This is a genomic window from Alishewanella aestuarii B11, assembly GCF_000280055.1.
GTDB lineage: Bacteria > Pseudomonadota > Gammaproteobacteria > Enterobacterales > Alteromonadaceae > Alishewanella > Alishewanella aestuarii.
The window spans coordinates 57,672-173,014 of sequence record NZ_ALAB01000001.1 but is presented as its reverse complement, the minus strand read 5'-3'; the positions used below and the strand labels follow the sequence as shown (position 1 = coordinate 173,014).

Annotated in this window: 102 protein-coding genes (2 of these 102 cut by a window edge); 31 read left to right on the top strand and 71 right to left on the bottom strand. The window is 49.6% G+C overall.

What is annotated here, in order from left to right:
- Positions 1–1,174, top strand: partial view of a S9 family peptidase gene (locus AEST_RS00750; RefSeq protein ID WP_008606339.1) — the 3' portion only. The gene continues 857 nt to the left of window position 1, outside the view; 1,174 of the gene's 2,031 nt are visible here — the last part of the coding sequence; its start codon lies beyond the left edge, outside the window; it ends in the stop codon at positions 1,172–1,174.
- 131 nt (positions 1,175–1,305) lie between these two features.
- Entirely contained in the window at positions 1,306–1,698 is a 393-nt protein-coding gene (locus AEST_RS00745) for a DUF4920 domain-containing protein (RefSeq protein ID WP_008606338.1), read from the top strand.
- 54 nt (positions 1,699–1,752) lie between these two features.
- Here the strand turns inward: AEST_RS00745 and AEST_RS00740 are convergent, their stop codons facing one another.
- From AEST_RS00740 to ccoG, 3 genes are read right to left on the bottom strand one after another with little or no spacing between them, the layout of a single operon-like run.
- On the bottom strand, positions 1,753–2,388 hold the full coding sequence (locus tag AEST_RS00740) for a thiol:disulfide interchange protein DsbA/DsbL (RefSeq protein ID WP_008606337.1): 636 nt from the start codon (positions 2,386–2,388) through the stop codon (positions 1,753–1,755).
- 58 nt (positions 2,389–2,446) lie between these two features.
- Complete coding sequence (locus AEST_RS00735) at positions 2,447–3,442, bottom strand: serine/threonine protein kinase (protein ID WP_039924773.1); 996 nt, start codon at positions 3,440–3,442, stop codon at positions 2,447–2,449.
- 4 nt (positions 3,443–3,446) lie between these two features.
- Positions 3,447–4,880, bottom strand: coding sequence for a cytochrome c oxidase accessory protein CcoG (gene ccoG / locus AEST_RS00730; RefSeq protein WP_008606335.1), 1,434 nt, complete (start codon positions 4,878–4,880; stop codon positions 3,447–3,449).
- Positions 4,881–5,047: 167 nt separating this feature from the next.
- On the opposite strand from ccoG, the gene AEST_RS00725 reads away from it, so the two are divergent.
- Together AEST_RS00725 and AEST_RS00720 are read left to right on the top strand one after the other, a co-directional pair.
- The gene (locus AEST_RS00725; protein WP_008606334.1) at positions 5,048–5,410 is read left to right on the top strand and encodes a hypothetical protein; all 363 of its coding nucleotides are present in this window, start codon (positions 5,048–5,050) and stop codon (positions 5,408–5,410) included.
- 13 nt (positions 5,411–5,423) lie between these two features.
- On the top strand, positions 5,424–5,846 hold the full coding sequence (locus AEST_RS00720; RefSeq protein WP_008606333.1) for a DUF3010 family protein: 423 nt from the start codon (positions 5,424–5,426) through the stop codon (positions 5,844–5,846).
- A gap of 75 nt (positions 5,847–5,921) precedes the next feature.
- Here the strand turns inward: AEST_RS00720 and AEST_RS00715 are convergent, their stop codons facing one another.
- From AEST_RS00715 to AEST_RS00705, 3 genes are all read right to left on the bottom strand, one after another.
- Complete coding sequence (locus AEST_RS00715) at positions 5,922–6,239, bottom strand: hypothetical protein (protein WP_008950435.1); 318 nt, start codon at positions 6,237–6,239, stop codon at positions 5,922–5,924.
- A complete protein-coding gene (locus tag AEST_RS00710; protein ID WP_008606331.1) occupies positions 6,226–6,924 on the bottom strand; it encodes a nucleotide-binding protein in 699 nt (232 codons plus the stop codon). Before AEST_RS00710 ends, AEST_RS00715 begins: the two co-directional genes overlap by 14 nt.
- A gap of 210 nt (positions 6,925–7,134) precedes the next feature.
- Positions 7,135–9,078, bottom strand: coding sequence for a DNA topoisomerase III (locus tag AEST_RS00705; RefSeq protein WP_008606329.1), 1,944 nt, complete (start codon positions 9,076–9,078; stop codon positions 7,135–7,137).
- A gap of 324 nt (positions 9,079–9,402) precedes the next feature.
- Here AEST_RS00705 and AEST_RS00700 point away from each other — a divergent pair, with 324 nt between their 5' ends.
- The gene (locus AEST_RS00700) at positions 9,403–11,157 is read left to right on the top strand and encodes a coiled-coil domain-containing protein (RefSeq protein WP_008606327.1); all 1,755 of its coding nucleotides are present in this window, start codon (positions 9,403–9,405) and stop codon (positions 11,155–11,157) included.
- 13 nt (positions 11,158–11,170) lie between these two features.
- On the opposite strand, the gene AEST_RS00695 is transcribed toward AEST_RS00700, so the two are convergent.
- From AEST_RS00695 to AEST_RS00675, 6 genes are all read right to left on the bottom strand, one after another.
- A complete protein-coding gene (locus AEST_RS00695) occupies positions 11,171–12,064 on the bottom strand; it encodes a type 2 periplasmic-binding domain-containing protein (RefSeq protein WP_008606326.1) in 894 nt (297 codons plus the stop codon).
- A 214-nt stretch (positions 12,065–12,278) separates the two neighbouring features.
- Positions 12,279–12,584 (bottom strand): type II toxin-antitoxin system RelE/ParE family toxin, encoded by a 306-nt coding sequence (locus AEST_RS00690; protein ID WP_008606325.1) that lies wholly within the window; start codon positions 12,582–12,584, stop codon positions 12,279–12,281.
- A gap of 1 nt (position 12,585) precedes the next feature.
- Complete coding sequence (locus tag AEST_RS00685) at positions 12,586–12,825, bottom strand: type II toxin-antitoxin system ParD family antitoxin (RefSeq protein WP_008606322.1); 240 nt, start codon at positions 12,823–12,825, stop codon at positions 12,586–12,588.
- Positions 12,826–12,990: 165 nt separating this feature from the next.
- On the bottom strand, positions 12,991–13,269 hold the full coding sequence (locus tag AEST_RS00680; protein WP_008606321.1) for a superinfection immunity protein: 279 nt from the start codon (positions 13,267–13,269) through the stop codon (positions 12,991–12,993).
- Positions 13,270–13,272: 3 nt separating this feature from the next.
- The gene (locus AEST_RS17225) at positions 13,273–13,428 is read right to left on the bottom strand and encodes a hypothetical protein (protein WP_008606320.1); all 156 of its coding nucleotides are present in this window, start codon (positions 13,426–13,428) and stop codon (positions 13,273–13,275) included.
- 43 nt (positions 13,429–13,471) lie between these two features.
- Positions 13,472–14,929, bottom strand: a complete 1,458-nt coding sequence (locus AEST_RS00675; protein WP_008950430.1) for an amidohydrolase family protein — start codon at positions 14,927–14,929, stop codon at positions 13,472–13,474.
- Between the two features lie 242 nt (positions 14,930–15,171).
- Between AEST_RS00675 and AEST_RS00670 the strand changes: the two genes are divergently transcribed.
- Both AEST_RS00670 and AEST_RS00665 read left to right on the top strand, forming a co-directional pair.
- Entirely contained in the window at positions 15,172–15,696 is a 525-nt protein-coding gene (locus tag AEST_RS00670) for an RNA polymerase sigma factor (RefSeq protein WP_008606318.1), read from the top strand.
- Complete coding sequence (locus AEST_RS00665; RefSeq protein ID WP_008606317.1) at positions 15,686–16,279, top strand: hypothetical protein; 594 nt, start codon at positions 15,686–15,688, stop codon at positions 16,277–16,279. The genes AEST_RS00670 and AEST_RS00665 overlap by 11 nt, the downstream gene beginning before the upstream one ends.
- Positions 16,280–16,305: 26 nt before the next feature.
- Here AEST_RS00665 and AEST_RS00660 read toward each other — a convergent pair whose 3' ends face one another.
- From AEST_RS00660 to AEST_RS00645, 4 genes are all read right to left on the bottom strand, one after another.
- Positions 16,306–17,400, bottom strand: coding sequence for an SLC13 family permease (locus AEST_RS00660; protein ID WP_238534520.1), 1,095 nt, complete (start codon positions 17,398–17,400; stop codon positions 16,306–16,308).
- 53 nt (positions 17,401–17,453) lie between these two features.
- Positions 17,454–17,957 carry a GNAT family N-acetyltransferase gene (locus AEST_RS00655; RefSeq protein ID WP_008606313.1) on the bottom strand — a complete coding sequence of 168 codons (504 nt, stop codon included), beginning with the start codon at positions 17,955–17,957 and terminating at the stop codon, positions 17,454–17,456.
- Positions 17,958–17,970: 13 nt separating this feature from the next.
- Positions 17,971–18,720, bottom strand: a complete 750-nt coding sequence (locus AEST_RS00650) for a kinase (RefSeq protein ID WP_008606312.1) — start codon at positions 18,718–18,720, stop codon at positions 17,971–17,973.
- Positions 18,721–18,849: 129 nt separating this feature from the next.
- Positions 18,850–19,638: a peptidylprolyl isomerase gene (locus AEST_RS00645; RefSeq protein WP_008606310.1), complete on the bottom strand. Its 789-nt coding sequence runs from the start codon at positions 19,636–19,638 to the stop codon at positions 18,850–18,852.
- A gap of 186 nt (positions 19,639–19,824) precedes the next feature.
- Here AEST_RS00645 and AEST_RS00640 point away from each other — a divergent pair, with 186 nt between their 5' ends.
- A complete protein-coding gene (locus AEST_RS00640; protein WP_008606309.1) occupies positions 19,825–21,132 on the top strand; it encodes a short-chain fatty acid transporter in 1,308 nt (435 codons plus the stop codon).
- Between the two features lie 59 nt (positions 21,133–21,191).
- Here AEST_RS00640 and AEST_RS16895 read toward each other — a convergent pair whose 3' ends face one another.
- Positions 21,192–21,365 carry a DUF3012 domain-containing protein gene (locus tag AEST_RS16895; protein ID WP_008606306.1) on the bottom strand — a complete coding sequence of 58 codons (174 nt, stop codon included), beginning with the start codon at positions 21,363–21,365 and terminating at the stop codon, positions 21,192–21,194.
- Positions 21,366–21,609: 244 nt separating this feature from the next.
- On the opposite strand from AEST_RS16895, the gene AEST_RS00635 reads away from it, so the two are divergent.
- Positions 21,610–23,262 carry a coiled-coil domain-containing protein gene (locus AEST_RS00635; protein WP_008606305.1) on the top strand — a complete coding sequence of 551 codons (1,653 nt, stop codon included), beginning with the start codon at positions 21,610–21,612 and terminating at the stop codon, positions 23,260–23,262.
- 37 nt (positions 23,263–23,299) lie between these two features.
- Here AEST_RS00635 and AEST_RS00630 read toward each other — a convergent pair whose 3' ends face one another.
- The 3 genes from AEST_RS00630 to AEST_RS00620 are packed head-to-tail and all read right to left on the bottom strand — an operon-like array spanning position 23,300 to position 26,833.
- A complete protein-coding gene (locus tag AEST_RS00630) occupies positions 23,300–23,746 on the bottom strand; it encodes a methylated-DNA--[protein]-cysteine S-methyltransferase (RefSeq protein ID WP_008606304.1) in 447 nt (148 codons plus the stop codon).
- 10 nt (positions 23,747–23,756) lie between these two features.
- Complete coding sequence (locus tag AEST_RS00625) at positions 23,757–25,244, bottom strand: DNA-3-methyladenine glycosylase 2 family protein (RefSeq protein WP_008606302.1); 1,488 nt, start codon at positions 25,242–25,244, stop codon at positions 23,757–23,759.
- 29 nt (positions 25,245–25,273) lie between these two features.
- Complete coding sequence (locus AEST_RS00620) at positions 25,274–26,833, bottom strand: FGGY-family carbohydrate kinase (RefSeq protein ID WP_008606301.1); 1,560 nt, start codon at positions 26,831–26,833, stop codon at positions 25,274–25,276.
- Between the two features lie 211 nt (positions 26,834–27,044).
- Between AEST_RS00620 and AEST_RS00615 the strand changes: the two genes are divergently transcribed.
- The 3 genes from AEST_RS00615 (at position 27,045) to AEST_RS00605 (ending at position 30,908) form a co-directional block, all read left to right on the top strand.
- On the top strand, positions 27,045–29,192 hold the full coding sequence (locus tag AEST_RS00615; protein WP_008606300.1) for a TonB-dependent siderophore receptor: 2,148 nt from the start codon (positions 27,045–27,047) through the stop codon (positions 29,190–29,192).
- Positions 29,193–29,299: 107 nt separating this feature from the next.
- Positions 29,300–30,451, top strand: coding sequence for a PepSY-associated TM helix domain-containing protein (locus AEST_RS00610; RefSeq protein WP_008606298.1), 1,152 nt, complete (start codon positions 29,300–29,302; stop codon positions 30,449–30,451).
- Positions 30,438–30,908: a hypothetical protein gene (locus AEST_RS00605; RefSeq protein WP_008606297.1), complete on the top strand. Its 471-nt coding sequence runs from the start codon at positions 30,438–30,440 to the stop codon at positions 30,906–30,908. Before AEST_RS00610 ends, AEST_RS00605 begins: the two co-directional genes overlap by 14 nt.
- 93 nt (positions 30,909–31,001) lie before the next feature.
- On the opposite strand, the gene AEST_RS00600 is transcribed toward AEST_RS00605, so the two are convergent.
- The 3 genes from AEST_RS00600 to AEST_RS00590 are packed head-to-tail and all read right to left on the bottom strand — an operon-like array spanning position 31,002 to position 33,606.
- Entirely contained in the window at positions 31,002–31,745 is a 744-nt protein-coding gene (locus AEST_RS00600) for an ABC transporter permease (protein WP_008606296.1), read from the bottom strand.
- Positions 31,742–32,659, bottom strand: coding sequence for an ABC transporter ATP-binding protein (locus AEST_RS00595; protein WP_238534519.1), 918 nt, complete (start codon positions 32,657–32,659; stop codon positions 31,742–31,744). The genes AEST_RS00600 and AEST_RS00595 overlap by 4 nt, the downstream gene beginning before the upstream one ends.
- 2 nt (positions 32,660–32,661) lie before the next feature.
- A complete protein-coding gene (locus AEST_RS00590) occupies positions 32,662–33,606 on the bottom strand; it encodes an alpha/beta fold hydrolase (RefSeq protein WP_008606294.1) in 945 nt (314 codons plus the stop codon).
- Positions 33,607–33,883: 277 nt separating this feature from the next.
- On the opposite strand from AEST_RS00590, the gene AEST_RS00585 reads away from it, so the two are divergent.
- From AEST_RS00585 to hxpB, 3 genes are all read left to right on the top strand, one after another.
- The gene (locus tag AEST_RS00585) at positions 33,884–34,960 is read left to right on the top strand and encodes a sensor histidine kinase (protein WP_008606293.1); all 1,077 of its coding nucleotides are present in this window, start codon (positions 33,884–33,886) and stop codon (positions 34,958–34,960) included.
- Positions 34,957–35,553 carry a response regulator transcription factor gene (locus tag AEST_RS00580; protein WP_008606292.1) on the top strand — a complete coding sequence of 199 codons (597 nt, stop codon included), beginning with the start codon at positions 34,957–34,959 and terminating at the stop codon, positions 35,551–35,553. The genes AEST_RS00585 and AEST_RS00580 overlap by 4 nt, the downstream gene beginning before the upstream one ends.
- Positions 35,554–35,644: 91 nt before the next feature.
- A complete protein-coding gene (gene hxpB / locus AEST_RS00575) occupies positions 35,645–36,292 on the top strand; it encodes a hexitol phosphatase HxpB (protein WP_008606291.1) in 648 nt (215 codons plus the stop codon).
- Here the strand turns inward: hxpB and AEST_RS00570 are convergent.
- A complete protein-coding gene (locus AEST_RS00570) occupies positions 36,261–36,764 on the bottom strand; it encodes a LysR substrate-binding domain-containing protein (protein ID WP_008606290.1) in 504 nt (167 codons plus the stop codon). The two genes, hxpB and AEST_RS00570, sit on opposite strands and share 32 nt — an antisense overlap.
- 13 nt (positions 36,765–36,777) lie before the next feature.
- Here AEST_RS00570 and AEST_RS00565 point away from each other — a divergent pair, with 13 nt between their 5' ends.
- Positions 36,778–37,812 (top strand): NADH:flavin oxidoreductase/NADH oxidase, encoded by a 1,035-nt coding sequence (locus tag AEST_RS00565; RefSeq protein ID WP_008606289.1) that lies wholly within the window; start codon positions 36,778–36,780, stop codon positions 37,810–37,812.
- Positions 37,813–38,066: 254 nt separating this feature from the next.
- Here the strand turns inward: AEST_RS00565 and AEST_RS00560 are convergent, their stop codons facing one another.
- The 4 genes from AEST_RS00560 to AEST_RS00545 are packed head-to-tail and all read right to left on the bottom strand — an operon-like array spanning position 38,067 to position 45,115.
- Positions 38,067–39,332, bottom strand: coding sequence for a Wadjet anti-phage system protein JetD domain-containing protein (locus AEST_RS00560; RefSeq protein ID WP_008606287.1), 1,266 nt, complete (start codon positions 39,330–39,332; stop codon positions 38,067–38,069).
- On the bottom strand, positions 39,325–42,786 hold the full coding sequence (locus AEST_RS00555; RefSeq protein WP_008606285.1) for an ATP-binding protein: 3,462 nt from the start codon (positions 42,784–42,786) through the stop codon (positions 39,325–39,327). The genes AEST_RS00560 and AEST_RS00555 overlap by 8 nt, the downstream gene beginning before the upstream one ends.
- A complete protein-coding gene (locus AEST_RS00550; RefSeq protein WP_008606284.1) occupies positions 42,783–43,649 on the bottom strand; it encodes a DUF4194 domain-containing protein in 867 nt (288 codons plus the stop codon). The genes AEST_RS00555 and AEST_RS00550 overlap by 4 nt, the downstream gene beginning before the upstream one ends.
- Before the next feature lie 20 nt (positions 43,650–43,669).
- Complete coding sequence (locus AEST_RS00545; RefSeq protein ID WP_274517110.1) at positions 43,670–45,115, bottom strand: DUF3375 domain-containing protein; 1,446 nt, start codon at positions 45,113–45,115, stop codon at positions 43,670–43,672.
- 287 nt (positions 45,116–45,402) lie between these two features.
- Between AEST_RS00545 and AEST_RS00540 the strand changes: the two genes are divergently transcribed.
- Positions 45,403–46,296 carry a helix-turn-helix transcriptional regulator gene (locus AEST_RS00540; protein WP_008606281.1) on the top strand — a complete coding sequence of 298 codons (894 nt, stop codon included), beginning with the start codon at positions 45,403–45,405 and terminating at the stop codon, positions 46,294–46,296.
- Positions 46,297–46,475: 179 nt separating this feature from the next.
- Here AEST_RS00540 and AEST_RS00535 read toward each other — a convergent pair whose 3' ends face one another.
- From AEST_RS00535 to AEST_RS00500, 8 genes are all read right to left on the bottom strand, one after another.
- A complete protein-coding gene (locus AEST_RS00535; RefSeq protein ID WP_008606280.1) occupies positions 46,476–47,225 on the bottom strand; it encodes a M48 family metallopeptidase in 750 nt (249 codons plus the stop codon).
- A 14-nt stretch (positions 47,226–47,239) separates the two neighbouring features.
- The gene (locus tag AEST_RS00530) at positions 47,240–50,524 is read right to left on the bottom strand and encodes a type I restriction endonuclease subunit R (protein ID WP_008606279.1); all 3,285 of its coding nucleotides are present in this window, start codon (positions 50,522–50,524) and stop codon (positions 47,240–47,242) included.
- On the bottom strand, positions 50,517–52,445 hold the full coding sequence (locus AEST_RS00525; protein ID WP_008606278.1) for an ATP-binding protein: 1,929 nt from the start codon (positions 52,443–52,445) through the stop codon (positions 50,517–50,519). The genes AEST_RS00530 and AEST_RS00525 overlap by 8 nt, the downstream gene beginning before the upstream one ends.
- 193 nt (positions 52,446–52,638) lie before the next feature.
- Positions 52,639–52,905: a hypothetical protein gene (locus AEST_RS00520; protein WP_156803853.1), complete on the bottom strand. Its 267-nt coding sequence runs from the start codon at positions 52,903–52,905 to the stop codon at positions 52,639–52,641.
- Positions 52,906–52,916: 11 nt separating this feature from the next.
- A complete protein-coding gene (locus AEST_RS00515; RefSeq protein WP_008606274.1) occupies positions 52,917–54,146 on the bottom strand; it encodes a restriction endonuclease subunit S in 1,230 nt (409 codons plus the stop codon).
- Positions 54,136–55,680 (bottom strand): type I restriction-modification system subunit M, encoded by a 1,545-nt coding sequence (locus AEST_RS00510; RefSeq protein WP_008606273.1) that lies wholly within the window; start codon positions 55,678–55,680, stop codon positions 54,136–54,138. The genes AEST_RS00515 and AEST_RS00510 overlap by 11 nt, the downstream gene beginning before the upstream one ends.
- Positions 55,680–56,522 (bottom strand): DNA damage-inducible protein D, encoded by an 843-nt coding sequence (dinD, locus tag AEST_RS00505; protein WP_008606271.1) that lies wholly within the window; start codon positions 56,520–56,522, stop codon positions 55,680–55,682. The genes AEST_RS00510 and dinD overlap by 1 nt, the downstream gene beginning before the upstream one ends.
- On the bottom strand, positions 56,519–57,112 hold the full coding sequence (locus AEST_RS00500) for a restriction endonuclease subunit S (protein ID WP_008606269.1): 594 nt from the start codon (positions 57,110–57,112) through the stop codon (positions 56,519–56,521). Before AEST_RS00500 ends, dinD begins: the two co-directional genes overlap by 4 nt.
- A 347-nt stretch (positions 57,113–57,459) precedes the next feature.
- Between AEST_RS00500 and AEST_RS00495 the strand changes: the two genes are divergently transcribed.
- Positions 57,460–58,899 (top strand): IS1182 family transposase, encoded by a 1,440-nt coding sequence (locus AEST_RS00495; protein ID WP_008606268.1) that lies wholly within the window; start codon positions 57,460–57,462, stop codon positions 58,897–58,899.
- A gap of 203 nt (positions 58,900–59,102) precedes the next feature.
- On the opposite strand, the gene glmS is transcribed toward AEST_RS00495, so the two are convergent.
- The 6 genes from glmS to AEST_RS00465 all read right to left on the bottom strand — a co-directional run bounded on the left by glmS (position 59,103) and on the right by AEST_RS00465 (position 69,863).
- A complete protein-coding gene (glmS, locus tag AEST_RS00490) occupies positions 59,103–60,932 on the bottom strand; it encodes a glutamine--fructose-6-phosphate transaminase (isomerizing) (protein ID WP_008606266.1) in 1,830 nt (609 codons plus the stop codon).
- A 54-nt stretch (positions 60,933–60,986) separates the two neighbouring features.
- A complete protein-coding gene (locus AEST_RS00485; protein WP_008606265.1) occupies positions 60,987–61,754 on the bottom strand; it encodes a DeoR/GlpR family DNA-binding transcription regulator in 768 nt (255 codons plus the stop codon).
- 51 nt (positions 61,755–61,805) lie between these two features.
- On the bottom strand, positions 61,806–63,152 hold the full coding sequence (locus AEST_RS16780) for a GAF domain-containing sensor histidine kinase (RefSeq protein ID WP_169313967.1): 1,347 nt from the start codon (positions 63,150–63,152) through the stop codon (positions 61,806–61,808).
- A gap of 132 nt (positions 63,153–63,284) precedes the next feature.
- Entirely contained in the window at positions 63,285–65,600 is a 2,316-nt protein-coding gene (locus AEST_RS00475; protein ID WP_008606262.1) for a ligand-binding sensor domain-containing protein, read from the bottom strand.
- Positions 65,601–65,796: 196 nt separating this feature from the next.
- A complete protein-coding gene (locus AEST_RS00470) occupies positions 65,797–69,168 on the bottom strand; it encodes a sensor histidine kinase (RefSeq protein WP_008606260.1) in 3,372 nt (1,123 codons plus the stop codon).
- A gap of 80 nt (positions 69,169–69,248) precedes the next feature.
- Positions 69,249–69,863 carry a YceB family lipoprotein gene (locus AEST_RS00465; protein ID WP_008606259.1) on the bottom strand — a complete coding sequence of 205 codons (615 nt, stop codon included), beginning with the start codon at positions 69,861–69,863 and terminating at the stop codon, positions 69,249–69,251.
- A gap of 172 nt (positions 69,864–70,035) precedes the next feature.
- Here AEST_RS00465 and AEST_RS17320 point away from each other — a divergent pair, with 172 nt between their 5' ends.
- The 11 genes from AEST_RS17320 (at position 70,036) to AEST_RS00415 (ending at position 82,098) form a co-directional block, all read left to right on the top strand.
- Entirely contained in the window at positions 70,036–71,715 is a 1,680-nt protein-coding gene (locus AEST_RS17320) for an MASE3 domain-containing protein (protein WP_238534518.1), read from the top strand.
- Positions 71,654–72,898 (top strand): putative bifunctional diguanylate cyclase/phosphodiesterase, encoded by a 1,245-nt coding sequence (locus AEST_RS17315; RefSeq protein WP_238534517.1) that lies wholly within the window; start codon positions 71,654–71,656, stop codon positions 72,896–72,898. Before AEST_RS17320 ends, AEST_RS17315 begins: the two co-directional genes overlap by 62 nt.
- Positions 72,895–75,144 (top strand): ATPase, T2SS/T4P/T4SS family, encoded by a 2,250-nt coding sequence (locus AEST_RS00455; RefSeq protein WP_008606256.1) that lies wholly within the window; start codon positions 72,895–72,897, stop codon positions 75,142–75,144. Before AEST_RS17315 ends, AEST_RS00455 begins: the two co-directional genes overlap by 4 nt.
- Complete coding sequence (locus AEST_RS00450) at positions 75,144–76,235, top strand: ATP-binding protein (protein ID WP_008606255.1); 1,092 nt, start codon at positions 75,144–75,146, stop codon at positions 76,233–76,235. Before AEST_RS00455 ends, AEST_RS00450 begins: the two co-directional genes overlap by 1 nt.
- 84 nt (positions 76,236–76,319) lie before the next feature.
- Positions 76,320–77,195: an ABC transporter ATP-binding protein gene (locus tag AEST_RS00445; protein WP_039924737.1), complete on the top strand. Its 876-nt coding sequence runs from the start codon at positions 76,320–76,322 to the stop codon at positions 77,193–77,195.
- Positions 77,192–78,457, top strand: coding sequence for a hypothetical protein (locus AEST_RS00440; RefSeq protein ID WP_008606253.1), 1,266 nt, complete (start codon positions 77,192–77,194; stop codon positions 78,455–78,457). Before AEST_RS00445 ends, AEST_RS00440 begins: the two co-directional genes overlap by 4 nt.
- The gene (locus AEST_RS00435) at positions 78,454–79,728 is read left to right on the top strand and encodes a hypothetical protein (protein WP_008606249.1); all 1,275 of its coding nucleotides are present in this window, start codon (positions 78,454–78,456) and stop codon (positions 79,726–79,728) included. The genes AEST_RS00440 and AEST_RS00435 overlap by 4 nt, the downstream gene beginning before the upstream one ends.
- Entirely contained in the window at positions 79,721–80,107 is a 387-nt protein-coding gene (locus tag AEST_RS00430; protein ID WP_008606246.1) for a GntR family transcriptional regulator, read from the top strand. Before AEST_RS00435 ends, AEST_RS00430 begins: the two co-directional genes overlap by 8 nt.
- Entirely contained in the window at positions 80,097–80,546 is a 450-nt protein-coding gene (locus AEST_RS00425) for a hypothetical protein (RefSeq protein ID WP_238534516.1), read from the top strand. The genes AEST_RS00430 and AEST_RS00425 overlap by 11 nt, the downstream gene beginning before the upstream one ends.
- A gap of 115 nt (positions 80,547–80,661) precedes the next feature.
- Entirely contained in the window at positions 80,662–81,798 is a 1,137-nt protein-coding gene (locus AEST_RS00420; protein WP_008606241.1) for a dicarboxylate/amino acid:cation symporter, read from the top strand.
- 57 nt (positions 81,799–81,855) lie between these two features.
- Positions 81,856–82,098 carry a DUF1289 domain-containing protein gene (locus tag AEST_RS00415; protein ID WP_008606239.1) on the top strand — a complete coding sequence of 81 codons (243 nt, stop codon included), beginning with the start codon at positions 81,856–81,858 and terminating at the stop codon, positions 82,096–82,098.
- A gap of 55 nt (positions 82,099–82,153) precedes the next feature.
- On the opposite strand, the gene AEST_RS16775 is transcribed toward AEST_RS00415, so the two are convergent.
- The 29 genes from AEST_RS16775 to mioC form a co-directional block, all read right to left on the bottom strand.
- On the bottom strand, positions 82,154–82,663 hold the full coding sequence (locus AEST_RS16775) for a hypothetical protein (protein WP_008606238.1): 510 nt from the start codon (positions 82,661–82,663) through the stop codon (positions 82,154–82,156).
- Entirely contained in the window at positions 82,656–85,076 is a 2,421-nt protein-coding gene (locus AEST_RS00405; protein ID WP_008606237.1) for an ABC transporter permease, read from the bottom strand. The genes AEST_RS16775 and AEST_RS00405 overlap by 8 nt, the downstream gene beginning before the upstream one ends.
- Complete coding sequence (locus tag AEST_RS00400; protein WP_008606235.1) at positions 85,073–85,786, bottom strand: ABC transporter ATP-binding protein; 714 nt, start codon at positions 85,784–85,786, stop codon at positions 85,073–85,075. Before AEST_RS00400 ends, AEST_RS00405 begins: the two co-directional genes overlap by 4 nt.
- A gap of 10 nt (positions 85,787–85,796) precedes the next feature.
- Positions 85,797–87,026: an efflux RND transporter periplasmic adaptor subunit gene (locus tag AEST_RS00395; RefSeq protein ID WP_008606233.1), complete on the bottom strand. Its 1,230-nt coding sequence runs from the start codon at positions 87,024–87,026 to the stop codon at positions 85,797–85,799.
- A gap of 14 nt (positions 87,027–87,040) precedes the next feature.
- The gene (locus AEST_RS00390) at positions 87,041–89,155 is read right to left on the bottom strand and encodes a peptidase domain-containing ABC transporter (RefSeq protein ID WP_008606232.1); all 2,115 of its coding nucleotides are present in this window, start codon (positions 89,153–89,155) and stop codon (positions 87,041–87,043) included.
- Positions 89,152–89,862 carry a hypothetical protein gene (locus tag AEST_RS00385; protein WP_008606231.1) on the bottom strand — a complete coding sequence of 237 codons (711 nt, stop codon included), beginning with the start codon at positions 89,860–89,862 and terminating at the stop codon, positions 89,152–89,154. Before AEST_RS00385 ends, AEST_RS00390 begins: the two co-directional genes overlap by 4 nt.
- 88 nt (positions 89,863–89,950) lie before the next feature.
- Positions 89,951–90,130, bottom strand: coding sequence for a hypothetical protein (locus AEST_RS00380; RefSeq protein ID WP_008606230.1), 180 nt, complete (start codon positions 90,128–90,130; stop codon positions 89,951–89,953).
- 111 nt (positions 90,131–90,241) lie between these two features.
- Positions 90,242–90,871, bottom strand: a complete 630-nt coding sequence (locus tag AEST_RS17465; RefSeq protein WP_008606229.1) for a helix-turn-helix transcriptional regulator — start codon at positions 90,869–90,871, stop codon at positions 90,242–90,244.
- Between the two features lie 15 nt (positions 90,872–90,886).
- Positions 90,887–91,021: a hypothetical protein gene (locus AEST_RS17460; protein ID WP_255365676.1), complete on the bottom strand. Its 135-nt coding sequence runs from the start codon at positions 91,019–91,021 to the stop codon at positions 90,887–90,889.
- A gap of 89 nt (positions 91,022–91,110) precedes the next feature.
- Positions 91,111–93,279 carry a winged helix-turn-helix domain-containing protein gene (locus AEST_RS00370; RefSeq protein WP_008606228.1) on the bottom strand — a complete coding sequence of 723 codons (2,169 nt, stop codon included), beginning with the start codon at positions 93,277–93,279 and terminating at the stop codon, positions 91,111–91,113.
- 62 nt (positions 93,280–93,341) lie between these two features.
- A complete protein-coding gene (locus tag AEST_RS00365) occupies positions 93,342–95,648 on the bottom strand; it encodes a S9 family peptidase (RefSeq protein WP_202948003.1) in 2,307 nt (768 codons plus the stop codon).
- An 82-nt stretch (positions 95,649–95,730) separates the two neighbouring features.
- Entirely contained in the window at positions 95,731–96,756 is a 1,026-nt protein-coding gene (locus tag AEST_RS00360; protein ID WP_008606226.1) for a radical SAM protein, read from the bottom strand.
- An 84-nt stretch (positions 96,757–96,840) separates the two neighbouring features.
- Positions 96,841–97,029: a hypothetical protein gene (locus tag AEST_RS00355; RefSeq protein WP_008606225.1), complete on the bottom strand. Its 189-nt coding sequence runs from the start codon at positions 97,027–97,029 to the stop codon at positions 96,841–96,843.
- Between the two features lie 211 nt (positions 97,030–97,240).
- The gene (gene glmU, locus AEST_RS00350) at positions 97,241–98,605 is read right to left on the bottom strand and encodes a bifunctional UDP-N-acetylglucosamine diphosphorylase/glucosamine-1-phosphate N-acetyltransferase GlmU (RefSeq protein WP_008606224.1); all 1,365 of its coding nucleotides are present in this window, start codon (positions 98,603–98,605) and stop codon (positions 97,241–97,243) included.
- Positions 98,606–98,721: 116 nt separating this feature from the next.
- On the bottom strand, positions 98,722–100,665 hold the full coding sequence (locus AEST_RS00345) for an alpha/beta hydrolase family protein (protein WP_008606223.1): 1,944 nt from the start codon (positions 100,663–100,665) through the stop codon (positions 98,722–98,724).
- Between the two features lie 149 nt (positions 100,666–100,814).
- The gene (locus tag AEST_RS00340) at positions 100,815–101,231 is read right to left on the bottom strand and encodes a F0F1 ATP synthase subunit epsilon (protein ID WP_008606222.1); all 417 of its coding nucleotides are present in this window, start codon (positions 101,229–101,231) and stop codon (positions 100,815–100,817) included.
- A 22-nt stretch (positions 101,232–101,253) separates the two neighbouring features.
- The gene (gene atpD, locus AEST_RS00335; RefSeq protein ID WP_008606220.1) at positions 101,254–102,639 is read right to left on the bottom strand and encodes a F0F1 ATP synthase subunit beta; all 1,386 of its coding nucleotides are present in this window, start codon (positions 102,637–102,639) and stop codon (positions 101,254–101,256) included.
- Positions 102,640–102,671: 32 nt separating this feature from the next.
- Entirely contained in the window at positions 102,672–103,535 is an 864-nt protein-coding gene (gene atpG / locus AEST_RS00330) for a F0F1 ATP synthase subunit gamma (RefSeq protein WP_008606219.1), read from the bottom strand.
- A gap of 53 nt (positions 103,536–103,588) precedes the next feature.
- Entirely contained in the window at positions 103,589–105,130 is a 1,542-nt protein-coding gene (gene atpA / locus AEST_RS00325; protein WP_008606218.1) for a F0F1 ATP synthase subunit alpha, read from the bottom strand.
- 14 nt (positions 105,131–105,144) lie between these two features.
- Positions 105,145–105,678: a F0F1 ATP synthase subunit delta gene (atpH, locus tag AEST_RS00320; RefSeq protein ID WP_008606217.1), complete on the bottom strand. Its 534-nt coding sequence runs from the start codon at positions 105,676–105,678 to the stop codon at positions 105,145–105,147.
- Between the two features lie 12 nt (positions 105,679–105,690).
- Positions 105,691–106,161 carry a F0F1 ATP synthase subunit B gene (gene atpF / locus AEST_RS00315; protein WP_008606216.1) on the bottom strand — a complete coding sequence of 157 codons (471 nt, stop codon included), beginning with the start codon at positions 106,159–106,161 and terminating at the stop codon, positions 105,691–105,693.
- A 39-nt stretch (positions 106,162–106,200) separates the two neighbouring features.
- A complete protein-coding gene (gene atpE, locus AEST_RS00310) occupies positions 106,201–106,443 on the bottom strand; it encodes a F0F1 ATP synthase subunit C (protein ID WP_008606215.1) in 243 nt (80 codons plus the stop codon).
- A gap of 43 nt (positions 106,444–106,486) precedes the next feature.
- Positions 106,487–107,329 carry a F0F1 ATP synthase subunit A gene (atpB, locus tag AEST_RS00305; RefSeq protein ID WP_008606213.1) on the bottom strand — a complete coding sequence of 281 codons (843 nt, stop codon included), beginning with the start codon at positions 107,327–107,329 and terminating at the stop codon, positions 106,487–106,489.
- Between the two features lie 14 nt (positions 107,330–107,343).
- Complete coding sequence (locus tag AEST_RS00300; protein WP_008950598.1) at positions 107,344–107,718, bottom strand: ATP synthase subunit I; 375 nt, start codon at positions 107,716–107,718, stop codon at positions 107,344–107,346.
- A 132-nt stretch (positions 107,719–107,850) separates the two neighbouring features.
- On the bottom strand, positions 107,851–108,726 hold the full coding sequence (locus AEST_RS00295) for a ParB/RepB/Spo0J family partition protein (RefSeq protein ID WP_008606210.1): 876 nt from the start codon (positions 108,724–108,726) through the stop codon (positions 107,851–107,853).
- Between the two features lie 25 nt (positions 108,727–108,751).
- Positions 108,752–109,549 carry a ParA family protein gene (locus tag AEST_RS00290; RefSeq protein WP_008950599.1) on the bottom strand — a complete coding sequence of 266 codons (798 nt, stop codon included), beginning with the start codon at positions 109,547–109,549 and terminating at the stop codon, positions 108,752–108,754.
- Between the two features lie 31 nt (positions 109,550–109,580).
- Entirely contained in the window at positions 109,581–110,207 is a 627-nt protein-coding gene (rsmG, locus tag AEST_RS00285) for a 16S rRNA (guanine(527)-N(7))-methyltransferase RsmG (RefSeq protein WP_008606208.1), read from the bottom strand.
- A 16-nt stretch (positions 110,208–110,223) separates the two neighbouring features.
- Complete coding sequence (gene mnmG / locus AEST_RS00280; RefSeq protein WP_008606207.1) at positions 110,224–112,113, bottom strand: tRNA uridine-5-carboxymethylaminomethyl(34) synthesis enzyme MnmG; 1,890 nt, start codon at positions 112,111–112,113, stop codon at positions 110,224–110,226.
- A gap of 452 nt (positions 112,114–112,565) precedes the next feature.
- Complete coding sequence (gene mioC / locus AEST_RS00275) at positions 112,566–113,027, bottom strand: FMN-binding protein MioC (protein WP_008606206.1); 462 nt, start codon at positions 113,025–113,027, stop codon at positions 112,566–112,568.
- 162 nt (positions 113,028–113,189) lie between these two features.
- On the opposite strand from mioC, the gene AEST_RS00270 reads away from it, so the two are divergent.
- Both AEST_RS00270 and trxC read left to right on the top strand, forming a co-directional pair.
- Complete coding sequence (locus tag AEST_RS00270) at positions 113,190–114,971, top strand: DEAD/DEAH box helicase (protein WP_008606205.1); 1,782 nt, start codon at positions 113,190–113,192, stop codon at positions 114,969–114,971.
- Between the two features lie 132 nt (positions 114,972–115,103).
- Positions 115,104–115,343: the 5' portion of a thioredoxin TrxC gene (gene trxC / locus AEST_RS00265; protein ID WP_008606204.1), read on the top strand. Its footprint extends 183 nt past the window's final position; the window shows 240 of its 423 coding nt (coding positions 1–240); its start codon is at positions 115,104–115,106; its stop codon lies off the right edge, out of view.

The following is a 115,343-nucleotide window of genomic DNA, read 5'->3' as shown; positions in this document are numbered from 1 at the left end:
CTTAGCCTTTAGCCGGCAGAAAATTCAGGGTTTTTATGGCGATACCGCCCGGCTGATGATCTATGATCTGGCAGCGAAAACCACGCGCGAACTGACCGGCAACTGGGATCGTTCAGTTAGCAACTTTGTCTGGAGCAACGATAGCCGTAGCTTCTTCGCCAGCATTGATGACGCCGGCACCAGCCGCCTGTATCAAATTGATGCCCGCAGCGGTAAAGAAAGAGCCATTACCAAAGACACCAGCTTTAACAGCCCGGCCCTGGCTGGCAATAACGTGCTGGTAGCCACCAACGAAAGCTTTATGTTCCCGGCACGGCTGGTCAAAGTGGATATCCGTAACGGTCGCACTACCCGTCTGGACAGCTTTAATGATGAGTTGCTGGCAAAAACCGAGCTGGGTAGTTACGAGTCGGTTACCTATAAGGGTGCTGATGGTAATGACATCCAGATGTGGGTACATTACCCGGCCGGTTTTGATAAATCGAAAAAGTATCCGTTATTCCTGCTGATCCATGGCGGCCCACACAATGCCATTACCGACAGCTTTAGCTACCGCTGGAATGCGCAAACCTTCGCGTCCTGGGGTTATGTCACCGCCTGGCCTAACTTCCATGGTTCCAGTGGCTTTGGCCAGGACTTTACCGATGCGATTAACCCGGACTGGCGCACCAAGCCACTGGCTGATATTCAGGCCGCCACAGCCTGGTTCCAGAATCAGCCCTGGATTGACAGCGAGCGTATGGTGGCCGGTGGTGCCAGCTATGGCGGCTACTTAACGTCAATTCTGCTGGGTACCGAGCATCCGTTTAAAGCCCTGCTGATCCATGCTGCGGTATACAATATGTACTCGCAGATGTCGGCTGACTTTGCAGTGCACGCCACCCGCTTTGGTCACTACTGGGATAACCCGGAGATCTATAAGAGCATTTCGCCACACTATTATGCCGGCAACTTTAATACCCCGACTCTGGTGATCCATGGCCAGCTAGACTACCGGGTCCCGGTTGGGCAGGGCTTTGAGCTGTTCCGTACCTTACAAAGCCGTGGTGTCGAGTCGCGTATGATCTACTTCCCGGACGAAAACCACTGGATCCTGAAGCCAAATAACTCGATTTATTGGTATAACCAGGTGAAAGACTGGATGACCCGCTTTGCCGAGCCGGGTGCCCGCTAAGGGTTAAACTAAATATCTAAACGCAGCGCAATGCTGCGTTTTTTTATCTGTAAAGGCCGGCAGATGCTGGCAAAGACCGCATATTACAGGTAAATTGCATAAGAATGCTTCTTATTTAACTTGAGGGTACTATGAGATTAATCACTACCGCATTGAGCTTGCTACTGGCCTCCGCTGTTATTGCAGCAGAGCCGGTAACGTTTGGTGACACCGTCAATAAGCAACAAATCACTGCCGTTGCCAGTATTTTGGCTAAACCGGCGGCTTATCTGGAGCAACAGGTTACCGTAGTAGGCGAAGTCACCGGGGTTTGCACTAAGCAACAGTGCTGGATGACGCTGGCCACCGCCGAAAATGAGCCACGCTTTCGGATCAAGGTGCGGGACGGTGATATGGTGTTTCCGTTAAGCGCCAAGGGCAAAACCGCCTACGCCACTGGCACGGTTAAAGTCTGGCCACAGGGTGAAGGCAAGCCAGATGCGTATCAGTTGGTACCAACCGCCGTTGAAATTGCCGGCGAGTAAAACGACAAAGGCCAGCATGATGCTGGCCTTTTGATTTGAACTGGCTACAGGGTATTAGTCTTTACTCAGCAGGTACTCGACTAACTGCTGCATTTCCTGCTGCATATTACGTTGATTCAGACTCTCATTCAGGATCTTATATTTACCATTTACCACCAGCATGGGCACACCGGTCAGCACGCGGCGCTCACTCAGTTCCTGCTGCTCTTTCATCATCTGATTGACCGCACCACGCACGCCAAAGCTGCGCATGGCTTTATCATAGGTTTCGCCATCAATATCGTTAATCAGGACCAGATTACGGATATCGTCTTCGCTGCGGAACGGCACCCGGCTGCGGTGAATTTGGTTAAAAATGGCAGTGGATACCTGATCACCTTTACCCAGGTTTTTTGCTACCACATAAGCGCGCGCCAGCGCATTTTGAATTTCCGGTGACGCAGCGCGAATAAAATCAACATGGAATTTTTTAAACTCTACCCCGTCCGGTAGAGACTGCGCCAGGCGCTGGGCAATAGGCTCAAAAGCGTAACAACCACCACAGAAGAATGAGAAATATTCTTTCACTTCCGGCTTGGCGGTTTTCTGCTCAGCAATCACTTCATAGTGCTTACCGACCTGGAAATTACTGGCAACGGCAGACAGGGGTAACAGCACAGCTGCCGCAGCAGCTACTAACCACTTTTTCATTCTAAAACCTCTGATTAATCGGGACTATTTGGTGCTTAGCTGCAAGCTTAACAAATTCTCAGTAGTCTGGCACCAGACTTAACGGTGGTTGTTGCAACAATGCCAACTGCTCTTTTAGTGCCAGGCATTGTTGTTCCCAGTATTTGTCTGTGGCAAACCACGGAAAGTTCATTACAAAGGCCTGATCCTGCCAGCGCTGCGCCAGCCAGGCCATGTAGTGAATCATACGCATCGCGCGCAGCGGTTCGATCAGTTTCAGCTCGGTCCGGTCGAAATCACAGTATTGCTCATATTCTTCCAGCATCAGCTCCAGCGTATCACGCTGCTGTTGCCGGTCACCGTTTAACATCATCCACAGGTCCTGCATCGCCGGCCCGCTGCGACAGTCATCCAGATCCACAAAGAACGGGCTTTCCCCGTTGTAAAACAAATTACCGGCATGACAATCACCGTGTAAGCGGATCACGGTTTTCGGTTGGTATTGCCGGCTGGCTTCAGCAATCACCTGCTGCAGCGCCGAATCAAAGGCCGGGCGTAAATAGGATGGGATCAAAGGCAGCGCCGCCAGTACCTGCTGACTATGCCGCAAATGGCTGTCGATGCTCAGCTGGGGGCGGGCCTGAAACACCTGTTGCCGGCCAACCTGATGCAGCCGGCCTAAAAAGCGCGCCAGTAATGCCAGCTGGTCGTCATTGTCGATCTCCAGGGTTCGGCCACCACGGCTTGGGAAAACCGCAAAATAAAAGCCCTGAAACGGCAACACACTCTCACCATCAAAGCACAATGGCGCCACCACCGGCACCTCATTAGCCTGCAATTCAAAAGCAAACTGATGCTCTTCCTGAATCTGCGCCAGACTCCAGCGCTGCGGGCGATAAAACTTCACCACATAGCGCGCGGCGCTGACCGCATTATCGCGATAAGCACTAAACTGATAGACACGGTTTTCATAGCTGTTCAGTGCCAGCAGGCCTGAACTAACGTCCAGGCCATAGTGGTGTAGCGCATCAAGAATCAGCTCCGGCTGCAGGGTAGAGAAATCAAATTGCTGCACTGGCTTAGCGACCACTGAAGAATTTATTACCCTGCTCGGCCCGCACCTCAGGCGCATCTTTGTGATGCACGCTAAAGGTCAGGTCCAGCACCGGGCGTTTCGCCTCATAAGGGTCCAGCGCCAGACTGACTACCACATTGCGACTCTCGCTACCGGCCAGTTCCACCTCGGTTGGCCCCAGCCATTGCAGGTTATCAATACCGGTTACCGTTAATACCAGAGTCTTCGGCTGTTGTGACTTATTGATAATACCCAGGGTATAGGTGTTTTCCACCAGCCCTTCCGGCGTTTCCCGGTACAAGGCGCCGCGATCACGGATAATATCCAGCTCCAGCGGGGAGCGGATTGCCAGATTCACCATAAAGGCACCGCATACCACCACCAACACCAGAAAATAACCAACCAGTTTTGGCCGTAACACCTTGGCCGGCCGGCCTTGCAGCGTATGTTCGGTGGTATAGCTGATCAGGCCTTTCGGATAGCCCATTTTCTCCATAGTATCGTCACAGGCATCGATACAGGCACCACAGTTAATGCACTCATATTGCAAGCCATTGCGAATATCGATGCCGGTTGGGCAAACATGTACACACAGGTTACAGTCGATACAGTCGCCCAGGCCTTTTTCCTTATAGTTCGCATCTTTTTTACTACGCGGGCCACGGTTCTCGCCACGGGCGGCATCATAGGTGACGGTGTAGGTATCTTTATCAAACATCGCCGATTGAAAGCGGGCATAGGGGCAAATGTGTGTACACATAATTTCCCGCATCCAGCCGGCGTTACCATAGGTACAAAGCGTAAAAAACAGCACCGATAAGGTAGCCCAGAAGCCGGCCTGCCAGGTAAAGAACTCAACAAACAGCGGACCGATAGGGGTAAAGTAGCCAACGAAAATTAACGCAGTGAACAAGGCAAATGCCAACCAGCAGAAGTGGGTTAATGCCTTGCGCCAGAACTTATTAAAGCTCATCGGTTCCTGATCCAGCTTCATGCGCTGGTTACGGGTACCCTGGATCTTTTCTTCAAACCACATAAAGATAAAGGTCCAGACCGTTTGCGGGCACATATAACCGCACCACACCCGGCCATAGAAGGTTGTCACAAAGAACAGGGCATAGGCGGCAATCATAAACAGCCAAGCCAGCAGGGTAAAATCCTGTGGCCAGAGCGTCAGGCCGAAGATATTGAATTTTTGCTCAAAGATATCCAGCAAAATTGCCTGGTGGCCATCGAACTGGATCCAGGGCAACACGAAAAACAACGCCATAAACACAAAACCAATATTGCGACGCAGGCTTTGGTGTAACCCCTTTACTGCCCGGACATAGATCCGATCCCGGGAAGCATACTTATTTGGATTGCCCTCGGGCGGGCGGTGAATTTTTACTCCGGTTGGAATATTTTTTACTTCAATTTTTTGCTCGTCCACCATCATTCCCCAGCTATGACTACCAGCCTGCTTAGTATATCAGTAACCCGTACCGAATTATTGATATAAAATAAAAGTACATCAGAAAAGACTGAAGCAGCGGCTGTTGCCGCTAATGCAGTTTAGCCAGGATTCAGGTAAGATCGCGTCTAAGTTGTTGCCGGAGTCAGTACATGAAAACCTTTTTCTGGTTCGTCGTCATTTTTTTGCTGTTGTTAACCTTTTCCGGCGAGCCGCCGCTAAAGCCTTATCGTGACAAAGTGGTTGATTATGCGGTGAGCCTGATCCCGACTGAATGGCAGTCTGACTCACAGGCGCTGGCCTCGATCCAACGTGAACTTAAGGATTACAGTAAGTCACAGGGGCTGCGGCAACAGGAGTATTTAGCCGCAGCGGCCGAGAATAAAGACTCAGTGTTACGTTTCAGACAAAATTACTGTATTAACAGAGATTTTAACCCGATACTTTTTGGTGAACCCCTGCAGCGCAGCTGTGCCATTATTGAAAAGTACTATGACCGCCTGAGCGGCAACTAAACAGGATACTAAGATGCGCGTATGTGGCGTTGAGATTAAAGGCAGTGAAGCAATTTTATGCTTAATGGAATACCAGGACGGTTTATTTAACCTGCCGGATTGCCGGCAAACCCGGATCGCACTGAGTCAGGATCAACAAACTGAGCAGGTGCGCAAATTTCAGTTTGCACTACGCAAGTTAGTCGAGGATTACAAGATCCAGCATCTGGTGATTAAAGAGCGGCCACAAAAAGGTAAGTTTGCCGGTGGTGCTGTCGGTTTTAAAATTGAGGCAACGTTACAGCTGCTGGACAATTGTAATGTTAGCCTGTTATCGGCTACTGAACTAAAAGAAAAAATTAAACGCTTTCCATTACCGGTCGATTTCAAAGCGACCGGATTAAAGGCGTTTCAGGAAACTGCTTTTCTGACCGCTTACGCCTTTCTGGCGCGTTAACGTAAACAGGCTTTCTGCTCGTGCCACCGCGGGATGCTGCGGCACGAGCTCATACTTCAGTTACTAAACCACAGCCTAACTGCCACCCGGCGGTAATTTGGCTTTCGCCGTTTTTACCTTGGCTAAATCAAACTGCACTGACTTGGTCGCACGCAAAATCAGTTTGCGGATCAGTTTAGATTTGGGTTCACCGGTTAATTCACTTAACTCACTCAGGGCGCTGATCGCTTCTTCACTCAGGGTAAAGGTCGCATGGCGCATCGGGAGCCGCGGCGGCTCGTCTTCTTCCGGTAATAATTGCCGTAAGCTGACGATTTGCGGCAGCCCCAAGGCGTAGTTATGTGCATCATCAATAAACTCATCAACGGTAAAGCTGGGTTTATTTGACTGCAAAGACTTTTTCTTCAGGTCGCTTAGCGCCATCTTCTTGAATCGCCTTCATCGACAGGAGTTCTTCAATAATTGCCCGGATTTCGCCGGCGGCCTTGCCGTCGTTATCCACATCCATTACCGACAAGCCTTTTTCTTCACTGTCGTCATAGATATTACGGCTATAAGTGATGTTTTCCAGCACCCGCAAATTAAAACTTTTACATACTTCTTTCGCATCCAGGATGCGGTTGGCCTGATTTGGCAGGGCCGGACATTGCGTCAGCACACAGCCGACGATCATCTCCGGGTTTACCACGTTACAGGCACTGACTAAATCTTCCAAATGCTCCAGCGTTTTTAAATCACGCCGCTTGGGCCGTAACGGGAATAGTACATGGCTGGCAACCACCATCGCAGAACGCAAGGCTACGCTATCCTGACCGCCGCAGTCTACCACTACCACGTCATAATGCATTTCCAGGCTTTTCAGCTCGTAACGGATCTTACCGTACATCTGTACGCAGTTGATCCAGGGTAATTCCGGATTCATATGGCGCTCTTGCACCCAATCCGATGTGGTTCGCTGCGGATCGCAGTCAACCAGCATGACATTGGCATTCTTTTCCCGCGAAAAGTAGACGGCTATATTCTGCGCCAGACAGCTTTTGCCACTGCCACCTTTTTCACCACCAACTAACAATATCATTTTGTGCACCTTCTCTGTGAAGAAACAGCGTTGGCTGTCCGCTCTGACGATGTACCCGCCAGGGCGTGCCACCTTTACTCGCAAAATTGGTGGCACGTCATAAGTGTAGGCGAATTTCCTGCTATCTCCAGCCGGTAGCCAAAAAAGCGGCTACCGCGGTTTGTTGAGCCTAGTGCAAAATATCGCCAACGCCTATCTCGCCAATATGCATCAGGCGGTACGCTTGGCACGGCGGGGCCTGGCGGCACGTCGCCTTGTTACCGCATAACCCTTTTGGGCTAGCCCCTGAAAGGACTGCGGCTGTGCGGCGACGTCCTGTAGCAAGCCGGTAAGTTCCTGCTGTAGCGGCTGCATAAAATCACGGTATGCCAGTCGTTTTTCAGCTATGGCTTCTAACTGCGCTTCCCATTGCGCGGTCATATCGGGTAATACCAGCCGCGGCGGCAAGCAACCAATAAACTGCCGACCCACCGCAGTAGCACGGATCTCTTTACCCTGCTTTTGTAAAAACCGGCGCTTGAATAACAGCTCGATAATGCCAGCGCGGGTCGCTTCAGTACCCAGACCATCTGTATCCCGCAGGATTTTTTTTAATTCCGGGTCTTGCACATAACGGGCAATACCGGTCATGGCCGCCAGCAAGGTGGCATCAGTAAAGGCTTTGGGCGCGCTGGTTTGTTTCTCGTCCAGCTTGCCGGTAACACATTGCAGGACGTCACCGGGCTTTACGTCGGGTAATGGTCTGGCCGCATAATCTGAGTTGGACTGACTATCCTTGCCGGCGCTGATGCCGCCGGATAACAGCTGCTTCCAGCCCTCGGCAATGACCGACTTTTGCCTGGCAACAAAGAGCCCGCCTGCGACTTCACTATCGATTTGATGTTCGACATACTGAAAAGAGGCGTAAAACTGCATTAAGTACTGTCTGGCAATCAGTTCGTATAGCTGCTGCTCCTCGCGGCTTAAGCGGCTGGCATCGATACTGGTCGAGGTTGGGATAATGGCATGGTGCGCCCCGACCTGGGCGTCATTCCAGGCTTTGCTATGTAAACTCAGATCAGCAGTCGTCACCGCACTGGCCAGATTTACTGCCGTTTTCGCGATGGCCTGACTCACGCTATGACAGTCTGCAAAATGTCCTGTTGGCAAATAGCGGCAATCTGAACGAGGGTAGGTGATCAGCTTATGCCGCTCGTACAGTTGCTGACAGAGATCCAGCGTACGTTGAGCACTGAGGTTGAAACGCTTGGCTGCATCGATCTGCAGTGCCGATAAGCTGTATGGCAGCGGTGGTGCTTGCTTTTTCGGCTCGCGGCTCACTGCTTTCACAACAGCGGCCTGGCCGCTGACTTTCTGTACTACGGTTTCGGCCAGTTTTTTCAGCATTACCCGGCCCTCTTCGTCCTGATAAGGTGCGCAGGCAGCACTGGGCTGCCATTTGGCCTGAAATTGCTGCTGTTGTGCCGTTTGCAGCGTAACCCACACCTCATAAAAGGGCTTACTGACAAAGTTTTCGATCTCAAGGTCTCGCTGCACCACTAAACCCAGTACCGGAGTTTGCACCCGACCAATCGATAACACTCCCTTATAACCGGCATCCTGACCCAAAAGTGTACATAAACGCGTCATATTAATGCCGTACAGCCAATCGGCTCTGGCGCGGGCCAGTGCCGAGGTCGCCAGTGGGATAAAGTCACTATTTGGCCGTAAATCCTGTAGCACCTTTTTAATGGCTGCCGGGTTCATATCATTAATCAGGCAGCGCCGGGTAGCGGCCAGTTTCGCCTGGCTGACACCGGCATAGTGGATCACTTCATCGACCAAGATCTGTCCCACCCGATCCGGATCCCCCATATTCACCAGTTGTGTTGCCTGCTTGATCAGCTGCTTTACTACCTGAAATTGCTTACTGGTCTGGCGTTTTACCTGTTGCTGCCATTGCTGGGGAATAATGGGCAAATGCGCTTTGCGCCAGCTTTTATATTCCGGCGCGTACTGCTCTGGTTCGGCTAATTCCAATAAGTGACCAATGCACCAGGTCACCACATCACCGGTAGCAACTTTGATAAAGCCGTCACCCGACTGGTGCGGCTTGGGCAAAACAGCGGCCACGGCACGGCCGACACTGGGCTTTTCCGCGATATATAGGATCATCAGGCACAACAACTGTATAAATAATCAGTTAATTTAGCGGTAAAATTTAGCTTTGGCAAAGTGTATCGCGCAAACCAAGGTTTTACCCCCTAATACCTTCGGGCTATTCCGCTGCTTTTTTACACGCTTTCAGCGCGCAAAATAATGCAGGTTAAAAAAATAATTTATTAAAGATCAATATGATGAATTAAATCCCCAGCTAACACCTTGCGCTGTGCAAATTTTGTGCATTTAGCCTTTGCGCAAGGCTCTGCCATTCCTTAAGCTTTCATTCCGGGCAGCGCATAGCGAACACGCCCATCGGTTGGTAAAAGGTAAAGAATCATGTCGCAATATACTGATGTTAAGAAGATCTGTGATGATTTAGAGAGCTCTGGCAAGGCGGTGTCTCTGGATTACTTGCTGTCTAAAGTATCAGATGCTCAGGCTACCGTGGTGTCGCACTATAAAAAGTGGCGCACCGAGCAGGTGCAACAGCGACAGCAGGACGCTGCGAATTCACCGTCTGTGTTCAGCGAAGACTTTATGGCAGCCTTTCAGCGGGAAGCCCTGAAGCAAACGCAATGGCAAACCGACCAGTTAAATAAACAGTTAACCGAAGCACTGCAGGCCGAAGTTAAAGCGGTGGAGCAGGTGCAACTGTTGCAACAAAATTTACGCCAGGCAGAGCAGCGTAAATCTGAACTGGAACAAGCACTGGCTAACCAGCAACAGCAGCTGGCATTGCAAGCTGATAATTTTGCCAATGTCAGCTTTGAGCGTGACCAGTTACAGCTGGAGCAGCAACAACTGCAACAGCAGTTAACCACCCAACAGCAGGCGCTGGAGCAGGCGCAACGGCAATTAGCCAATGCCGAAGCAGAAGCCGAACTTAATCAGCAGCAACTGCAACAATATCAACAGCAGTTGCAGAAGCAACAACAGCAACTGGAAGACACCACGCAAGAGTTACAGCAGCTGGAGCAAAACTATCAGTCAGCACTAACCCGGCTGCAGCAGTTGCAACAGCTGCAGGATGAAACCGCCGCTTATCAACAACAGCTGACGGCTAATGCTGCCCAACTCGCTGCGCTGCAACAGCAACTGCAACTGGCAGAGCAGGAAGCCGACGCAAAGCAACAGCAATTAACGCAGTTACAGGCGCAATGGCAGCAAGAACTGGCGGCGCAACAACAGCGCTTTGATAGCCTGAACGATGAGCATGAGCAACTGCGCAAGCGCAGCACCGAGCAGCAACGCCAGTACTTCGAAGCGAAGAAGCAGATCCATCAACAGTTGGCCGAGTACGCCGATCAGTGTGCTGAACTGACTGCCGAACGCGATGCAGTACTGGAGCAATTGGCTGGTCGCGGCCAGAATGGCGCAGCAGAGTTAACCCAGCAACTGCAGCAATTACGGCAACAAAATCAGCAGTTGCAGCAAGAATTGCAGCAACGTACCACCGCAGATACATCTGCGGATGCCGAAGTGGCACTGCTGCGCGAACAACTGGCCAGCCTGCAACAACAGCATCAGGCTGCTGTGGCAGAACAGACTGCACAGCAGGCCACGCAAACAGAGGCGTTACAGCAGGCGCAGGCACAGCTTGCCGAGCTGCAACAGCAACAGGCTGCGGCAGCTACCGTTGATACAACCCCGTTAGATAGTCTGATCGCCGAACGCGATGAAGCCATCGCAGCTGCGGCCCGTCAAGCCGATCAGGTGGCGGAGCTAACTCAGGAGCTGGCTCAGTTAAAAGCGATGCTAAACGCACCGGCAACCGAGAACTCTGACAACGTGGAACAATTAAGAGCCACTATCGCGCTGTTAAAACATCAGAGTGCCCTGACGGCGAATCATCAGGCAGAGCAACGTGAAATCATTAAACAGCTGCGGGAAGAGCTGCAGCAGCAACGCGACCAGGCCTCGCAGATCCAGGCTGAGCGTTATCAGTGGTCGAAGCAAAAGCTGCAATTAGAAGAACAGGTTAATTTTGTGAAATCGAATTCCGCGGCCACTATCGAACGGCTAACCCGTTACCGCGAACAAGCGCAGGAGCGGATTGAGCAGTTGGAACGCAAATTACAGGAATGTTGTTAAGTTGGCAGTAGTTTTACTGCCCTTTGCAAGCCGCAGCCGGCGCAGCTAATAACTGCTCCGGCGTGGAGGCAAAGCGCAGCAGCGCTTGACGGCTAGCCTCACTCAGCTGCGGGTTTTCTAGTTTAAGCAGTTGCCGTTGCTCACAGCGCAACTGGTCAATAATGGCGCCATAATGGCGGCGAAAATGCCGCTGCACCACGCCATCGGCATGAGCCTGCTCCAGGCCTTTTTGTAAACGCTCGGCCAGCTGCGGAAAACTCTGCGACACAAAGATCATCGACAGCTGCGGATAATGTAATAATAAGCGCCGCTCAGCTACCAGACCCGTTGCATGTTCACTTTGCAAATCGCGCGCTAATTCATCCGCACTACGGGCAAAACAATCGAAGCGCTGTTGACGCACCATTTCAAATAACAACGAATATAAGGGGTTGGTGACAACCGTCAGGTTGTTATGCCGCAACACCGCCACGTCCGGCCAGTGGGTGCCTTGTCCGATTGTCAGATCGGCCTTTTGCCAGTCCTGTAACGTCTTAACCGGATCAAACTTATACTGCTGTCCGTTATTGATAATGCAGATCCGATAACCCAATAACCCCTGGCTTAATGGAAAATACACCGGTAGCAGATCGCGTTCGCGTTCCGGCGAAGGCGCAAACACTACCAGATGCAACAGCTTGCCGTCTTTTAACAGTTGCTCGGCTCGACCCTGCACCATCTCACCGCTGAAGGTCAGGGTAGCGGGCCCGTAGTCTGCTTCGGTGACCTTTAGCGCATACTCAATCAATTCGCGGTGCGGTGAAGTTTCCAGATAATCGGCAGCAATAATTGGTGTAGCCGCACCTACCGCCGGGAGCTGCAAAGCCAGCCAACCGCCCAGTAATAATCCGGAGCAAGCTAAACGCATAGGGTTCCTTCCTCTTAACACTGAGTCCGTTACTGACAGTAACACTCAGTATGCTTAAACCACAACTCCGACTTTATCAGAGCATATTCCAAGCGAATGATATAGGTAATATTACTCTTGGTTAAAGTTGGACAAACTGTATTTCAGTTGCTGCATATGCAGCAACTGCTAAGGAGCCAGGTACCGCTGCTGATTTTAAATGAGGGCGATAGTATTAGGCTGTAACAGTATCGGGTGCGAGTGTCCAATCTTCCAGACGGTGCCGCACCCGGATAATATAAATGTCGGTATCTGCTGTTACCTGATAAATAATAAGATGTGAGCCAACCGGGTGTAGATGTACCGGTGGGCTAATTTCTGTTCTAATTGGCGCCGCCAACGGATTCGCGGCTAAAAAATCGAATGTTGCGGCTAATTGGTTGTGATAACGCCTGGCTTGCTGCTCACCAAACTGTGTTGCACCACTAATGAAGATATTAATAATATCCTCTTCAGCCAGCTTACTTAGCTGATAGGCCATATTAAGCGCCCATTCGGGCCATAGCTTCTGCGGCTAACTGCACCATAGTCCGCTCTCCAGTACCGCTGGCAAGCCCTTCGGTAACCCGCTGTTGTAACTGGGCAATTTTTGCTGCTTGTTCCTGATCGCGCCGAATTAAATCTCTAACATAATCACTGGCGTTACTATAACGGCCATCCTTTGCTTGCAATTCAACCCATTGCTTCATGCTGTCAGGTAAAGACACATTCATCGTTGCCATTTATCTACTCCCGTGACTATCGAGGCTTATTAGCACAAAAGAGAGTATGGCAAACTTTGCCAATAAATCAAAATATAACTGGCCCCGGTGTTAATTTAAATTAACTAAAGCATTGCGCCTGCAACAGGCTTGTATGCAGGCGCAACTCATTTTCTATAACCTACTTCACGAAACCGGCTTTAACCGCGCTTTTGCCGCTAGCTTTTCGCCTAATTTGCCAGTTACCGCCCACACAATTAGCGCACCCCAGGCGATCACAGAAAAGCCTGCTGGTACATTTAGCAGCGCAATTTTTCCAAGATGGCGGCGGTTAAACAGCAGCGCTAGCAGACTGGGTAGAAACCATACCGCGAAGAAAAATAGACCAAATAACACCAGAAATACCCAATCGGCCTCTTGCCAGGTGTTACTGAACGTTGCGATCCACTGATTTAACATATCCATGACTTAGCCCTCTTGTTGAATTTTTTGTAACGTTGCGTCGATCACGATGGCAATCAGCCACATGGCGACAAAAAAGATGCCGAATGACACCAGCTCATTGCTATTACTTTGATACCAGGCTGGACTAATTTGCGTTAAACACTGTTGTAGTATTTCCATGATTTTTCCTTAGCTAGTAACATTAATTGTTTAGAGAAGGTGGTTAAAATTCAAACTGGCTTAGCGAGCTCAGTTGCGCCTTTAGCGCCTCGACCTGCATTAGGTTTCCCTGCTGCACCACAGTATGTAGGGTGTTAAGGGCATGCAGATCCGTAATTGGGTTAGCGGCTAACACAATAAAATCGGCGACATAACCTGCTTTTAGTTGCCCGTGATCGGTTAGCCCCAGATGATGCGCCCCACCACTGGTTGCCAGCTGTAATACCTGCCAGTTGCTTAAGCCGGCAGCTTTCGTCAATTCCAGTTCCCGCAAATAAAATGGGCCACTGGCAGTGCTGTCAGTACCTATCGCCAGCGGCACACCGGCGTCGTACAGACGTTTAAACAGTGCTTGTACTTTCGGTAATTGCTGCTGCGCCGCAGCAAAGTCTGCTGTGCTCCAGTCATAGCTGGGGGCAGCCATTAGCGCGCGCCAACGCTGGCGCATTTGAGGATGAAATACCCACATGGCGTCTTCTGGATAAATAGCATCAAGTTCTCGGGCAAAATAAAACAGCTCATTGACCACCATAGTTAAGTCGATACGCGTTTGCTGTTTTACTAAGGTAGTAATCAAACGCCGCATGGGCTCACTGTCGTAGTCCACATGCTGGAACCAACTATAAATAAAACGTTGGTTATAGTGGTTTTTACGCTCGGCTTGATAAGCTGCTTTGGCGGCGCCAGTTAACAGCTCAGCACTGGTGGGGAGGGCATGAGTTAAAATATCAATCCCTAAATCAGCAGCATATTGCCAGCTAACACTGTCCAAGTGTGCGATGGTTTTAAGCCGGGCCTCACGTGCTAAGCGCACGCCTAAAGCAACTTCATCTGCGGTCAAACCGGTATATAATTTAATGTAATCCACCCCCAAGGCTTGCTGTTTAGCAATTTCAGCCCGCCAACTGGCTTCATCCGTTGGGTAAATGGCTCCTCCGAAGATGGGCGTAGGTTCAAACACGTATCCGGCATAATGCAATTTCGGACCAAGCCATTGCCCTGCCTGCTGTTGCTGCACGTAATCAGCATTGGCCTGCGGATCCCCGGCGGGACTAAAGGCAGTAGTGACACCTGTCGCTAAGGTACTAATGGCGTGATAGCGGGTTACTTCACTATGACCTGCCATCGTTAGCACGGGTGCGCCGTCGCGCATTTCAACGCGGTGGGGCCCTGCCGTTAGATGTAAATGCACATCAATTAATCCCGGCAGTACATACTGTTGCTGTAAATCAATTTGTTTACTGGCGGCAGGCAAACTGGCAGCTTTTGCTTGGCCCATTTTCACAATACGGCCGTCTTGTACTAATAACCAGCCGTTAGTTAATTGCTGCTCAGTAGCTGGATTTATTAAGGTGGCATTATGATATAGCACGCTTTCGGACGCAGACACTGAGGGTAGTGCTGTAACAACTAAAGGCATGACCAAGGTCAGTATCCAAGGTTTGAATGTTACGGTGTTCATCTTTAATAGCTCCAACATGAATTGGGGATAATTACGGTGTTTGCTGTAGAAGTCGTAACCATGTTGTGAACCGTTACATCTTTTTTTTAATTTTTTTATCTAACACTTTTGCCATTGCGGCAGACTATACCTAAGCGTTCAGAGAACTATCTGTAAATAACTTGGCTTTAAATAACTAAGCAGGGCGCTGAGCAATAATAAGAACGCTATAAAAATACAACAGAGAACATCGCGAGGTTTGTTTGAGATTTTTTAAGCACAGTGCCAATACGCCAGAGCAGTTTTTACTGCAGCTCTGGCAACAAAATCAGGGTGCTATTAGCCGTACCCTGTTGGCTTCAGAGGCCGATCCGGCAGCGCGCCAGGATTTAAAGCAAGATATTTTTCTGGCGCTGCATCAATCAGCAGCCCGTATCCAAGCGGCAGAAATGCCACGGGCCTATTTATTTCGCATTGTGCATAACGTTACGGTGGATCATATTGCCCGCGCCAGCCGCCAACAATGGCGTAGCTTAGAAGAGGAAGATCAACAGCATTTTGTGCAAGATTGTCCCTCTACGGATGTTGATGAACAGCAACAAAGTCAGCAACTCATGCACGCCGTACGACGCTTATCGCCGGCTAATCGGCAAGTTATTTTGCTGGCAATGGAAGATTTAGATGCCCCAGAGATTGCAGAAATCCTGCAGATCAATCAGGGCACAGTGAGAGTGCGCTTAAACCGTGCTAAAACAGAACTATTGGAGTTAATGCAAAATGGCAGATAACGTTGATTTTGCTGCGCTAGCAAAAAGCTGGCAACAACAAGCGACACCGCAGGAGCAAGCGCCCAGCGCTGAAGATTTAGCCAAAGCCAATCAGCGACAAAAGCGGCAACGATTGCTTATGTATGGCGAATGGTGTTGCGCTTTGGTAATGATGATAGCGGCTTATCTATTCCTAAGGGATATGCAAGGTTGGCTGGGTTATCTTACCGCAAGTTTTTTGCTTATCGGAGCGATAGCAACCCTCTGCGTAAGCTGGAAAGTACATAAACCTATACTGGCTTATGATAATTGGAGCAGCAATGGCCTACTGCAATTTCGGCTGCGCAGTTGTAAGTTAAGCCTGCAATATTATCGATATAACCAGCTTTCCTTTGCAGCCCTTATCATATTTAGTATCTTGTTGTGGCTAGGCAATTGGTGGCAACCGGGCGCTATTGCCCCAAAGGTACTGCAGTTGTATGGCCTGGTGATTTCACCGCTGTCAGTGCTGGGCATTTACTGGCTACAACGAAAAATACAGCAAAAGACCTTGGAGCTGGCGCGCTTAAGCACCCTTGCAACGGACTTTCAGCACGTTGAATAGCATACGTACAGACAACGCTACTCAGGCTATAACAGCAGCCAACCCAATAATACGCTGCCGGCAAACACCGGTAGCGACCAATAGTGGAACTCACGCCATAAACCGGGTTGTTTGCTAAGCCGCAATGCAATCAGGTTGGCCAGCGAACCTATAGCCAGCCCGAAGCCTCCGACACTGACGCCCCAGCTTAAGGCGCGCCAGTCGTCGGTAAAATGCTGCAAAAAAATCGCTGCCGGCACATTGGAAATCAACTGCGACATCAAAGCAGCTCCGGTATAACTGCCTCCAGGCAAAGCCAGCAACTGGGTCGCCAGCTGTTGCATCAGCGGCAGCTGTGCTAACAACCCGAGATCAATAAACATCAGGCTAAACACCACTAATAATAACCAGTCAATACCGCTGACTACGCTGCGCTTGAACAGTAAAAACGCTAATAGCACCAGCAAGGCGGCCTGAGGCGCCAACTGATGTTCCATCGCCAGAATAAATAACGGATAGCCAAGCAGTGACCAGCCAAATAAGCGCCGGTTGTCCAGGCTGGCCTGATGCGGCACTGTTACCGTTAAGTGGCGGGCGCTGAATGCCGGATAGCTGAGTAGCAGGATCAGCGCCAGCAAACTCAGGGCCAGCGGCGCCATCAGTAGTGTAAACTGCCAGAAGCTGTAGCCGGATGCCTGCCACAGCAGCAGATTCTGCGGATTGCCAATCGGGGTTAAGGCCGAGCCGGCATTCACCGCCAGCGCCAGAAAAATAATCAACCGCCCGGTCGCAATCCCAGTTAACCGTCCCAGACTTAAGGTAATGGGGACCAGAATAAAGAGCGCGACATCATTAGTGACAATGGCCGCCAGCAGCGCAGCAAACAGCAGCAGTACGGCCGCCAGCAAACGCTCAACATGACACAGTGCCACCAGCCAGCCGGCAAAACGGGCCAGATAACCGCTTTCCTCGAGCGCTCTACTCAATAACATTAAACCGGCCAGCGCCGAAACCGTTTGCCAGTCGATTAACACCAGCACGCCGCCAGCAGTGGTTGGTTTTAACCACAACAACAACGGCAGCAGGCCAAGCAGTGCCAGCAATAAGTAATCTTCAGTCAGGCGGGACAAAACCCGGCGCATTAATGGCATTTTCGGGGCGGTGCTTTAAGACAAAAGAGCACTAGTATAGGGCTTTAGCTAGTCGGTAACAGCAGTTGGTACAATAATACTTCTTCCTGCTGCCAGTTAATCACACCCTGATTGCGAAAACCTAACTTCGCCAGCAACCGCTTTGAGGCATCATTTTCCATGCTGACCACCGCATACAGTTGCGCCAGGTCTAACGCTACCGCCCACTGAACGGCGGCCTTAGCTGCCTCTAGTGCATAGCCCTGGCCGGTATAGTCCGGCAACAAGGCATAGCCGAGATCAGGAGCATCCAGCGTCTCACGCTGAATTAAGCCACAAATCCCGATCAACTGGCCGCCTTGTTGCAACTCGATAGCGCGTAAACCAAAACCATACTGCTGGTAGCTGGCTAAGGGGCCGGCCGTCAAATAGGCGGCCGCCTCGGCTTCTGAGCGTACCCCGCGATCGCCGATGTTGCGGATAAAACTATTGTCGTTTAACAGCTGCAGCATAAAGGGGGCATCGGCCAGGGTCAGCGGCCGCATAATTAAACGGTGGGTATAAATCACGGTGCGTCCTCGGTTAGCCGCTTAACTGCGGCTGCTGCGCCTGATTAAGCACAATAGTATAGTTTGCCCGCGCCGGCAATTGCTGATAACTCAGCTGCGTCAGACGCTGAAATGGCAACATAAAACGTGCTAACTGCTCAGTCGTCATTCCGGTACCGCGTTGTTGCCAGAGCTGTTGCTCCTGTTTAGCGCGCCAGCGGCAAACACTGTCCCAATCCGGCGCTTTAAGCCAAATCAGCGGCTGCAACAAATCAAAGTAGGGTTGATAGCTTGCCGCCAATTGCTGGTTGACATAACGGCGCCAGGCACCGCTGCTATCTTCGGTGGCCTCCAGTTGATTCACTGGCGATACCAACCCGGATTCTGCTTCTGCCGCCAACCCCAAACACCAGCCTTCGACAATCAATAGATCCAGCTGTGCAGCAGGCCGGTCTGGCAAAGAATCATCCAGGGCTTTATCAAACCGCGGTAAGGCGACGGCTGCACCGGCCAGTACCTGTCTGGCATCACTGAGCGCCCGTCCGATATCGTGCGTACCCGGTACGCCACGCTGCGCCAGTAACGGATGCACAGTACCAGCTAGCTGCTGTCGCGCCTGGCGTGTCAGATAGTAGTCATCCAATGAGACCGCAGCACAGCCTATACCCTGCGCCAGCAACTCAGTAACCAGCAAGCTGGCCAGGGTGCTTTTGCCAGTGCCCTGGGCACCTGTGATGCCAATAACGGCTGGCGTGCTGTGCGCCCGCAGTTGCCGGCTGAGCATGCTTAATATTGCTTGATAGTTTGAAAGTGCAGCTCGATCTATCGGGGTGAGTTCGAGCTGTCTGAGAGTGGATCGCGCCAACATATCGCAGCACCTACGGCAGTCGGGGGACTGACTGCCGCAATAGTTTTACCGGCGGTTTTGACGGCGGACCAGAGCCAGCGGTAACAGCAGTAATACTAACCAGTGCATACTGCCAGAGCTTTTCTTCTCTTCTTCCTCTTCGGGTGGTAATACTGAAGCTTCATTCGGGGCAGGTGATAAACCGGCAGCCGTATTCGGGCGGGCATCGACAATCACGACACTTTCAATCATCACCAGATTATCGGTTGTCACCGTTTTACCGGCCGCGGCATCCGCTGCCGTGTAATCGCGCAGCGGGATGCTGGTCGCGGCACCGCCCATATTAAAGCGTTTTAACTTGGCAATTTCATCCAGAATTTCCAATCCTTGCTCTGAGATCTGACCAAACACAGTGAAACCACCGTTTTGTGCATCTAACTGAGCATTACCGGCATGGTTGTCTTTCAAATTAAAAAACCACTGACTGGTGGCACTGTCTGGCTGGCCGTCCAGTTTGGCCATGGCAATAGTGCCACGACGGTTGGACCACTTTTTCTCGTTCTTCACCGCGGCAAAGGTAGGAATAGCCTTTAATGGCAATTCACCGGGATAGTACAGACCACCACCCTGCACCACAAAGTCAGGCACCATACGATGGATCACCGAATTGTTATAGCGTTCCTGTTCGACATATTTTAAAAAATTCGCTACCGTTTCCGGCGTGGTTTCATCGAACAAGTTGACCTCAAAGGTGCCTAACGAGGTTTTAAATTGTACTATGGTCGCTTGTGTGTAAAAGGGCAGCAGACTACTCACTAAAAGTGCCGCACCGGCAAACATCTTGGTAAATTGCATTGTTGTATCCGTTTCTGAGCCAGAGCACCAAGCATACTGCAAATCGCCCTCTTGAAGCCAGCCAAAAAACCGCCAATATCATGGCCAGCAGCTCCTAACAGCAGGATAGAGTCAATTGCGAATTGGCATGAGCTAACTAAATGCTTTAAGGTAAAGCACATCTATCCAGCGATAAGCGAGCCCCCTATGCTAAATACTGCGGCTAAACCCTTTGTAAAACTGGTCGAACGCTATCTGCCCGACCCCTATATTTTTGTGTTGCTGTTAACCCTGGTGGTGTTTGCTGCCGCCATGTTGTTTGAACAACAAAGCCCGCTGGCGGTTGTGACGCAGTGGGGCGATGGATTTTGGGGCCTGCTCAGCTTCTCGATGCAGATGTTGCTGGTGCTGGTAGCAGGTTATATGCTGGCCAGTACGCCACTGGTCACCGGCTTACTGAATCATCTGGCCGCGCTGGCGAAAAGTCCGGGCCAGGCCATTATACTGGTGACACTGATTTCACTACTGGCCAGCTGGTTGAACTGGGGCTTTGGTTTGGTGGTGGGCGCCTTATTTGCCAAAGCTCTGGCACGACAGATTCAGGTCGATTACCGCTTGCTGGTAGCCAGTGCCTATTCTGGCTTTATTGTCTGGCATGGCGGCCTAGCCGGCTCAGTGCCGCTGACCATTGCCACACCGGGGCACTTTAGCGAAAACCTGATTGGTCTGATTCCAACGACTGACACCATCTTTGCCAGTTTTAATCTGCTGCTGCTTGCGATCCTGTTTATCGCGGTGCCGTTGGTTAACCGCTTAATGCTACCCAAAGCCGCTGACAGCATCTATGTCGACCCGGCTAAATTGCAGGATCAACCGGCACCGGCCGGCAGTAATGAGCGGCCGGCCGATAAACTGGAAAACAGTATGCTGCTGGCATTGTTAGTGGGATTTGCCGGTATCGCCTATCTGGTGCAGTATTTTGTCAAAGGCGGCAGTTTAAACCTGAATATCGTCAACTATTTGTTTATCTTTCTGGCGATAGTGCTACACGGCACGCCGCGGCGGTTACTGCACAGCCTGCAACAGGCGATCCAGGGCGGTGCCGGTATTGTGATCCAATTCCCGTTTTATGCCGGCATTATGGCAGTAATGATTCAATCCGGGCTGGCGCAGAGTATGTCGGAGTGGTTTGTCAGTTTCGCCAGTGCGCAAAGTTTACCGTTCTGGAGTTTTATCAGTGCCGGTATCGTCAATATCTTTGTGCCGTCCGGTGGCGGCCAATGGGCGGTGCAGGCACCGGTAATGCTGCCTGCGGCATTAGAGCTGGGCGCCGATGTCAATCGGGTCGCGATGGCCGTGGCCTGGGGTGATGCCTGGACCAATATGATTCAGCCATTTTGGGCGCTGCCTGTATTGGCAATTGCCGGGTTAAAAGCGAAGGACATTATGGGCTTTTGTCTGCTGCAGCTACTAATCAGTGGTGTCATTATCAGTCTGGTGCTGACCTTCGCCTGATTAAAGCTTCGCGCCTGAACTACAGAGCCAACAGTCAACGGCTGCTGGCTCTGCGCGCTTTAATCTTCAGTTTTAAATAGACAGTGCTTGGCGAAATCTTTCGCTTCGTTGGCGGTCCAGTCGCCTTTCGGCTTGGCTTCCATGGCTTTACACCACTTTTTTGATCCAACTTCCGGGGCGCAACCCGCTAACAACAGACCAGTTAACGCCACTAATGCCAATACCTTTTTCATGTTTTCCTCCTAATATGGGCCACTGCCACTGTTCTATCATAACGAACTTTCATTCATAACCGAAGCCCGGCCAGAGCGACTGACAAAACCCTGATTTTAAAGCGTAACAAGTAAGATAAAACGCGGCATTCAGCTTTTTTACCCCGAATAGAAAAGTGCTGAAACTAGCACAAAATGTCTATTTCCGTTTAAGTTAAAAATAAGTATGCTGAGCATCCATTTTTGTGAAAAACCAGAGGAAGACATGGCAAATTACAATGAAGTAAAAGCAGCCTGTGAACAATTACAACAAAGCGGTCAGCCGATCACTCTGGAACGCCTTATTAAACAGATCGGTGGCAGCCGCACCAGCATTATGGTGCACTTTGATCAGTGGTGTAGTAAAAATAATTATCAACCCCCTGCCGATCATGAGGACAAAGCCGCGAAAGGTGGCCTGGGCCTGAGCGCACTCTCTTCGCTGTCAGAAAAAGTACCGGGTTCTTTATCAAAATTATTACAACTTGGGAAACGCCAGCAGGTTGAGAAAGATCAGCCAGAACAGCATAGCGGCGCAGATAGCAACACAGAAGACCCACAATTGCAGCAAGCGCTGCATGAGCTGGCGACAGAGGAGCAAACTCCAACCGTTGCTGAGGTAACGGCTGCGGTAACCGAAACACCCGAAGAGACAGCTCATGAGCCAGAAACTGTTAGTCTGAACAATACAGCAACAGAGCCTGCAGCGATGCTGGCGGCAGAATCAGCGCCAACTGTTATAGCTGCGCCAATGCCGGTAACAGAGCTTAATGCCGAGCAACTGGCCGAGCACGAACAACAGTATGCGGAATTGCAACAGCAGCTCAATCAGCTAAGACAGCAAATTCAGGAACAAAATGCTGACAACAGTGACCTGCATCAACAATTTACTGATGCACAAAAGTTAGCAACCCAACGCCAGAAAGCACTGAATGAGTTACAGCAAAACCTGAATCAGCACCAGGCCGATATCAGTCAATTAAAACAACAGTTGCATCAGCTGGAACAACAGAAAACCACGGCTCATGAGGCCGCCAGAGCGGCAACTGAGCAACTGGAGATCCTGACCCAGAAGTTTGACAGCCTGCAGCTTGCCTATAATGAGCTGCACTCCTCATCCAGCTCAAAACAATCTGAGCATGTAACGCAACTGGAGCAACGGCTGGAGCAGATGCAACAGGAGTTGTCGCAGCAGAAACAACAGGTTGCCTTGCTGGAGCAGCAATTACAAAAGGCCGAGCAGGCCTATGACAATCAGCAGAAAAAGCTGCAACAGGAACAGGAAGACGCGGCAAAACAACTGGCAGCCTTTAACCAGGCGCAGGCACAACTGGCCGAGCAGGAGCAGCAACTGGTTAAACTGCAGCAGGCTCAGGAACATTATCTTGAACAGCTGAAAGAAGCGAAAGAAGTGATAGAGGAGCAGGCCGAGCAAATCGCCAACCAAACCCGGCAACTGGAGTCACTGACTGCGCAATTGCCAGAAATGCGCTCTGAACATGAATTCGCCGCGCAAGAGCAGGAATTACAGCGGCTGCGTGCCCAGTTACAGGTGTTTGAAAGCAAACTGGCACATTTACGTGATGCTAACGTGATGCTGAAAGAGCAAAGCGAAGTGACGGCCGCCAATATGACCAGACAGCGCGAGACCATCAAACTGCAACGCGAAGAGACCAACCAACTGCGCGAAGCCCAGCAGCAAGCCTTACTGGAAAAAACTCAGCTGCAGCAACATGTGTTGAAACTGGAAGAGCAGCTAACCTTTGTCAAAGATAACAGCAGTTCGACCATTGAGCGTTTAACCTTCTCCAACAAACAGGCGCAGTTAAAAATTGCCGCCCTGGAGCAGCAACTCAAAAATGCCGGGGTAGAAGCCTAGTCCTGATCCAACTGGCGGCAGCGGTAGCTGCCGCCCATCATTGCTCGTGCGCCAGCAACCAGGCTTTTTTATCCAGCCCGCCGGCATAGCCGGTCAAAGTACCGTTAGCACCAATCACCCTGTGACAGGGTACAATAATCGCAAGCGGATTTTTACTGTTGGCCAGCCCGACGGCTCGCACGCCTTTAGGATTCGCAATGGCGATGGCGATATCACGGTAGCTGGCGGTGCGACCATATGGCACCCCGGTTAGGGCGCGCCAGACCTTTTGCTGAAAGGCGGTACCGGTTGCGGCCAGCGGTAAATCAAATTCGGTCAGCTCTTTGCCAAAATAGGCCGCCAGTTGCGTTTTGGCCGCCAGCACCAGCGGGTGCTCACTGCAAGGCTGTGTCGCCGCAGTACAAAAGCTGACAGCCGTCAGACCTTGCTCGTTAGCCGCAATTTCAATCAGTCCCAATGGACTGTGCAGATAGTTGTAATACATCTTCACTCTCCTATTCAGCCAGCGGCTGTTTTGCCAGCGACTGCCACAACTGCAGGGTTAAATAGCTACGCCAGGGCCGGCCACTCTCTGCAGTTAACGCCAGCTCAGTTTGCTGCAGAGCGTTCTTAATACCGGCATCACCAGCCAGCCAGATATCCGGATCGCCCAAACCGCGCATCCGGGCGTACTGGCAGGTCCAGGGACCAATACCTTTTAGCTGTTGCCAGCGGTCGATATTATCCGGCTCGGTATCATGCAGCATATGTTCACTAAAGCGACGCAAGGTATCCCGCCGCGCCTGTGGCATTTTCAAAAAACCTAATTCACTAGCCGCGATTGCTTGCGCAGTAGGAAAGAAACGCGGCGCCTCCACCATAGCAGCCGCCACGCCACAGGGTTCACCCAGCTGTTTTACCAGCGTATTTAATAGCTGCCGGGCGGCCTGCACGCTAACTTGCTGCCCTAGAATTGCCCGCACTCCGGCTTCAAATGGGCTCCATAAGCCGGGCAAGCGCAACCCTTGGCAATAACCGGGTAAACAGGCTAACTGCGGGGCCAGATGCTGCTCGACCTGATTAATGTCCACATCCAGATCGAACAAGCGCCGGATCTGTTGCAATACGGCCGGCAATACCGGCCAGTGATCCAGCTCCAGCTGCAGCCGAAAACGGTGTAAATCGGGCTGATGATACAGCGTAAAATGGCCCTGAGCCTGCCGCAAAGTAAAGGTTCTGCCGTAATAATCATTGCCGGCCCATTCCATCCCCGATAGCAACCGGGCTTGCAGAAATTGCCGTAACTGCTGCCAGGCAAAAGGCGGGCGATAGGCTAAAAACAAGCTAATACCGCTTGTAGCTGGCAGCTCGCGCTTGCGAATTTCACCGGGGCTGAGTTTCAGGATCTGTTTACACTGCGCATTAAAACTGCGGATACTCTGAAAACCACTAGCCAGCGCCACGTCAGTCACCGGCAGAGCGGTACTTTGCAGCAATTGTTTCGCCAGCAGCAGTTGCTGCAATAACGCATAGCGCTTGGGTGACAGTCCCAACTGGCGGTTAAACAGTTGCCGTAAGTAACGCTCGGAGACACCCAGTCGTGCAGCCAGTGCCGGCATCGCACCCTGCTGCAAAGCGCCTTCGTCAATCAAGCGCAGTGCCCGCGTCAGGGTGCTGTTTGTGCCACGCCAGGCCGCGGATCCCGGTGCGCTGTCTGGCCGGCAACGCAAGCAGGGACGAAAACCGGCAGCAAGCGCCGCCACGGCAGAGGGGTAATACCGGACATGCTGCTCTTTGGGTGCCGGCGCCGGACAAATATTGCGGCAAAAAATCCCGGTACTGGTTACCGCAACAAAGAAGCGGCCATCAAAGCGTGCATCACGCGCTAAGCGGGCCTGCTGGAAAATTTGCAGCTCTGTCTCAGAAAAAACCATAACCGGCTCCGGTAACGAATTGGCCTCAGTATAACCAGAAGCGGCCAAATAACTGGCAGTTTTCGGCACTGATTAGCTAGCGCGCAATAGCAAGCAACTTACTGCGGATAACCGGTGATCTCGCGGATTTTCTGATACAGCGGCTTTAACTGGCGGTACATTTTTAAATACACCTCGCGATACAGGCGTTGGTATTGCGCAGCCACGGCCGGCTCTGGTAAAAAACGCTGCGGGCTTTGACACATCGCCTGCTGCGCCTGCCTGAAATCCGCATAACGCTGTAACCCCACCATGGCAGTGATGGCAGCGCCCAGCGCTGAGGTTTCACTGGTATGCGGCCTTTCCACCGGTAAATTAAACACATTGGCAGTCAGTTGCAGAATCTGCTCACTTTGCGCGCCGCCTCCCGATACCCGCAGCCGCTGCATCTTTACGCCATTGCGACGCTCTAAACGCTCGCGGCCTTCGAGCAAGGCATAGGCCAAACCTTCAATCAGTGCCCGGTAGACATGCGCCCGCTGATGCACATCACCAAAGCCAATTAAGGCGCCCTTGGCTTCAGGCCCGGGCTCGCGGATGCCGGGTGACCAGTACGGTTGCAATATTAGCCCCATACTGCCGGGCGGCACGGCTTTGAGTAGTTCATCAAACAGTTGCTCTGGCGCGATGCCCAGCACCGCCGCCTCCTGCTGCTCCTGCAAACCAAACTGGGTTTTAAACCAACTTACCAGCCAGAAGCCACGGTAAATCATCACTTCAGTATTGTAGAAACCGGGTTGAGCCGCCGGGTAAGCGGGTAACCAGGGGCCGGGTTCTATATAGCGCCGATTGGCTGTGCTGATGGTGGCTGTAGTGCCATAGCTGATACAGCCGGTATCAGGCGTTAGGCCGCCAGAGCCCAAGACTTCGCAAGCCTTATCTGCCGCAGCAGCAAATAGCGGGATCCCGGCAGGCAGTCCCAACGCTTGCGCAGCGGTGCCGGTCAGCTTGCCCAATTCCGTGGCTGGGGGTTTTAATGGCGCCAACTGCGCTGGTTTTAACGATAACGCCTGCCACTTCCAGCTAAAACGGCTGGCCCAGCCCTGTTGTTGAAAGTCAAAGGGCAGGTAACCAACCTGAGCCGCACTGCAATCGACCAGCTCACCGGTCAGTTTTAAGGTCAGGTAACCGGAGAGTAAGACATAATGGGCGGTCTGTTGCCACAGTTGTGGCTGCTGCTCAGCGAGCCAGTTTGACGGCGCCCGGCGCTGAAAGCGCTCGACGATTGCGGTAATACCCATTAGCCAGAACAGACTGCGCCAGCTACCAAGCCGGGGTAACACTGTGGCCGTGCGCTGATCTAACCACAGCATCGCCGGGCGAAGCGGTTGGCGGTCTTTATCCAGACAAATCATGGCGCCGCGTTGGGTGGTAAGGGTGACTGCCGAAATGTCGCTGGCAGCGACCGGACTGCGCTGCCACAAATCGGCACAGGCTGCGCTTAAGGCTTGCCAATACGCACTAACCGGCAACTCCGCCATACCGGGCTCAGGTGAGTGATACGGCGGCATCGCTTGCTGACCTTTAGCGATAATATTGCCGCTGTCGTCGACAATAATGGCACGGACGCTTTGGGTACCAAAATCCAGCGCCAGGACATAACACGGAGTCTGCTGCATTGTTATTGTTATCAAAATGACCCGTCAGGTATCCGGTACTGTAGCCTAAAGCCAGCCGGTAACCAAGAGTACGCCGTTAGCAGCCGAGCCGATAAATTCTTACGAATGATATTGATAATGATTATCAATACTGTATTATTTGCAGCCATCTTAGTCAGGGCCCGGTAGTAGCAAACACTGCGGCCAAACTTTTATCAAGGAGACTGCATCAATGAAGTATTCGTTACTTGCCGCCAGCCTGTCGGCTGCGCTGATTGGTCAAGCGGCAGCCGCCGCCCCGGCTCCGGTAAGCCCGGAAGAGCAAGAAATTGAGGTGATCACGGTGAAAAGCCAACGCGGCCTGATTTCGTATGTCAGTGCCTCGGGCGCGAAATCGGATACACCTATTATCGAAACTCCGCTGTCAGTATCAGTGTTAACGGAAGAACGGATTACGGATCTCGGCGCCTTGACTGTGCAGGATGCCCTGGGGTATGTCGCGGGTTTGTATAACGGCCCTTATGGTTTAGATACCCGCGGTGATTGGGCGCAGATCCGCGGCGTATCACCGGTGCAGTATTTGGATGGCTTAAAGTCGCTGTTCGGTTTTTACAATAACGTCCGGATTGCGCCGTACGCTCTGTCACAAATTGAGATCCTAAAAGGTCCAAGCTCAGTGCTTTATGGTCAGGGATCGATTGGTGGTATTGTGAATCTGGTCAGTAAAAAACCAGAACCGGTACCCAGTGGTCAGTTGTGGCTGCAACTGGGTAACTATTCCCGGCAGCAACTGGCCGCTGATTGGACAGGCCCACTCAACAACGATGCAGCAGTTCAGGGGCGCCTGGTTGCACTTTGGCGTGACAGTGACACTCAAACCGACTTTGTACCGGATAACAGCAAAGTGCTGGCGCCTTCGGTCAGCTGGCAGCTCAGTGAAGCGACGAAACTGACGGTACTGCTAAACTGGCAGCAAAATGAATCTGGCTCTAGCACCCAGTTCTTCCCGCACAAAGGAACAATACTGGCCAATGAGTTTGGCCAGATCCCAAGTAACCGCTTTGTGTCTGAGCCTGGCTTTGACAAATATAATACTGAGCAGGTGGCACTAACCACTATCCTGGAACATGACCTATCGACCGACTGGCAACTGCGTTTTGCCAGCCGCTACAGCGATAGCCATGCTGACTATCGCACTATGTATGGTTGGCCACCAGTACTACAAGCCGACAACCGCAGTGTCAATCGGGTTGTGTATTTAAGTGACGCCACGGCCCGCGCCCTGACCAGCGATCTGCAATTACACGGCAAATTAGAAACCGGCCTGATCGAACACAATCTGGTGGTCGGTTTTGATTATCAAAACGCTTACACCGACAATGACTCCTACTACGCCGCAACCGGTGGCTTGCTGGATTTATATAACCCACAGTATGGTCAGGTTGCTAATTTGCCGACAACCGCAGATCTTGTCGATTATCCGTCCAGTAAAACCTATCAAAGCGGGCTTTATCTGCAAAATAATATGAAAATTGCCGAAAAGTGGCTGCTTTCTGCAGCGCTGCGCCGCGACAAAGCCACCACTAATCCCGAGCTAACCGCTGCCGCCAGTCAATATGCTACAACCGGCCGGCTCGGGTTAATGTACTTGTTCGAACACGGTATTTCGCCCTACATCAGTTACAGTGAGTCGTTCGAACCTTTACTGGGAACGGATGCCTTCGGTAAAGCCTTTGTGCCTAGAACCGCGGAACAAATTGAAGCAGGGGTCAAGTATCAGCCAAAAGGTACTGAACATTTGCTTACGGCCGCTGTGTTTGAGATCACCGAACAAAACCGCACTACCAGTCTGGCTGCCGGACAGTTAAATGATCCGGCACTGATTAATCCAAATGGTCAGATACAAAGCGGCGAGGCAACAGCAAAGGGTGTGGAGCTGGAAGCTCAACTGGCCTGGCGTGATCTGGATATTTATGCCAGCTATGCCTTTATTGACGCCTATGTCAGTCGCAGTAACCGGATTGGCGAGCAAGGCGCAACCCTGGCCGCGCAACCGGAGCAACTGGCCTCAATTTGGGCAACCTGGCGTCCGGCAGCACTTGATGGTTGGCAATTTGGTGCTGGCGTACGTTATGTTGGTGAAACGTCGGACGGTACCGCTTATGTGCAACAAAATGGTGTGGTGCTAAATCAACCCCTGACGACAGCGTCCTACACCCTATTTGATGCCATGCTGGGTTACAATTTCGGTCGTTATAGTGTCAGCCTGCAAGCACATAATTTAACTGATAAAACCGTTATCACTTCCTGCCTGGCCCGCGGCGACTGCTTCTATGGCCAACAGCGAACCCTGACCGCTAACTTACGTTACAACTTCTGATAAGAGGGACGCCACTGGCTCAGCAGTGGCGATCTTGCATCAAATACTAATTGATAATGATTTCTATTAGCGCTACGATTGCTTAAACTTCCTTGGATGTTCCTGTTATGGCAAAACTGACTAATCGATTCTGGTTTCAGTTACACGGCTGGTTTTCCTTACCCGTGTGGTTGATCTTTTGCTTTGTGTGCCTGACCGGCACCGTCGCCGTCTTTAGCCATGAACTAACCTGGCTGACCAACCCGGCAGCACGGGCCAGTAATCCGGATAACTTACCCGCCCGGCCGATACCAGAGCTGGTTGCCCGGGTGCAGCAACAATTCCCTACGGCAGATATCAGTACCGTAATGGTGTTCGAGCCCTATTTAGTGCATGTGGTGGCCTTTACCGATCACGATAAACCTTACGCGCTGGCTTACGTTAATCCGTACAGCGGAGAAATTCAGCAGGTAAATCAGGGACAAACCTTTATCGGGTTTATGCGTAGTTTGCATGGCTGGTTACTTTTTCCCTGGCAAAACGGCTACAGTGTTGGCTACTATCTGGTATCGGCCATGGCAATTGTGATGCTGGGCGCACTGATCACCGGGCTGATAGTTTACAAAAATTTCTGGCGCAGTTTTGTAAGACCCCAGCTGCGCTGGCGGCAAGGTAAAAAGACCTTACTCACTGATTTACACCGACTGGCGGGTGTCTGGTCTATCTGGTTTTTACTGCTGATGAGTGCAACAGGTTTGTGGTATTTAACACAAGCGGTGCTCTGGCACGCCGATATTGATATTGAACCGCATGCCCCCGTGGTGTCTGCTGCCACACTGCCAAACTCGGCAGATGCCCGCCGGCTGGATTTGGCAGCAGCCTTAGACATCGCGCAACAGCGCTTCCCGGACTTCCAGCCCAGTTATTTACTGTTACCGGAACACCAGCGTGGTATGTATACCCTGATGGGTGGTGGCGACCACATTTTTTATGACAAACTCGCTTACACCCTGAGTATTAACCCCTGGACGGGTGAAATCGCCAGCGAAAAATCCCCGGCCAATATGAACACCTGGCAAACCATTATGCATCTGGCAGATCCGCTTCATTACGGCACCCTGGCAGGACTGTGGACCAAAACACTGTGGTTTATCTTTGGCCTGTTGTTAACCGGCATGTCGATCACCGGCTTTTTGTTGTGGCATGGCCGTACCCAATACGCAATTCGCCGCAGTCGTCACACCACTGATTTGAGCGAGGCCGACTATGAGGCATCCTGATTCGTTCTGGCAACGTTATCGCTACTATCTTAGCGGTATCGTATTACTGTTTCCCCTTTGGTACTTTTATAAGGCGTTACATCCACAGTTTCCGGCACCCTGGCCAAGCCAGCAACTGGGGCCCTTTACCATTGCGCCGATGCCGCTTAATCTTAAGCCACCTTATATTCATCATGACCAATATCTGAAAGATTTTTATCTGGCATTCCAGCAGGGCGATGTGGCACAGATCCGTCAGGGCTATGTCAATCTTGGCCCCGAGGCGCTGCCGCTAGGGCAACTGCAACAAGCCGCCGACGGTATATTACATGGCAGCCGGCATGGTCAGCATGTTCATGCGATAGCGCCCGCGACTCTGGATGAGGGTGATAAATTGTGGTTAACCATTGAAACCTGGGAAGGCGAGATACTCATTGCCAGCTGGGAGTTACCGGTGGCGCTACTGACCACACCTTAGGCGGCTCAACCTGCCGGGTTGGGACGACAGGTTGAGTATAATCTTAAGACCGTAAATGGCTGCAGCTGCTTTCTGAAAGTGCCCGGAAACAGCCTACGCTTTGGCTGCGCCGAGGCGTTGAAAAGCCCAATAAGCGATGATAGTAAGCAGTAGGCTACTAAAAGTCAGTGCTGACAAATGGATCCACAGTGCATAACCCTGATCCATGCCCACCACTTTTAACCCCACTTGCGACAAATGGTAGCTTGGCCAAACCCAGCTGGCTTGCTGCAGCAGCGCAGGCAGCATATTGACTGGAAACCATAGGCCGGATAACAGCGCCATGGGTAAATACACCAGATTAACTACCGCAGGTGCCGCTTTATCACTCAGTGTTAACCCCAAAATCAAACCGATTAAAGCAAACGGTAAGGTGCCTAAGAGTAATATTCCGGCCAACAATACCCATTGGCTTGGTGCTAACTTTACTCCAGCAAACAATACAGCTAACGTAAAAAGCAGCCCAATAATCACTAACGAGAACATCAGTGCAGTAATAAATTTAGCCAATAAATAGGCAGGCACAGGCATGGGCGACAAGCGCTTTAAAGTAAGCCAGCCGTGCGCGCGGTCACTGGCAATATTGATGGCAAAATTAAACATGGCCGGACCCATAATACCAAAGCAACCATAGGTCACCAACATATAGGCGCTCGCGCCGCCGCTGTTAAACAGCACACCAAAAAATACATAGAACACCACCGGAAAAGCTAAGGAAGGAATGACAAAAGCCGGGGTACGCAAAATGCTCAGCAGATCGTACCAGGCTTCTTTTCGATAGATAGCTACGGTGTTCATGCGGCTTGCTCCTGTTGCGTTGCAGGGGTTTGGGTAAGGTGTAAAAAGGCTTGCTCTAAGGCAACGGGTCGCACTTCTAAATCTGTCACCCACTGATCTATCTGAAGTAAAGCACGCACGGTTTGCTCAGCATGGTGGCTATGTAAGGTGATCAGCTGTTGCTCACGGCTAACTTGCAATACTGCCGGTAATAGCGCCAGCTCCGCATCTGTTAAGCGACTGTGACAGCGCACCACTTTATACTGCATTAAGGCTTTAAGTTCGCTTGGGCTGCCCTTTGCAACAATTCGGCCTTGATGCAGCACGGCAATGCTATCGGCTAATTGTTCGGCTTCTTCCAGATAGTGCGTAGTTAATACCACTGCAACGCCCTGTTGTCTGAGCTGTTTCACCTGTTGCCATAATGCCTGCCGCGCCTCAACATCCATCCCCAAGGTCGGTTCATCCAAAAACACCAGCTGCGGTTTTCCCGCTAAGGCGAGGGCAAACAGGAGTCGCTGTTTTTGCCCACCGGATAAACGACCAAAACGTTGTTTTGTCTGCGCCTCCAATCCGGCAAGCGCCACCAGCTCAGCGGCGCTATAGCCTTGTGCATAATAGCTGCTAAATAAATCACACTGCTCATACACGCTTAGATTGGCGCTTAAACTGCCAATTTGCATCATCACGCCAAGCTGCTGGCGTAATGCTTGACTGCGCGTCATACCGAGTTGCGGTTTTCCAAGCAGGTGGATTTCGCCACTATCGGCATTCACCAACCCTAATAAGGTTGAGATTAAGGTGGTTTTGCCGGCACCATTCGGGCCAAGTACACACAGTACCTCACCCGCATCCAGCGTCAAATCTACGCCAGCTAGCACCGTAGTCCCTGCATAAGCTTTATGAAGATTGTTTACGGTAAGTGCGCGCATCATCGTTACTCCCCACTCACAGCGTGAACTTGCAGGAACTGACTAATCTGCTGATTTAGCCATGCAGGCGCATCGGCCATAATAAAATGCTTAGCGTCTGCTGCGAACGCAAAGCGATGAAACTGTGTCGGGGCATTCGCCAACTGCTTTTCATAATTCGCTTGCACTTGTTGCGGTGTGCTGTAAGGCGCGCCATTCTGTAACGCGCCTAGCGTAAGAACCGGCACCTGCAGCGCAGCTAATTGGGGCCTTAAGTCTGCCTGCATCAGCTCGCCCATCACGCGGCCTGAAGTCATGCCGTCTGAACGGAACATGTCATTGACGATTCGCTGATGCCAGCTTTCATTATTTGCCATACCTTTAGCCATCAGCATAGGGTCAAAACTGGCTGGGGCGGCTTGCGGTTGGTCGGTGTTACGCGCGGCACTTTCCGCAAACAGCACCCCTAAGGCGGGTAAGCCATCGACATTAATGGCGCCACCGATTTGCTCTGGCGCACTGCTCGCCAGCGCTAATGCCAGATAACCGCCCAACGAATGGCCTATCACAACTGGTTTGGTTAATTGCTGGCGTTGAATGTAATCGAGAATGGCCTGCTGTTGCGTGACTAAATAACTTTGCCCCCACGCCTCAGCGGAAAGGGGTTTTACCCCGGCGAAACCGGCCAGCGTAAAGATATGCAGCTGGTAATTGCCTTTTAAAGCATCAACGGTACTTTGCCAAACGTCAGCGGAAGACGCTAATCCAGGGATAAGCAATACTGCCGGCCCTTGGCCGACTACGGTAACCTCAAAACAAGTACAAGCTGATTGCGATTGCTCATTCACCGCGGCCGCGACAACAATTGGCAAGCTGAACGTTGCGGTACTTAAACCCAGCTGTAGCAATACAGCACAGACTGTCATTCTGGTGAAAGTATTGCGTTGTTTTACGGTGTTAGACTGGTTCATATCATGCTCCGATAATGTGGTTGTTTAGGCTTGTGATGACAAGCTGATGACAACCAGTTTAGGGGCAAACCAGCAAGCGCACAGGTAACGCTTGTCAGGAAATGACGATGACAATCGCCATTAGAAGAGATGATCTTTGTCACTTTTGCTCTGCAGCATAAAGTCGCTACACTGTGACTCTGCGTTTTGCAGCGTAACCTGCAAAACATAACATCGTCTTTGCATTGCCTCGGCAAGCAACAACGCAGAGCACAGTCATCACATTGGACAGGCGCCTATGACACCACAAGATGATCAACTGCAAAAAAAGCTCAGTTGGGTTTACTTGTTTAATCTGGTTTTTTTCTTTATTCCGCTGTTTACTGTCCGTTTTCTGTGGTGGCAGTATCTGTTGATGGCCGTGGCGCTAATGGGTTTTCTGTATTGCTACTTTTGGGCGTACAGCTGCACTCGCCGGGAAATGCTGAAACCCACCCTTGGTATTATTGCTATAGCCAGCCTTATCACCCCCATTAACCCCGGCTCTATCGCGATGTTTTCCTATGCTGGCTTTTTTATCGGTTATGCCAATCCATCAAATCGTTACCTGGCGGCCATCGCTGCCCTGATCGCCTTGCTGGTTATCCTCGATTTAACCCTAACCATTCACTGGCCACATTTTTTGCATATTGGTGTGCCTATTGTACTTGGGGTCAGTTTTTTAGGTTGGATTGAGCAACAAACGATGCGCAAACGCTTGCAAGAGCAGCGAAGTGCCGATGAAATCAAGCAACTGGCCGCCATGGTGGAGCGTGAGCGTATTGGCCGTGATCTGCACGATATCTTAGGGCACACCCTGTCGAGCATTATTTTAAAAGCTGATTTGGCGGAAAAACTGCTGGCACGCCAGCAAGCAGAGGCAGCACAGCAGCAACTGACCGAACTTAGCGCTATCGCCCGTGATGCGTTAAGTCAGGTGCGACAAAGTGTCTCTGGTTTTAAACATCAGGGGTTAACTGCCGAAGTGGCGAAACTGCTGTCGCGCTTACGTGATGCCGGCTTTCAAGTCGAACTGAGCGGTGAGATCCCACAGCTGGATAGCCGCCGTGAAACCACTTTAATTCTGGCGCTGACCGAGCTCGTTACTAATATTATGCGTCACAGCCAGGGCGATAGCTGTCAATTAGGTTTTATGCAAAACAACCATCGCTTACAGCTGCAACTAACCGACAACGGCAAAGCCGCAGCATTCAAAGAAGGCAACGGTTTAACCGGCCTGCGGCAGCGCCTTGCCGCGATTGGCGCACAGTTAACGTTAGAACACGGCTCTGGCTTTAGGGCTATCATTGAGTTACCGCTACAGGAGCCGCTATGAATATTTTACTGGCTGAAGATCAGGCAATGGTACGTACTGCCTTAGCCACTTTACTGCGCTTAGAGGCCAATATACAGGTTACGGAAGCAGTGGATGGTCATGCAGCCTTACAACAGCTAAAGCAACACAGCTTTGATATGCTGCTCACCGATATCGAAATGCCAGGCGCCAGCGGTATTGAACTGGCGCAGTATGTACAACAGCAAAAGCTGGCGACCAAGGTAGTGATTATTACCACCTTCGGTCGCGCTGGTTATGTAAAACGGGCGATGGATGCCGGTGTCGGCGGCTTTTTATTAAAAGATGCGCCGGTCGAACAGCTGGTGCAGGCGATGCAACAGGTAATGGCAGGCAAAAAGGTCGTCGACAGTGAGCTGTTACTAAATTCACTAGGCGAGCAGGACCCGTTAACCGAGAAAGAGCGCCAGGCACTGCGGTTAGCGGCTGAGGGCAAAAGCACCAGCGAAATTGCCGCGGCACTGTATATTGCCGAAGGCACAGCTCGCAATTACTTGTCGGAAGCCATCAGCAAACTTAACGCGGCTAACCGCATTGATGCCGCGCGCATTGCGCGGCAAAAAGGTTGGCTGTAACTCGCCGTGATAGAACTCTGGAATAGCAAGCGGTGACGATGTAATCTGCCTGCTTGCTTTTGATCCGGTCAATTATCACAACGGAGCAATAATGTTTCAGGCAGTTATCTTTGATATGGACGGTGTGCTGATCGACTCTGAGCCACTTTGGCATCAGGCCGAACAGCAAATTCTCGGTGGGCTGGGTGTCGATTTTAGCCGGCCACCACTACTACAAAGTACCGGCCTTACCACGGCTGCGGTCATCGCGCACTGGTATCAGCATCAACCCTGGCCCGTACTTAGCCCGGAGCAGGTACATCAACAAATTATCGACTTTGTTGCCTCTGGCGTCGCCAGCAGCGGCGAACCGAAAACCGGCTTACTGGCGCTGCTGGCTGAAAATGCACGGCGTCAGCTCAAGATGGCCGTCGCCACCAACTCGCCGAAGCTGCTGCTGGATACCACCTTACAGCGGCTACAAATCCGGCAGTATTTTCAGGCGCACTGCCATTTAGAGCTGGTCAGTCGCGGTAAGCCGGCGCCGGATATTTATCTGCTAGCGGCCAGTAAGCTTGACGTAGCACCAGAGCAGTGTCTGGTCTTTGAAGATTCCTTTGCCGGTGTAACGGCTGCCAAAGCCGCGGGGATGACAGTGGTCGCCATTCCCGCTGCACATGAATGGCAGCACAGCAAATTTGCCATTGCCGATTATAAAACTCGCTGTTTTACTGAATTTGACTGGCGGCAGCTTGGTTGAGAGTACTGCGGATCCGCTCCAGTACCAGCCGGCAACGGGCATTTAACGGCCACTCGGCGCGATAAATTGCCCATAGCGTATCGATTACCGGCTGGCCACATTGCAATACGGCAATCTTATCTTGGGCAGCAAACGCCTGCCGTGCATAACGGGGGACCACGGTAAAGCCTAAGCCCAGAGCCACCGGCTGCAGTAGCAAACTTACCTGATTGCTGTAGCCCTTGCAGGGCAAGGTTGTTACCCCCGGATTAGCCGGAAAATGCCGGCTAAGCAAACGGGTCGCCATCGCTTTGCCATCGGGATGGTTAATAAAGCCTAAGCGCTGTAAATCCTGCCATTCCCGCACTTGGTAACCCGCAGGGTATACCAGCTCCAGCGGCTCTTCGGCAATTTCTTCAGCATATAACCGGGGATCGTCCGGTTTAAAGGTTTGCCCCTTTAATTTAAAAAGTGTCACCTTACGTAACCGCATCGCCATTCCGCCGATGTGCCAGTATAGCGCCGTAGATGGCTTTACTACCGATTGGCATTTGGCCCATTACACCTCACTGGCCCGCGGTGGCGCAGGCCTGGTGATTGTCGAGGCTACCGGTGTTGCACCGGAAGGACGTATTACCCCAGGCTGTACCGGGTTATGGCGAGATGAGCAGCAAGCGGGCATGGCGGCCATTGCAAAAGCCATTAAAGACGCAGGCAGTGTACCGGGCATTCAGCTGGCGCATGCCGGCCGTAAAGCCAGTGCCAATAAGCCTTGGGAAGGTGATGATCATATTGCCGCTGACGATAGCCGAGGCTGGCAAACTATCGCGCCATCGGCCGTTGCTTTTGGTCATCATTTACCAAAAGTACCGCGTGCTATGACTATCGACGATATCAAGCGGGTGCAAGCCGATTATGTAGCGGCAGCAAAACGGGCGCTGGCAGCCGGCTTTGAGTGGTTAGAGCTGCACTTTGCCCATGGCTATCTGGCGCAAAGCTTTTTCTCCAAACACAGCAACCAGCGTACTGACGAGTACGGCGGTGACTTTGCCGGCCGCAGTCGCTTTTTATTAGAAACTGTGGCAGCAGTGCGCGCGGTTTGGCCTGAACATTTGCCACTTACGGCCCGCTTTGGTGTGATTGAGTTTGACGGCAACGACGAAGAAACGCTGCAAGAATCGATTGAGCTGACGCGGCAAATGAAAGCTCTGGGGCTGGATCTGCTAAACGTCAGTGTTGGCTTTACTATTGCCGAAACGAATATTCCTTGGGGGCCGGCATTCTTAGGCCCGATCGCCCGGCAAGTGAAGCAACAAGCCGCATTGCCGGTAGCCTCATCCTGGGGTATCGACACACCACAATTAGCAGAAAATGCCGTGGCCAGCGGTCAAATGGACTTGGTAATGATTGGCCGGGCGCATTTAGCTAATCCGCACTGGAGCTATGTTGCAGCACAGCAGTTACAAATCGACAACCCGGCCTCGGTATTACCGGCACCTTATGCCCACTGGCTGGCGCGTTACCGGCCAGCAGGCAGCTGATAACTCAGTGCTCTAACGGTGTGCTGGCAGTACAGAGTCGCGTGTTATCAGCGCTGGCTCAAATAGCTGCTGCACACCGTCACTGTCATATTGATAGACGTCTCGCAGTACCCAGCGAGCTGCCATTTTTCCCATCGCACTGATCGGATAGCCGATTGTTTTGACAAACGCCCAATAAGTGACAAAATAGATCTAAAATGATATCAGGACATGGTTAAACATCTGTTTTAAATCAACTTTTATTTTTTAACTATTTAACCGACCCACAACCGAAGTTTCTCATAAACAAAATCGATAGGTAAACGCTCTTGCTCTAAACGAGTACAGCCGAAAGTACCATTACGTAGCATTCTGAAGAGAATCAGCTCGCGGTCAGTCAATGCAACAGGCTCTCGAGTTACCGATTCTGGCTCGTCAACCATTCTATCTCGGTAAGCCTCAACGGTATCCGAATCCATCATCAATGGGATAATCGAACTTAACTTGCTACGAACATCACTAAGTATGGCAAGCCCCTCAGAATCAATGTCTCCCCAATAGGCAACTCGCTTACTGGTGAGCCAACTTGCCTTCATCCATGAAACGTTCTTGCCTCCTCCCGACACAGCTATCGTGTCAGGAATATTATCTAAAGACAGGCACGACTGCTCATTCTCAATCACAAGAATATTTTTAGCAGGCAACTCAAAGTCCATTAATGTTTCTGAAGACAGACGTAACTGCGGCAAACCTCTGAGGGAATCCTTAGTTTTTTTGCATAAAGGCCTTACTAACAGCCAATCTTTTGGCTTATTCCTGCAATCAAGCCAACTTAAAAGCCCTATTTCTTTTACAGAGCAATCCAAGACGGCTGAGGTAACTGACTCAATAACCCTAAGATTTTTCTCTATAAATTTTGTATCTACAAATATGACAGGAAGCGCCCTTAAATAACATCCGCGCCCCATGCCCTTGTGAAGCTGTGGAATGAGTTTAACCAGCAACTTCAAGTCTGAATCGCTAAAATCGGACAAGACTTCCAGATTCCCAATGAGTTCGGAGAATAACTCACGCTCATAACCTGACCTGATTGGGTGGACACTTCGTTTAGCAAGCTCTACCGCGAGTGAATCAAAGATAAATGCTACTCTGTTCTGCCAGTCTATAAGCTGCCGTTCTTGTTCACTACCTAGCATTTGAGCAATCGAACTGATATCTGGTATTGCCACACTAGTTGGCACTTTCTGCTCAGAAAGGGATCTAAATTTTACGGTATCCCAACTGACTTTGACTTTTAAGGATTCATATTCAATCTGCTCACAGAAAGATCTCCAAGAATCTATAAACTCTTGAAAATGCTTAATATCATTCAGGACTGCATTACCTTTAGGTGGCTTCAGAGATATCCGTATCGGAAACTCTTTGTTACCACCAAGCAAGCCCTTTAAAGTCTTCGTATTGTTCCAATACTTAGCACGCAAAAGCTCAACGATATCCTGCTGAAGAAGCCCCCATGCTGGTCTACTGTTTGTTTCAGACATCACTGGACTCAACTTCTGGGTTTCCAAGGTCCTTCAGTTCGATTTCACCCGCTATATCAATAAACTGAACTGAACGTTTCTGCTGGGCCATGCGCTTATCAATTTCCTCCCATGTGACTTCGCACAAATGACTCTCATGGAGCGCTGGATCTCGCTCAGCAATGAGTAGTGATCGTGCAGACTCTCTTGCTAAGTTTAGATTTTTATAAGGCGTAATCAAATTCACGTGTATATGCAATTCCTTGAATACTCTAAGAACGCGACGACTTACAGCCTCGGCGGTATTAGAAAAAGCCTCATCCAGAAACACCGTGCAGTAAATTGGTCTATCGTATCCATCCGGTGTTAGCACATAGGCAAGACTGGCAGCGACGATAGTGCCAGCAAATGACTCTTTTTCACCACCAGACTTTCCACTGCTTGATTCAAGCACATCTCTAACTTCCAACGTCTGCGAGTCAATTTCTTCCGCAAAAAATGACATTTGATAACGGGGGTCCAAAAGCCTTTTGCTTTCTTCATTAGTAGATGTACCCGGTGCACTCGCCTTGTCAAGAATATCAACCACTTCAGACAAAAGTCGGAATCGGACTTCGTGGTCATCACTCGTTGCGTAGCTCAGTGCACTTCTGACTTTTCTCTCAAACTCCATCACGTGTGGATATTTTTCACGCTTGGAACCCAGCCTTAAATGGCTTCCTTGTTTAAATTCAGTTCGTTTCAAAACACGGTTTATCGTATCTATTCTTTCTAAAATATCTTCTCTTTCAGATTCAAGCCTTGTCTTGATACGAGCCAATGATTGAGTGGCATGCTTGTTCAAACGTTCTTTAAAGCGATCAATTAGCTCCGGAAGCCCTTCTGTCTCAATATAGGTATAGTGTTCAAGATAATATTGCAGCCCTTCCAGACCTGAAGGCCAGTCAACTGTGATAGGTTGCCACTTATCCTTTCCTCGGAACGCTCCCATTATCCCATTTGCGACATTTTCTGCTGTACTCTTAGCGGAACGTATTTTGTCTAATTCGCTATCAATGGCTTTTTCAAAGTCTGACTGCCGATGGGCATCCTCTAACCGGATCTCGCCCACCCTAGATTGAAGCAATTGCCTTATTTCATCGGTCATTCCGGCTGCAGCTTGCTGCTGATGTTTGTTCAGCAGCTCTTGAGCATTGGATTTATCCTTTTCTAATGACCCTTTCCTCGTTAAAAGCAGTCCCTTGCTTTCCTGAATCTCTTTCAGGTGTTCTTTAGCTTTATCCCACCGGCTTCTGGCTACTTCAAGGTCGCCACCCGATTTTTCCAGATCATTCAGAGCAACTTGCTCACTTTCTAAACGTCTTTGCCAGTATGGTGCATTGATCTGCTCCCATGTGAACGAACTCAGGCGTTCCCATATCTTGGCCTTCTCAGCATTTTTATTAAGTGCTTCTCTTGCCTCCTTTAAAGTCTTACCCAGCTCAGACAAACGATGTTCCGCAGCCCCTTTATCTGTATTTAGCAGTGCCAGGCGTGATTTGTTCGAGAATCCAAGACTCCAACTTCTGCGATCATCTATATTCCTCTGGTCTTTCTTCTCAAAACGGCCCCGCTCCATATGCACAAGCCCTTCCCGAGTCATTGAAAATGGGGTGGTATCAAGTTCATCAGTTCCAGACACACACTGTAAATCAAAATTGTACAAGTGGCTTTTCAACCAATCTCGATACGCATGGTCTTTCCATATCAATTTACGAAGATAACCCCGCTCACTGAATTCAGTGAAACCTGTGGATCTTTGATCTGTTCGAACTTGAGAGACAACTTGAGCCCGCACATGCAAACCAGTATGTCTAACGTTGAGCCAGCGAGTAACCATCGAATAATTCTTTTGGGGCACAAGCAACGTTGTTTTTAGTCCACCCATTGCCCGCTCAATAGCCCCTTGCCATAGCTTCTCGTCATCTTTGACATCCAACAACTCACCAATAAAAACAAGTTCCTCGCCCGGTAAGCCGAGCGATTCAATCATTTCATCTCGAAGCTTCTGATAGCGAACATCGATATTTGAATCTGGACGAGCCTCAATCTCCAGAATCTCACCTTTAATCGCATTTAAATTTTTCTGTTGCTCGCTTAGCTGAGCGGCAACATCCCCAAAGCGATCTTGGGCTTGCTTTGTGTCTTCTTCAATTTTGGCCAGGTTTTCGATAGCCTTGCTCTTGTTAGTTAGAAAAACCTCTTCATTAAGCTCCGAATTCAAACTAAGACTTCGGCAATCACCCTGATATTTAGATGAAACCTGAATCACGCTATCAAGCTTGTCTTTAACGTCTTTAATCTTTCCTTTCAGTGATTCAATTTTATCGCCACCAAGACTCAAATATTCTTCGTGTCTCTGCTCAACGGATGACTGAGCATCACTTTCGTCTATTTCTAAGCTGTTTATTTCGCGTGATATTAAATCCAGTGCTTTATTTATATCTACAAGCTTTTCTGCCCAAAGAATAGAAAGCGCCTCACCAAAGTAGGTCCCCAGGTTACGCTTTTCGAGCAAGAGTGCGCCCATGGCATTAGTAGCTTTTGCAATTGAATCAGCCAATTCAGGCAATCTACTTAAATGGCTGTACTGCTCCTTCGCATCAATAAGTTGTTCATGTATTGCCACGAGGTCGGCAAATTCCTCAACAACATTTTTTGCATCATCTTTTACCCCACTTGGCTCAAGTACTAACTCACGTATTAGCTTGGTTAGATCATCAATCTTCTTCAAGCCAAGCGCTCGCGATAACAATACAGGGGCATTTTTGTTATCCATATAGAGATGCTTTCGATATAGCTCCTGATATTCTGAGAAATTACTGTCGCAATCTGTTATGGCAGGATCATCCCTTAACCACTGTTTGAGTTGTCTTGTATTACCTTCACCAAAAGCATCGAGCAGCTCCTTAAGTTGAAGATTTCGCTTGGCGACAAGATATACACGCTTAACATCACTCAGTATATTTGTTGTGCTTGTGGTCCAGAAAAGCGCTCCTAAAGTGATACAAGAACCATCGTCAGCTCGGTAAAGCGCTCTCAGACCGGTAACAACACCTTTTTCCCGCTTGCTCTTTACGCGAGTTGCAGCGCCATCATGAGCAGAACCAAAGCTTCCACGCATGTAAGACAGTAGAGAACGGTCAGAACGATCACCTTGTGCAGCAGCGACATTAAATGTGGCTTTACCAGCCGGTAGGATAAGAGCCATCAATCCATCAATGAAAGTTGATTTCCCAGCACCATTATCCCCTGTTACCAAGGTTCCTTCTGGGTCAATCGTTGCCGTATGCAGCCCATGAAATGACCCCCAGTTAAAAACTGACAGTTCAGATAACCTTATTTGACCTTTAGAAAACAAATCATTCCTGGATATTAAGTTACCAAGCTCGTTGGTAGAAGAATGAGCGGAGTTTTCGAGTAAATTAGCAGTCATTTATGATCACTCCCTGCGAAAACTGTCTCGTTGAGTTGCTTTTGGGCGAGCGCAGTGTATTCAGCTAACATGTTCTCTAAAAAGCCGGCATTCACTACATAGCGAATGATGGGAGTGACTTCGTAACGATCATCTTCACCTCTAATCGTCGACAAAACTTTCCGCTTAACCATCTCTTTTACTCTAATCAGTAGCTTTTTTCGATCTTTTGACGCATGGTCAGTTATTGGTAAGAAAGGTGTCAGATAGGATTCTAAACGCTCGATATCAATCGTAATTTTTTGTTCTCCTGCTGATTCTCGCTCCTGATAATGCTTTCTTAAAACTAATAGTATCAATGTATCAAACAGGGAAAGGGTTCGCGTCGGGATCAAGGTGGCTGACTCGTCAGTTTCAGTCACTTCATCTTCCAACTCACCGCCTTCAATTTTGCCACTATGTTCTGAGGTAGTACTGGCTACAAAGGCGACACCAGACTTCTGATCAAGTACTAGCTGGAGGTAAACTTCAGATAGATGCTTACGTACTGCCAATTCATAGCGACATAACTGTTCAAATAGTTTCGGTTTTTGTGATGCCATCACGGCCCCCTGCCGCATCAGATGAACCAAAACTCGCCGTGCATCATGCGGCATTTCAGAATCACTTGATTTATGGCTCTCCGTTATTAGTCCAGATTCGTCACTTTGCAATGTTAGGTCTTCGATGTGTCGATTCGGAACTTTTAGGAATGAATCATCTAAATCATGGGGTGCTGCATCCGTTCCTCCGCTTTTAACTTCATTAACGTCAGCATGTAACTCTTTATCGGATTTACCTGTTACCATCGAAAAGAAGCTATTGGGTGGCATTGCATTCGTCATTGGCTTTCCTTGGCTACCCGCTAAAGGGCAAGTTCATCGATATCTTTTGGAAATAGTTCGGCAGTTAATAGATAGGTAGGTATAAAAGCCTTCAGCTTGACACCTTGCTTATCAACTAAGATTACTTCCTCTTTTTCATCTAACATGGTCGCATTCACCGCTTTTGCTACTCGCAAATACGCGACAAGCTCCTCCAGACCTGACTTCAATGGGTTTTCCTCAGCCAGCCTGGCAATCGACATCGGGCCATGTTTTTTCAGAGCGTTAAGAACCTTATTAGCCACTTGTCTTACTTGAACAGCATCAAGGCAATTAAGCATGCTAGTACTGGGTTCTCTTTTATTAGCATTTTCTTCAACGCCCGATGTATCGAGCTTGTCATCCGGGCTTCTTAATCTCATTGATTCAGGAGATTTAATCTCAATAGGACCAACAGGAAGACTCAGTTCCGTTTCTGTCATCAAATCCAAATCTCCATCACGGAGCAAAAGAGCTTGTCTCTCTAGCTTTGACAACAATCTATCAACCGCCTGATTTTCTGCAGCAGCGCCGCTTTCAATATATGAACGCAGGCCCTCTTCACTACGCCGCCTGACACGAAACACTCTTTCGCTTTCTCGGCTCAACTCACGCATTAGGTGGCTAAGAAATTGATGCTGGCTACTTGATAATTGCTGACCTATCGGTCGACTCAAAATACTACGGAGCTGCTCACGAAATTCCATTGCGCGGTTTTGATCACACAGCAGCTGATAAAAGCCTTCAAATGCACTTCCTGCTTCTGTAGTAGAAAGCAATGCTTCTCTTTCCATGACTGAAAGCAGCACATCTCCACGAGAGATATCACCCTCAATAATCTGAATTCTGAGTTCTTTATCAAGAATCCTGATCTCGTCCTCAACACGACGAAAATCACCAGTCAGTACTGAAGCCAATTGATAAATCTGACGAATTCGCTCTCTTTGCTCAGACTCACTTAAAACCGGGACTACCCCCGCTTGAAGCGACTCAATTTCTCGTTGGATCTCTGCCTTTTTACTTTCAAGCAGAGTTACTTTTTCATCAACGTTAGGACTAATTGCAACCGCCAAGTCGCGAACGGCTTCTTGTACAATACGCAAATGTGAAGCAGTTGTGCCGGAATGGCGTTCATCAAGTCCTTTACAGAATCTCAACGCTATTTCACTGGCGTCAGTTTTAGTAAGAGAATCATCCATTTCTCGTAACCAGCCATACTTAATCCATTGATTTAAATAGGTGGCGGCCGAAGACTCCGTTTGCCAAATTCCGAGCTCTCTGCTTCGTTCAATCTCAGCATCCAGCAAGATGCGTGCTCGGCCGTAAGGAACTTCGCTTTCTTCTGAAAAGAGTTCCGCGATGAACGCAAGGATATAAGGTGCATTATCGGCCCTTAACATCCGCCAAGCTGCGCTCTCATCAAATAACCGCCGGTATTTGGCTTGCAAACCTAGGAAGTTCAATCCTTTGTCCCCACTCAAATCTCTGCTATAGGCTTAGGCTGTTGCTCATAAAAACAACCATCACGAACATAAAAAACATTATCATCATCATTTTGATGATGTCAACAAATATAATTGACTCCCATAAATCAAAATATTACGATCCGCTCTCGATTCAGAGCGTAAATACGTTTGTGAGCGGTTAATGTAGATTTCAGAGCCAGCAAATAAAATCAAGTATGAATAACCGGCTCATCAGGTATGTATAGAGCCAGCTGATTAGAGGTAGTCATTTGAAAAACTGCAACCCAGCAAATCTAGTAGATATCGGCCAACCGCAACAAGAAAGATTATTCCATATTGACTTCAAATTGCGCTTTTTAGGCACAATCAACAGAAATGATTTGGTCAATCGATTTGGTATTAAAGAAGCTGCAGCTACTCGGGATATTGCGCTATACAAGGAACTAGCTCCTAACAATATTACCTATGATACAAAAGCTAAAACCTATATCGGAACAGAGCAGTTTCTACCTTTGTTTAAATACCAGGGAAGTCAGGCGTTATCTGCTTTATGCTACGGCCTGGGGGACGACCATGTCGCAAGCAGTGGTTCGTTAATTACTACCGAGTCACCAACACAATTAAACCTCCCAAACTTGGACGTGCTGGCTGAGATAACTAGAGCTATTCACCAGAAAAAGGCTTTAGTTATTGACTACCGATCACTTTCCAGCGGTTTGACTCAGCGCGAGATTGTTCCTTTTGCGCTGGTGGATAATGGCCTGCGCTGGCATGTTCGCGCTTACGACCGCAAACGTGCTCGGTTTACAGACTTTGTAATAAATCGTATTGTCTTTGCAAAATTACTCAGTACTAAGATAACGAAGTCAGAAACCAAAGAAAGTGATATTCAGTGGAACCGTATTGTTGAGATACATATCGTTCCGCATCCAAAACTTCAGTATCCAGAGACAATAGAAGTCGAGTACGGTATGACAAACGGGATGCTGAAAATATTCGTACGAGCAGCAGTTGCAGGGTACGTCTTAAGGCATTGGAACATTGATTGCTCACCTGAGCATGAGTTACAAGGAGCAGAGTTTCATTTGTGGCTTAAAAACACTCCCACCCTCTATGGTGTAGAAAATCTGGCTATCGCGCCTGGCTACAGGTCACAAAGCTAGTATGAATAGAAATTCACAGTCATGAAAGATCAACTTTTAGTCAAATTTGACTTCTGATTAAGTGTAATGTGATGCCCCTCATTGCGAAAAGGACAACACCGAGCCATCTTCCTATAGTGGCTCTGCTGTGCCCAAATATTGCGTAGTCGTGCATATGTTTGCTCCTATGAATTCAGTAATCAATTGGCGATAACAAAAGCCATCCCATCCAGCCGCTCTTTCGTCTTTTCCCACTTTGGCATTACCTGGCTCATTAGCCGATAGAACCGCTCGCTGTGGTTATGTTCGGCGATGTGGCAAAGCTCATGCAAAATCACGTAGTCAATACACTCACGAGGCGCTTTAACAAGGTGAGGGTTCAGGGTGATTCGGCCATTGGGTGAACAGCTGCCCCATTGGGTTTGCATGGTCAGTATGCGCAGTACTGGTCGTTCTTCGACCCAAAGGGCTTGCTCAAGCATGGCATCGAGACGCTTGGCGAAGGTTTCCTTGGCCCGCGCTTTGTACCAGTCTGTTAGTAGCTCTTTAACCTTTTCAGCGGACTTTGTTTTTACCGAAACGTCTAACTTACCGCGTAGTAGTTTCACACCTTGAACCTGCTCAGGCGCTTCAATCACTTTCAGCAGGTACTGTTTTCCCAGGTAGTAATGGCTCTCACCACTGATGTATTGCCGAGGGGTAGTGAATTCAAGCTGTTTACGGAAATCCCGAAGCTGCTCGTAGATCCAGCGGCCACGCTTTTTAACAGCTGATAACACGGCTTCGCTTTCAGCCCCCTCAGGAGCCGATACTATTACCCGACAATCGGGATGAACCTTAATTAATACCTTGCCAGTGGCTTGCGGGCGCTTAACTCGCTCAAACGTAATCTGCTCGTCACCGTAGCGGAAGATCATGGTCTGACTTTGAGGTTTAATCGGCACATTCATCTGGTTATATCCGTTCAAGCACCGTTCAACCCGACCCGAGTGATCTGAATAATCATCTCAACAATCTTCTTGGCCTGATCCATTCCGCCACCAATGGCTTTGCATTCCTGGAACATGCGCGGCAGTAGCTTTTTACGAATATCGGCTTCAATGTTTTGTGGGTTGATGGAGTTCTCTGCAACTGAGGTTTCTACCGCCTGGTCAATTTCAAAGGCAACTTTGACCCACTTATCCTGAACTTGCTGGTCCAACACAGCCAAAGCTTCAGGAAGAACTTTCTTGAAGACGCCAAAGTAAGCCTGAGCATGGCGATTCCCAGCAAAGGCATCAGGTATGTCGTTTAAGCGCCTGTCTTGAACTTGCTCTTCAAATTCACGGAACAGCATGTACTGTTTCAGTGGGTGGTCGAATAGCTTTTCGGCCTCTTCAATGGCTTGGCGCAGCAGCTTGGAAAACGCTTCTTGAGCATAGGGATCATCTCGCAGCTCTTGCTCAATCATGCGGGTTACGCGGGTTTTGATGATGTCGGTTTCGTTACGGGTTTTATCTTCGCTCCAGTCTTCCGGCTGTTGCTTTTGCCCCATCTTACCCACTTCATACACGCCACCAGGCTCTTTAACCTCGACACCCACCACATGCTTATCCAGCAGCTTTTTCACTTGTTCGGCGTATTCGTCGTAATCAATTCTCTCGCCCGCATCTTGCTGCACAAGTTGGCGCAGGCTGGAGAATTGCTTCACGGTTTCTTTGTAGTGTCGACGATCCTGGTCGCTAAAGCTCTTGTCTTCAAAGAAGGTGGCGGATTGTAACGCTACCTTCAAGCAACTGGCGAAGGCTGTTAGGGCTTCGTAGAAGTCTTCACGCACCTTTAGATGCACGTCAACCAGCTCGCCGCCACGCTCTTCAATCTTTGGAACCAGCACCTGACGCAATTGCTCAATGTCGTTCTTGTTTTTAACGCCATCGAATATGGCCCATAGCTGCTTATAGAGCTGTGGCAGGCGCTTGTACTCGGTACTCATCTGGTTGTAGAGGCCGGCAATATCATTGATGTCGTAACCTCCCTGAGTGCGGGAAGCAAGATCCTGGTATTTCTGAATAGTGGTATCCAGTTCCGCAAGAATGCCGCGATAGTCGATGAGCAGACCAAATTTCTTCTTCGGGTGTAGCCGGTTTACCCGTGCAATCGCCTGGATCAGGTTGTGCTCTTTCAGGGGCTTGTCGATATAGAGCACAGCGTTTTTCGGCTCATCAAAGCCGGTGAGCAGCTTATCAACCACGATGAGTATCTTCAGTGAATCATCTTTGTCGAAGCGTTCAATCAGGTGTTTGGTGTAACCCTGTTCATCCTGGCTGCCAATATTGTCCTTCCACCACTGGGTCACTTCCGGTGTGGTGGCCTCATCGACAGCCGTATTACCTTCACGGCTATCGGGCGGGCTCATCACCACGGCAGATTCAAACAAGCCAGCTTCGTCCAGATACTTTTTGTACTTGATCGCAGACGCCTTACTGTCGCAGGCTAACTGACCTTTCAAACCTTCGTCGATGTTCTTTACGAAATGGTTGGCAATATCCAAGGCAATCAAACGAATGCGATCATCTGCACCGTATACTTGGCCTTTTTTGGCAAACTTGCGCTTTAGGTCGGCCTTTTGCTCCTCTGAAAGCCCTTCGGTAATACGCTCAAACCAACTGTCGATGGCGCGTTCATTCACATCCAGGTCGGGAATGCGCTCTTCATACAGCAGAGGTGTAACAGTCTGGTCTTCCACCGCGCGTTGCATGGTGTAAGCATGCACAATGGGGCCAAACTTATTGGTGGTCTTGTCGTCTTTTAACAGTGGTGTACCGGTGAAGGCGACAAAGGCAGCGTTAGGCAGCGCCTGCTTCATACGAATGTGGTTTTCACCACCCTGGCTGCGATGGCCTTCATCAATCAGCACAATAATGTCAGAGCTGTTGTTTACACACTCTGGCATTTTGGTAGCGGTATTAAACTTCTGGATGAGCGAGAAGATAATCCGCTCAGTGCCGTTGCCAAGCTGTTCAGCCAGGCGTTTACCAGAGGTAGCCATGGCTGCTTCTTTATCTTTTTTTCCGGCCAGCTCGCTGCCAGAAGCGAAGGTTTTACTGAGCTGGGTTTCCAGGTCTACCCGGTCAGTCACCACTACAATACGGCATTGCTTCAGGCTTTCGTGCAGGATCAGCGCCTTACTTAAAAACACCATAGTGAATGACTTACCCGACCCCGTGGTATGCCAGATCACACCACCTTCACGACCTCCGGTGCGACTTCGGGTATTGATGCGTTCAATCAGGCGCTTAATACCAAATACCTGCTGATAACGGGCGACGATTTTGCCAGCCTTCTTATCGAACAAGGTGAAGTAGCGAGTCATCTCCAACAACCGGGCAGGGCTTAATAAGCTGATCAGTAATTGGTCTTGACCCGTCACAGCAAGCTCCCCAGCAGCGGTCAGGTTCTGATACCAATCCAGGTCTTTTGCCGGGCGGTGGCTGAATAAGCCAGCCAGCTGTTTATCTTTAAGCGTTTTGTTTTTGATGGCGTACATCTCAGCATCGGAGATGTCTTCTTCACGCCAGGCGGCCCAGAACTTAGCGGGTGTGCCGCAAGTAGCATAACGGCCCTCGTTGCCATTTATGGCAAGCAGCAACTGGCTGTAAGCGAACAGTAACGGAATTTCATCATGGCGCTGGTTACGTAAGCTTTGCGAAATGCCTTCGTCAATGGTAGGGCCTTTTTTGGTATTGCCATCTGGCCGTTTCGCCTCAATCACTACCAGAGGAATACCGTTTACAAAGCACACGATATCCGGCCTGCGACTTTCAACGCCGCCAGAGCGGGAAACGGTAAACTCTTCGGTAAATACAAAGCTGTTATTGGTTGGGTTTTGCCAATCAATTAGTGCAACCGTAGGGCTGGCCTTTTTACCATCCACAAACTCAGTGACGGAGATGCCATACAGCAGGTGGTTGTAGAGGCGCTCATTGGCAGTTAACAGGCCTTCGTTAAGTGGAGGGCTACACACCTCAGCAATCAGGTTGTCGATTGCCTTTTCAGACAGCGGGTAGCTTTTACCGGCAAAGGTGAAAGTGCGCTTTTGAAGCTCACCACGCAGCACCTGGCGCAAAACCACTTCATCGGCTTTACTACCACGGGCGGCTAACGCGAGTTCAGGCGAGAGAAACAGCCACCCGAGGTTAGTTAATAATGTTAGTGCTGGTAACTTGGCGCTATATTCTTCCTGGAATTTGGGGGCATAGTGCTTAGCCATTAATATGAATTCCTTGTTTTTTTAGCCAAAGCAGACCAGCCTTTGTGGCCTGATAAGCCTGATCAGGGTGGTTAACCACTTCTGGGTGGGTATAACCAATCAGCCCTTCTTGTTCTCTAAGCGGATTAAGGTGTGAGCTTTTTAAGGCGGTAACCTGCCGCCCAGCCATTAATGAGGCTAATTTTTCAGCTTTATAGGGGCGCAACGCACACAGCCATACAATCACTGGCCATACCTTATCTTTGCGAGCCTTTGGGGTAAGTACTTCCAATCGTTGCTGTAATTCGACAGGTAACTCCCCTTTATCTGTATGCAGGTCACTTGTATTTGAAATCAGGTCACCTGTAATTGAAGTCAGGTCATCGGTATTCGGGGCTGCTGACGAAAAGAGCGGCAGCTCGCCTTCCATAGCTCTCTGTCCGACCAAACGGTAATAGGTGGCTGAACCGGCACCTCCTTGTTCCAATAAGCGAAAATGATGATGCAGCCGCTTGAGCACTTGGCTAGCTGCCAGTGTATCCAACGCTGTAATAGCACGTAGACCCGCGTTATCGACTGCCCCGGTTTCCTTGGCCAAAATTAAAGCCCGAGCTTCGTTATCTGACAGCTGAAAATGAGCAAATTGCTTAAGCCATTGTAACCGCTCCTCACCAAGCAACTGATGGAGCAGATACGTTGACTGAAATTCGTTAGCCAGAGTCTTGCTGGTAAAAACCGGCGCGGTCAGTCCTGCATTCTCAAGTAAACGGCGCATGGTACGAATTCCTGAACCTTTTGTTTCGGCAAAGTTCAGATCATACAGAACTGCTGCAAGAGTCGGATTACGCAATTTGGAACCCATTTCTCCCAACATTGCTTCAGGCTTTAATGAATACCCCGCATTGCGGATTTCAATACGGTTGCTGTAACGAATAACCATAGTAGGTTGATGCACCGAATAATCTCGGTGCATTACTGCATTGACCACGGCTTCACGAATCACCTTGTAAGGCAATAAGGGTTCATCAGATCGCTGTAAATCGCCAGTTTTTAAGCGGAAGTGTTTAGGGAGGTCGTCTACGATAGCATTTTCCAGCTTGGGAATAAGGCGGAGTAATGGTTCACGCAGATCGAGCGTGGTAACAAAACGCTGCTCAGGATCTTCAACCCATTGACTGCCTGCAATACGCACATAATCTACCCGAATAGCTGGTAACAAACGGCGTAATGATGAAGGTTTACCTAGTAGTAATAGACCGGCCACATTAGGTGCCCAGTGCTCACCTCGCTTTTTAACCAGATTCAGCGCGCGTAGCATATCGTTATCGCTAGCATCTAATTCTTCAGCATTGGGGCGTATTCTGGCGCGCAAAGTCCGGTATAGCTCAATAGCGGTTGGATCCAGATCGTCCCACTCGGCATCCGCGAGCACAACTTGCTCAAAGCCCATGCCGGTTTTGGCTATTAGTATTGGTTCAATTTCAGCCTGAGTGCATTCGTAATCACCATTCAGGCCGCGTCGCCAAACGCCGGTTTTTCGTTTGTTCTTACTGTCAAATTTACCTTGAAACGCACAAGGCTTTGCTGCAGGGTCCAGTTCGGGGACAAATACCACAATAACTGTTTTACCTTCCAGTAACACTGCTTGTGCCTCTATTGGCAATGCTTGCTCAAACTGTTCTCTGCAGTTGGCCTGCAAATCACCAAGCAGTTTGTCGGTATTACCAACACCCGAAACATAAAACTGATTGTGTTGTATATCCGGCTCGCTAACACCCAATAACAAATAGCCACCACCCAAGCCTGGTTCATTGGCAAAAGCACACACCGTTTGCATCATCGAGCTGCCAATGTCACTGCCGCGCTTGGCTTCAATGCGCGGGCATTCATCTAACTGGCGCAACTGCTCCAGTAAGGATTCGGCAGAATATTCATTTAGCATCGCTGGCTCCAGTGTTCTAATCAGGTACCCTAGGGGCACTAGAGTTGTATTCTTCCTGAAATTTGGGTGTGTATTGTGACATTCGTTATCTCTCTTCAACCCTTGATACCCAAGGTGCAGATACTTTTAAGCAGCTATCCAATTGCGAAGTATGTTGGCAACGACAGGTGCAAAAGCCTCCAACTTACCGTCTTTAGGCGTCATAAGCATCTTTGATGAAGTCCATTGCAGATTCAAAATCATGACTACCGGCATCAAGAGCAGAGACCACTTGATGCCACTGCTGTGCTTGTGCTTCAGTTATTCCATGAGCAAGCTCGGCTCGAAGGTGGCGCTCAAGAGCTGGCATCCCAAAATTCAGATCAAGTGCACATGAAGTTCCTGTGCCAAATAATACAAACGGTTTGTCTGTAAAAAACTCAGCAATCGCTTGATATGCAACTTCCTTTGTTAGCTCCACGCGCATACCCCTTAGCTCACCAAAACTCTTAGCTTACCCGTCAACAATTGCTGCATCAGGGCTTTTTTCTCTTGCTTTAAGGCATCGAGCTTTTGTTGCAAAGCAGAGATTTCCTGATCGGCAGTGGAAAGTACGGCGGCGATTCTTTGTTGTTCTTCAAAACTGGGCGTGGACACCTTCAACGAAAAGAAATCCGAAGGCTTTACATTGAGCAAGCCATGAGCACGACCACCTTCGTGTGCAATTTGAGACAGACCCTTGTTCAGAAGACCTGATTCAAAGTAGTGTTCCCAAAAATCGCTATCGGCGCGACCCGAATCTGAAAGTTCAAAACAAATGTAGAGCGTTGTTACAACACCATCTGGGTAGCGATTCAGTCGTTTGATTGCACCCATTGGATAGCCATTTGAATAGCTTTTGTTGTAGGCGAACTGTCCTTGCTTTAACAGGAAGTAGCCATCAAGAGTTTCAGAGGCAACAGTTTTTTTGAAAAAGTCTTCCTGCCGAATCAAGCCATGTTGCCCAGATATGGTAACTACGTTTGTGCTTTGACCATTATTTTTTGTCGTTACACGTGCAAATAGCTTTGAAAGCTTAGATACCTTCCACTCCCCACTAAACCTAACCCCATTCTTATCCAGGAGGCGTTTTTTGCCGGTGAGCAGTTGTTGCATCAGGGCTTTTTTCTGCTGTAGGCTATTGGCGAGCAGTTGTTCGGTGGTAGTGATGGCCTTATCCCAAGTGGATAGGATTTGGACGATTTTCTTTTGTTCGGAAGCATCTGGATGAAAGATTTTTAGCTTCCTTACTTCAGCTATATTGATTCCTTTGACGGCCTGTCCAACTGTGTTCAAGTCAATTTGTTGTTGAACACTTGGCGATTGCAAGGCGTAAAAAACGTACATTGGATCATCATCGCTAGACACTCTAATCCTTGCTGTATCCTGAGTGATATTAGCTCCAGCAAGTGACGCTGGAACAATCGCAACTCGTCCGGTTGTCCCTCGTATTGTTAAAAGCAAATCGCCTTGATTTACTTCTGCGCGTTTGTATTGATTGTGGATTTGTAAGGATGTCTTAAGAAGGTCATCCTCCAAAACCCTACCGCCGATAATATTCTTAACCTTAATTACAGGAATTCCCTCAGAGACGTGCTCTCCCGGCTTCAGGATGCCATAGCAAATTGGGGCGCGTGGATCAACAAATGAGTCTAAAACTGTCGTTTTCTGGTTATGCGCCATAACCCAGCTCCTCAAGATACTTGGCCATCTCGGTTTCCAGCTCAGTCAGTTGCGCTTTAAGTTGTTCACGCTCACCTCGTACCGCCATCAGGTCGATTTCTTCCTCTTCTTCAAAAGTATCAACATAGCGCGGGATGTTCAGGTTGTAGTCGTTCTCTTTTATCTCATTGAGGCTTGCGACATAGGCATATTTGTCTACGTTTTTACCAGCGTGGTAGGTAGCGACAATCTTGGCGATATTCTCCTCAGTCAGCAGGTTCTGGTTTTTTCCGGCTTTAAAGTCGCGGCTGGCGTCAATAAACATGACGTTATCGTCGTTCTTATTTTTCTTAAAGAGCAGGATTGCCGCCGGAATACCCGTACCATAAAACAACTTCTCCGGCAGGCCAATCACGGCATCAAGCAGGTTTTCGTCAATTAGTTGCTGGCGAATTTTACCTTCGCTTGAACCTCGGAACAGTACGCCATGTGGAACCACTACACCCATTCGGCCTGTTTTGGGCTTCAGTGTTTCGATCATGTGCAGGATAAAGGCATAGTCGCCTTTGGTTTTTGGCGGTACGCCACGGCGGAAGCGGCTGAACTTGTCGTGCTCGGCTTCGTCGTGGCCCCATTTATCTAAGGAAAACGGTGGGTTGGCGGTCACGATGTCAAACAGCATCAGGTCGCCGTTTTTATCGAGCAGCTTGGGGTTACGAATAGTGTCGCCCCATTCAATTTTATGGTTGTCTTCGCCGTGTAGGAACATGTTCATTTTGGCCAGCGACCAGGTCGAGCCTATGGCTTCTTGCCCATACAGCGCGTAGTTTTTGCTGTTATGGTTTTTACGCACCTTGCTGCCGCATTTCATTAACAGCGAGGCAGAACCACAAGCAGGGTCGCAGATACTGTCGCCCGGTTGAGGATCTAACAGTTCGGCTATCAGGTCACTGACTTCTGGCGGGGTATAAAATTCACCGGCCTTCTGGCCACCGCTGGCAGCAAAGTTTTTGATTAAGTATTCGTAGGCGTTACCGATCACATCCAGCGTACCGACGCGGCTTGGTTTAAGGTTCAGCTCAGGCTTAGCAAAGTCTTCCAGCAGGTGACGCAGAATGGTGTTTTTTTGCTTTTCTTCACCCAGTTTATCGGTGTTGAAGCTTATGTCTTGGAACACACTCTTGCCAGCGTCTTTTAGCTTGGTGCCGTTAGCTTCTTCAATGGCGTGAAGCGCCTGGTCGATACGCTCACCATTGCCGGGTTCATGACGACGTTCGTAAAGGGCATAAAAACTGGCTGCTTTGGGCAGTACAAAGCGCTCGTTTTTCATCATCTCTTCGATGAGTTCAGGCTCGTCGCCGTAATCGGCCTTGTAACCATCGTAGTGATCCTGCCATACATCGGAGATGTACTTCAGAAACAACATAGTCAGAATGAAGTCTTTATAGGTATCGGCGCTGATTGTGCCTCGGAAGGTATCGCAGGCATTCCATAGCGCCTTGTTGATGCTATCTTGATTGATTCTATCGTTACTGCTCATGGCTGTGTCGTTCATTATTTCGTGTCCTGGTCGTTATTGTCGCTCAACTTCTTTGCTGCCGACTCTAGTTGTTTGATGCTTTTCTCTGGTGCGGGCAGGTTTTCAGGCATAGTGCCGCCCAGTTCAGCAATGGTTTGGCGAACCTTCTGCCCGACTTCATAGTGGGTTTGGTTTGCCTGCTGTTTGTTTTGGACATTATCGCGGCGGAGTTTTTCTTCTGCCTGGGTTGCTCGGAAAAGATTAGCTGCCAGCTCGGTCGATCCCATGTGGTCGAGAATCTTCTGGCTTTTCTTTAGTCCTTTTCGAGCATGGATAGCTTTTTGATCTAATCCACCATATAAGCCTTTGTAACCGTGGTTTTGGAAGATTGCGAAATCGAGATTTGTCTCAACTCCGGCTTGCTGTGCAGCCTCTACAAGCTGCTTGTTATGTTCTTTAAGCTCATTGCGCAGAAAGAGTCGCTTCTGCTCTTCCTTAAGTTGCTGGAAAGCCTGATCATCTGCCAACTCTTGTCGCCGAGTCTGCACGGCAAAGTAGGTTTGGCCTGCGGCGATCACAGGTTTTGTTGGATCACCATTTTGAACAACCAGATAGCAGGCATAGCGGGAAAGATGAATATCATCCAGTTCACGTTGAGATCCAGAGCCCAACTGAACCATTTTGTTGGCTTCAACGAAATGGTCATCCACTGGTTGACCACTAAACTCGCAAGCGTGCTTGGATTTTTCAATCACCTTCTGAAAGTTTCGCCAATCACGATATTCTAGTAAAGGTGCCAGGTCCCTCGCTGACCAAAACTCCAGTCCAGTAGCAGATTGCTGCTTTATGGCTTCAAAGGAATGATGTTGTTGAGTCATTTTATTACCTCCTTGTTTTCGAATAGGTCTTTAGCGATAGCACTCATCATTCGCTCGCCATTGCTCACTAATTTTTGTATCAGTTTATGTTCGTCACGTAGCGTAGCCGCCATCGAAATAATTGCTCGCTGCTTTGCCAGCGGTGGAACAACCACAGGAACATCTTCGAGCACACTGCGACGAATGCTTTTTGTTAAGGTGCCTTCGGCATTTTGCTCAAAATAGCGCTGAGTTGGGGTCTGATTCAGTAACCACACTAAAAACTCAGGCAGGATGTCTTTCTTTTTAAGGCTAATCACAAAAAAATGTGGTGCAGCAACAGCCTGCTTACCTATGGTAGCCAGTGCCTGATCCACCTGTACGGCGTAGTTATGGCTGCCTCGCGCGGCCACTAAAATATCACCTGTGGTGAGGTAGTCGGGTTCACGTTTGCCGGTTAACTCTGTTTCCAAACAGTCTGACCAGCGAATCCCTTCGGTTAGCGAAACATCCTTCATTTGAACCGCGACCATAGCAGCGCCAGGAACTTCAGGGATTTTTCCTCGAAATGGGTAGCCTGCATTGATGGTTGCGATCTGTTTAAGCTTCACGCCTTTTTCCGTTCATAGTCGATGATGCATAAATAATCTGTTGATCCTGATTAAATGTCAAGCTAAAGTTGTTTCATCGCTTTTGATGCAAAAAATAATGTAGGTATAATTTAACGTGGGAGCATTGCCGGTGTTCTCGGGTGAAATTGACGAAGCCATTGAGTGCCGGGTTAACCACTGGGTAGATAATTTTCCTCTTATCTCGTAAAGCGGGCGCCAATTTGATGCACTTATAAAAAAAAGAAAAGGCCACTCAAATGAGTGGCCTTTCAGACTGCTGACAAAGTCCTGGACGCCGATCCAGGACTTTGATCTAATAGGGTTAGTTGATTTGAAGGCTAACCAACATGCTCAAAACTCCCTCTCCTCAACAATATCAGTTAGAAATGGTCACGCTCGAAGAGCTGGTACCGAAGAACCATTTGGTTCGCAAGGTCGATGCCGCCATTGATTTCGAGTTCATTCGTGCTGAAGTCGAACATCTCTACTGCAAAGATAATGGCCGTCCGCCGATTGACCCTGTCCGTTTGTTTAAGATGATGATCCTCGGCTATCTGTTTGGCATTCCCAGTGAGCGTCGTCTGGTACAGGAAATTCAGGTTAATGTGGCTTATCGCTGGTTTTTGCGGATGGGATTAACCGAGAAAGTGCCTGATGCCTCGACGCTGAGCCAGAATCGTATTCGTCGTTTTAACGGCACGGATGTGTTTCAGCGTATCTTCGACCGGATAGTTGAACAGGCGTATGAGCAGCGTCTGATTGGTGGTCACACGCTTTACACTGACAGCACACATTTAAAAGCCAATGCCAATAAGCGCAAGGCGGTGAACAAAGAGGTGGCGGTCAGTGCATCGGCGTATATCGCTGAGCTCAACAAGGCGGTTGAAGAGGACCGGTTAGCCCATGGCAAAGCGCCACTGAAGCAAGATGACTCGAAGGAGCCCGAAACCAAAAATCAAAAGGTCAGCACAACCGACCCTGACAGTGGCTTTATGACGCGGGAAGGCAAACCACAGGGCTTCTTCTACCTTGACCATCGCACCGTGGATGGCCGCCACGGCATCATCACGGATACCTTCGTGACGCCGGGGAATGTGCATGATAGCCAGCCCTATCTGGCCAGATTAGACCGTCAGCTTGAGCGCTTTAAGTTTAGTCCGATAGCCGTTGGTTTGGATGCGGGCTACTTTACTGCACCGCTTTGCCATTTAATCCGAGAGCGACAAATTGCACCGGTTATTGCCTACCGTCGTCCCAATGTCACCGCTAATCCGATTAAGAAGAAGCAATTTACCTACGATAAAACAACCGATACCTATCGTTGCCCCCAAGGTGAAATCCTGACTTACAGCACGACAGACCGTCAGGGCTACCGGCATTATCAATCTAACCCTAAAGTGTGCCAGGATTGCCCGCTACGCCAGGACTGCACGAAGAACAAGCAGTATAAGAAAACGATAACCCGGCATGTCTGGGAAGAGGATAAAGAGCATGTGAGTGGTTTGCGGCTGCTGTCGTGGGGTAAGAAGATTTACAACCGACGAAAAGAGACGGTTGAACGCAGCTTCGCAGACGCAAAACAGCATCATGGCCATCGCTATGCACGGTTCCGTGGTCTGGCGAAAGTGCAGATGCAGTGTTTACTGGCGGCGGTAGCGCAAAACATCAAGAAAATGGCCTTGCTGGCCTTTTTATCGCTTTTTTATGGCCTGAAATCGGCACTATACACCTTTGCAGAGCGCATTCTGCGGCATAACAAATCCGAGATTCAATACTGCCAGATTTAATAAAAGAAAGCAGAAAACACAGATCAAAAAAGATCAGAATCCAGAAAACACAAACCCCGGCCAAAAAACCGGGGTTTGTCATTAATCTGAAACCGCCAAATGAGTGGCCTTTATGATGAATCTATATTTTAATGATGAAACTTTATTTTATGGGGTGAAACTTTATTTTCACCCCACAATGGCCTTCGCATTTTTAGCCCCGCTTATTCGACCGTAACTGACTTCGCCAAATTACGCGGCTGGTCTACGTCGGTACCCTTGATAATGGCCACATAGTAGCTCAGTAACTGCAGTGGCAGGGTGTAGACGATGGGCGCCAGAATATCAGCCACATGCGGCACATTGATAACACGCATGGTGGCATCTGATTTAAAGCGGGCGTCGGCATCGGCGAACACATACAGAATACCGCCGCGGGCACGCACTTCTTCCACGTTCGACTGCAGCTTCTCCAGCAGATCGTTATTGGGTGCAACAACGATAATTGGCATATCGGCATCGATCAGCGCCAGCGGGCCGTGCTTTAACTCACCGGCGGCATAGGCTTCAGCGTGGATATAGGAAATTTCTTTTAGCTTTAACGCCCCTTCCATCGCGATAGGATACTGATCGCCACGACCGAGAAATAACGCATGGTGCTTGTCAGCAAACTCTTCTGCCAAAGCTTCAATTTGCGGCGCCAGCGTCAGTGTTTCTTCCAGCTTGGCTGGCAGGCTGCGCAGGGCGGCTGTTAGCTCTCGCTGTTGCTCCGGCGTTAAACCGTTATATTTACCCACCGCCAATGTTAACATCGCCAGGCCCACTAACTGGGTAGTAAAGGCTTTGGTAGAGGCAACCCCGATTTCGGCGCCGGCACGGGTCATAAAGGCCAGATCCGATTCACGCACCAGCGACGAGCCGGCGACGTTACAAATGGTCAGGCTACCCAGATAACCGGCTTCTTTCGCCAGCCGCAGAGCCGCCAGCGTATCAGCGGTTTCACCGGATTGAGAAATGCTGACCAGCAGGCTGTTTGGCTGCACAAAGGATTTACGGTAGCGGAACTCAGAAGCAATTTCGACATTACAGGACACGCCAGCCAGGGCTTCCAGCCAGTAGCGGGCAACCATACCCGAGTGGTAGCTGGTGCCGCAAGCGACGATTTGAATATGTTTTACTTTTTTAAACAGCTCAGCCGCGCCATTGCCAAAGGTTTCATCCAGCACACTGTCGCTGCTCAGCCGGCCTTCCAGTGTGTTATTGATCGCACTTGGCTGTTCGTAGATTTCTTTTAGCATAAAGTGGCGGTACTGGCCTTTGTCGCCGGCGTCATAGCTAACGTTAGACTCATGCACTTCGCGCTCGACCGCCTGGCCGTTTTTATCAAAAATGCTAACGCTGTGGCGGGTGATTTCCGCCACATCGCCTTCTTCTAAAAAGATAAAGCGGCGGGTAACAGGTAACAGCGCCAGCTGATCCGAGGCGATAAAGTTTTCACCGATACCCAGACCAATCACCAGCGGGCTGCCCGAGCGGGCTACTACCAAGCGGCTGGCATCGGTTTTATCCAGCAGCACAGTACCATAAGCACCGTGTAATTGTTTTACCGCGGCCTGCACCGCAGTCAGTAATGAACTGTGGCTTTTCAGCTCTTCTTCAACCAGGTGGGCAATCACCTCGGTGTCAGTATCAGAAGTGAAGATATAGCCTTTGGCTTTTAAGGCGTCGCGTAATACGGCGTGGTTCTCGATAATACCGTTATGCACCACCGTAATATTGCTGGAAACATGCGGGTGGGCATTGCGCTCGCTTGGTTCACCATGGGTAGCCCAGCGGGTATGAGCGATACCGGTACCGCCGGGAACCGGCTGCGCGGCAACCGCATCCGCCAGCTCTTTCACCTTACCCAGGCGGCGTAAACGCTGTAACTCACCGCTTTCGCTCACCACTGCCACACCGGCTGAGTCATAGCCGCGGTACTCCAGCCGGCGTAAACCTTCGACCAGAATATCTACCACATCCCGTTGCGCGACCGCGCCGACAATACCACACATAGCTATACTCCAATAAGTTACTAAATAAATTCTAAGTTATCGAGGTCAGGTTAATCAGGCCTGAACCCGGATCACCCGTACCCCGTGTTGTGTAATTTCTGCGGCGGCGGCTTCGGGTAGACCGGTATCGGTCACTAACACCTTAACCAGCGACCAGGGCAGCTCCAGATTATGGATTTTGCGTCCCAACTTGTCGGACTCCAGCATCACTATCACTTCGCGTGATACTTCCGCCATCACCCGGCTTAAACTATACAGCTCGTTATAGGTAGTGGTGCCGCGCGCCAGATCGATACCATCGGCACCAATAAATAACTGATCAAAATCATAGTTGCGTAACATCTGCTCTGCCAGTTGGCCTTGAAAAGCTTCCGATTGCGGATCCCAGGTACCGCCAGTCATCAGCAGCGTCGGTTCGTTTTCCAGCTCGCGCAGTGCATTGGCAATGGCGAGCGAGTTGGTCATCACCACCAAACCGCGTTTTTGCGCCAGCTCAGGTAACAAAGCTGCCGTGGTGCGGCCACTGTCGATAATAATCCGGTAATGATCTTTAATCAGCGCCGCCGCCGCTTTGGCAATCGCTAACTTTCGCTCTGAAACTTTTTCCAGGCTGCTGTCTGAGACAAAATCCTGTGGCACCGGCACCGCACCGCCATAGCGGCGCAATAACAATCCCGCGGCCTCTAATGCCGTTAAGTCTTTACGAATCGTCACTTCGGAGGTTTGAAATTGCTCGGCTAACTGCTCAACAGTCACTTCGCCCTGCTGTTGCAGGCGGGCGACGATCAGATGGCGGCGTTGCTGGGTATTACGCTTATTCATTTCTTTCGCTTAAGTTTCGAAACGAAACATATTTTAAACGAAGCCAGAATTTTAGCAAGCGTCCAGCGGTAAACTAATACGGTAATGTAAACCCTGACCCGGCGTGCTCTGCACCTGGATTTGCCCCTTAAAGCGCGCCGTAACCAGATTAAACACGATATGTGCTCCCAAACCGGTGCCGCCGGCAGCTCTTTTAGTGGTAAAAAAGGGCTCGAAAATCAGCGCCAGATTTTGTTCGTCCATACCGCAGCCGTTATCCGCATAATCAAACAACAGCTGCCGCCCTTGCTGTTGCACCTGCAAGCTGATGGCTGGCGCGCTCTGCTCAGCAAAGGCATGTTTCACACTGTTCATTACCAGATTGGTAAGAATTTGTGCCAGAGCACCCGCATCGGTGTACCAGTGGATATCAGCCGGACAAACAAGCTGAAACTGACAGTTCAGCGGCCGCAGTTGCGGCTGCAGCGATAGCATCACGTCCTGCAGGTATGAGGCCAGCTCAATTTGCCTTGGTGCATCAGCCGATTGATCGACCGAGACTTTTTTAAAGCTTTGGATCAGTGCCGCTGAGCGCTCCGTATTTACCGCCAGAATTTTTAAACCATCACCGAGATGACTTAAAAAGCGCTGAAACTGCGATTGCTGCAAACTCTTGTCGGTAAAGGCCTGCTGGATCACGTCATACTCGGCCTGCAAATGGCTGGTAGCGGTAGCACAGATGCCAAGTGGGGTATTAATTTCATGCGCCACACCAGCAACCAGGGCTCCGAGCGACGCCATCTTTTCCTGGATCATCAATTGCTGCTGGGTTTGCTGCAAGCGGGTATAGGTATCAGCATTGACCACAGCTATCGCAATATAGCTCGACAGGGTACGCAGCAGATTTAGCTGCGACAGGCTATAAGCGAAGGCTCTGGGGCTTTGCACCGAGAATACGCCCACAACCTTTTGATTCAACATTAGCGGCAGATAAACCACCGACTCCATAGCCTCACCGCACAGAGGTTGGGGTAACTCATCAAAATAGGTTGCAAAATCACTATGCTGATTAACAATAATTTCCTCGGCACGACAAAAACACAATGACGCCGGCGCCTTACCATCATTGGCTGCGATGGCAAAGCTGCTGGCAGTCTGGCTATCTTCCAGCCAGAACACAAACTCGATTTCATTGGTAAGAGGCCGGTGCAGGCCAATCACCATCGCATGCACATCAATCAGTTGGCTCAGCATCTGATGGCAACGCGACAACACCTGCCCCAACTGCAGGGAACCGGTAATTTCCCGGCCAATTTGTTGCAGCAGTAACAGATCCTGATTCGAGGCCTGCAGAGCATCGTGCTTTTCCTTTAACTCCTGCGTGCGCTCTGCCACCTGTTGCTGCAGTTTCAGCCGCATCTGTCGCTCCGCTTTTACTTTCAGGTGCAACCAGAGCCAGATTGCAAACCCCAGGCTCAGCATCACTAAGCTTCTGAACCACCAGGTCATCCACCAGGGCGGCAGAATACGGATCGCCAGTCGTGGACCCGGTTACCATTCGCCCTGACGCAACCTTACCTCCAGTTCAAACTGATAGCCACCAGGCGGCAACCGGGTATAGGTCGCCAGGCGCTCCTGATTACTGACTATTAACCAGTCGCGATCAAACCCCAGCAAGCGATAGCGATACTCCAGTTGTGAGGGCAATAAAAAGGTCGGGCTGGCAAAACGCAGGCTAAATACATCTTCTTTATATTTCAGAGTCAGAGACGACAGACGATGAATAGCCTGCGGCAACAAGGCGGAACCCACTGGCACCTGTTGATTAAACAACGTAAAAGACGTTAAACGAACTTGCGGGAGCGCCAGGCTGGCTGGCAATTGCTGTGGCCGGAACATATCCAGCCCCTGACTGCCGCCCCGAAACAACCAACCGTCAGCGACCGTCCAGGCCCCGATCCAGGTCGCCTCCTGCATCCCATGGCCGGCGCCCAGTTCCAGCATACTCTGCATCTCAGCCAACCACTGCTGGCGGTACATCAGACGAAACCAGGGCGCGGCAATCAGCGCATCGTCAGCCTGCATCGGCTGATAGGAAAAAAATTCGGCGCTGCCTGGCTCAGCATTATCCAACCAGCGGTGATTCAGATTGCCGGCGCGGATCCAGATACGCTGCTGCTCTTCAAATAACAGCTGGATATTGTTAAACAGCAGCCCGTGCTGACTATCCCCACGCTGCAGCCAGTAAGAGGTGCGCCCGCTGCGTTCATCCCAGCGCCATAAACCACTGTCGGGCGAGCCAACCCAGAGGCGGTCTTGCTGGTCAAACAACAGGGTTGAGACACTGCTAAACGGCAAGGCTGGCTCGGTGTCCTGGGCAAATTGACGCAGTAATTGCCGCTCAGGGCTTAGCAGCAATACGCCCTGACCACGGGTACCCAACCAGAGCCGCTGCTGGCGGTCGCTGATTATCACGCCAACACTGAGATCGGCCGCCAGTTCGGGCCCAAGTTCATAACGTTGCCAGTAGCCAGACTCCGGATTTAGTTTAAACAACCCTCGATCTGTACCCACCCAAACCCAACCATTGTCAGCTAAGATCGCCCGCGCCAGAGTCGGACCGTTCTCCAGCTCGGGTAACGGAAAATGCTGCAACTCGCCACTGGCAGGATGAAAACGCACGACGCCGGCTTCGCGGTTAGCTAACCAGACATTGTCAGCCACCACACTGATCCCCAGCACATTAGCCGCCGGCAACAGTTGTGGATCAGAACCCGCAGGCAGGATCCTGACTTCGCGGGCGATCTGATTGAATAAGACAAAACCTGAGGGCGTAATCAGCCACAGGCTTTGCTGTGGGTCCAGATACAGGCTTTGGATCGCATTACTGCGCAAGCTCACCGGTACCTCGGGGTACGCCCGGTAGTGCCGCCAGGTCGCTGTTTCCGGCTGCCAACTCCAGAGCCCCTGATCATAAGAACTGATCCAGTAAAGCCCCTGTTGATCGCGTTTTAACGCCGTTATCTGAGCATCCTGCAGCTCTGCTGGCTGCTGCAATGCCAACGGACCTGCGGCCGTTATCTGCCACAGACCACTACCATAGCTGCCAACTAGCAAGCCTTGTGCTGTCGGCAGTAAGGAAGTCACAGAATCCACATCTAACGGGCTATTCTGGCGCTGCCAGGCTTCCCCCTGCTGCTGGCTTAGCGACCAGCGGATCAAACCGCCTGTCGCCTGCGCTTTGCTGCGTAACGGAGCGTTGCCTATCGCCAGCCACAGACTGTCGTCCTGCTGCAAAATATCGTTGATATAGACCGTGCTAACACCGTCAATCGTTGCCGGTAGCGCAACAGCTAATAGCTGCTGCTGGCTATCAGACCAGCGAAACAACCCTTCGCCGTAGGCTGCGACCCAAAGCTCACCAGTGCCATCTAAATAAAGCCGGGCGATATTTAACCGGCTGGCGGCTGTTTCACCCGCCACCGATACCCGTTCAAACCGCTCAGTTTGCGGATCAAAGCGATTTAACCCGGCGTAGCGGGTGCCAATCCACAGGTTCCCGGCTCGATCGACTAACAATTCGGTGATCCAATCTGCAGATAATGACCCGGGATCCAGCGCATCGGCGCGAAACTGTCGTAACTCGGCGCCGTCAAACCGGTACAGGCCATGCTGGGTGCCGAGCCAGAAAAAGCCATCCAGGTCCTGCACCACTGTCGTCGCATGATGCGACAGCGCAAGGGTGTCAGCCAGATGTTGCATCCGGGCAAAATGAGGTTCTGCCTGCGGACTAGCAGCCAGCGGCAACATTACCTGTAAACAAAATAGCCAAAGCAGCAGGACTTTAACGGGCGACCAGCACGGCATAGCGACTTCCCCGAATGGATATTATTTAGTATTACAGCTAATCCAAAAAAGACAATTTGCAAAAACTAATGATAATTGTTTGCATTTAAAAAATATTCGGCTATAGTGAGTGGGTCAACGGATTTTGACTTAGGGTCTAGACCCAGAGAGGGATTTTTCTGGTCGTTGTGAAATTTGTCCTGCATTGACGGGGAGCTCAGGCTCCCCGATTTTTTTCAGCTGTGACCCGCTTCGGAAGACGCAACAAATAATGTACCCCCCGACCAGGCTGGCTAGTCACCGAAATAGTCCCCTGCAAGCGCACGGTAACCAGATTATAGACAATATGGGCACCTAAGCCGCTACCGCCCTGATGGCGCTTAGTGGTAAAGAATGGGTCAAATAGCTGTTTCAGCTCCTCTTCTGCCATCCCTTTGCCATTATCGCTAAAATGAAGCATCACCTCACTTGGGGTATCCTCAACCTGTAAGCGGATCTGCGGTGCCGGATGACCATCCAGACCGTGGATCAGGGCATTGAGTACCAGATTGGTCAGCACCTGAGCGATGGCGCCGGGATCTGAGAACATGATAGTCGGCTGCGGGCAATCAAAATATAGCTGGCAATGTTGTTGCTTCAGGCGGGAACGCACTGACAGCAAAACATCGCTAAGATACTGACAAAGCTCAAACTCGCGATAACTGTCATGACTCTGGTCGACAGAGACCTGCTTAAAACTGTTAACCAGATCGGCGGCACGCTGAGTATTGACCTGTAAAATTTTCAAGCCTTCGGTCAGGTGTTGCATAAAGCGATTAAACTGGCTTTGCAGCATAGTCCGGTTAGCAAAGGCGGCCGCGATCTCGGCCTGCTCCGTTTGCAGATGACTGGTGGCTGTTACACAGATCCCTAAAGGGGTATTGATTTCATGCGCGACACCGGCGACCAGGCCACCCAGCGAGGCCATTTTTTCCTGGGTAATCAATTGCTGCTGTGTTTGTTGCAAGCGCTGATACGACAACTCCAGCGCCTGATTCTGCTCTGCCAGCTGCGCCGTTCTTTTCTCAACCAGCAACTCTAATTTCCGGCGTAGTTGATATTCACGCTGCAAACGCCAGCGCAATACAATCATCACCGTCAGCACTAACAGCAATAACATGCCCAGCTTAAACCACCAGGTTAACCACCAGGGCGGCAATACCCGCACCGGCAGTTCAGTGGCCGCGGTCCATTGGCCACCGGGCAGGCGTGCCGCCACCTGAAACAGATAATCGCCCGGTGGCAGGCGGGTATAGGTCGCTATCGGGCTTTGCGCTGAGGTTTGGATCCAGTCCCGGTCGAAGTTCTTTAGCTGGTAACGATACTGGATTTGCTGCTGCTGTTTATATTCCGGCGAGGCAAAGCGGATCCCAAACATATCCTGGTCGTAAGTCAGGGTCAGCAGATCCAGACTGGCCAGTGCCTGCGGTAACACGGCGGAGCCGGCACGCACGGGTTGATTGAATAAGGAAAGTGCGGTCAGTTGAACTTTATTTAAGGCTACTTTCTTCGGTAGCTTACTGATATCAAAGTAGTCAAATCCCCGTGCTCCGCCCCGGTAAATAGTATTCCCGACAATTTCCCAGGCGCCAATCCAGGTGGTACTTTGCATACCATGCATTTCGTTCAGTTCAAGATAGGTTTGCTGTTCGTCCAGCCAGTGTAAGCGGTAGAGCAAACGGAACCTGGCGGCCTGGCGTAACGCATCATCGTCATCCGCGGCTGTTAAATAGGGTTTGAAACCAAGAATGCGGCCCGGATCATCGCTGTCACGCAATACCAGATGATTAATATTGCCTGCACGAACCCATAATTGCTGCTGCTCTTCGAAAATCAGTTGAATGCCATTGAGCTGCAAACCGTGCTGGCTACCGGGGTGTTGCAGCCAATAGTCTACCTGGCCGGTGTCGGGTTGATAACGGGCAACTCCCTGATCCGTTGAACCGATCCAGATCGCTCCCAGATAATCTTCAGCCAGGTTGTTTACATCTTCGAACCGGATTTGAGCGCTATGCTGACCACCCTGGCGGTAATGCTCTACCTGCTGCCGTGACGGACTCAGCCGGAATACCCCCTGACCACGGGTGCCGATCCACAGATTCTGCCGGCTATCACGATATAGTAATCTGACAAAGGGATCTTCACTGGTCTGAAGACCGATTTTACGCCACTCCGCAGTTGCAGGCTGTAATTGGTAAAGCCCACGATCTGTACCGACATAGAGAGTACCATCGCTGTCCTGATGCACCGCCTGCACAACGGTCGGTTGCTCGGGTCCTTGCGGCAGCAACCAGTGACGTAAGGTTGCAGTAACCGGATTAAAATGCGCCACACCACCTTCGCGATTGGCCAGCCAGATACTGTCATCCGCCGCAGCGTCAATGCTCAGAACATTGGGCGCAGCCAACAGACCGCTGCTAAGTTGGCCATTGGGTAAGGTCCGGATGGTGCGGGCAAAACGGCTTAAGCCGCGAAAACCACCCTGGCTGATGGTCCATAAAATGCCCTGCTGATCCTGAAACAGGCCCAGCAAATCAGCCCGCGCCAGCCCCTCACTAAACTCAGCATGAAAGGGGTAATGTAACCAGTTGCCCGCCGGGTCGCGATACCAGAGCCCACCGCGGGAGTCTGCATTATAGCTACTGAGCCAGAGGCCGCCGTCTGGCTCCAAATGCAGATCAGACAACAGCGCCTGCTGCAGCTGTACGGGTTGTTCTGCCAGTCGGAAGGTCGCACTGACAGGGTCAAACTGATAAAGTCCCTGACCATAGGTTGCGGCCCAAAGTTGACCATCATTCCCCTGATTAACCCGGCTGACCGATACTTTAGCCGTACTCTGATTAATAAAAGTCACTTCCCGCCAGGCACTTTGCAGATCCGGGCGGTACAGGACGCCACCCTGCTGTTGACCATAGGTGCGGATAGGCGCCTCGCCGATGGCCAGCCATTGCCCACCCTTGGCATCAATAAAAAGATGATTAATAAAGTTAACAGCCAGCTCGCTGGTAGCCGCCGGAAGGGGTTCAGCCTGGAGCTGGTCTTGCTGCCACTTAAACAAACCGGCGCCGTAAGTCGTCAGCCATAGCTGCTGCGAGTGATCAAACACCAGGGAAGTTATTTCAGCAGACGAGGAGTCTACTGTCGCCGGTAAATCTACCCGGCTAAAGGATTCGGTTGCAGGATCAAAACGGTTAAGTCCGCCGTAGCGGGTGCCCACCCAGAGCCAACCTTGCGGATCGGCGGCAAGCGCCGAAATCCAACTGACTGACAAACTACCGCTTTGGGCCGGATTAGCTTTAAACTCCAGTACATCGGTACCGTCATAACGGTACAGGCCATGTTGGGTGCCTAACCACAAAAATCCCTGCTGGTCTTGTGTCATGGTGGTGGGGACAGGCAGGGTACGCCCCGGCACGCTCAATTGGATAAAGCGGCTGAATACCCGACCAGGATCCTGCTCAGCAGATTCTGCAGCGCTGGCTGGCGCCACAGCACTATACACAGCCAGACAAAGTATAAGACCTAAACGGATAGCAACCGATAACTGCACGACTCGGATCTGTTAAAGAAAAACTATCCGAAAGTATTAGTGTAAAGCGCCCCTTTGTGCAAGCTGAGCGCTCACTTTATTTAGCGGCTTTTGGGAATAAAGGCGATTTTGCCACGCTGTACTGCCATATCAAAAGGCAGTGCCGTTAACATCCGGATAGCCGGATCAGCGGTATCCAGCCGGTATACCGGTTGCGTCGCCAACATCTGGTTTACCAGCTGCAATAACTCATTGCTGACCGGGGTTAAGTTGCCGCGGTAGCCGGCCGCATCGACCGTTGAGTTTAATAGCTTAACTGAGCGCACAAACACGGCCTTTTGCTCAGCATCATAGTAAGGAACCCCCTCTACCTGTAATTGCAGACTGGCCGGATAGGTTAAACCAAACAGATTTAAACTGGCATTGGCCGCCGTATCGATCCGCACCACATCAGAGTTATCGGGGCCAATCTGCACCGCCATCCGCTCTACCGCCATTTTCAACGGGATACCGGCCACATTAGCCTGTCGGGTTAATTGCGGAATTTGCTGCCGGAGCGCCTGCTCCAGCTGCGCTTCTGAGACCGAGTACACCGCGACCTGATTCAGTTGACTACAGGCAACCAATACCAGCGAGAGGATTAAAAGCAAGACATTACGCATCTGAGTTTCCGGATTCTGCTCACCGACAGGTGAGGCTGCTGCTAAAGTTTGCATAAGGTACCGCTCTGACCTTAGCAGAACCTGAACAAGCTGCAAGCTTGTGCTGGATCAACTGTCATGCAAAGCCAATTGAGTTTTAGCAAAAAGCGCGTATTCTTAAATTAGATTAATCAAATTAAGCTTATTGATGCCAGCCAGTAATCATACCGCTTCGTCGCCATTTCCCATGCGCTCCGTAATATTACTCGGGTTGTTTTTACTGGCATTAACCGCTTTGACGTTTGGACCTCTGTGGCTACAACCAACCCTGCCCAGTATTGCCAGCCATTACTATTTGCCGCTGCACACGACACTGGAAATTATTGCTGTCACCATCAGCGCACTGATTTTTACTGTGGTACGTGAGCAGGCTCGTTACCAACTAAGCCGGCGCAGTGTCGTCCTGGCCGCCGCATTCTTTGCCGTATTTTGGCTCGACCTGGCGCATCTGTTATCATTTGAAGGTATGCCAGCCTACTTCACAGCGAATTCGCCGGCAAAAGCGATTAATTTTTGGTTAGCCGCCCGCCTGGTTGTGGCCTGCGCCCTGTTGTACGTATTATTACCCCAGGCGGATAAAGCTGCGCGGCGATTTCAGCTCTGGCTGGCAATTAGTGGCAGCGCGTTACTGGTGCTGGCTTGCCACCTGTGGTTTATTGGTTATCCGGAGTCGGTGCCAGCTACCTATCAGCCCGGTGCCGGCCTGACGCCCTTTAAAATCTTGGTCGAGTATCTGGTTATTGCCATTTGTCTGCTTTGTCTCGGTTTTATCTGGCATTTCCGGCACCAACCGCGCCCCTATCATGCGCCAGCGCTTATCGCCGCCCTGATCACCACTATACTGTCAGAGTTTTTCTTTACGCTATATCAGAATACCAATGATCTATATAACTTAAGCGGCCATTTGCTTAAGGTACTGTCTTACTTGTTTTTGTATCGCGCGCTGGTTTATGAGAATCTGGCCGAGCCGTTCCGCAAACTCAGTCTTTCCTCAGCAGAACTGACCGCCACCCTGAATGCCGTGCCGGACTTACTGTTTGATGTCGACCTGAACGGTCGTTTTTATCAGGCTCATACCGGGCAAAACCAACAGCTGCTGTTCCAGCCTGAACACTTCCTCGGCAAGACCATGGCTGAAGTCTTGCCGGAATCCGCCGCCATTGCCGGCCAGCAGGCGATTCGGGAAGCCTGGAACAACAAGGGGCTATCCAGCCCCAAACAGTACACTCTAGATTTAAACGGTGAAATCCAATGGTTTCAGGTGATAGCTTCATTAAAACCCGCCAGCCGCGATTCGGTATTACCACGTTTTGTGCTGGCCGCCCGCAATATCACCGAACAAAAGCTGACCCAGGCAACCGAACAGCTTAACGCCTTGGCATTTCATACCCGCGAAGCCATTATGATTACCGATGCCCAGCGGCGGATAGTACGAGTTAATCCGGCCTTTACCGAGATCACCGGCTACAGCGAGCAAGATGTTTGCGGTAAAACGCCAGCGATATTACGCTCAGGGCTTCATGATGAGCAGTTTTACCAGCAAATGTGGCAACAGCTTTATCAGCAAGGTGTTTGGAGTGGTGAGCTGTACAATAAACGCAAAAATGGCGAAATCTATCCGGAACAGATAATCATCAATGCCATTACGGGCAGCGACGGTGAAATCAGCCATTATATTGCCTGTTTTAATGATATCAGCGCCAGTAAATCTGACCAGCAGCGGATCTACAAACTGGCTTATTATGACCCTCTTACCCAGTTACCCAATCGTCGTCTGTTGCTGGAACGGATCACCGACATCCAGCATGAAGCGGATCGTAGCGGCTTTTATGCCGCGCTACTCTTTAATCGACCTCGATCACTTTAAACGCCTGAATGATACGCTGGGACATTCCTATGGTGATGAGTTACTGCAACAGCTTTCCACACGTTTACAACATAGTTTGCGCCAAACCGATACTCTGGCACGGCCAGGTGGTGACGAATTTATCCTGCTGGCACCAACCTATAAAGCGACTTTAGATGAAGCTGCAGTCGACGCCCAGCAGCTGGCCGCTAAGTTACTGACCCAGATCCGCGAACCTTTTTTACTGAAAAACCGCCAATATCAGATTACCGCCAGTATCGGCATTGTATTATTTAATAGCAGTAACAAAACCATAGATGAACTGATGTCATCTGCTGATCTGGCAATGTACCACTCGAAAGAGCAAGGACGAAACCAGCTGTATTTCTTCGAACCTGGTATGCAGCAGCGCAGCTTGTTGCGACAACAGTTGGAATCGGAAATGCATCTGGCATTAAGCCAACAGCAGTTCAAATTGTTCTTTCAGCCTAAGGTCAATAACAAAGGCAAGCTGACCGGTTATGAAGCCCTGTTGCGCTGGCAACATCCTGAGCGCGGTATGATCAGTCCGGAGCTTTTTATACCGGTGGCTGAAACTTCCGGCTTTATTACCGTACTGGGCCAGTGGATACTGGCAGAAGCCTGTAACGCACTTAAACACCTTACCGACCCTCAGCTGACCATAGCCATTAATGTCAGCAAACGACAATTACAAACACCTGATTTTGTCGAAAAAACGCTACTACAAATTAGGACTGCCGGCATCAAGGCTTCACGCCTGGAGTTTGAAATTACCGAAAGTATGCTAATGACGGATGTCGAACAAACACGGCAAAAACTACAGCAACTGCATCAACAGGGGATCCGCTTTGCACTGGATGACTTTGGTACCGGCTATTCGTCTTTGGCTTTCTTAAAAAATGTTCCGATCCAGGTGCTGAAAATAGATCGCTCCTTTGTCCGTGATTTTCTGAGCGACCAGACCGACTACGCTATCGTCGATACCATTATCAGTATGGCTAAAACGCTAAAGCTAACCGTAGTGGCAGAAGGCGTGGAAACCACGGAACAATTTAAGATGCTCTCCTGGCTAAAATGCGACCTGTTTCAAGGGTTTCTGTTCGGTAAACCCGCGCCCGAATTCTGCCTGCCACAGCCTGTTGAGCAGTTGTTAACCTTACCCATAGCAGATCATCCGATATGACTTATCAGACTGAAGAGAGCATGCTGCACCCGGCGATAGCCGCTACACCGCGGCAACACTATGTTGCCGACCGGAGTCGTGAAGCCCTGATCTCCGGACACAGCCTGCCAACCCAGGCAGCTTTACAACGCTTGCTAAATTTACTGCCACCACTCAATCCCGGCAGCGCCATTTTGCACGTCGGTGGGGGCAGTGGCTATGTCGCAGCCGTGCTGGCAAAGCTGGTGCGCCGGGTTTATGTGGTCGAACGCGACCAACAGCGGCTTGATCAGGCGGCACAACGACTGGCTGCTGATGGCCAGGAAAATATTGAACTGATCCATGCCGATGCCAATAGTGCTTTTAGTGTGCGTGAACCCTGCCAGCTGATACTCTGTACCTGCCAGCTAACGGAACTGCAGTATCTGGAGCCCTGGTTAACAGAACACGGTTATTTGGTGCTGCTGGAGCAAGAACAGGCCGCATTTTCCAATCTGGTACTGTATCAAAAGGTCGCCGGCAAACTGGAACGACGGCAAAATCTGGGCTGGATTGATTTTAGCCGCCGTTTGCAGCAGAGCATTATCGATTTAGGACTGGCCGACGAGCAATTACTGCGTGAAGCCAGCCTGGAAGCCAAAAAACAGCATAAACCGCTGCTGCAGGTGCTAACCAAGAAACTTAATTTGGATGAACGCAAACTCTATGCGTCGCTGGCGGCAGAGCGTCAGTTGGCGTTGCAGGATTTTGACGAGCTGGTAAAGCTGCTCGACTGCCAGTTGTTCAACCAGTTCTCCCATACATACCTCGACAGTCAGCATGTGTTACCTGTTGCCTATCAACAGCAGCAGCTGTTACTGGCCACTGATAATCCTGATATTCAACTGGACGAGCTGTCGGGAATGAATGGCAGCGGTGGCATCCGCTGTGTATTGGTCACGCCAACCGACTTCAAACGTCTTTGGTCACATCTGGATGTCGCTCAGCGCAGCAATTTTGCCCGACCGGCCACCAACCCTGAACCGGCCGAGAACCGCGAAGCCAATGCCGATACGGTAAATCCTTATCTGGTTGCCTTGTATGAAGCCATTCTGCTGGAGGCAGTTAGCGAAAATGCCAGCGATATCCATCTGGAGTTTTATAATAATGCCGCCAGAGTCCGGCTCAGGGTAGACGGCGATTTACATAACGTACCACATTTTCAGTTTAGCCTGGCGGAGATGGCGGGCCTGGTCAATATCATCAAAATCCGGGCCGAACTCAATATTGCCGAACGCCGCTTACCCCAGGGCGGACGCTCACAGTTGAAACATGGCAATAACACCTACGACCTGCGGATCCAGACTCAGCCAGCATTACATGCCGAACATGTGGTGATCCGGCTGTTAAAACACACCGGCCGCGCCCTGACCATGCAGGAGCTGGGCATGTCGCCCAAGGTCGCCAGCTATTATCATCGCTTACTGAACAACCCGGCCGGTTTAGTGCTGGTCGTAGGGCCAACCGGTTCCGGTAAGTCAACCACACTCTATGCCGGTCTACAGGAGCTGGCTGATGACGGCACCCGTAAAGTGATCACGGTGGAAGACCCTATCGAATATTCGATTGATAATATTCAACAAACCCGTATCCGCAGCGATATTGGCTTTGATTTTCCGGAGGCATTACGGGCCTTTGTACGGGAAGATCCCGATGTGATTCTGGTTGGCGAAATTCGCGACCATCCAACCGCCTTAGAAGCGATCCGTGCATCGCAAACCGGCCATTTGGTACTATCTACACTGCACTGTAATGATGCGGTGGATGCGCTGCAACGGCTGTATGATTTGAATATTCATCCCAATTCGCTGGCCAGCGAATTACTGGCGGTGATTGCCCAGCGTCTGGCCAAACGCATCTGCCCGCACTGTAAAACCGAAGCCAGCCCGGACCCGGCCATTTTACGTGAAGTCTTTCCGCAAGGTGTACCAGCCAGTTTCCGCTGCTACGAGGGTAAAGGCTGCAGCCATTGTCATGACCGCGGGACCAAAGGGCGTACCGCTGTGGTGGAGTTTATGCAGGTTAATACCGATATTCGCAACGCCATTTCGCGCCAACCCCCGATCACCGAAATTCGCTGGCAAGCCCTCGATGCCGGCTTGATCACCATGCGGGATAGTGCACTGGATCTGGTGATTAACGGCATTATTCCGCTATCTGAACTACCCAAAATTCTGCCGCAAGATCGGATGGCACCTGAAGCCCGCGGCGGCACCCGGAGAAGCTGATGCATACTACCGCAGATAAACAACGCCTGCCGGCTGAGCAGAGCTTTGCCGAAGAATTACAGCGTTTACAGCACTGGGATCCGGCACCCGTGCCGCCGGGTTGGCAGCTATCGCCGATCGCCGCTGAAAAATTTATCCTCGGCGATCCGGCACTCGGGATCCATAAAAAATTTATTGCCGCCCCCAATGTCGTGACCCGGGTCATAATCTCGCTATGTACCCAACGCGGCTGCTTGTTAATTGGTGAACCCGGTACTGCCAAATCCTGGTTATCAGAATTACTGTGTGCCGCTATATCCGGCGACTCTTCACTGATCGTGCAGGGCGGGGCGGTAAATAGCGTCGATCAGTTGCTCTACAGCTGGAACCAGGCCATTTTGCAGCGTGAAGGACCCAGTCTGGCCGCTTTAGTCCCAAGCCCGCTGTACCGGGCGATGCGTGACGGCAAATTTGTGCGCTTTGAGGAGATGTCGCGTTGCCCACAACCATTGCAAGATGCCGTATTGTCGCTGCTATCCGACCGGGTAATTACCATTCCTGAACTCAGCGGCGAGCAGGGCGTGCTGTATGCGAAAAAAGGCTTCAATATTATCGCCACCGCCAACAGTGTCGATGAAGGCTTACATAAAATGAGCGCCGCCCTGAAACGCCGGATGAACTTTGAACATATTAAACCGATCAGCCATATTGACGATGAAATCAGTGTCGTGATGTGGGAAACCGCCAAGCTGAATGCTGCAGCCGGTATCGACATCACGCTCGACCCATTGTTGTTCGAAATGCTGGCGACCATTTTCCATGAACTGCGCAATGGCCAAACACTGGACGGACGCAGCACCGACCGGCTGGCTGCGGCGGCAATGTCGACCGCCGAAGCCGTGGTGGTAGGTCATACGCTTTGCGTACATAGTTACTATTATCAGCAAGGCCAGCTGGAATATGGCCAGTTGCTGCATTTCTTACTGGGTTCGGCCTTAAAAGATAACCCCGAAGATCGACGCCGTTTACTGCACTATTTTGATAGCGAAGTCAGTAACAAAGCCGGTAGCCATTGGCAGCAATTGTATCGGCACCGCGAATTAATTTTATAGAAATGTAAATTTTTCTCGTTAACTGCTTGCAGAATCGCCACCACTGTATTAGTGTATTAATACAGTTATGATGGAGACAAGGATATGCCAGCAGTGATCGAAATTAACGCCTTAAGCCGCAACTTTAGCGGCCGTACCGTCCTGCACCAACTGCAGGCCAATGCCAACGAAGGCGATGTGGTCGCGCTATTAGGCAAAAACGGGGCCGGTAAAACGACCTTACTGGAAACGGTACTTGGTTTTGCAGTGCCGCAGCAGGGTGAGGTAAGGTTATTTGGCACGCCAAGCACCGAAATCGGTGCCAGAGAAAAGCAACTGATTGGCTTTGTACCCCAGCAAGACGAACTGCTGGAGCAACTGACCCCGTACGAGCAACTTGAGTTATTCGCCCGCTTTCAACCGAACTGGGACCCACGGCTGGCAGATCGCCTGAGTAGCAGCTGGGAAATCCCTCTGACGACCCGTATTAGCAAGCTGTCACTCGGGCAGCGACAAAAACTGTCTATCATGCTGGCGCTGTGTCACAAACCCCGGTTACTGATTCTGGATGAACCCGTTGCCAGTCTGGATCCGCTGGCACGGCGGCAGTTCCTGACCGAGCTGGTAAATATTGCCGCCGATCAGCAAACAACGATTATCTTTTCCTCCCATATCGTTACCGATATGGAGCGGGTGGCGAATAAAGTCTGGCTATTAAAAGATCAGCAGTTTTTATGGCAGGGTGAACTGGATGAACTAAAAGAGTCCGTGGTACGGTTGCATCTGAGCACCGAACAAAGCTTGCCGGCATCGCTGCCACCACTGCAGATATTACATCAGCAACAACAGGCATCTCAATACACTGTTACCGTAACCAACTGGCAACCAGAATGGCAGGCCCGCTTAGAACAGCAGCTGGCCGCCAGTATCCGGGTTGAACACCTGAATCTGGAAGAAATTTTTCTGGAGCTGCACCGATGAGCGCCTGGTTCGCCCTGCTTGGCCGCCTGTTATGGCCAAGTATCGTGATCAAAGTTGTTTGGGGCCTGCTAGTACTGCTGCTAATTGCTACTTTGCTCAGCCCTTACCCTAAAGCCATGGTAGTACCTCTGGCTTGCCTGATGTTATTGCTGTTTTGTATTCCGTTGCAGGTTATGACGCTCTGCCGACGTGGCAGCTGGCGCTTACTGCCCAATTTCCGCCGCCATAGCCGGCAGCAGTTGTTACTGAGCGCGGTACTATTCGGTTGTTTAGCCGGCACCCTGCTGGGGTTGGCAGAGCAAAGCTTTATGCTGGGGTTGCAATTAGGCGTACTGGCCTTTGCCAGCTTGATCCTGCCATGTCTGGTGCTGGGCCATTTGCGGCCACTTTGGTTTGGCAGCAGCTTACTGATCCTGATATTGGCCGCTGAGCTACCGCAACAATTGCCCCTGTTTAGCCTGCCATTGCTATTAACGCTGCTTGGCCTGCTTAATATGTTGCTACTCGCCTGGTTTGCCCTGAATTGGTTAACCCCGGACAAGCGCTATCAGAGCAGCACTGGTGCCCGTACTCCCTGGCTTGCAATGCAGCGCCTGACCCGCCGCGCAGGTTCACTTTCCGGTACCTTATTACTGGGACAGGGCGATAGCTGGCTTTCGCGCAGCTTACGCTATCTGGCTTATTGCTGGTATCTGCCGGCGGCAATGTGGCTTTGGGGTGCCTTATTTGGCAATAACGGCTTGCCCGAAGATCTGCTGCTTCGAGCCTTATATATTTTCTTACCCGCAGTGTTGCTGCTGGAGCAACTGACCCTGATGCTAAAACGCGTCAGACGTGCCTGGTTACAACTGCCGGTCAGCCGGGAGCAACTTTATCCACTGCTGGAACAACAGGCAGCGCACCATATCCTGCTTTGTACCCTGATTTTAGCGCCGCTGGTGCTGCTGTTGGCACCGGATTTGGTCGCTGCCGCCTGCACTTTGCTGCTATGGCCAAGCCTGCTGGCGTGTTCGGTATTACTAAACTGGCGTTTGATCAATCAGCCATTGTGGCAAAGTGGCCTGGTGTTGGTAAGCTTGCAATTTGCCGGTGTCATACTATTGCTGACGCACTGGTCCAGTTCCTGGCTGTTACTGTTGAGCACCGCAGGGCTATGGTTGCTGGCAGCTGCATTGCGCCGCCATGTTAAAGCCCAGCTGCAGCAATTGGACTGGGGACAACTTAAGTTAATCAACCCACAAGCTATCAGGAGTGGGTTATGAGTAATAAAGCTGCGCTACCTGTCGCTGTGAGCAATTGTGGCCGGCTACTCACCCTTACCCCCCTGGGAAGCTTCGTCTGGGGTGTGATCGGTTTTTTTTGGTTACTGGGCTTTGCCGCTCCCTTTAGTTTTGTGCTGGCAAACTTACTGTTGCTGCCCTATTACTACGGCAACCTGTTACCAAAAGCCTTATATTTTATGCGCAGTAGTTATGGCCGGTTATTGCTAAGTCAGACTGAACGTCTGGTAGGTCTGACACTGCTGGCGTCAGTGGTTGTTCTGTTACCTATTCCGGGTCTACTTCACGTCACTGGCGAGCAGTTAAGCGCAGTTCCGCTATGGCAACTGATACTAATATTGGCCGGCATCCATGCACTAATGCATATTCTGGCGTTATGGTTAACCAAGCAAAAAGCCGAAGCAGGTCTGGCGATGCTGGTTGTAACTCTATATTTACTGCCAAACGGATTTTTTCTGCTGTTTTTTGGCCAGAAACAATGGTTTGGTATCGCTTTGGCGATAGCGAGTCTGAGTGTCGCCACCGTTGTTAGCAAAACCTTGTTAGCATCAGGTAAGCTATCTCAACCCGACTTTAAATTTTACTGGCCGCAGAGGATTTTCCAGCCATCCTTAGCGCTTAGCCTGCACCTACAACAAAATGGGCACTGGATCTATCGGCTCTTTTTCTACTGTTGTTATTGCTTTGCATTACCTGTTATCGGCAGCACCATCCACCTGTTTATCTCTGGTCAGTGGCAGTGGCAGCCGGCAGATAATTGGTCGATCTTTAAAAATATGCTGCTAGTTAGCCCGCTGCTATGTTGGCTGCTGCAGATTCGGCAACAACAAAGCAATCTTAGTAAAGCCTGGTTATTTTATCCTTTTAGCCGCCAGCAACTATTTTACTATATAGAACGCTACTATCTGCAGCAGCAGTTGCTACTGCTACTACCACTATGCAGCTTAATGCTCAGTCTTGGCTTGAACCAGACTGAACTGCTGGTTGCTTTACTACTTAGCCTAACTTTGTTGTTAATTAGCACTTACCTGTTATTAGGTGCCCAGACGAAATTAGGCTTCTATTTCGGCTATGGGCTTATCTTTGCTTTCGCCATCGAAATCTGGCCTGTATCTACCCAGGCCAGCACCCAAAGTTGGCTGTTAACAGGCCTATTACTAATGGCACTGCTATTACGTAGCTGGGCAATTAAAAGCTGGCAACAATTGGATTTTACCCAGGCCGCCAAAGCAGTGAGGCAGCAGGATGTTTAGTATTAACCCCAATAGTGGCGAACCCATATACCGGCAGCTTACCGAGCAGGTTAAACGCATGGTGGCCGGAGGTCAGTTGCTGCCTGGCGCCGAGCTTCCCTCAGTCCGGGAATTAGCCGCGCAATATGCAATTAACCCGATGACCATCTCCAAAGCCTATAGCCTACTGGAGGCTGAAGGCCTGTTAGAGCGCCAGCGCGGCAAGCCGATGACGATAGCCGCAGCCAGCGCGCCGAGCCAAACTGAAGCCAGCCGCCTGCAGCAACTGTTGCCGCAATTGCAACAGCTGGCGCTGGCCGCAGATCAGTTGCAACTTTCAAAAGAAATTGTAATATCCACGTTATCAAACCTACTCGACAGGATGTCAGATGATGCTTAAACACCTCTCACCACTGCTGAAAATCCGTAACTTTTGCCAACGCCACCCATTACGTGTGTTGCTTGCGACCATTTTTTCGATTGCAACAGTACATTATGCCCTGCAGCAAGAGGTTGTCTTAACACTGGCAGCATTTAATGGCGTGATCCAAAGCCTGATATTAGGCTTGCAGCCCAAGCCATCAAGCGAGCCCGAATGGGTGGCGGATGTGTTTACCCAGCTAAAGCGTGAGCAAGATGTGCTTCACGTGAAACAACGTCAACTTCAGGTGCAGCAGATTAAAAAGGTGGCGCTGAGCAAGCTGGACGAGCAACAGGCACTACTGGATTTTCCGTTTAATCTTTATCGCGCTGCCGCAATGCGCTTTCCAGCCAAGCAACTTCCTGCGCTAAAAACCTGGTTAGCGGCAGAATTACCGCAGGCAGAGATAATCGACTAACTGGCTAAACCAGCCAGAGCAGCTAACGCTGACCGGAGTGTGATATGCTCTGCGGTGGGGAACAACCAGGCAGAGCGACTATCGCTCTGGTAAACCATAATAACGAGAACCATCTATGTTACTGATCCTAAAATTAGTCGCCGGCATCGTGCTGGGGATGTTACTGGGGCTGTATGCACCACATTGGCTAACACAAATTCTGATCACCTTTAAAGCGCTATTTGGTCAGTTGTTATTTTTCACCATTCCATTACTGATCTTATTCTTTATTACCAGTGGTATCGCCGCCCTGCCGCGCAATTCGGGAAAACTATTGGGCCGCACTCTTGGTCTGGCCTATGTTTCGACTATTGCTGCCGGTGTACTGGCATTTTTGATTGCCGCCCTGGTCATTCCGATGTTGGCACCCGCAGCGGCCGATCTGGCGGGTACCGAAGGCGTCAATCTGGTGCCTTACATCGAAATGAATATCCCGCCGGTGTTTAGTGTGATGACCGCGCTGGCGCTGGCTTTTGTATTTGGTCTTGGCATTGCCAGTACCCGGGCCGTCGCTTTGCAACAATTATCGGATCAGGGTCGCGATATCATTCAGCTATTACTGAGCAAAGTGATTATCCCACTGCTACCGCTGTATATTGCCGGTGTATTCGCACAGATGGCCGCAGCCGGTACGGTTTTCGTCACCCTGAAAACTTTCGGCATAGTGCTGATTCTGGCTATATTATTGCACTGGGCCTGGATTATTACTTTGTTTGTTATTGCCGGTATCAAAGCAGGCAAGTCGCCTTTTACGTTAATTCGCAATATGCTGCCGGCCTACTTTACGGCGCTCGGAACCATGTCCAGTGCGGCAACCATCCCGGTTTCGCTGCAAGCCACCAAAAATAATGGTGTTAAGGACGAAGTAGCAAACTTCTCAGTGCCCTTGTGCGCCACTATTCATCTGTCGGGCTCCACCATTACTATCGTCAGCTGTGCTGTTGCCGTCATTATGATGAAGAGCAATCTGGAAATTCCCTCTTTGCTGACGATGATTCCGTTTATCCTGACTTTGGGCGTGGTGATGTTAGCAGCGCCCGGCGTGCCTGGCGGCGCGGTCATGTCGGCAGTCGGGTTACTCGGCTCTATGCTGGGCTTTGGCGAAGGCGCTATCGCGCTGATGATAGCGCTTTATATGGCGCAGGATAGCTTCGGTACGGCCTGTAATGTCACCGGTGATGGTGCCATCGCAGTGCTGGTAGATAAGAGTTAAAGTCGCTGCTGGCCGGGGCTCACCCGGTCAGCTTATTTGGCTAAAGAAAAGCTTAAGATGATCGAATCGCCCTGCGTCGCCTGCTGTAAGTTAGATAGTGCCAAAATCTGCATTGGCTGCTATCGGCATATCAGTGAAATTGTCGACTGGAACCGTCGTTCAGAGGCTGAGCTGGCGGCTATTATGCAGCAGGTGGCGGCCCGTAAAGCGCAGTATCAGCAGCACGATTTATCACAACTTACCACCAGCCCAATCACCCAAGCTGAATGGCAGGCGGCCAAGCAAGCTCGGCGCCAGTGAGTAAAAACGGCGAATACAGCGGTTTTAGATACAAACCATTGTCTCCGCTTATTACTCAGTGTTGTCCAATTACCAATTGATATGTCTCGCCGTATAAAGATTGATAATCGAGGATCATTTGCATCCGGCTTAGCAATGCCATCAACTCAGCTTCAGTTTTGCGACAAGTGTTATTCAAAGTACTAAAAACTATCTGCCTATCTGACACTTTATAAAAGCGACCTACATTTCCCATAACATAACAATCTGGATCCTCACCCAGTGCAATTAGAAACGCATCCCTATCCCGATATATAGTGCCATCAACTATGTATTTTACATCCGTCACCTGAGCCGGCCCCAACCCCTGATTATTAATATAGAGTTCCCAGCCGTCCTCTAAAGTAGTGTTAAATTCTGCTTCCAAATAAGGTCTAAGCGACAATTTATTATGCTGCTGTATGTTATAACTTTGCCAGATGGAAATGGCCAAGGCTAATACTGCCACCAGCATCGAGCTTAGTGCGGTATATTTTTCCCAATTGACGGTTCTTTTTATAGGTTCACTCATCTTTAAATCACTCATTGCGCAGCGCCTTCACCGGATCAGTCAGCAACACCCGGCGCAGCGGCACCAAGCTGCAGAGCAGGGCGGCTAATGCCAATAGCGCCAGCAAGGCCGCTACCAGCGTCCAGTTGGCTTGAAACATCAGCTCGGGTTGGGTGCGGCTGATACCGGCTAAGAAAAAGAAGCAGGAAAAGCCCAGCAGCAGCGCCGCCGCTATTGGCTGCGCCAGCTTAACCAGGTTGTCTTTTAGCAATTGCTTTAAGCTGGCTCCCATCGCCATTTCTACTCCCAGCTGATACCGCCGCGCCTGCACCAGATAGCTGACAATACCGGCAATACCGGCCAGCACCGTCAGTAAACTCATCAGTGCCAGGGTGGCCGCCAAGGCCGCCGCCAGCCGGTGCGATAGCGAAAAGCGATCAAAAGCGGCTGCTACCGTTGTGAGTTCAATTAAATCAAGCCGTGGATCCTGCTGGCGTAGCAGCTCAAGCAAAGCAGTATCGGTAAGGGTTGCACCAGGCATTAGCTTTAGCAGATAGCTGTAATCACGCCAGCCGGAGTTTTCTGCCGGGTAATAGACTTCATCCACCTCATAACCCTGATCGCCGGGAAAGTTGGTATTGGCCACCACGCCAATAATCGACCGTTGGATGCCGTCATCATTATGCGTCAGGGTTTGGCCCACAGCAGTTTTACCCGATAAACGGGCAATACGATCAGCCAGCCGTTGATTGATCATCAGTGGGTAGTGCTCCAGCCCAACATGCTCAGCAGTAAAATCCTGACCACTAAGCTCAAGACCGTAAAATTGGAAGTAACCTGGCAGTACGGCAATTTGCCGGGCCGAGGTGATGACTTCCCCTTGCGAATTGCTTACCGCATCCTGATTACGCACCCGGGGTGCGCGTGGCTCAGATACCGCAGTAACTTGCTGCACCTGAGGCAAAGCAGTCAGACTTTGCAGCACAGCCCGATGTTGGTTTTGCCGTTGCTCGCGGTTGTCCAAGTCGCTGTAGTTGACTGTCAGAGCCCAAAGATCGGTGCTGTCGATACCGGTAGGTCGGTTGGCTTCCGTCCAGGCGGCAACAAAAACATGGGCAGTCGCCAGCAACACCAGTAAGGACAACATTAGCTGCACCCCGATTAAAGTATGCGCCACCCCTTGTTTAAGCTGCTTACCAGCTCCTTTGCCACTGCTTTGCAAACTGGCCATTAATTGCTGTTCACGGACGCCGCTAAGCTCAATCCAGCTAAAGAGCAAGGCTATGACCAACAGCACCAGAGTAGTGAGCAGCAGCATCAGGCCGTCGATGCGCAGTACGCTGATCCTTGGCAGCTGGTCGGCAGCAACTTGTGCTATCACGCCAAAACCCAGCCAGGTTAACAATAGTGCCAGCAACCCCGAGCCAGCCAACAAAGCGGCATTGTGGCGAAATACCTGCAGAAACATTTGTTTTTTGCTGGCACCGAAGGCGTAACAGACCGCCAGCGGCTGCAAGCGTTTAACCGCCCGTGCCAGCTGCATGCTGGATAAATTGACCAGGGCAATTAACGTCAGCAGTGAGACACCGGCCAACAGCATCAGTACCAAACGGCCTGAGTCACCCTGAATTTGCTGTCGCAGTGGCACCACTTTGCCGTAGTAATCGAACATATGCTGAAAATCCGGATCGCGCTCGATTGACGCTTGCTTTAACAGCTGATATGCCTCGGCATTAGCCTGCTGCTGGCTTACCCCCGGCTTTAACCGGCCCAGCGCCGCAAAACCACTAGAGTAACCCCCAAAGCCGCGTATATCGATTCGCTCATCCATATCCAGCGGTAGCCAAATGGCCTCATGCGCATCGGTAAAGCCCGGCAACTCCAGCGCCTGCTTCACCACCCCTATCACAGTAAACTGGCGCTGATTCAGCTGAATGCTTTGGCCGACAATATCCGGCCGAGCGCCATAATGCTGTTGCCAGACGGCCTGACTGAGCACCACCGAGGGCTGCTTATTGCCCATTTGTTCTTGCTCGTTAAAAAGCCGGCCTAATAAAGGCTCTACCCCCATCACCTCGAAAATATCGTGCGCGCCAAACAGTACCGGAACTCTTGGCCGTGTTGGCTGATCCAGCAGCTTGTACTCAGTTTGAAAGCTAAAATACACCGCCATCTGCTGCAGCAACTGACTTTTTTCTTTCAAGTCAAACAAGGTCTGTACATTGCTGGAATGCTCCAACGCCCCCTGGTAATTTAGCTCACCGCCAACATAGTAAAGCTCGCGGTCATTCTGATAAGGCAGGGGCGCGAAGTAGGTAATATTGACCAAACTCAGCACACTAAACAGCAAGGTCAGGGTAAACACCAGGCTGACCACGACAGTCAGGTAGTATTGCCTGGCTTGCAGAAAGTTGCGCCACAGCATCGACCAGATTAGGCGCCCATTCATGCCACTTGCTCCTCTGCATCAGTCTGCAGCGCCTCGTCGGCGACCACCTGACCATCCAGCAAATGGATCTGCCGGTGCGCCATAGTGGCGTAGCGCGGGTCGTGGGTGACCAGTACGATGGTAGTACCCTGCTGGTGTAAATCGGCCAGTAAGGCCATCACCGCATCGCCATTTTTGGAGTCTAGGTTACCGGTAGGCTCATCCACCAGCATAATGCCGGAGTCGGCCGCCAATGCCCGGGCAATCGACACCCGCTGCTGCTGACCACCGGATAACTGGTTGGGGAAAAGCGCGGCTTTATCGGCCAAGCCAACTTTTTCCAGACACTGCAGTGCCCGTGCCTGGCGCTGTTTAACACTATCGCCGCGGTATTTTAGTGGCAAAGCAACATTATCCAGTACGGTGTATTCATCAATCAGGTTAAACGCCTGAAACACAAAGCCAATACGGCGGCTGCGCATTTGCGCGCGCTGCTCGGCGTTCATATCCGATACCAAGAGTCCATCGATGCAGTATTCACCGCCATCGGCGGTATCGAGCAGGCCCAGAATATTAAGTAAGGTAGATTTACCGCAGCCAGAGGGGCCGCAAATGGCCACATAGTCACCTTCCTGCACGCTAAAACTGACGCCATTTAACACCGCTTGCTGTTGCTGGCCGGATTGAAAGATTTTTTTAAGTTGTTTTACATTAAGTACGTCGGTTTTCATTGTTCAATCCTTACTGAGTCAGTTTCAGTTGCCGCACACTGCTATCAAGCTGCAGATCGCTGATAATAATACGGTCGCCCGGGTTTAAGCCCGACACCACTTCTATTTGCTGGCCAGAAGCCTTACCAAATTGCACCGGCACCCTGCTGGCCACTTGTTTAGCATCCAGCTTAAACAGCTCGACCTGCGCATCTTCCGCCACCCCAACCGGACGATCGACAAAGCTGACCTGACCACGGCTTTGGCCATGAATGCGCGCATCCACCATCTGCATCGGCCGGATATCAGCGGATAATTGCTCGGGCAATAAAATATCCACCTGCACAGCGCCATCGGCTACTACAGGATCTATCCGCACCACCTGGCCGGTAATAATGCCATGGCGGGTATCGACTTCAGCGCTGGCACCTGCCTGCAACAACCTTACCTGCATTTGCGGCACTTTCACCTCCGCCACCAAAGGCGACAAGCTGCCGACCAGCGCCAGTTGGTCGCCAACATTGACGCTCTGGCCCAAACTGACCGGCAAGCGCTGCAGCACACCGGCCAAACCAGCCCGCACCACCAGTTGCTGTAGCTGATAGGTCGCATTGGCCAGCTCGGCCTCTGCCTGCTGAATATCTTCCTGCTGGATCAATAAATACTGCTGATGCACTTCCTGCAGGGTGGTGAGCTTTTGCTGCTCCAACTGATAACGCTCGGCCAATTGCTCGGCCCGGGCCCGGCTACGTCTGGCATCCATGCCAGAGATAATGCCAGCTGCGGCCAGCGGCGCTTCGGCTTCAACTTGCAAAGCGGCCAGCTCCGCGTCGGATTTCAGCTCAGCCAGACGCGAGCTTTGCTCCAGAATTTCGCGCTGCTGCTCCAGCGCCAGCCGTCGGCTGTTGCTGCGCTTGTTGTGCAAATTTGCCAGCGCCTGTTGGGCGGCAATTTCCAGGGCAGGGTTTTTTAACGTCAGGATCACCGTATCCGGCTCGACCACGGCACCCGGGCGCAGCTTGATTTCATCCACCGTCGCCATGCTGCTGGCAGTCAACAAACGCTGATTTTGCGATTGCAAGCTACCATAGCCGGTCACCCGCTGGGTAAAGTCGCCACTTTGCACCGTCGCCACGCTGACACTGGATGCACTGAGATAGTGCAGCCCACCGGCAAAACCGATGCTCCAGCCGCTAATTAGCAGCAAAACCGATAGCAGGCCAATCCCACTGTAGACCAGTTTACTTATGTTTTTCTTCATTCTTTATCCTGCCTTTATGCGCTTTGTGCATTAGGGGTATTGCTGATTAACTCAGTCAGGTCAATCACTCTATCTGCCGCCTCTATAGTTTCCTTGCGATGGGCGACGCTGATCCGAGTCATCTTCTTTTGTTTCAGATACTCATTAACGCGTTGTTCGCTTAAGCTATCCAGGTGACTGGTTGCTTCGTCCAGAAACAGAATCTTAGGTTGAGCGTAAAATGCTCTTGCCAACAAAATACGTTGTTTTTGCCCACCGGATAAAGCACTGCCAAGATCGCCAACCTGAGTGTGTAATCCCATCGGCATTGCCTGGACTTCGTCCCAAATGGCAGCCCCTTGTAGGGCCTCTTTGACCAATTCAAGAATTGGCGATGGCTCAAAAAAGGTAATATTTTCCAGCAAAGAACCATTTAATAATTGATCATTTTGCATCACTGTAGCGCTGTAACTGCGAAATTGCCTGAAGCCCAAAGACTTTAATGGCATGCCATCCAGCAACAAGTCCCCTTGCTGCGGCTGTATTAAACCCGTCATAATTTTTAGTAGCGTCGATTTTCCGAGCCCGGAGCGGCCAACAATAGCGACCGACTCTCCCGCATCAACTTTAAAGCTCAGCCCCTGATACAACCAGGGCGTACTGTCACTGTAACGAAAGTGCAAATTTTTGACTTCCAAAGCGCCTGCGACTTGAGAGGGTTGCAACGCAATGTTGGCTTGATCCTGCTCCGGTTGCTGCAATACGATATCTGACATCCGGCGCAAATAAGTGCCTGCAATCCGAAAGCGGAAAATATTATCTACCAGAGACTGTGCGCTGTCGGCAAACTGCTGGCGATAAGCCAGGTAAGCCAGAAACATGCCAAGGCTAAGAGCCCCATCAATGATAAAGTGCGCACCAATTAACACGATAACCAGATACTCAACCCGTCCAAGCGCATTTTGTGTTATATCGCTGGCTATGGTGATCTTTTCACGTTGAATGCTGGCATTTAGCGTATCGGCATAAAAGTTCATCCAACTGGATAACCGGCTATTTTCCTTAGCAAAGCTTTTGATCGGCATAATGGCCCGAATGGTTTCAATAAAATGGCTGTTTTCCCGGGCATGCTTACTAAGTTGCTGCTCCAGATGTTCGTTTTCCTTACTGGTCAGGAAAAAACGTATCAAATATAGGGCCACTAAAAAGCCAACAGAGACCAGTGCCAGAGCCTTGTTGTAGTGGAACATTATCAGTAGGGTGGTGATACTGAGCAAACCATCCACCACAGCCGTAATAAAGCCACGACTAATCAGACGTTGCACTTCATTAAAGGCTTCAAACCGTGACTTAATATCCCCAACATGGCGGCTTTCAAAAAAGCTAAGCGGTAAGTGCAACAAATGGCGCTGAATGTTGGCTTTGATTTGAAAACTCAGGTTTTTATCCAGGTACATAATGGCGGCAGAGCGAATAATTTGCGCTAAAACCGACAATACCAGTACCAAAGAAAAGCCAATAAAAACAGACCACAGCAAGCTGGCCTGGCCGGAGTTTATGCCCTGGTCAATCACCACCCGTATGTAATAGGGCGACACCAGAAATAGCCCCTGCAACAGCAAGGCAATGACAAAAATTTTCCCTAGTGAAGACCAGAGCCCATCCACTTTGCCGATAAAGTGACGCAACGGTACCCGAACTCGTTCATCTTTACGCTCAAAGCCGGCGGAAGGAACCAGCTCAATAACAATGCCGGTAAAGCTTTCGGATACCTGATTCCAGTCCAGTGTCAGCCGTCCTTTCGCCGGATCATGAATGGTGATGCCCTTACCACTAACCTTGGCCAAAGTCACAAAGTGGTTGAAGTTCCAGTGTAAAATGGCCGGTTTTTTTACTTTCGCCAGTTGGCCTAAATCCAGCTTCAGTACCCGAGCAGATAAACCTAGCTCATCGGCAATTTGCACGATTTGCTTTACGGTCACACCATGCAAACCAGCCGGGTACTTCTGCCGCATTGCCAGCATATTGGTTTTAAAACCATGATAATAAGCGACCATCGCAATACATGTGATACCGCATTCGGCAACCTCACTTTGCAAATAAACCGGTAGCTGCTGGTTTCTAAACTGTATATAGTCGGAGAGGTTCATGCTCCTTCCTTACGCAGCAAAGCAAAAAAATTGTTCCGTTTCACACTAAGCTCCAACCGAACGGCCGCTGACGGATGCAAAACCCCTACATCGTAGGCAGACTGCAACTGAATGCCGATATTGATTCTGCCTTGCTGAAAAGGTCCAATGACTGAGTGGACCTTGCCACTGGCCTGGTGATGCCCAGATGTTAATTTCACCCATTGCCCCGGCTTCAATTGTTTGGCTTTTGCGCCAGTTAATGTAAAGAAAAAAAGATGATCTTCATTCGTGCGCAAAATTTTGGCAATGGGCTGAAATGGCTGCGCGGACGTTCCAGCATTGATTACCGAAAAGTAAACCCCGGTTTCACTGGCACTCATCAGATCCACTTGCTCACGGCGGCTAACACCATCAAAGGTCCGGACCTGAGTAATGACCTGCTCACGGTTAACACGGCTTCCATCCGGATGCAAATGCCGCTCAACCACAACTGGGGTTGGCGACACAACAGGAAAGTAGTTGGATTCATGCGCTTCAAGGCTTAGACGCTCAGTGCTTACAAAGGGGTAAACAACCGCCAAACTCATCAACAGACACACGGCAATCACCATAATCAGCAAGGCTTTATCAAGTAGCAATGGCTGCTGGATAACAGACTCACCAAATTCCTGTGATTTATACTGGTGCCGAAGCGCCTCTTTGCGAAAGAGTTTCTGATAAGACATCAAGCTTATCCTCTATATAAACTAGTACTTTCAATCATCAGTCATGCTTCTCTGGTTGTCACCTGTCAAATGTTTCAGCACCTAGTTGTTAATACATTGAGCTACTTACAGGACTCTCTTCCAACTCAATGTAAATCTCGTCCGGGTTAAGAAAGCCGCCAACAATTTTGTCCAGTTCATCTAAGGCAGTAACTTCAATAAAGCCTTCCAGGGTTGTAGTGGCCATTACTGGCTGTGCCGGTGTTACCGGTTTTAATAAATCGTTCATTGTGTACCTCTATATAACCTTGTTAGTTGCAATAAACTCTGCCCACAAGCATCCGTTATCGCCAGCAGCAGGCCATGTTTTTTTTGTTGCTAAAAAATAACTTTGGATAAATCACAATATATTCATGCAATTACGAACAAGCTGTTGTCGGTTGCAGCTACCCGTTTTTTGCATGCTATTGCTTAGATGGAAGTTGACTGTCCGTTCGGTAATACCAAGGATCTTGCTGATTTCCCACGAGGTTTTGCCTTGGGCTGCCCAGTGGACACATTCAACTTCACGCGGGGTTAATTGAAAATCAACTACAACGCCATCGTCCGTAATACGGCGATAAGTGTTGTAGATATAAGAGGCAATGACCTGCCAGAACCAAGCTAGCTTTTGTGCAAGCTTGGGCTCGATGCTTTGCTTGGCAAAGCCAAGCATTAAGCAGGCATGATCGGGGCGCGTTGCCATAATAGGAACCAGCAGGCTGGTCTGCGGAAAAATCGCTTTACTGAATTCATCTGCGCCAGACCAGGAAGGTTTACAACACTGATTTACCTGCTTTAATACCGCCAGGGTAAGTTGTTGTTTTACCTCTTCAGGCGCATCCCCCATATAGACAGTGTTGCAACTATGAACCATTAAACAGCACCAGTCGATATGGGATAATTCACTAAACTGAATTAAATAGCGCTCCAACTGCCGCAGAGTTTTAATCTGCTCCAATTCAACCAGAATTTTCTCTAAGAAGCTCATATGCCCCCCGATGTATTATTCGTTTTTGCAAGTATTATTGATCCAACACCAAGATAGAGGCGAAACGGCTTTATCATCATCGTTTGGAGTATTTTCAACCAACAATACTGAAGGCAATATCAATAAAAATGCGAATATCATTTCTTTCATAGCGAGGCTCCTTTTTGTAATGAGCACACGATAAATAAGAAAAGGAACCGAGGGGATAACGAAAAACCAGCTTTACTGTGGTGAAATTATTACTTTTTAGAAAGGCTTGGAAAATCAACGTGATAGAGATTAGAATTACGAGATCTTAAACTATAACCCAGCACATGACTACCATTTTGGTTGATGGCAAAACGAGGCCGCATTTTTTCATAAGTAAAACGGCGTTGCTGAAACTCTCCATTGTCCAAATCCAGTTGATTTAACCATGTGGAGACTAAATCGAAATCACTCCAAATCAGTTTTTGCTGCTTAACATACCAGCGGCTGATAAATTCGGTGTTAATACTGTGACCAAGGGATTTTAGCTGACGCAACTCCTGATCCAGCAGATACAAGTCTCCCTTGCCGGTCGCAGCAATAAATCCCTTTGGCGTTTCACGTATTGAGCGATACCCTTTAACAAGCAGGTGACTGCGCTGACTAGCGCGATCAAACTGGTACAGCTCCCATTCCCCGGCAATTAACTGGCCGTAATAGACATGAGAGCCATCCAGCGAAAAAGCGGCATGGCTATCAAGAAAGCTTTGTGAAGTCGATACTAGATCAACCCCGCTCATATTCAGATCCAGCACTATGAGTTGCTGCCCTGCTTGCAACAGCAATGCATTCTGTGCGGGATGATGCTCTAAAATCTCTATATGTTTATCTGTTACAAAAAGAACTTCTTTATTGCTGTTTAATGGAGCATAGTTAACCAACATCCGCTGGTCTTGCTGTCGTATAACACCAAAATAGCCCTGATTGATACCGGCATAATGGAGCATCCGCAAAGCATGGGGCACGTTGACAATCCTCTCCGTAGAAAACTCAGACTCAAGCGCTAACTCGTAAAACACGGGCTCTGACAAGGATTGGTTTCGTAGTATGAGTAACTTTTGCCCTGATCCAGCAAGTGTAAAATCTTCGATTTTTTCCTCAGCATGTTCCATGATAACCCGCTGCCTATTCGATGTCAGTTCAACTAAAACTAACCCCTGCGTATCATCAAGAAAAATAAGCGACTCATCATCCTGCCATTCCAAGCGGTTAATAGAGTTAGTGGTTTGTTCTGAGTACAAAATCTGTTTTGATTGAAGATCCTGCACCTCCAGCCGAAATTCCACACCATTGATAAGTACAGCGCTAGCCAACCTGCGACCTGAGGGTGAATAAGTTGACCGATAAATATGCTCGGTAACACTACTTCGAGCCCGCAACAGCTGTAGCTGTTCAGCGCCAGCATCCCAACGATATAGCTTCAGAGTGCTGTATATATCATCAGTGGCATTAATTAACCAGTCGCCTTTCTCCCTCCCTAAACCCAAGTGGGATATAAGGGGAAAATCTATCACCATGTCTTCACCCACAAGCTGCATATTATTATCCAACTGCAAACGGTAGATAGAGGAGTTTCCTACTACCAGATCAACAAGCAGCAGTGAATGGTTATCCTCAAATACTAGGAAGCTAGGCTGTTGGGTAGTTATTGATAAAAGGCGAATATCGCGGTTTTGGCGATCCATCAGGTAAACTTGCCACGGCTCACTCTGATTTGGCCGACCAATAAATGCCAAGTAGGCGCCATCTGGGGACACTGCCAAACCACGTTTTTCTCCAGCGATGGTTGGGATAAGCTGACTTGATAACGGCGGCTCGTCAAATAATGGGGTATCTTGCTGCCCCTGCAATATAAACCACAGGAGAGCCGCACCAACCAAAAGCAGAAATGCCAGAGAGGGCACTCTACCTGAGCGGATAGGGATACTAGCTGACTGTTGAAGTACGTCAGCATAACCACCTGACGCTTGTAACAGATCAAGCTCGACTTCAACTCCTGTAGGTGTGGCAGATTCCGTCGGTGCCGTACTGACAACATCAGCAATATAACAAACCAGTTTGTAACCGCGCTTTGATAGTGATTTGATGTATTTAGGTTCATCAATACTGCTATCGCCAAGCAGGTTTCGCAGCTTTTTAATGGTACCCCGGACTGCCGTATCGCTTACCACACGCCCAGCCCAAACATGCTCGTGTAATTCTTGTAGGCTGACATAACGGTCCTGGTGAATCAGCAGGAACGCTAAGAGCTCCAGAACCTTAGGCTCAGCTTCCAACTCTGTTTCGCCCGAATACAGCAAATTACTGCTGCTATCGAAAATAAACTCACCAAGGATAACCTTAGACATAAAATCCAAATAAACACATACATTTAACAGCATTATTACCTGCTAAAACTTACAGGGCAAGTGAATTATCTGGATTTGATATTAGTGCCTGCTTTTCAATCAAGCTGGGCGCATTGTCTTAACCAAGCCGATTGAGCAATAAGCATCTGTTCAATGGTTTCACGATAGCGGTAAGCGTGCCGCTCTTTATTAAGCAATAATAGCTTCGCTTGCACTTGCTGTGCTTGCAGGGCTTGAAACATCATCTCAGATTGCAATGCCGCAGTACCTGGGTTTTCGTCGGCCGAACCGTGGATCAGCAATACAGGGGTTGTTACTTTATCTGCATGGAAAAAGGGTGACAGCTGCTGGTACAAATCGGGAGCCTGCCACAAGGTTCTTTTTTCACCCTGAAATCCTAGGGGAGTTAATGAGCGATTATAAGCACCACTGCGGGCTATGGCGCAACGAAAATCGCTACGCTCAGTTAGCAGACTGACTGCGCTGAAGGCACCATAGGAGTGCCCCATCAACACCAAACGGTTCCTATCAATACGGCCCGTACTCTCTAAAGCTGCTATCAAGGCATCTATATTTAGTTGCTGTTGCTGCCTAAAGGTATCATTCGGCTCTTGCCCATCTTGCCGAATGATCGGAGCCTGACTGGCATCAACAACAGCATAACCATCCAACAGTGCAACTAAGGGCCCCATGGGATCTACAGGCTGAAAAAGTGATTGCCGGGATGGTTTTGGCTGTTGCTGATGGGTGTGGTATTCACGGGGGTAGAGCCAAATTACCGCGGGTAATAATTGATCGACCGCCTTTTCTGGCAAAAATAGCTGGCTGTATAACTGCACACCGTCAGCACGCTGAAACTCCAATAACAGAGGTTCAGGCGTTGCTATAAGCGCATCAGAGTGCCAGTCATAAATCAGTTGCTCTGCTGCACTGCCATGGCTTAACCAGAGTGAAGGTGCCCGCTGTGCAGACTCCTTAGTTAGTAGAAGCCATTCTTTATCATCTTGCATTCTAAGGTAAAGCGGTGCTCTGCGTTGCTGTTGGTCACTGCTTGCAAAAACAATCTGCTGCTCCATTGACTCAGCATCCAGCCTCACCAGATAAGCTCCATCTCCCCAACGGTTTTGGCCATCGGCCTGAAAATAAATTGCTTGCGCCTTATTAGTTACCAACTGCGTTCTTCCATCTGGTAACAACTGGCTGACAAGTTCACCGGGAAATTCAGCACTATTGGTATAATCATAGTGCAGCAATAAGCGTTGAGGTTTGTCTGCGGCACCTAATAGCAGATCCCAATATCTAAGCTGCTTGAGGCCAGAATGAAAATCACTGTAAAGTAGGCGTCCACCCTCTGTAAGATGCAATTGATGCAAGCGCCAGCTGGTTTTAAACAACTCTTCTGGCGATGCAGTAAAGGGTGCCGCTAAGGTAAACACAGCGTCTCGATAGCTTGCATCAACAGCATGCCCGCGCAGCTCTATGCCTTCGGCCCAAATTAAAGTAGCTGGTTGATCAGGCCGCCACTGCACTAGGCGCGCCCCCTCGGCGGCGGCATCCGGCTCCCTGGCGCGCACCAGATCTGTCTGCAGCTTGGGTAACACTGCACTAATGTTTCCCGTTGCGATGTCAACAACTTGATACTCCCGCGCCAGACGATTAAAACGGATCCCTGGTTGCACTTCATCGGAAATATGTTGCACCAGTAAATAGCGACCGTCCGGTGAAATACTGATCGACTCAAGCAACAGCTCTGCTGTCAAGGATCGTACTTCGCCGTTTTTGCTAAGCAAAACAGCTTGCTGTCGCAGTAAAGCAGAAAACTTTTGCCGGTTAAAATCGGTATCAAGGGTATTACGATACACTCGCGTCTGAACCGACTGAGTATCCGCAATTTGCAGGGTAGCTGCTGGCGTTAAGGTATCAACAGGTTGCATTCTGCTGTGCCGCAGAATGACGTTTTGACTATCAGGCAACCAAACAATTGATGGTGCCTCTAATTGACCGGATACGGCTATATCCGACCAGAGCTCAGGCTGTTGTTGAGACAGTTGAAAGTGCCAGATATCCAAAGCATTCGCAGCAACGCCAACAAAAGCAACATTTTTGGAGTCTGGCGACCAACGCGCATCGCGGATATTCCGCTCAGGTATCCTCAGCTCTTTGCTTTGCCCGGTGCTGATATGGATCAGTTTTACCTTGTCTGTTACAAAACTGCCGGACTCTAAGGGGCGATCAACGTAAAACTCACGACCCAGCAGCTCGATCCGCCCTTCGTTGCTTTCGCTGTAAATGGATGGGTATGCAGCACCCGATGCCATCATTACCCATTGCTGATCCGGCGATAACCGCATCCAGCTTGGGCCAACATCCGTCATCAATCGGTGATAATCAAACTGAGCCAAGCTATCAGTTTGATAGGATGCTACCTCTGCTCTAGCCAGGCTAAAAGCAAAAAAAGTTTGCAGGCAGGCAAAGCACAACCAGCTACGCCACCTGAATGACATTGATATCCCCGACTGTCACGTTCTTTTTTTCAGGATGCGCATTGAAATAACTTAATGGGCAACCTAAGCGCCATTTATCCAGTGTGTCAAAGCCACTTATCCAGCTACCTATTTTTTGATGTTGAATCGTTAAAGTACCATCTTCATTGATACGTCCTATCTGATTGATGTCATCTTTCAATGCAACAGTGCATTTATTAAGATTCCCATCAGCTCGTATCGCAAGGGAGTTAGGCTTGGATGCGTAGCAAATATAGTTTGACTGCTCACTATCACTACCATAATAACGAGCATTTAATTCGGCAACAAAATTTTTCGAGCTTTTTTTAGCAATAAGTTTTTGAACCCTATCCTGATTTCCGCCAAGGTTCTCGATCGCTTTAAAAAACAATGAAAACCTTGTATCTGCGGCAAGATGTTTATCATACAACTTAAGAAAACGTTCAACTCCATCTTGATTCAGATCTGTTACATGAACTCGCAGCGTAATAATAAAATCGAGTTCAGTTTTTGATGCGTCAATTAATCGCTGCCATATTTTTTCAAAGCTTCCTCGCTGGTTCTTTGTAATGCGTGTCTTATTATGCGCTTCTTCATCACCATCAATAGAAATTTGGAATTTATTTTGTCGAAGTGCCACTAACCTTGTTAAGGTTTTTATATCCAACAAAGAGCCGTTAGTAGTCAAATCTCCCTGCAATTTACAACTATACTTCTCACATAAATCATAAGCATATTCTGCTATATCAAATAATATTTTCTTAGCAACCAGAGGCTCACCACCAAACCAAGACAAGTTTAGACTTTTGAGATTTTTAACCTTACTGGACAATAAAATTTTAACAGCATCAACTAACCACTGAGGCATGTTACCAATTTCAAAGTCTTCATAACAATACACACATCGGAAATTACACTCTTCTGTTGGAAACAATATCAAATGAAATCTATCATTTCTTAATGAAGAAGCTAGTTTTTTCCTATCAAAGCCACTGATCAATTCCACACAAAACCTCCGCAACAACAAAAGTTATCAGGCCAAACAAAAATATAGGCCTGATAAAATTCAGTCCACAATATACAAAGTGAGCTATTGAACTTCTGAAGCTTCTTTTTTTATAATGACACACCCTTTATTTACTTCGACACATCCCCTATTGCTAGCCTCATCATCATCTAAATCTTCAGGGTTGACACCGCCAGCAATCTCATTCAGAACTTCGTCATTAATTTTAATGTCACCATATTCATCTAAAGATATTTTTTTATCTTCTCTCATATATCACCTCAAATGTAAGTTAATTTAGAATTGCAGCCATAAGATGCAATTAAAGATTAACCGAAGAGATAGAAATTAAAACCTGTCAGATAATACAGGGAGCTATAACTTTAAAGGAAAGAAGGTAAAAGAGATGATCGTTTTATGAAACATTTCATTTTGAAACGGTGAATGCCAAGTGCGATGCACCTGACATTCGATGTTGAAAGGACTATTTCGTTAACTTCACCGGCCGTTGCCAGTCTGCAATATGCCGCTGCTTAGCACGAGCAACCACAAGCTCGCCGTCTGCGGCATCGCGGGTAAGTACTGAGCCGGCACCGACAGTGGCATTCACACCAACTGTCACGGGTGCTACTAACGAACTGTTCGAACCAATAAAGGCACCGTCTTTAATGGTGGTAACAAATTTATTCGCGCCATCATAGTTACAGGTAATGGTACCGGCACCAACATTAACCTTGCTACCAATTACCGCATCACCCAAGTAAGTTAAGTGGTTAGCTTTAGAGCCTTTACCCAGGGTGGTTTTCTTCATCTCGACAAAATTACCGACATGGCTGTCATCCTGCATTACTGAATCAGGCCGCAGCCGGGCATAAGGGCCAACCGAGCAATCGCTGCCGACAGTGGCTTGTTCAATCATCGAGTTGGGTTTAACTTCGGTGTTATCGCCAATAGTGCAGTCTTTCAGAATACAGTTGGCACCAATGGTCACGCCTTTCCCCAGCAACACTTTGCCTTCAAAAATAACGTTGATATCGATCATCACGTCATTGCCCACTTCAACCGTACCACGCACATCAATGCGCGCCGGATCGCGCAGGTTAGCGCCAGCTAACATTAACTCTTCGGCTTTTCGCTGCTGATAGGCACGCTCTAAGGCGGCTAACTGCACCCGATTATTGGCGCCCTCGACTTCCATCGGGTTTTGCGGTTGGGCAGTGGCAATGTCCACGCCTTCGGCGTGAGCCATCGCAATTACATCGGTCAGATAATATTCGCCCTGAGCATTACTATTCGATAACCGGCTCAGCCAGCCTTTTAGCTGTTTACCCGGCAGCGCCATAATGCCGCTGTTTACTTCCTGAATTTTCAGTTGCTCTGGCGAAGCATCTTTTTGCTCGACAATACCTACTACCTTGCCGTTTTCGCGCACAATACGGCCATAGCCGGTCGGGTTAGGTAAGTTAACAGTGAGAATAGCTAAACCATTGGCTGGCTTAACAGCTAGAAGTTGCTGCAGTGTTTCCAGCCGGGTTAACGGCACATCACCATACAGCACTAATACGGTATCTTCGTCAGCGATATTCGGGATGGCTTGCGCCACTGCATGGCCGGTACCCAGCTGCTCGGCCTGTAGCACCCAATGCAGTGGCTGCTCGCCCATAGCGGTTTTTAATGCCTCGGCACCATATCCATAAACCAGTTGTGGCTTGTCGGCGCCCAGTGCGCGGGCAGTATCAATCACATGCTGCACCATCGGCCGCTCGGCCACCTTGTGCAATACCTTAGGTAAGTCCGATTTCATCCGTGTGCCTTTACCGGCGGCTAAAATGACGACATTTAAACCCATAATAACGATCCTGTTGTGTAAGATGCCGGTATTTTAACAAGGATAGGCTGCGATGTAAGCCAACCCTTAGAAAAAAGGGAGCCTGCCGGCTCCCTTTGCATAGCAGCGATCCTTGGTTAATCGGCGGCGCGGCCGTCACCAATATACTTATCGAAGAAGGCTAACATCTTTTGCCAGCGTTCGACGTTATTTTCCGGCTTGTAAAAGCCATGGCCTTCTTTTTCTTTAACCAACCACTCAAACGGGTGATTGCGCTTTTCCAGCTCGGCCCGTAAACGCTCGGCATGAATAATAGGCACCCGCTGATCTTCCTTACCATGGATAATAAATACCGGTGCTTTAAGCTTGTCTAAGTGCTTGATCGGTGACTGGGCATCAAGCCGCTCTTTATCACGACCAATCGCCATTTCCAGATAGTTAATCCCGCTTTTGCGTTGTGGAATATCACCATCGGTGTACATCAGATTCAAATCAAAGACCCCAACAAAACCGACAGTACATTTATATAAGTCCGGCTCCCGCACCGCACTCATTAACGCTGCATAGCCACCGTAAGAGCCACCATAGGCACATACCCGACTTTGGTCGACGATACCCTCTTTGACCAGATGTAACACGCCATCCGTCATATCATCGATCATTGTCGTGCCCCAATTCAGATAGCCGGCCTGTAAAAAGCTGCGGCCAAAACCACCCGAACCACGGAAGTTAGGCTGTAAAACAGCATAACCGTGTTGCGCTAAAACCTTAGCATCACTGTCGTAATCCAGGTAGTCGCGAGGACCATGCGGGCCACCATGCGGTAACATAATCAGCGGTAGATTTTTAGCTTCTTTGTTGTTGGGTAAGGTTAGGATGGCGTGAATATCCAGGCCGTCACGACTCTTATAAAAAATCGCCTGGGTTTGCGCCAGCTGCTCAGCTTTAAGCCAGGGGCTGGCATTGAGCAAATAACTTAATTGCTTATTTTTCAGATCATAGATATAAAATTCCACTGGGTGGTTGGCAGAGCGCACCGAAAGTATTGCCAGACTATTGTCACGGGTGCCTGACGTTATGCCTATGCGACGGCCGGGAAAGACTGCACGCAATCCTTGCAAATGCGCACTGAACTCCTGACTTTGTACATCGGCAAAAAATACTTCATCATAAATATCATAATCATAGGCAGCACCTATGACTTCATTAACCAGGCCATTTCGGACACTATAAATTGGCGCAACATCGACTTTAGGATGGTGAGCAATGATTTCTTCCTGACCCGTTTCAGGATTGAAAATGCTGATTGCCTGAGTATCAGTCTGAGTGTCACTTAAACCCAGGATGCGGACATTATCAGCCATAAAACGTAGCGGTATAAAACTGCCATCACGTTGACCATAGCGACGTAAGGTTTGCCACTCGCTACGCTCGTCTTTGCGATACATCATCACCATTTCATTGTCGTTATTCTGATCAACACCAACCGCAATACGTGCTACACCGTTGCCATCAGTGATCATATCCGACGAACGCATCGGCGCCCGCGCAATCTGCCGGGTACGTCCGTTATCGATATTTAGCCGCTTAATTAAGCTAAAAGAGCCCACCCTATTTGGCGTAGCGCTGACGATCAGCACAAAGTTATCTTCCGCCGGCAGATAGTTAATAACGACCGCCGGATCTTTATCGTTATCCGCCCGATAACCGGTTAACATCCGCGGATTAGAGCCATCAGCATTAACCGCAAAAATTTCACCGGTTGGCACAGGGGTTTCCAGCGAGCCGATGTCCCGTACCAGATTAATCAAAATCCGTTCAGCATTAGCCCAGTTAATGGCGCCAATCGAATCCTTTCCGGTAAAGTGACGAACACTAAGGATTTTATTAGTTTTAATATCAATAACCTGCAGGTAAATATTGCCTTCATCGCTGCGCGTGGTTGCAGCCAGATATTTACCGGTTGGCGAGATCTTTATCTCCAGAAACTGAGCCTGTCTGGCGTAATCTTCCAGGGTCAGGGTTTGAGCCGCTACACCAAACTGGCATAGCATAAACAGTGCCGCTATTAGCAGGCGCATGGTGAGTTTTCCTGTGTTGTTATTATCGAATGCGTAGCCGTTTTACTATAAGGAGGTTTACTGCTTGGTACAAGTTGTAACAGGGCCGTTACAAAGAATTTTTTGATATAAAAAAACCACCCGCAGGTGGTTTTTTAAACTCGCAAGACTTATTTCTTCCGCATTTTCTGAATAACGCGCAGCTGGGCAATGGCTTCCGCCAGTTGTGCCGCAGCCTCAGCGTAATTAAAGTCAGCGCTGGCATGCTGCATGGCTTCTTCAGCACGTTTTTGTGCGTCTAAAGCAGCCTGCTCATCTAAGTCTTCGCCACGTACCGCTACATCGGCCAGCACTGTAATGTTGTCGGGTTGTACTTCTAATACACCACCAGCAACATAAATCAGATGCTCTTCGCCAAACTGCTTCACGATACGGACCATGCCAGGTTTCAGGGTGGTCAGTAAAGGGGCGTGAAAGGGTAACACACCCAACTCGCCCTCACTGCCTGTGACCTGCACGGATTCGACAAGGCCGGAGAAGATTTTTTCTTCGGCACTTACTACATCCAGTTGCACTGTCATCGCCATCTCGCTCTCCTAAAGCCTGAACTTACAGTTTCTTCGCTTTTTCGATCGCTTCGTCGATTGAACCAACCATGTAGAAAGCCTGCTCTGGCATATGGTCATATTCACCGGCCAGGATGCCTTTAAAGCCACGGATAGTTTCTTTCAGCGGCACGTACTTACCTGGTGAGCCAGTGAATACTTCAGCAACGAAGAATGGCTGTGACAGGAAGCGCTGAATTTTACGCGCCCGGTATACAGTAGTACGGTCTTCATCAGACAGTTCATCCATACCCAGAATGGCGATAATATCTTTCAGCTCTTTGTAACGCTGCAGTACTGTTTGTACGCCACGCGCCACTTCATAGTGCTCTTTACCGATAACCAGTGGGTCTAACTGACGAGAGGTAGAGTCCAGTGGGTCGATCGCCGGGTAAATACCCAGTGACGCAATGTTACGGCTTAATACAACGGTCGCATCTAAGTGCGAGAACGTCGTTGCCGGTGACGGGTCAGTTAAGTCATCCGCAGGTACGTAAACGGCCTGGATTGACGTGATAGAACCGGTCTTAGTTGAGGTGATACGCTCTTGCAGTACACCCATCTCTTCGGCTAGCGTTGGCTGATAACCTACTGCTGATGGCATACGACCTAATAGTGCTGATACTTCAGTACCTGCTAGGGTATAACGGTAAATGTTATCTACGAAGAACAGAACGTCACGGCCTTCATCACGGAATTTTTCTGCCATAGTTAAGCCAGTTAACGCTACGCGTAAACGGTTACCTGGTGGCTCGTTCATCTGACCGTAAACTAACGATACTTTATCGAGTACGTTAGAGTCTTTCATTTCGTGATAGAAGTCGTTACCTTCACGAGTACGCTCACCAACACCGGCGAATACAGAGTAACCGCTGTGCTCGATCGCGATGTTCCGGATCAGTTCCATCATGTTTACGGTTTTACCTACACCGGCACCACCGAACAGACCTACTTTACCGCCTTTCGCGAAGGGGCAAACTAAGTCGATAACTTTAATACCTGTTTCTAACAGTGCATTTGAAGCTGCTTGATCTTCGTATGAAGGGGCAGCGCGGTGGATTGACCAACGCTCTTCTTCACCGATAGGACCAGCTTCGTCAATCGGGTTACCTAAAACGTCCATAATACGACCTAAGGTCGCTTTACCAACAGGAACCTGAATGGCTTTACCAGAATTTCCAACTAAGGTACCACGACGTAACCCGTCTGTAGTGCCCATTGCGATAGCACGTACTGTACCGCCACCCAGCTGCTGCTGTACTTCCAGCACTAAACCAGCCAGATCGCCGTCGGTAACGTTTAACGCGTCATAGATACCAGGTACCGCATCTTGTGGAAAATCGATATCCACAACGGCGCCAATGATTTGGACGACCTTACCTTGACTCATGATGTTTCCTCAATTTTGCAAAACTTAAAACCTTAGCCTACCGCTGCGGCACCCGCGACAATTTCGCTCAGTTCTTGGGTAATAGCAGCCTGACGCGCTTTGTTGTAAACCAACTTCAGTTCATCCATCAGGTTTCCTGCGTTATCGGTGGCGGCTTTCATTGCAACCATACGGGCTGCTTGTTCGCTCGCTAAATTTTCGACAACACCTTGGAAAACTTGAGATTCCATATAGCGATTCATCAACATATCTAAGATAGGTTGTGGATCGGGTTCATATATGTAGTCCCAGTTATGCTTACGCTTCGCGAGGTCTGTTTTAGGTAAAGGTAACAATTGCTCGATCACTGGTTCTTGTTTCATAGTGTTAACAAACTTGTTATACACTAAAAATAAGCGATCAATACGGCCTTCATCAAAGGCGTTAAGCATCACTTTAACCGAACCAATTACGTCAGCCAGTCTAGGCACATCACCTGAACCAGCTTGGGCTGCGACAACTTTACCACCATAACGCTTAAAGAAAGCGGTAGCTTTATTGCCGATTACAGCAAACTCAGTTGTTACGCCTTGGTCATTCCAACGTTTTAGATCTGTAGCAACTTTCTTAAATTCATTGGTATTCAGGCCACCGCAAAGACCACGGTCGGTAGAGATGACAATATAGCCAACCCGTTTTACCTCACGCTCCACTAAATAGGGATGGCGGTATTCCAGGTTACCATTAGCAACATTACCGATCACTTTGCGCATACCTTCAGCGTATGGGCGAGTTGCAGCCACGCGGTCTTGCGCTTTGCGCATCTTACTAACCGCAACTTTTTCCATAGCACTGGTGATCTTGCGAGTATTATTAATACTCCCAATCTTACTTTTTATCTCTTTACCACCGGCCATGACTGTATCTCCGATTTATTCAACGAATGGGGTGGCTAAGCCACCCACATTGCTTACCAGGTCTGCGTTGCCTTGAATTTTTCAATGGCGGCTTTAAACGTAGACTCGATTTGATCGTTGTAATTACCGGTTTTGTCGATCTCAGCCATCAGCTCAGCATGTTCAGCTTTCATGTAAGAAATTAAGCCGGCTTCAAAATCTTGGATTTTGGCTACGTCTACATCTTTCATAAAACCTTTTTCAATAGCAAAAATAGAGATACCCATCTCGGCTACTGACATTGGGCTGTATTGTAACTGCTTCATCAGCTCAGTAACTTTTTGACCGTGCTCTAACTGAGCGCGGGTCGCATCGTCTAAGTCAGAAGCAAACTGCGCGAACGCGGCTAATTCTGAGTACTGTGCTAAAGCTAAACGGATACCACCACCCAGCTTTTTGATGATTTTCGTTTGTGCTGCACCACCAACCCGCGATACCGAAATACCAGCATTTACCGCAGGACGGATACCGGCGTTAAATAAGTCAGTTTCTAAGAAGATCTGACCATCAGTAATCGAAATTACGTTGGTTGGTACGAATGCTGAAACGTCACCCGCTTGCGTTTCGATAATTGGTAAGGCCGTTAATGAACCGGTTTTACCTGTTACCGCACCTTTGGTGTAACGCTCAACATAGTCAGCATTAACACGAGATGCACGCTCCAGTAAGCGAGAGTGTAAATAGAATACGTCACCTGGATAAGCTTCACGGCCTGGTGGACGACGTAACAATAACGAGATCTGGCGGTAAGCAACAGCTTGCTTAGACAAATCATCGTATACGATCAGTGCATCTTCACCGTTGTCACGGAAGTATTCACCCATAGTACAACCAGAGTACGGGGCTAAGAACTGTAATGCAGCAGCTTCTGAAGCCGAGGCCACAACTACGATAGTGTGAGCCAGAGCGCCGTGTTCTTCCAGCTTACGTACCACGTTAGCGATAGTTGAAGCCTTTTGGCCAACCGCTACGTATACGCACTTAACGCCAGTACCTTTTTGGTTGATGATGGCATCGATAGCCAGCGCCGTTTTACCGGTCTGACGGTCACCGATTAATAATTCACGTTGGCCACGGCCGATTGGAATCATTGCATCAACAGATTTGTAACCGGTTTGCATTGGCTGATCTACCGATTGACGGTCGATTACACCTGGGGCAATTTTTTCAACAGGTTCATAACCTGCTGCTTCTATCGGACCTTTACCATCAATAGGTGCACCCAAGGTGTTAACTACACGACCTAACAGGCCTGGGCCTACAGGTACTTCAAGGATACGGCCAGTACTTTTAACTTTAGTGCCTTCCGTCAGATCCGCATACGGACCCATTACTACCGCACCCACTGAGTTACGCTCTAAGTTCAGTGCGATTGCATAACGGCTGCCAGGAAGCTCAATCATTTCGCCTTGCATACAATCAGCAAGACCATTGATACGGATAATACCGTCAGTTACCTGAACGATAGTACCTTCATTACGAGCTTCGCTGACCACATCAAACTGAGCAATACGTTGTTTGATCAGTTCGGATATTTCAGTGGAATTCAGTTGCATACTCTATTCCCCAATTAGGACTGTAGCGCGGTAACAAGACGATCCAATTTACCTCGGACCGTACCATCAATAACCATGTCACCCGCTTTAATTATCATACCGCTCACGACTGAAGCATCTACACTGCAAAGTAATTTAACTTTACGATCAAGACGTTTAGACAACGCCGCAACAAGTTTTTCTTGTTGCGCTGCATTCAATTCAGTGCCAGACGTGACTTCTACAACTGCTTCACGCTCATATTCACTTTTAAGTTCAGTGAATCTAGCAAACACTGCTGGTAAAGCGAGCAATCTCTGATTTTCAGCCATTACATGAATTAAATTATGGGCAGCACTGTCTAAGTACTCACCACAAATTTCCTTCATAAGCTCAGCTTGAGCAGTTGCGGTAGTGTTGCTACGCAAGAAGGCAACCATATTAGCGTCGCTTGCAACTTCTGCTGCAAAGGCTAACATCTGTTGCCAAGCGGCTAGAGTATTCTGTTCAACAGCATACTCAAAAGCCGCCTTTGCATAAGGACGAGCAATATTCGTCATATCAGACATAGCCCGCTCCTATTACAATTCCTGAACCAATTTTTCCAAAATGTCGCTGTGAGCAGCGTCATCAATTTCGCGTTGCAGAATGCGTTCAGCACCTGCTACCGCCAGAGAGGCAACTTGTTTACGCAATTCTTCGCGTAAACGGCTACGGTCCGCTTCAACTTCAGCACGAGCTTGTTCAAGAATTTGCTCACGCTCAGCACTGGCTTTGGCAACCGCTTCATCAATCATCTTGCTTTCACGCTTACGCGCTTGTTCGATAATGGCTGAAGCCTGTTCTTTTGCCTCACGCAGATATTCTTTAGCTTTATCTTGCGCTAAGTGCAGATCTTTTTCTGCACGATCAGTCGCGGCTAAACCATCTGCTATTTTTTTCTGGCGCTCTTCAATCGCTGCATTGATTGGTGGCCACACAAATTTCAGTGTAAACCACACAAATACGGCCATTGCAATCGACTGACCTAATAGGGTTGCGTTAATATCCACAACGAGCCTCCTTAAAAATTACGTTATTGGGGACTCAAATTAACCTACGAACGGGTTTGCGAATAACAGTAATAAGGCAACACCAACGCCGATCATAGAGATCGCATCGATCAGACCTGCAAGGATGAACATTTTAGTTTGTAACTGTGGAGCCATTTCTGGTTGACGAGCAGAAGCTTCCAGAAAACGGCCACCCATTAAGGCGAAACCAATTGCAGTACCGATGGCAGCAGTAGACAGGATAATGGCTACAGCGAACAAGGTTGCGATTTCAATTGTCATGTTGTATCTCCAAGTTTAATGTTAAAGGTTAAAACAAAAATTATTAATGCTTTTCTGCTGCCATGCTCAAGTAAACTATCGTGAGCATCATAAAGATAAAGGCTTGTAAAACAATTACTAAGATATGGAACACAGCCCATACAAAGTGTAACGGTAATTGTGCTAAGCCTACTAAAGCGATAAGTAAGAAAATAACTTCGCCAGCATATAGGTTTCCGAATAAACGTAAACCTAAGGAAATGGGCTTAGCCAATAAGGTTACTAACTCTAATACTAGGTTAAAAGGAATTAACGACCAGTGATTAAATGGTGTAAATGATAATTCTTTGGCAAAACCACCTAAACCTTTGTAATAGATTGAGTAACCAAGAATTAGAATAAATACGCCTAGAGCTAAACCTAAGGTGATATTCACGTCTGTCGTAGGAGCAATTTTCATGTAGCTCCACTTATGTGCCATAATTTGCTCTAAAAAGCTGTAATCAGCAGCATATTCAGGTAAACCCGGAGTGTAAAACATCACACCGAAGAAACCCGCGACAACTGGAAACCAATCCACTGGTACTAGTTTCATCAGGTTCATTAAGAATATCCACATGAAGATAGTTAATGCTATAGGTGCTATTAACTTGTCTTTTACATGAAAGGTTTCCTTAACGTTTTTGCTGACGAACTCAACGATCATCTCTACAAAACATTGGAATTTACCAGGTACACCTGCAGTAGCCCGACGGCCCACCCAAGCGAATGAAATAATAAATATCGTACCTAGGATAATTGACCATCCAAGTGAACCAACGTTGACGGCCCAAAAGCCTTCACCGATAGTTAAATCACTAAGGTGGTGATTAATATACCCTTGGACGGAAATGTTGCTATCAGCCATTTTTCATCCTAACTTTAATGTTTAAAAAAAACTGCTGCGGACCATTGCGCCACGGTTGCTAAGCTAAAGCCAATGATAAAAGCACTGGCTGCAACCTCTTGTTTTAATACAATGACAAACAAGACAATGGTTAAAATAAGTTTAAACGAATGCCCTTTTACCAGAGCCATTTTCGCTTGTTGTGCGTTGCTCAGTGCAAATTTGCTAAAGGCAATCAACGCAAAAACTAAATTTGTTACTGCTGCAATAATACCACCTTTCAAGGCAGATAAAGCAGCGAGAGCATCACTGTATAACGCAAAAAGCAGAGCCGCAAAAGCCGCTACAACAAATTGAAAAAGGACTAGCTTGTAAGCAGCAAGTCTAACTTGTTGCGGTTCTGGTTGCATTACAACTCCAGTTTCACAATTTGCCATTTAATCAGGGCAAAAAACTGCGGCAAGTATACTGAACTGGCCTTGTTTTGCAACAAAAAGCGGCTACAACTGTAGTCCTGTCGCTGATTTGTAAACAGAACGCCACTAGTCGTTTTGCTGGGCTTTCAGTTTCTGCAAAATGCCGTCCAGTTCATCCAGACTGTTATAGCTGATCAGTAAACTGCCTTTACCTTTCTTGTTGTAATCAATTTGTACCGGTGCCGCAAAATGCTCACTCAGTTTCAGCTCCAGTGCGGCAACATCCGGATCCTTTTCACGCGGCGTTTTCGCCGGTGCCGGCTCCAGAATACGGCGCACCAGATTTTCGGTATCGCGCACTGTCAGCTGCTTTGCTGCCACCAGTCTGGCGGCGTCAGACTGGGCATCACCGTCCAGTGCTAACAGCGCACGGGCATGCCCCATCTCGATATCGCCGTGCTCGAGCAGTAGTTTCACATCGTCGTTTAATTGATTTAGCCGTAGCAGATTACTTACTGCGGCCCGGGATTTACCGACCGCATCAGCAACTTGTTGGTGGGTTAATTCAAATTCGGTCAGTAAGCGCTGCAGCGCCACGGCTTCTTCCATGGCGTTCAGATCTTCACGCTGGATATTTTCAATCAGCGCTATGGCGACTGCGGCTTCATCCGGCACATCCTTGATCAAACAAGGCACCTCGGCCAGTTGCGCCAGCTGCGATGCCCGCCAGCGCCGTTCACCGGCAATAATTTCATAGCGGTTTTCAGCCAGGGGCCGCACCACTATCGGTTGGATCACACCTTGGGCTTTAATTGAATTGGCCAGATCTTCCAGCGCATCCTGCGACATATCTTTGCGAGGCTGATATTTACCGGGCTGTAAAAACTCAACCGGGATCTTTTGAAGCTCCGAATGTTCGCGGGCAGGGGCGGCAGCGGCAGGTTTACTGGCAGTCAGCAGCGCATCAAGTCCACGACCTAAACCACGTTTTTTCAAAGACATGCGATTAAATAATCCTTATATGCTGTTACTGAGCGACCGCACCGGCAACAGGCTTTTTCTTTTCGGAACGACGCAGAATTTCACCGGCCAGCGCCAGATATGCTTTGGCACCGGTAGAGCTTTTATCGTAATACATCACCGGCGCGCCAAAACTGGGCGCCTCAGCCAGACGCACATTACGCGGGATCACCGCGCGGTAGACTTTGTCACCAAAATGCTGCTTTAACTGCTCGGAAACATCGTTGGCGAGCCGGTTGCGCGGATCGTACATGGTGCGCAGTATGCCTTCGATTTTCAGTTCCGGATTAACCACTGAGGCCAGTTTGTTGATGGTATCGACCAGCGCCGTTAAGCCTTCCAGTGCAAAGTATTCGCATTGCATCGGTACTAACACACTGTCAGCGGCTGACATTGCATTCACGGTTAACATATTCAGCGAGGGCGGACAGTCGATAAAAATATAGTCGTAACTGTTTTTGTAAGCTTTCAGGGCGTTACGCAAACGTAATTCGCGGGCAAACACATCCATTAGCCGGACTTCAGCCGCAGTGACATCGGAGTTAGCGCCAACCAGGTGATAGCCGCCGCTGGTGTCTTTTACCACGACTTCCGCCAGCGGTTTTTCATCAATCAGTAATTCATAGGCGGTGGCAGCCAGTTCGTATTTATCAACACCACTGCCCATGGTGGCGTTACCCTGCGGATCCAGATCGATCAACAACACCCGGCGCTTGGTGGCCGCCATTGAGGCAGCCAGATTCACCGCAGTGGTTGTTTTACCCACTCCACCTTTTTGGTTTGCGATTGCGATGACTTTGCCCACGGCTTCCCTCTTGCTGTTCAGACTTTGCTTGCTAGGCTTTGCTCAGCACCACAAGATGCCGCTGCGCATCCAGTTGCGGTACCTGCAACGGATGGATGGCGTCTACTTTAACAAAATCCGGCAAAGCTGCAATTTCTTCTTGCACCGCTGCCCCTTTCATGGCGAAAAAGCGGCCGTCTGGTGTCGGTAAATGCCGGCACCAATTCAGCATATCATTCAAAGAGGCAAATGCCCGGCTGATCACACCGTCATAACCCTGCAGCGGTTGATGATCTTCAACCCGGCTTTGCAGCGGGTGGATATTCTGCAGCTGCAACTGCATTTTCACCTGATTTAAAAATCGGATCCGCTTACCCAGACTATCCAGCAAGGTAAATTGCTTTTCCGGGTAATAGATTGCCAACAACACCCCGGGTAACCCCGGTCCGGTACCGACATCGATAAAATGCTGGCCAATCAGAAAAGGGGCTACTACCAGACTATCCAACACATGTTTGATCAGCATCTCTTCCGGATCCCGGACTGATGTCAGGTTATAGGCGCTATTCCACTTATCTAATAGCGTAACATACTGAATACATTGCGCTAACTGTGTCTCTGATAAGGTTAAATCACTTTGCGCGACCAGAGTGCGCAACCTAGATAACAACTCAGCCATAGATCCTTAATTCCGCTTAAGCGGTTTTACGCAGTAAACCCTGCTTTTTCAGATAAACTAGTAATAACGAAATCGCCGCCGGGGTAATACCGGAGATCCGTGATGCTTGCCCTACCGTCTCCGGCTGGGTTTGATTTAATTTGGTGACCACTTCGTTTGATAACCCTTTTACCTGGCTGTAATCAAACTTAGCCGGTAGCCGCGTTTCTTCATTACGCTGTTGTTTGGCGATCTCATCCTGTTGCCGGTTGATATAGCCTTCGTATTTGATCTGGATCTCAACCTGCTCTGCCGCTACCGGATCCGCCAGTACCGGGCCTAAGCTATCAATGGCCAGTAGCTGCTGATAAGTGACTTCCGGGCGACGGATCAATTCTTCCAGGCTGGCTTCTCGGGTCAGAGGTGTTTTCAGTAACGTATTAACCTCTGCTAAGGCTGGATGTTGCGGATGGATCCAACTTTGCCGTAAGCGCTGCCGCTCCAGTTCGATCTGTTCCATTTTCTGGTTAAAGGCTGCCCAGCGGATATCATCAACCAAGCCCAGTTCGCGGCCCTTGGCAGTTAAGCGGGCATCGGCATTATCTTCACGTAACATCAGCCGGTACTCAGCACGGCTGGTAAACATCCGGTATGGTTCTTTGGTACCCAAGGTGGTCAGATCGTCAACTAGTACGCCGAGATACGCCTGATCGCGGCTGGGTGACCAGCCCTCCTGTTCTTTGGCATAGAGGGCCGCATTAACACCGGCTAGCAGGCCCTGCGCGCCAGCCTCTTCATAGCCGGTTGTGCCATTGATCTGGCCGGCAAAGAATAAACCTTTAATAAATTTGGTTTCTAGTGTTGCTTTCAGATCGCGTGGATCAAAGAAATCATACTCAATGGCATAGCCTGGTCGGGTGATATAGGCATTTTCCATACCCTTGATTGAACGCACGATCGACAGCTGTACATCAAAAGGCAAACTGGTGGAGATACCGTTTGGATACAACTCGTGAGTCGTCAGGCCTTCCGGCTCGATAAAGATCTGATGTTTATCTTTATCAGCAAAACGCATGACTTTGTCTTCAATCGATGGGCAATAACGTGGCCCTATGCCTTCAATGACACCGGTATACATCGGTGAGCGATCCAGATTATCGCGGATCACCTGATGCGTTTGTTCGTTAGTGTAAGTAATAAAACAAGGGATCTGTGTCGGATGATCGCTTTGCTTGCCTAAAAATGAGAAAACCGGAGTAGGGGTATCACCAGGTTGCGCCTGCATCACAGAAAAATCTACGGAACGGGCATCAATTCTGGGTGGGGTACCGGTTTTTAGGCGATCTACCCGAAATGGCAGTTCCCGTAAACGTCTGGCCAGGGCGATCGACGGCGGATCACCGGCACGGCCACCGGCAAACTGCTCTAAACCAATATGGATCTGACCACCTAAAAAGGTACCGACTGTCAGTACTACAGCCTTGGCTTCAAAGCGTAACCCCATTTGGGTAACCACGCCTTTGACCTGATCCTGCTCTACGATCAGATCATCACAGGCTTGCTGGAAGATCTTCAGATTAGGCTGGTTTTCCAGCATTTGGCGAATTGCAGCCCGGTATAACTGGCGATCAGCCTGGGCACGGGTGGCTCTGACTGCCGGGCCTTTTGAGCTGTTCAGGGTACGGAATTGGATCCCGCCTTTATCTGCTGCAATGGCCATAGCGCCACCTAAGGCATCAATTTCTTTTACCAGATGGCCTTTACCAATACCGCCAATGGCCGGATTACAGGACATCTGACCCAGGGTTTCAATATTGTGTGTCAGCAATAAGGTAGACAAACCGGTGCGAGCTGCAGCCAGCGCGGCTTCAGTGCCTGCATGGCCACCGCCAACGACGATCACATCGAAAGATTCCTGATAGAGCATGCTTGCCTCGATCTGTTACCAATAAAAAATAGGGCACATATTGTAGCCTGATCCGCATCGGAGTGAAATGGCTAAAACCGGATCCGGATCCCGATTAATATATATAGGATCTTTTTAGATCTTTTCTGTTATTACTCTTATTAGCTAAGGGCTTTGCGGTGGATAAGGCATTTTTTATAAAAAGGATCAGTAGCTTATTAAGGATCAGATCCTGTGATCAAGCTTGGATCTGAGCGGATCTAACCCTTGGATAAGATCCTTACTTATCCACATAGTCGCTTTTAAATAAAGTTATATTTTGGATAAATACAGCTTGTTAGCCATTAAACAGCACGGTTATCAACAGGGGGCTAGCGAATTGGTATTCTTTGTGGGTAATTTGAGGATAACAGGATCATAAGATCGGCAAAGCCAGGGCTGATAGGGTTTTGCCGGATCCTAAGTTGAGATCGTCAGGCGTTTTCTGCGTCTGTGGATCCGGATAAGCTGTTGATAAATTGTGGAAGCCAGACCAAGGCTTGATCTTCTGGTAGCTCTGGATCCTGAGCATCAATATCCAGCCCAGGTAACAGACAACGTGCGCCCTTTAGTTGCAGTAGCGCGGCGATTTTCGCCCCTGCCAGACAAAAAGTATCGTAACTGGAATCACCTAAAGTGATCACAGCATAAGAAAGTGTGGTAAGATCGCCCTGATCTTGTGCTAATTGATCCGCAAAGGGTTGAATATTATCAGGCAGATCTCCTGCGCCATAGGTGGATGTAATCACTAACCAGATAGCATGCTGGTTTAGCTGATTGAGTTCGGGTTTCAGATGCGTTGTAACGTCATAGCCCGCTTGTACCAGTGTTTCAGCAACTTGTTCTGCCACATATTCCGCTGCGCCCATTTGGCTGCCGACGAGGATTTCGATCATTTGTGCCTCTTGCCAGTGAAATGATTGGCTATACTACTGGAATAAAATTGAATAACGCTAGCGCTGTTTATTCGATTTCGCGTTTTTACTGCATTGCAGGCATAGTAGAAACGACAATTGCACGACCACTGAGCCTGCGTGTTATTGAGGTTAAAACAAAGTATGTCTGACTCTATGTCATTTTCCCAGCTAATGCTGCCGGAGCCCCTGGTACGTGCTGTCACCGAACTTGGATATGAAACCGCATCGCCAATTCAGGCGGCTGCCATCCCCAAATTATTAGCTGGCGAGGATGTCCTTGGCCAAGCGCAAACCGGTACCGGTAAAACTGCCGCCTTTGCCCTGCCATTATTAGCCCGGTTAGATCCGGCGCAGAATGATCCACAAATTCTGGTACTGGCGCCAACCCGCGAGCTGGCGATCCAGGTCGCCGAAGCCTTTCAGGCTTATGCCCGCTATATGCCAGCCTTTCATGTGTTGCCGTTATACGGTGGCCAGAGCTATACCAATCAGTTGAAATCGCTGAAACGCGGTTCACAAGTTATTGTCGGTACACCGGGCCGGATCCTGGATCACCTGGATCGCGGCACCCTGAAGCTGGATAAGCTACGTGCCATCGTGCTGGATGAAGCCGATGAGATGTTGCGGATGGGCTTTATCGATGATGTGCAAACCATTATGGATGCGACGCCTGCCGGTCGTCAGGTGGCGATGTTCTCTGCGACAATGCCAGCCCCGATCCGCGCTATTGCCCAGAAGCATCTAACCAATGCCGAAGAAATTAAGATCGCCTCGAAAACCAGCACCGTGGAGCGGATTGAACAACGCTTTGTGATGCTGGATGCCAACCAGAAGCTGGATGCGTTAACCCGGCTGCTGGAAGGTGAAGAGTATGATGCCAGTATTGTCTTTGTGCGTACCAAAAGTGCTACCGAAGAAATTGCTGAAAAACTGGGTGCCCGCGGTTATGCGGTAGCCTGTTTAAATGGTGATATGAATCAGGCACACCGTGAGCAAACCATCCGCCGCATGAAAGCCGGTCAGCTGGATATTATCGTCGCCACTGACGTTGCCGCCCGTGGTTTAGATGTAGAGCGTATCAGCCTGGTAGTGAACTACGATATTCCTTATGACAGCGAAGCCTATGTACACCGTATCGGCCGTACCGGTCGTGCCGGCCGTGAAGGTAAGGCGATTTTGTTTGTGTCGCCACGCGAGCGTCGTTTACTGCGCACTATTGAATATGCGACCAAGCAGCCGATCGAGCAAATGAACCTGCCAACTGGTCAGGTGATTGAGCAAAAACGGATTGAAAGCTTCCGTGCCCAACTGGCGCAAACCATTGAAACCCAGAATCTGAGTTTCTTTGTTGATTTAATTAACGACTGGCGTGACAAGCTGGAAACCACTGATGCTGATATGGCGGCCGCACTGTTATATCTGGCACAGAAAGATCAGCCGTTAAATGTGGCTAAACAGTTCCCGGAATTACGTCAGCCGCATGCCCGCGCTGAACGCAATGATCGTGGTGGTGAGCGCCGTGATCGTCCGGAGCGTAGCTTTGGCGACCGTCCGGCCGGTGATCGGCCAGAGCGCGGTCCGCGTCAGCGTCGAGAGCTGCAGGGTGATTACAACACTTACCGCATTGAAGTAGGTAAAGAGCACGGTGTGCGCGCCGGTGATATCGTGGGTGCTATCGCCAACGAAGCCAATATTGATAGCCAGTTTATCGGTAATATCAAATTGTTTGACCATTTCAGTACTGTTGAGCTGCCGGCGAATATCCCGAATGAGATTTTCCAGCATCTGAAAAAGGTGTATGTGCGTAAGCAAAAACTGAATATTACCGTCGATACCGGTGCTGCACCGGTTGGTGAACGCCGTTCTGGCCCTGGCCCGCGTCCGGGTGCAGCGCCACGGGCTCCACGCAAACCGCGTGAATAATCATTTTGCGATAACTTAACTGTTTAAGCCCCGCTTGCCGGGGCTTTTTTCTGTCTGTTGTAGATTATCGCGTCTTTAAATTTGTGTCCGATCACCCTATATCTGCACTATCACCTGTTGCGGAGACTGCCGATGATTATTGCCTGCCCCCATTGCCATGCGCTCAACCGCTTACCTGCCGATCGCCCGCTGCAGGACGGCCGTTGTGGTAAATGCAAACATGCCTTGTTCAGTGGCCAGCCACTGGAACTGACGGCAGCGAATTTTGCCGCCCATGCTGAAAAGTCTGAGCTGCCGTTGGTGCTGGATTTCTGGGCCAGTTGGTGTGGCCCTTGCCGCAGTTTTGCGCCGGTATTTGCCGCTGCCGCCGCA

What these genes read in the sequence shown, in the direction of transcription:
- AEST_RS00745 (WP_008606338.1), top strand. Translation starts at nt 1,306, where the DNA reads ATGAGATTAATCACTACCGCATTGAGCTTGCTACTGGCCTCCGCTGTT.
- AEST_RS00740 (WP_008606337.1), bottom strand. Translation starts at nt 2,388, where the DNA reads ATGAAAAAGTGGTTAGTAGCTGCTGCGGCAGCTGTGCTGTTACCCCTG.
- ccoG (WP_008606335.1), bottom strand. Translation starts at nt 4,880, where the DNA reads ATGATGGTGGACGAGCAAAAAATTGAAGTAAAAAATATTCCAACCGGA.
- AEST_RS00725 (WP_008606334.1), top strand. Translation starts at nt 5,048, where the DNA reads ATGAAAACCTTTTTCTGGTTCGTCGTCATTTTTTTGCTGTTGTTAACC.
- AEST_RS00720 (WP_008606333.1), top strand. Translation starts at nt 5,424, where the DNA reads ATGCGCGTATGTGGCGTTGAGATTAAAGGCAGTGAAGCAATTTTATGC.
- AEST_RS00710 (WP_008606331.1), bottom strand. Translation starts at nt 6,924, where the DNA reads ATGATATTGTTAGTTGGTGGTGAAAAAGGTGGCAGTGGCAAAAGCTGT.
- AEST_RS00705 (WP_008606329.1), bottom strand. Translation starts at nt 9,078, where the DNA reads ATGATCCTATATATCGCGGAAAAGCCCAGTGTCGGCCGTGCCGTGGCC.
- AEST_RS00700 (WP_008606327.1), top strand. Translation starts at nt 9,403, where the DNA reads ATGTCGCAATATACTGATGTTAAGAAGATCTGTGATGATTTAGAGAGC.
- AEST_RS00695 (WP_008606326.1), bottom strand. Translation starts at nt 12,064, where the DNA reads ATGCGTTTAGCTTGCTCCGGATTATTACTGGGCGGTTGGCTGGCTTTG.
- AEST_RS00690 (WP_008606325.1), bottom strand. Translation starts at nt 12,584, where the DNA reads ATGGCCTATCAGCTAAGTAAGCTGGCTGAAGAGGATATTATTAATATC.
- AEST_RS00685 (WP_008606322.1), bottom strand. Translation starts at nt 12,825, where the DNA reads ATGGCAACGATGAATGTGTCTTTACCTGACAGCATGAAGCAATGGGTT.
- AEST_RS00680 (WP_008606321.1), bottom strand. Translation starts at nt 13,269, where the DNA reads ATGGATATGTTAAATCAGTGGATCGCAACGTTCAGTAACACCTGGCAA.
- AEST_RS17225 (WP_008606320.1), bottom strand. Translation starts at nt 13,428, where the DNA reads ATGGAAATACTACAACAGTGTTTAACGCAAATTAGTCCAGCCTGGTAT.
- AEST_RS00675 (WP_008950430.1), bottom strand. Translation starts at nt 14,929, where the DNA reads ATGAACACCGTAACATTCAAACCTTGGATACTGACCTTGGTCATGCCT.
- AEST_RS00665 (WP_008606317.1), top strand. Translation starts at nt 15,686, where the DNA reads ATGGCAGATAACGTTGATTTTGCTGCGCTAGCAAAAAGCTGGCAACAA.
- AEST_RS00660 (WP_238534520.1), bottom strand. Translation starts at nt 17,400, where the DNA reads ATGCGCCGGGTTTTGTCCCGCCTGACTGAAGATTACTTATTGCTGGCA.
- AEST_RS00650 (WP_008606312.1), bottom strand. Translation starts at nt 18,720, where the DNA reads ATGCTCAGCCGGCAACTGCGGGCGCACAGCACGCCAGCCGTTATTGGC.
- AEST_RS00645 (WP_008606310.1), bottom strand. Translation starts at nt 19,638, where the DNA reads ATGCAATTTACCAAGATGTTTGCCGGTGCGGCACTTTTAGTGAGTAGT.
- AEST_RS00640 (WP_008606309.1), top strand. Translation starts at nt 19,825, where the DNA reads ATGCTAAATACTGCGGCTAAACCCTTTGTAAAACTGGTCGAACGCTAT.
- AEST_RS16895 (WP_008606306.1), bottom strand. Translation starts at nt 21,365, where the DNA reads ATGAAAAAGGTATTGGCATTAGTGGCGTTAACTGGTCTGTTGTTAGCG.
- AEST_RS00635 (WP_008606305.1), top strand. Translation starts at nt 21,610, where the DNA reads ATGGCAAATTACAATGAAGTAAAAGCAGCCTGTGAACAATTACAACAA.
- AEST_RS00630 (WP_008606304.1), bottom strand. Translation starts at nt 23,746, where the DNA reads ATGTATTACAACTATCTGCACAGTCCATTGGGACTGATTGAAATTGCG.
- AEST_RS00620 (WP_008606301.1), bottom strand. Translation starts at nt 26,833, where the DNA reads ATGCAGCAGACTCCGTGTTATGTCCTGGCGCTGGATTTTGGTACCCAA.
- AEST_RS00615 (WP_008606300.1), top strand. Translation starts at nt 27,045, where the DNA reads ATGAAGTATTCGTTACTTGCCGCCAGCCTGTCGGCTGCGCTGATTGGT.
- AEST_RS00610 (WP_008606298.1), top strand. Translation starts at nt 29,300, where the DNA reads ATGGCAAAACTGACTAATCGATTCTGGTTTCAGTTACACGGCTGGTTT.
- AEST_RS00605 (WP_008606297.1), top strand. Translation starts at nt 30,438, where the DNA reads ATGAGGCATCCTGATTCGTTCTGGCAACGTTATCGCTACTATCTTAGC.
- AEST_RS00600 (WP_008606296.1), bottom strand. Translation starts at nt 31,745, where the DNA reads ATGAACACCGTAGCTATCTATCGAAAAGAAGCCTGGTACGATCTGCTG.
- AEST_RS00595 (WP_238534519.1), bottom strand. Translation starts at nt 32,659, where the DNA reads ATGATGCGCGCACTTACCGTAAACAATCTTCATAAAGCTTATGCAGGG.
- AEST_RS00590 (WP_008606294.1), bottom strand. Translation starts at nt 33,606, where the DNA reads ATGAACCAGTCTAACACCGTAAAACAACGCAATACTTTCACCAGAATG.
- AEST_RS00585 (WP_008606293.1), top strand. Translation starts at nt 33,884, where the DNA reads ATGACACCACAAGATGATCAACTGCAAAAAAAGCTCAGTTGGGTTTAC.
- AEST_RS00580 (WP_008606292.1), top strand. Translation starts at nt 34,957, where the DNA reads ATGAATATTTTACTGGCTGAAGATCAGGCAATGGTACGTACTGCCTTA.
- hxpB (WP_008606291.1), top strand. Translation starts at nt 35,645, where the DNA reads ATGTTTCAGGCAGTTATCTTTGATATGGACGGTGTGCTGATCGACTCT.
- AEST_RS00570 (WP_008606290.1), bottom strand. Translation starts at nt 36,764, where the DNA reads ATGCGGTTACGTAAGGTGACACTTTTTAAATTAAAGGGGCAAACCTTT.
- AEST_RS00565 (WP_008606289.1), top strand. Translation starts at nt 36,778, where the DNA reads ATGTGCCAGTATAGCGCCGTAGATGGCTTTACTACCGATTGGCATTTG.
- AEST_RS00560 (WP_008606287.1), bottom strand. Translation starts at nt 39,332, where the DNA reads ATGTCTGAAACAAACAGTAGACCAGCATGGGGGCTTCTTCAGCAGGAT.
- AEST_RS00555 (WP_008606285.1), bottom strand. Translation starts at nt 42,786, where the DNA reads ATGACTGCTAATTTACTCGAAAACTCCGCTCATTCTTCTACCAACGAG.
- AEST_RS00550 (WP_008606284.1), bottom strand. Translation starts at nt 43,649, where the DNA reads ATGACGAATGCAATGCCACCCAATAGCTTCTTTTCGATGGTAACAGGT.
- AEST_RS00535 (WP_008606280.1), bottom strand. Translation starts at nt 47,225, where the DNA reads ATGAATGTGCCGATTAAACCTCAAAGTCAGACCATGATCTTCCGCTAC.
- AEST_RS00530 (WP_008606279.1), bottom strand. Translation starts at nt 50,524, where the DNA reads ATGGCTAAGCACTATGCCCCCAAATTCCAGGAAGAATATAGCGCCAAG.
- AEST_RS00525 (WP_008606278.1), bottom strand. Translation starts at nt 52,445, where the DNA reads ATGCTAAATGAATATTCTGCCGAATCCTTACTGGAGCAGTTGCGCCAG.
- AEST_RS00515 (WP_008606274.1), bottom strand. Translation starts at nt 54,146, where the DNA reads ATGGCGCATAACCAGAAAACGACAGTTTTAGACTCATTTGTTGATCCA.
- AEST_RS00510 (WP_008606273.1), bottom strand. Translation starts at nt 55,680, where the DNA reads ATGAACGACACAGCCATGAGCAGTAACGATAGAATCAATCAAGATAGC.
- dinD (WP_008606271.1), bottom strand. Translation starts at nt 56,522, where the DNA reads ATGACTCAACAACATCATTCCTTTGAAGCCATAAAGCAGCAATCTGCT.
- AEST_RS00495 (WP_008606268.1), top strand. Translation starts at nt 57,460, where the DNA reads ATGCTCAAAACTCCCTCTCCTCAACAATATCAGTTAGAAATGGTCACG.
- glmS (WP_008606266.1), bottom strand. Translation starts at nt 60,932, where the DNA reads ATGTGTGGTATTGTCGGCGCGGTCGCGCAACGGGATGTGGTAGATATT.
- AEST_RS00485 (WP_008606265.1), bottom strand. Translation starts at nt 61,754, where the DNA reads ATGAATAAGCGTAATACCCAGCAACGCCGCCATCTGATCGTCGCCCGC.
- AEST_RS16780 (WP_169313967.1), bottom strand. Translation starts at nt 63,152, where the DNA reads ATGCGGCTGAAACTGCAGCAACAGGTGGCAGAGCGCACGCAGGAGTTA.
- AEST_RS00475 (WP_008606262.1), bottom strand. Translation starts at nt 65,600, where the DNA reads ATGCCGTGCTGGTCGCCCGTTAAAGTCCTGCTGCTTTGGCTATTTTGT.
- AEST_RS00465 (WP_008606259.1), bottom strand. Translation starts at nt 69,863, where the DNA reads ATGCAAACTTTAGCAGCAGCCTCACCTGTCGGTGAGCAGAATCCGGAA.
- AEST_RS17320 (WP_238534518.1), top strand. Translation starts at nt 70,036, where the DNA reads ATGCGCTCCGTAATATTACTCGGGTTGTTTTTACTGGCATTAACCGCT.
- AEST_RS17315 (WP_238534517.1), top strand. Translation starts at nt 71,654, where the DNA reads ATGAAGCGGATCGTAGCGGCTTTTATGCCGCGCTACTCTTTAATCGAC.
- AEST_RS00455 (WP_008606256.1), top strand. Translation starts at nt 72,895, where the DNA reads ATGACTTATCAGACTGAAGAGAGCATGCTGCACCCGGCGATAGCCGCT.
- AEST_RS00450 (WP_008606255.1), top strand. Translation starts at nt 75,144, where the DNA reads ATGCATACTACCGCAGATAAACAACGCCTGCCGGCTGAGCAGAGCTTT.
- AEST_RS00445 (WP_039924737.1), top strand. Translation starts at nt 76,320, where the DNA reads ATGCCAGCAGTGATCGAAATTAACGCCTTAAGCCGCAACTTTAGCGGC.
- AEST_RS00440 (WP_008606253.1), top strand. Translation starts at nt 77,192, where the DNA reads ATGAGCGCCTGGTTCGCCCTGCTTGGCCGCCTGTTATGGCCAAGTATC.
- AEST_RS00435 (WP_008606249.1), top strand. Translation starts at nt 78,454, where the DNA reads ATGAGTAATAAAGCTGCGCTACCTGTCGCTGTGAGCAATTGTGGCCGG.
- AEST_RS00430 (WP_008606246.1), top strand. Translation starts at nt 79,721, where the DNA reads ATGTTTAGTATTAACCCCAATAGTGGCGAACCCATATACCGGCAGCTT.
- AEST_RS00425 (WP_238534516.1), top strand. Translation starts at nt 80,097, where the DNA reads ATGATGCTTAAACACCTCTCACCACTGCTGAAAATCCGTAACTTTTGC.
- AEST_RS00420 (WP_008606241.1), top strand. Translation starts at nt 80,662, where the DNA reads ATGTTACTGATCCTAAAATTAGTCGCCGGCATCGTGCTGGGGATGTTA.
- AEST_RS00415 (WP_008606239.1), top strand. Translation starts at nt 81,856, where the DNA reads ATGATCGAATCGCCCTGCGTCGCCTGCTGTAAGTTAGATAGTGCCAAA.
- AEST_RS16775 (WP_008606238.1), bottom strand. Translation starts at nt 82,663, where the DNA reads ATGAGTGATTTAAAGATGAGTGAACCTATAAAAAGAACCGTCAATTGG.
- AEST_RS00405 (WP_008606237.1), bottom strand. Translation starts at nt 85,076, where the DNA reads ATGAATGGGCGCCTAATCTGGTCGATGCTGTGGCGCAACTTTCTGCAA.
- AEST_RS00400 (WP_008606235.1), bottom strand. Translation starts at nt 85,786, where the DNA reads ATGAAAACCGACGTACTTAATGTAAAACAACTTAAAAAAATCTTTCAA.
- AEST_RS00395 (WP_008606233.1), bottom strand. Translation starts at nt 87,026, where the DNA reads ATGAAGAAAAACATAAGTAAACTGGTCTACAGTGGGATTGGCCTGCTA.
- AEST_RS00390 (WP_008606232.1), bottom strand. Translation starts at nt 89,155, where the DNA reads ATGAACCTCTCCGACTATATACAGTTTAGAAACCAGCAGCTACCGGTT.
- AEST_RS00385 (WP_008606231.1), bottom strand. Translation starts at nt 89,862, where the DNA reads ATGTCTTATCAGAAACTCTTTCGCAAAGAGGCGCTTCGGCACCAGTAT.
- AEST_RS00380 (WP_008606230.1), bottom strand. Translation starts at nt 90,130, where the DNA reads ATGAACGATTTATTAAAACCGGTAACACCGGCACAGCCAGTAATGGCC.
- AEST_RS17465 (WP_008606229.1), bottom strand. Translation starts at nt 90,871, where the DNA reads ATGAGCTTCTTAGAGAAAATTCTGGTTGAATTGGAGCAGATTAAAACT.
- AEST_RS17460 (WP_255365676.1), bottom strand. Translation starts at nt 91,021, where the DNA reads ATGAAAGAAATGATATTCGCATTTTTATTGATATTGCCTTCAGTATTG.
- AEST_RS00370 (WP_008606228.1), bottom strand. Translation starts at nt 93,279, where the DNA reads ATGCTGTTAAATGTATGTGTTTATTTGGATTTTATGTCTAAGGTTATC.
- AEST_RS00355 (WP_008606225.1), bottom strand. Translation starts at nt 97,029, where the DNA reads ATGAGAGAAGATAAAAAAATATCTTTAGATGAATATGGTGACATTAAA.
- glmU (WP_008606224.1), bottom strand. Translation starts at nt 98,605, where the DNA reads ATGGGTTTAAATGTCGTCATTTTAGCCGCCGGTAAAGGCACACGGATG.
- AEST_RS00345 (WP_008606223.1), bottom strand. Translation starts at nt 100,665, where the DNA reads ATGCGCCTGCTAATAGCGGCACTGTTTATGCTATGCCAGTTTGGTGTA.
- AEST_RS00340 (WP_008606222.1), bottom strand. Translation starts at nt 101,231, where the DNA reads ATGGCGATGACAGTGCAACTGGATGTAGTAAGTGCCGAAGAAAAAATC.
- atpD (WP_008606220.1), bottom strand. Translation starts at nt 102,639, where the DNA reads ATGAGTCAAGGTAAGGTCGTCCAAATCATTGGCGCCGTTGTGGATATC.
- atpG (WP_008606219.1), bottom strand. Translation starts at nt 103,535, where the DNA reads ATGGCCGGTGGTAAAGAGATAAAAAGTAAGATTGGGAGTATTAATAAT.
- atpA (WP_008606218.1), bottom strand. Translation starts at nt 105,130, where the DNA reads ATGCAACTGAATTCCACTGAAATATCCGAACTGATCAAACAACGTATT.
- atpH (WP_008606217.1), bottom strand. Translation starts at nt 105,678, where the DNA reads ATGTCTGATATGACGAATATTGCTCGTCCTTATGCAAAGGCGGCTTTT.
- atpE (WP_008606215.1), bottom strand. Translation starts at nt 106,443, where the DNA reads ATGACAATTGAAATCGCAACCTTGTTCGCTGTAGCCATTATCCTGTCT.
- atpB (WP_008606213.1), bottom strand. Translation starts at nt 107,329, where the DNA reads ATGGCTGATAGCAACATTTCCGTCCAAGGGTATATTAATCACCACCTT.
- AEST_RS00300 (WP_008950598.1), bottom strand. Translation starts at nt 107,718, where the DNA reads ATGCAACCAGAACCGCAACAAGTTAGACTTGCTGCTTACAAGCTAGTC.
- AEST_RS00295 (WP_008606210.1), bottom strand. Translation starts at nt 108,726, where the DNA reads ATGTCTTTGAAAAAACGTGGTTTAGGTCGTGGACTTGATGCGCTGCTG.
- rsmG (WP_008606208.1), bottom strand. Translation starts at nt 110,207, where the DNA reads ATGGCTGAGTTGTTATCTAGGTTGCGCACTCTGGTCGCGCAAAGTGAT.
- mnmG (WP_008606207.1), bottom strand. Translation starts at nt 112,113, where the DNA reads ATGCTCTATCAGGAATCTTTCGATGTGATCGTCGTTGGCGGTGGCCAT.
- mioC (WP_008606206.1), bottom strand. Translation starts at nt 113,027, where the DNA reads ATGATCGAAATCCTCGTCGGCAGCCAAATGGGCGCAGCGGAATATGTG.
- AEST_RS00270 (WP_008606205.1), top strand. Translation starts at nt 113,190, where the DNA reads ATGTCTGACTCTATGTCATTTTCCCAGCTAATGCTGCCGGAGCCCCTG.